This is a genomic window from Streptomyces sp. 8N616 (assembly GCF_052246385.1).
Lineage (GTDB): Bacteria > Actinomycetota > Actinomycetes > Streptomycetales > Streptomycetaceae > Streptomyces.
The window spans coordinates 1-99,631 of sequence record NZ_JBQQBY010000031.1 but is presented as its reverse complement, the minus strand read 5'-3'; the positions used below and the strand labels follow the sequence as shown (position 1 = coordinate 99,631).

The following is a 99,631-nucleotide window of genomic DNA, read 5'->3' as shown; positions in this document are numbered from 1 at the left end:
ATTGCGTTAGGGAAACGCCCGGTTACATTCCGAACCCGGAAGCTAAGCCTTTCAGCGCCGATGGTACTGCAGGGGGGACCCTGTGGGAGAGTAGGACGCCGCCGAACAAACATTGAGCCTCAACCCCTGGACATGGTCCGGGGGTTGAGGCATTTCTGCGTTCAGCTACGCAATACGGTCCAGGTCCGCCGCTGTGACCAGTCCCTCGAGTGGCTCGCCCCGTACGAAACGCTCGGTCTCCGCGACCGCGTACGCGCCGAGTCGCCGTACTTCGTTGCCCTGGGCGCCCGCGACGTGCGGGGTGATCAGGGCATTGCGCAGCGACAGCAACCGGTGGTCGGCCGCCAGGGGTTCGGGCCAGGTGACGTCCAGATAGGCATTCAGCCGGCCTGCGGCGCACTCGCGCGTCAGAGCGTCCGTGTCGATGAGCGCGCCACGCGCGGTGTTGACGACGGTGGCCCCGTCGGGCAGGAGCGCGAGCCGACGGGCGTCCAGCAGGTGCCGGGTCTCCGGGAGCTCGGGCGCGTGGAGGCTGAGGATGCTGCTGCGGTGGCACAGGTCGTCCAGCGGTGCGAGCTCGGTGCCGAGGGCCGCGGCCTGCTGCTCCGTAACGTACGGATCGGCGAGCAGGACGCGGTAGTCGGCGTCGGACGCGGTGAGGCGGGCGATGACGCGGCGGCCTGTGCGGGAGGCCCCGACGATGCCGACCGTACGGCCGTCGGTGCCCTCGCGCTCGGCGAAGTGCGGCCAGCCGTCGGCGTATTGGGCCGCGCCCTGCAGGGCCTGCTTGGCGGCCAGCACGATGGCGGCGTACGTGAATTCGGCGACCGGGCCCGCGTTGGCGTCGGCGGCCGAGGAGACGGTGATGCCGTGCTGCCAGACCGCCGGGGTGATGTGCCCCTTCACCGAGCCCGCCGCGTGGATGACCGCGCGCAGGCGGGGCGCCGCGTCGAGGACCTCCTCCGTCAGCGGCGGGCAGCCCCAGCCCGTGATGAGGATCTCGGCGTCGGCGAGTGCGGTCGCCGCAGCGCCGCCGGGGGAGCCGGAGCGAGCGGCTGCGCAGGCGCCTCCGTCGGCGCCGGAGAGGCCCGTCAGCGCCTCGGGCTCGATGTCAGGTGCCAGGTCGACGGTCTCTGACAGCCGGTCCCGCAGTTGCTCGGGGAGTACGGCCTCCGCGGCTTCGCGGGTCATGCAGATCACCGCGCTCGGACGGTCGGCCACGGCACACCCTTCCTTCCCTGAAGGCGCCGGGAACGGCTCGTACGTGCAGTAAGCGTTACCCGAACCTGCCGGGTCGGCATCGTCCACTGTTCCCAGAGAGCTCCAGATCACATTGCGCGCCGTACGGGGGCCGGTGCGAGCATCGAGACATGGGGTACGAGATACGGACCGTCCGCGCCGACGACTGGGCCGGGCTGAGGAAACTGCGGCTGGCCGCGCTGAGCGACCCCGTTGCGCGCGTCGCGTTCGTCGACACGTACGAGAAGAGCAGCGCGCAGTCCGAGGACTTCTGGCGCGGACGGGCCACGCCGATCGCCGAGGGCGGGGCCGCCACGAATGTGATCGCGGCCGACGAGGACGACGGCACGTGGGTCGCGATGCTCGCATTGCTCGACGAGACGGGCCAGCGGGCACCGGCTGCCGGCACGCCCGGGGGGATCGGCGAGGACGGGGCAACTCCGCCGCAGATTCACGTGGTGAGCGTGTACGTACGCCCCGAGCACCGCGGTACAGGCGTGGCCGAGCAGCTGTTCCGTACGGCCATCGACTGGACATGGGGGAACACCAAGGCGGAGCGCATCCGCCTGTGGGTGCACGGTGACAACCCCCGTGCCGAGGCCTTCTACCGCAGGCTCGGCTTCGCCAGGACCGGCGAGACGATGGCATTTCCGCCGGTGCCGGAGGAGACGGAGTACGAGATGGTGCTGGCGCGGTCGTGAGATGAGCGAGCTGGTGCGCCGGCGGCTTTGGGCCCGGCGGGCCTGGCGGGCCCGGCGGTCCCGGCGGTCCCGGTGGTCCCGGCGAGGCCCGCGCGCTTCAGCTCCAGGCGCCCCCGGCCAGGCTGCGGTGCGGCCAGCGCGCCCGCGCCTGCTCCTCGGAGCGGAGAATCGCGAGCGTCAGGAGGCCCTGGGCGGCGCCTCCTGCGAGCAGCTCGGGGAGTTGGGGGAGCGGCGCCACCGCGGCGACGTCGTCGAGGACGAGCGTGAGTGGTGGGTCGAGCCGGCCGGCGGATGACCGTGCGGCCATGCGGCGGCCGTGCTCGACCACGCTCGAGACGAGTGCGGTCAGCAGGGGCATCGCACCCGGGTGGGTCCGGGGATCCTCGATCGATTCACCCACCACGTAAAGCGTTCCCCCCTCGGCGACGAAAGATTCCAGGGCCAGGGCGTCGGCGCGGGCCGGGTTGCAGGCGTTCCTGATGTGGATCGAGGAGAGCGCGGAGAGGGCGCGGGCGGTCAGCTGCTGGGCGACTTCCCGGCGCTCGGGGTGGGCGGTGAGGGTGCTCTCGAGTTCGCCCGCCGAGCCGTGGGCGGCCTTGGGGTGCGTACGGAGGATGCGTACGGCGTCGTGCGCGGCGCTGCCGGACGCCCAGCGGTGCACCTGGCGGAACGGCTGCCCCCCGACGGCGGCGGCGTGCAGCCAGCAGCGCAGCAGCGTCTCCGCGGCGTCAGCCATCGCCGAGTCGAGGGCGTGCGCGGGCCGTACGGGGGCGAGCAGGGCAGCGGCGCGGGCAGCGGCGGCGTCGCGGGACTCGCAGTCGGCGGACGGGGACCAGCGGAGGCGGGCGGGGGTGTCGATGAGGTGGCTCGGGTCGTAGACGTGGACGGGGCCGAGCTTGGCGCGGGCGTCCTTGGTCTCCGCCCAGAGGGCGGGGTCGGACGTCGTGACGAGTACGGGGCCTTCGGCGGAACGGATCGCTTGCAGCGCGAGTTCCCTGCGGGGCGCGCTTCCCGTCCCGGTGAAGTGAACCCCGGCGGGGGGCCGCTGCCCGGGCCCGGCGGGCCGCCCCACGGCCACGGGTGCGGCGTCGGCTTCGCCGACGGACGCATACGCGGGTGGATGGCGCGTGGCGCCGCCGTCGGTCGGCGCGAGTCCGCCTGAGGCGATCCCAACGGTGGGGAAGGCCGTGCCTGCGCTCGGGTGGACCGTGGGTCCGTCGGGCGACTCGCCGTGGGCCGTGAATCCGGGATGTTCCGTGGCCGATGGCGCGGGGCCGTCGACGTGGGCCGGGTCGGCGCCGGGGTGGAGGTGTGCGTTCCTCTGTGCGTTTCTCGGTGGGGACGGCTCGGAGGGGGCTCCGTGGGCGGCGAGCGCGGAGGGCGTGGAGTGCGCAGGGAACGGCGCAGGGGACGCTTCTACGGGGCCCTGTGCCGCCTCTAGGGCACCGGCGGGGCACGAGGGCGCCGGGGCGGCCTCCGTGCTGCCCTCCGGGCGGGCCGTCCCCGCCTCCAAGGCGCCGTCGGGCCGGGCAGCCCCCGCCTCCGGGGCGCCGTCGTGCACGGCCGTCCCTGTCCCCTTGGCGTCTTCGTGCCGAGCCGTGCCCCTCTCCCCCGCACCCCTCTCCCCCGCACCCTTCTCCCCCGCGCCCCTCAGCCCCGCCGCGCGCCACCGCGTCACCGCGCCGATCGCGAAGACCGCGAGGACGAAGAGCACCATCAGTTCGCCGATGAAGATGCCCCAGAACAACCCGTATCCCGACAGTTGGCTCGCCGGGGTCCCGGGCCAGGCCGAGGTCAAGTCGTGGGGTTGGGCGGCCAGGTGGCGCATGGCCACCGGGGTGTGAGTGAAGTGGACGCCCTTCGGCCAGGCGCCGTGGGCGAGGAGACCCGCCAGGCCCGTAGCCGTCCACACGAGCAGGGTCAGACCGAGCAGGAAAGCGAGTACGCCGACGAGCAGGCCGTCCGGGATGCCGCGCTCCGAGCCTCCCGCCCCTCCCTGCCCGCGCGGTCTCGGTCCGGGTTCCGTCATGATGCCGCCATCTCGTCACGCCACCGTGGACTCGTCCGCGAGCTGTTCCCGTCGCTGCTGCTCCATCGCCTCCGCCGCGCGCGCCTCCGCTTCCGCCTCCGCCGCGCGCTCGACGGCCAGCGCCTCCTCGTCCGCGGACGTCACCGGACGGTTCGCGCCCGGCCGGTGGGCGCCCGGCCGGTTGGCCACCGGCTGCACGCCCGCCCCGCTCTCCTCCGCCTCCAGCGCGGCCGACTCCGTCATCGCCCGGTCGGTGTAGACGAGGGGCCGCTCGGCCTCCGTCACCAGGTGCTTGACGACCTGGACGTTCCCGTTCACGTCCCACACCGCGATACCGGGTGTCAGCGTCGGAATGATCTCGACCGCCCAGCGCGGGAGGCCGAGCACCCGCCCCGTCGCCCGCGCCTCGTCGGCCTTCTGCGCGTAAATCGTCCGCGTCGACGCCATCTTCAGGATCGCCGCCGCCTCCCTCGCCGCCGCGCCGTCCACCACATCGCTCAAGTGGTGAACGACCGCCACGAAGCTCAGGCCCAGCCGCCGCCCGAACTTCAGCAGCCGCTGGAACAGCTGTGCCACGAAGGGCGAGTTGATGATGTGCCAGGCCTCCTCGACGAGGAAGATCCGCTTCTTCCTGTCCGGCCTGATCCAGGTGTGCTCCAGCCACACTCCCACGATCGCCATCAGGATCGGCATCGCGATCGAGTTGCGGTCGATGTGGGACAGGTCGAAGACGATCAGCGGGGAGTCCAGGTCGATGCCGACCGTCGTCGGCCCGTCGAACATGCCCCGCAGGTCACCGTCCACCAGCCGGTCCAGCACCAGCGCGACGTCCAGGCCCCAGGCCCGTACGTCGTCCAGGTCCACGTTCATCGCCTCCGCCGACTCCGGCTCCGGGTGGCGGAGTTGCTCGACGATGTCGGTGAGGACCGGCTGCCGGTCGGTGATCGTCTCGTTGACGTACGCATGCGCGACCTTGAGCGCGAAGCCGGCGCGCTCGTCGAGCCCGTGCCCCATCGCGACCTCGATGATCGTACGGAGCAGGGCCAGCTGGCCGGTCGTTGTGATCGAGGGGTCCAGCGGGTTGAGCCGGATCCCGCCGTCCAGGGCGGCCATCGGGTCGAGCCGGATCGGCGTTATGCCCAGCTCCTGGGCGATGAGGTTCCACTCGCCCACGCCGTCCTCGCCCTGCGCGTCCAGCACCACCACCTGCCGGTCGCGGAAGCGCAACTGCCGCAGGACATACGTCTTCTCGAGCGCGGACTTGCCGTTGCCGGACTCGCCGAGGACCAGCCAGTGGGGGGCCGGGAGCTGCTGGCCGTAGAGCCGGAACGGGTCGTAGATGTAGCCCTTGCCGCTGTAGACCTCGCGCCCGATGATCACGCCGGAGTCGCCGAGGCCCGGTGCGGCCGTGGGCAGGTAGACGGCCTGCGCCTGGCCCGTGGACGTACGGACCGGCAGCCGGGTCGTCTCCACCTTCCCGAAGAGGAAGCTGGTGAACGCCTCGGTGACGGCGGTCAGCGGATCAGGCACAGCGGGGCTCCTACCGTTGAGTTCCCGTCGGGACAGCGTCGGATTGGCGTCGCATCAGCGTCGGATGCCGGTCGCGAACGGCAGCGTGTTCACGAACGCCCGGTGGTGTTCGCGGTCGCACCACTCCAGCTTCAGATACGACTTGCCCGCCGAGGCGCGGATCGTCCGCTTGTCACGCGCCAGGGCCTCGGGCGAGCGCGACGACACCGTGATGTACCCGACCAGGTTCACCCCGGCCGCGCCGCTCGCCAAGTCCTCCCCGCGCTGGTCAAGACGCCCGTGGTGCGCGATGTCGCGCGGGTCCACGGTCCGGTTCATCTTGGCCGCGCGGCTGGCCTCCGCCTCGTCGTTCGTCTTCTCCGTCAGCATCCGCTCGATGGCCACCTCGGTGGGCTCCAGGTCCATGCAGACCGCGACCGTACGGATCACGTCGGGTGTGTGGACGAGCAGCGGGGCGAGGAAGTTGACCCCGACCGGGGTCATCGGCCACTCCTTCACCCAGGCCGTGGCATGGCACCACGGGGCGCGGGTGGTCGACTCGCGCGTCTTCGCCTGCAGATACGTCGGCTCCATCGCGTCGAGCTCGGCGGGCCAGGCATTGCGCTGCGTCATCGCCTGGATGTGGTCGATGGGGTGGTCCGGGTCGTACATCGAGTGGATGAGGGAGGCGAGCCGCCCCTGCCCGAGGGGCTGCCTGACCCGGATGTCGGCCTCGGTGAGCCGCGCGCAGATGTCGGTCAGCTCGCGCGCCATGACCACGGCCAGGCCTGCGTCCTTGTCGAGCTTGCCGCGCCCCTGCCGGGTGGCGCGGGCCATCGCGTCCGCCTCCGCGGCCAGTTCGCGCGTGAAGTGCATGCAGGCGACCAGGTACGCGCGGTGCTGCTCGGAGGAGGTCGACACCATCGACTGGAGCTGGTCGTACGAGTCCTGGAGCCAGCCCGGTGCCCTCGGGTCGCCGCGCCGCTCCACGTCCTTCGCGTGCGCGTCGGGGTCGGCGGGCAGCGTACGGGCCAGCATCTGCAGCCGCGTCACGAAGCCGTCGCCGTTGGCCACATGCTTCAGCAGCGTCCCGAACCGGTCGACCAGCGCCTCCTGGTCCTCGCTGTCGCGCAGCCCGACGCCGGGGCCCTCGATCTCGATCGCCGCGGTGACCGTGCGCCGGTCGGCGTGCAGCAGCACGGCGATCTCGTCGGGCCCGAAGGGCGCCGCGAGCCAGCCGATCCGCCCGATGCCGGGCGGCGGGCCGACCTCGATCTCCCGCCCGTCGATGCGCGTGCCGGCCTCGGGCGCGGCGGAGCGGTAGGCGGCGCCCCGCTTGACGGTCCGCTTGTAGGTGCGGTTGATCTCGAACCACTTGTAGAACGTGCGGTGCTTGTACGGCACGTAGACGGCCGCCAGCGCCAGCATCGGGAAGCCCGTGAGCGTGCCGATGCGCAGCGGCAGGACGGGGATGAGCAGCCCGCCCATCATGCCGAGGAACGCGCCCACGATGATCAGCGCGATCTCGCCGGTCTCCCGGTTCTTGCCGATGACCGCGTTCGGCCGGGCCCGGCCGATGAGGTACGTGCGGCGGGGGGCGATCGGGTGGGACATGGGATGGGACATCTGGTGGGACTGCGTCGTCAACGCCCTTCACCTCCGGTGCGGTTGTCGGTGCGGGCTCGGCTGTCCGTACGGGGCGTGGGTACCGCGCCGCTGCGGCCGCCGGGGTGGGCGCCAGGACCCGCGGCGGGCCTGGGCGCGGCCGCCGGGCCGCGGCTGCTGTGCGCCGCCACGCCGCCGGTCACGGGGTTGGCGGGCTGCGGCGCCGAACGGGCGGAGCCGTCGTCCGCGCCGCCCCCGCCTCCGCTGCCGCGGCTGCTGTGGGTCTTGATGCCCTGCTTGACGAGCGCGGCGGGCGACGAGATGACGGCGGCGGCCGCGGCTCCGTCGGTGGCCGCCTTGCGACTGCTGCGGGCGCCGGCGATCTCGTCGCCGAAGCCGGGGACGAAGCGGTAGATCATGGCGCTGGCGAAGATGGCGAGCAGGATGATCGCGAGCCCGGAGACGACGGCGGAGAAGGAGTCCGGACCGTCCTCGGACGCGGACAGCGCCCCGGCGATACCGAGGACGATGATGATCACCGGTTTGACGAGGATCACAGCGATCATGATCCCCGCCCAGCGGCGCACATGCCCCCACATGTTCTTGTCGACCAGCCCCGCGTACACGACGGTCCCGAGCAGCGCCCCGACGTAGAGCAGCGCGGCCCGGATCACCAGCTCCATCCACAGCACGCCCGCGGCGAGGACGGAGACGAGGCTGACGACGATCAGCATGATCGGCCCGCCCCCGATGTCCTCGCCCTTCTTGAGGGCTTCGGAGAACGACCCGAAGAAGGCGTCGGTGCTGGCGGATGTGCCCGCCGCGATCACTTCCGTGATGCCGTCGGTCGCCGAGACGACCGTGTAGAGGATCAGCGGGGTGAATGCCGATGCGAGGACCGTCAGCCAGAGGAACCCGATGGCCTCGGTGATGGCTTCGGTGAACGGGACACCGCGGATGGCGCGCTTGGCGACGGCCAGCAGCCAGAGGAGGAGCGTGAGGACGGTGGACGCGGCGAAGACGACGGCGTACTGGCGGAGGAAGGCGGTGTTGGTGAAGTCGACGTTGGCCGTGCTGTCGACGGCCTTGGACAGCTTCCCGACGATCCACGCGGCTGCGTCGGCGCAGCCGCGGGCGAGGGAGGAGAGGGGGTCGAGGGGGTTGTTGTCGTTGAGGCCGTCGGTGGGCGAGCGGGTGCCGTTGGAGGCGCCGTCGCCGCGCTCGCAGTATTCCTTGGCGGGGCCGCGAATGAGCTCGCACGGGTCGTTGCTCGGGCTTGGCGTGGGCTCCGCGAAGGCCCGGGAGGCCAGGAGGAAGGCGGCCGTCTGGAGGCCCACCACAGCCGCGGTGAGCGACAGGGCGCGGCGGCGACTAGCGGGCATAGGTGAACCCTCCGAACCCCTGGACAGCATCGGCCATGTCTTCAGCAGACGAGGCGGTTTGATCACGGCCGACCGGAGTCGGGCCGTTCTTCTGCTCGAAGTCGGTGACTTTCCAGGCGCCACCGGCCCACCTCAGTTGGAACGTGTTGGTGTACCAGCTCTCGGCGACCGGGTTCTTGGACCCTTCGCCCGCCAGCCCGAACAGTGTCGAGAACCAGACAGCCACCGTGGCGGTATTGCCTTCCAGCTTCTGCAGCTTCGTGCCGATGGGGTTGGTCCGCGAGACGAACGTCAAGCCCTTCGGAGCGGTTCCGTCCGGCTTCAGGCCGATACCCGCGAGGAATTCTCTGTCCGAGTACACGCGGTCGAGATCGTCCTGCCGAGCAGCTGCGACGTCGGGTGCGTACACGGTGTCCACGATCTGGCGGCGTGTCTCTGCCTGGAACATCCCGTCACCCCCCAGCGCTACCGCGTAGTTCGCCGCCGCGCTCTGCGCCCCCTGCTCCGTCCGTGGGAAGCCCGACGCGATCCCCGCGTCGGAGCCCGAGACCGGTCTCTTGCCCGTCGGGGCCGTCGGCTGTGCCTCCGACCCCTCGCTGCTCGAACCTGCGCCGGAGGCGTCCCCGTCACCGCTGTTGTCGCGGTTCGCGAACGCGATGGCGGCGATCAGCAGGACCACAACACCCACGACCGTGATCATGCTCTTCGAGGGCCGGGCCGCGCCCCGAGCGCGCCGCCCGTCCCCGTACGCCTCGCCGTCAGGCAAGCGGGTACGGGTCTGACGGCCGCGCGGGGCCGAGCCGGTGCCCATGTGCTCGCGCTCGTCGTAATCATGGCCGCCGATGCTCATACCGCGCCCGTCCCCTGCCCCTCTGCTGCTCAACCACAGTCGGTCGTCCGTGCATTGTCTCCTTAAGACGACGTTAGCGGTGCGACCGGCCGTGCGGGCGAACTGTGAACCGGGGATTGCATTATGAGACACCTCCCCTGTGGCGCCGGTGTCGGAGTGGACGTTCGGAAGCGGTTACGCCCTTCGCCGGCACGCGGGGGATGGCAGCGTGCGGCCGGACGCGGCCGCGTTGATCAACGACCGTCGGTGAGGTCCAGGTTCCCGGCCTTGATACGGCTGAGGAGCGCCCGTATGGCCGGGCGGGACGCCGTGAGTATCGCGGTGGGCTCGTCGCTCTCCCGGATGTGGAGCGTGCCGTCGGGAGCGGCGGCGAGCTCAACGCAGTTGGTGTTGGGGTCGCCGCTGCTGAAGGATGACTTCTGCCAGCTCAGTTCCGCCATGGAGTTCCCTCTCACAGTACGTACAGCAGATGCTGCAAGAGGCTAAGCGAATCTCGCGTCTCGTAGGACGTTCGTTCGGACTCCGGAACCACTGGGGGCAGCGCCAGTGTTGCGAGGCGGTCGAAGATGTCTGCGTACCGAGTGAGGTGTTCCTGGTCGTCCAGGAAGACCGAACCGGCGTCGTGCTCCAGGTAGATCGTGCTGAGTGCGGGATCTGCCGCACCGAAGATGACGAACGGAGTTCCGACTGCGGGAAGTGTCCCGGACTTGAACGGCACGATCTGGACAGTGATGTGGGGCAACCGCGCCACGTCGATGAGGTGAACAATCTGGCGGCGCATGATCGCGGTGTCGACGAAGTGCATCTGGAACGCCGCTTCATGAATGATCGCGTGGTAGGTCGGGGCAGAGCCGCGGGTCAGCACCTCCTGCCGCTGGAGCCGGAACTCCAGCCCGCGGTCAACAAACTTGGCCGTGCTGTTTGGGAAGGCAGCTGTGATGAGGGCCTTGAGATACTCCGGGGTCTGAAGCAGACCCGGCAGGTGCAGGGGCTCGAAACCGCTGAGATGGGTGGCCATTGACTCCATCTCGGCCAGATCACGCGCACCGGCAGTGGTGTCCCGCCTGTGCTGGTGCCACCAACCGCGAGGAGCCTCGCTCCAAGTGACCAGAGCCTCAGTGAAGGTTTTGGATTCACAGCCGTAGGCAGTCAGGAGCGCTCGCAGCTTGTCCTCGGGAATCGCTGTGCGCCCCGACTCGATGTGGCCGAGGTGGGCGCCGCTCAAGCCCGCGTACGCCCCCGCCTCGGCTGCTGTCATGCGCGTAGCGTCACGCAGTCGGCGCAGCTCAATGCCTAGTCGGCGCTGTCTCTGTGTCGGGCTGGTGCGAAGTCCCATGGTGATCTCCTAGCAGCCGCGGCGCGCAGGCTGTGACGGGAACGGCTGTGGCTCACTCGATAGTGGCAAGTGGCCCTCCGTATACGTGAATTAGAAACCTGAGCGCCTATCTTCAGAACCACACCAACCCCGGGTCGGCGTAAGCCGGAAGCGCACCGTGCCCTCCCCTCGTCGGGAGCCGACGGCATCGCCACCGCTGCAGGCCGGGGCCCTCATAGACCCGTACCGCCCGGAGTAGGCCATGTGCCCAAGCCCCGTCCTTGTCCCCGACTTCTCGCTCACCTTCCCGCCGGACCCCGCGTGGGTCCGTACCTGCCGGGAGACCGTGCGTACGTCCACGCTGACCCTCAAGCAGCCCACCGCCCTCACTGAACTCGCCGTCCTGCTCACATCCGAGAGCGTCACCAACGCGATCAACGCGTGTACCGGCTCCGGCTGCCCGTACCCCATCACCCTCTACGGCGAGTGGCTGGCCACAGGCCCCCTCCGTATCCACGTCAGGGATGCCGCCCCGGGCGTACCCGCAGCGCACAGCCTCACCGAGCACTCCGAACACGGCCGCGGGATGTATCTCATCGCGGAGCTCGCAAGCCGACACGGGATCTGCCTGGACGGACCGGGGCCCGGCAAGTCCTTCTGGTTTCAGCTGGAGGAGGGCGTCCTGTGACAGGGGGCGCGACGTGGTGGTCATGGCGGCGGAACGTCGTACGGCTGGGGCCGGACCGGTTACGCGCTGCTGCTGACGTCCTCAGGAAAACCACCGGGCTGCGCGTGGAGGTCCTGCCGGCCGCCCCGCCCCGCCCCGGCAAGTACGTGGCAAGCGTGCGGATGCTCCGGGCCGCGATCGGGTCGCGGCTGCCCGCGGGGCTGATCGCCGCAGAGGGCGTCTCCGTCCGTATGCCGGACGACCCGGACGATTACGTGACGCCCGACCTCACCGTCTGCCCCTCCCGTTTCCTCGACTCGGACGAGAGCCTGATCCATCCCCAGGATGTGGAACTCGCGGTCGAGCTGGTCGCACAGCCCGCCGACCCGCAGGAAATCACCGCCAGGATCGGCCAGTACGCCACCGCCGCGGTACGAACCCTGCTGCTCATCGACCCCGGCGAGGGCGTATGGGCCCTGTACACCCACGCGCACCCGCAGCGCACCGCGTATCTGCGCGCCCTGCACGGCGACTACGGCGACCAGATCCCGCTTCCCGACCCCCTCGCCTTCCTGCTCGCCACCGTCTGCCTCCCGCGGTTCGGAGGCCCCGGCGGGCGCGGCTCGCCCTTGTGAGGGGGCATTGGCGGAGTGGATCACCTTGTTGCATCGACGACCAGAATTCTGCCTCAAATGCCCGGTTTTTATGGGCTGTTCTTTCGGCAAAGTGATCCACTCGGCTGGCGTACCAGTTATCCACAGGGGTCGCGAATCTATGGAAGATCCGCTGTGCTGGTTGCATGACACGCAACGGAGTCGGGTGGGGTGAGGCGTGGAGGGCGGCGGCCGCTCGGCATGGGGCAGTGCTGCTGTCTAGGCATGCGCTGACAGTTGGCGGATCGCGGAATACGGTCGTCCGGCGGTTGCGTGAGGAGGGCTGGCAGCGGCTGGGGAGGGGCATTTGGGTCGAGCCGGGGAGGGAGATCAACCATCGGACCAGGATGCACGCGATTCAGCTGATGCACCCGGACATGGTGGCCAGTCATCGGTCGGCCGCCGGGCTGCTGGGTATCGAACTGCTGCGGCCTGGGCTGGAGGTGACCCGGGTCGGCGGCGTACGGCATGGCAGGCCGCTGGGTGCCACCGCATATCAACTGCCGTTGGACGAAGCGGAGGTGATACGGCTGAACTGCGGTCTGCGGGTGACGAACCCCCTGCGGACGGTGGTGGACCTTCTTCGCTCGGCGCCTTTGGACGAGTCGGTGGTCGCGGCCGACTCCGCGCTGCGGCAGCGGAGCGTTGAGCGGGACCGGCTCACGGATGCTCTGCGCATGTCGTGTTGGCGCAAGGGTACGTCCGCCGCGTGGAAGGCGCTGCGGCTCACGGATCCGGCGGCAGGGTCGCCGCCTGAGACGCTTGCCCGGCTGCGTATGCGCGAGGCGGGTATGCACCCGGAGAGCCAGGTGAGCTTCACCCTTCCCGACGGCCGCACCGTCCGGGTGGACTTCTATTTCCCTGCCGAAGGGCTGATCGTGGAGATCGAGGGCTTCACCTGGCATGGCACCAAGCAGGCCCACGAAGCCGACGCCGTACGTTTCAATGCCCTGCTCGGCTGTCAGGGTGTCCGCCGCCTTCTCCGCTTCACGCGGAACCAGGTGCTCTTCCAGCCCCAGACGGTCGTCAGAACAATTCAGCGGGCGCTCGTGGACCTTCGGGAGGGAGGGTGACCGCTCAGCACTTCGGCTGGTCGTCGGCGAAGTGGTCGAACTCGTCGTTCTGGACGCCGAGGACGAATGCCTTCCACTTGGCCGCCGTCGTCGTCACCACATTGTCCGGGTCGTCGCTGCTCCGGATGTGGATGAGGTCGCCGTCCCCGGTCGCGACCTCGATGGACTCGCCTTCCGGGCTGTCCGAGGCCCGGACCCACTCGAGATCGTTCACGCCGCCCATGAGGTCACCTTACGGTGGGCCGGGGGAAGGCAGGCTAGACCGCCATCCCGTAGACGATGGTGAACAGCGTGCCGAGCGAGCCGATGATGAAGACGCCGGTCAGGCCCGCGACGATGAGGCCCTTGCCCTGTTCCGCGCTGAACGTGTCGCGCAGCGCCGTGGCCCCGATGCGCTGCTTGGCCGCGCCCCAGACGGCGAGGCCGAGGCAGAGCAGGATCGCGACCGCCATCACGACCTCGATCATGACGCGCGCCTCGTTCCCCAGGCTCCCGAACGGCCCCCAGTCCGGGGCGATGCCGCCGATAATGGTGTTGATGTCGCCCTTTTCGGCTGCCAGGAACATGTTCTAACTCACCGGCCCCTGTTGACTAGTTGTACGTGCCCCTGCCACAGGGCACGGGTCGGCCTCCATCTTCCTCTAGCTTCTCGGAGGATGGCGCCTGGGGGGTCGACTTGGCGGCAAAATTTGGCGGAATCCGTGCCATGACATGCCCGCCATGCGTCCCCGCCCCGGCAAACTGCGCGATGTCGCCCCGCAGGTTGAAGAGTCGACCGGTCTGCGTGTCGAGGTCGCTGCTGCCCGGGTCCTTGCGGGGCCGGACCGGCCGATGGGGGGCGGGCTGTCGTCAGGCGTCGACCAGGCGCCGGCGCGCCATCGCGAGAACGCCCGGCCTGCCGGGCTCGCCTCCTGCGACCGCGCGACCAGCATGATCTGCCGGTGAATCCGACGCCCGGCCGACCAGCTGGTGCGTGGGAGGAAGCGCGGGTTCTCTCGCGAATAGGTGCGGCTGCAGGTCATCCGGTGGGGAGTCGTACGGGCCCATCCCGATGACAGCTGCGTCGAGTTGCCCGGAGGTGAGCGCCGCCAACAGCGCGTCGGTCTCCTCCTCGAGCAGCGTGAGGTGCACGCCGGGGTGCCGCTGGCGGAACCCGCCGAGCAGCCGCAGGACAGGGTCGTCCGGCAGAGGCTGGACGAGCCCGACGGCGAGTCGGCCGATGACCAGCCCCGACAACGCGGCGACGGTTTCCTTCGCGGCGGCGGCCCGCGCGAGCATCGCCTGTGCATGCGGCAGCAGCGCTTCGCCTGCCGCGGTCAGCGCGACCGAGCGGCGGTCCCGCCGGAGCAGCCGCTCACCGTGCTCAGGCGGGTTCTGACCGCGCGTCCGTGATGGCTGCAACCGGTGCAGGATCAGCTGTACCTCGCGGAGCCCCAGCAGCGAGGCGCAGCTCGTCTGCGTACGAGTCGCCCGAGACGGTAGGGTTTTTTGCCAGGTCGGGGGGCGGGCGGCGACCAGCTCATGCGGTGAAGATCTTGAGGAAGCTGTCCCGGTGGCGCGGCCACCGACGAGGATTTGACCATGTTTCCCGAAAGTTCACGCTGGGTACTCGCCGCCGTCGCGCTGGCTGCGCTCGTGGCCGTTCCCCTGGCCTGCGACTCTCCGCCGGGCAAGGCGAAGCAGGAGGTCCCTGACTTCAACGGTGACGGCTACGCCGACCTCGCGGTCCCTGGACCGCTCAGCACGGTGGACGGGGTCCAACTGGCGGGCGCCGTCTCCGTGGTGTACGGCTCGCGGTCAGGACCCGACACCGAGCACGCCCAGGTGGTCAACCGTGCCGCCGAGGGGACCCTCGGCCAACTCGTGGCTCGGGGAACCAGGTTCGGGGGCAGCCCGGTCGCGCGCGACTTCGACGGCGATGGCTTCACCGACCTGGCGGTGACGGTGAGCACCGACGCCGACGACCATAACGGGACGGTCGTGCTGTGGGGGTCGTCCGTGGGCCTGTCCGGCGGTACGACGCTGCCGGGCGGCTGGGGTCTTCACGGCGGCGACTTCGACGGGGACGGCCGGGCCGACCTGCTGCTCGACAACTACTACGGGAGCGGCCGGCTGGACGGCGACGGGCCGACCGTCCTGTATGGTCCCCTCCCCCGTGACGGGAAGGCGCACCGGAAGGATTCGCTCGGCACCGACTGGGGCGATGACATCGTCCCGCGCGCGATCATCGTGGGCGACCTGACCGGGGACGGCCGGGACGATCTCGTCACGAGCCAGGGTTTCGAGGAGATGCAGGAGCGGGGCCGCTTCTTCAAGGGCGATGAAAACGGCCTGGAACACACCAGCGACGACCTCAACTCGTACAGCGCGGGCGGGGTGATCGCCGACTTCGACGGGGACGGGTACGGCGATCTCGTCGTCCGCGACGTCGGTGAGGTCTCTGAGGACAGCCAGGACCGACCGGGCGAGCTACGCGTCTTCCGCGGCTCGGCCTCCGGCCCCGGCTCCCGCGCGCAACGGATCACCCAGGAGACGCTGGGCCTGGCCGGTATCGACGAGCAGAGCGTGGGCGACGGGTTCGGCGACGTCCTCGCGGCGGGGGACGTCAACGGCGACGGCTACGCGGACCTCGCGGTCGGTCTCCCCGGCGAGGACACCGGCCAGGTCTCGGACACGGGCGCGGTCGTCCTGCTCCTGGGCGGCAAGAAGGGCCTCACCGGTTCCGGCGCGCAGGTCATCACCCAGGACACTCCTGGCGTCCCGGGCAGGGGCGAGTCGGCCGACCGCTTCGGTGCGGCGCTCCGGACGGGGGACATGAACCACGACGGCCACCCCGATCTGGCCGTGGGTGGCCCCGGAGAGCAGGGCAAGGTACAGCAGTCGGGCGCCGTGTGGATCCTGAACGGCACGGCGAAGGGCCTGTCGACCACGAACGTCACCTCGTTCGGCCCGGCCGCGCTGGGTGCCCCCGAGGAGGGCTCCGACGGAACCGACGTCGAGGCGAAGGGTACGGGCTTCGGCGAGAGCTTCACGGCCAGCGAGGACGACTGCGTGGCGGTCGCCCCTTCACCGGGCGGCACCCGTGTCAAGGACACCGAGGGAAGCAACGACACGGCCCGCGTCCAGGCAAGGGAGAACGGCAGCTTCTCCTGCGCTCTCCCCGAGAACGATGGCATGAGCGGCTGGGCCGTCGGCGCCGGAATCGTGGCCGCCGCCGGCACGGCACTGCTTGTCGTCAGACACCGGCGCAGGAAAGCGTCCCCTTCTGGTCGAAAGCCGACCCCCTGGTGGGCGCGCTTTGAACGTGAGCCGCGACCCCCTAACGGTCAATGACAAGTGGCCTCGCCCGTGATCGCCTGGCTCGCCTCGCTAGAAGCAGCGTTGCGGCCGCTTCTGTGAGTCCCCGTTTACCGGGGGACTGCGGGAAGATCGTTCCGCCGGGGGAGGCCTTGTTCATGAAGGCCAGGGCGATCGAGGACGTGCTGTTCCGGAGCGTGGACGTGAGGGTCTGCTGGCTGACATTCGTGGAGCCCGTGCTCGTGGTGGATGCGGCTACGTGCGGCCGACCGGGGCGGTATCCGGACTGCGGCTGTCGCGCTGGACGCGTCCATAGCCGCTGGCGCCAACTGGCGGACGGTCCTGTCGGTGAGCATCCGGTCCGGATCCGTTCGGGTTCGGCGGTTCTTCTGTGATCAAAGACAGTGCCCGCGCCGGGCGTTCGTCGAGCAGGCTCGATGTCGCGACCGACCACTTCCCGCTCTACGGGCTGAATCGCAACGCGACGGCTGCGGCGCCGGACAGCTGAACGTCGTCTGCCCGGCAGGCGGCAGATCAGCTGCCAACTGCGGGCAGATTCAGCGACTCCGACTGATCGTCGCCCCGGAAACCACGCTTCTCGACGGCCCGTCCATACTCATCTCGGGTATTCGTGAGGGGATTCCGAGTCGAGCAACTGCTGCAAATCCAGTACGAGGATCAGCGAGTAGCGTCCCAGGGAAGCAAGATTCCTGAAGATGTGTCGCGCAAGGTCTTCTTGCCGCGCCATATCCGAATCGAAGTCTCGGACGGTGAACAGCGAATCGTACCGCTCGAAGTGGATGCCGTAGGCTTCCTCGTACTCGTGCGAGAACTCGACCTCGACTGCCGCGTGGCCGAGGTTCACGGCGTAATCGATGAATTCGGAGTCCACCGGCTTCAGGTTCACGCCGCACGCGGACGAGATGTCGGCGACGAGCTGCTCCCGGGGGTGACCAGGGTGGATGAAGACGTAGTGATATTCGCTCACGGATACCTCTAGGGCCAATGGATGTGGAAGCCGTCGCCGATGATCCTGATGGAGTTCATCCTGCCAGCTGGATTGTCCCGCAGGAACTTCCCCATCCCCTCGCGCGCTCCGCTCTCGCTGAGGCCGCTGCCTCGCGCGTCGATGATGGCATCTCGCGCCTGCTTCTTTGCCGTGTTGAGCGTGTTCTTGATGGCATTGGGTGCAGCACCGGGCTGGAGGGTCTTGAACTCGGTGGGTACGCCGTCCACGAGGGCATCAGGGGTCCTCTGCCCCTCAACGGTAGACTCCTTGAGTGCCTTGACGTTCTTGCCTTCCGCCTGAAGGGATTCGGCTATCTTGCGTTCCTTGGGACTGAACGCCTTCTCGGACTCGTCGATAGCTCCCTTCCCTTGTCCAGGACTCCCTTCCTGAGGCTTGGCCTCGGTCGGCCGCTCTCCTTCTCCACTGTGGACGCCGCCGTCAGCTCCGGCGGCCATGAGGACGATGCCGGCCGCGCCGAGGGCGGCCGCATTGACCACCGCCTCGGTGGTGATGGCGCCCGCCACCACCCCGCCGCCCGCCAAGGCGAGGCCGCCAGGCGGGATCAGGGCGAACAGGGCCAGCAGGAGAAGGACGAAGCCGAGGTAGAGGAGGAACTCATCCAGCGCGGCCAGGAGATGGGCCTGCTCGGTGAGGACCTCTTCGTCTGCGGGGGTGCCCTTCAGGCGGAGGGTCAGCAGCAGAGTTCCCGTCGTGGTCGAGCCCAGGGCGGTCCAGAGGCGGAAGCGGATCGTCGCCAGTGTCTCGCCGACCGGAAGGGCCGCAGTGGTGCGCCAGGCGCGCAGCAGGACGTACAACTGCCAGGCGATCCAGGCCAGTCCCGCGATTCCGAGACCCACCATCAGCGTGGGGCCGCTGCCAGTGGAGAAGAACTCCTGGATTCCCTTGGTGGACGGGAAGGAGCCCAGCCCCAGGAAGACGACGGATGGGAGCGCGAGCAGCAGCGGGATGGGCATGAGCCAGCGGCGGGCTCGGCCGCGGGCGGCGCGGGCGGTCTTGAGTTGGGCGCGTATTCGGGCCGAGTTCCAGGCGTCCGCGTGGTTGCTCGCGTTCATCCGCGCCGCGATCGCCGCCACCGCCTGACGCAGCGGTTCGAGCCGGTCCGGTGGGGTGCGGGCCGCAGCGGCGTAGAACAGGGAGCGGCGCAGCCGGGCGAAGCGCACAGCGATCAGGGCCGTCCACGGGATGCACCAGCTACCGAAGCCCGCCAGCGCCGTCAGACCCGTCTTCCCGGCCTGCTCGTCGCTCAGCAGCACTCCGGGAACAGCCGCCTTCGCCCGGTGGAGTTGGACGAAGTCCACGGCCATCGCGGCGAGCAGACAGATCAGCGGGGCCGCCCCCACCAGGTCGTCGCCCAGCCCCGCCAACCACTGCGCCCAGCCGGGCGGGTCCTCCTTCGGCCGCCCGGTGTAGTTGGTCAGGGTGTGGTGGCCGATCGCGAACGCCAGCGGCGCCATGGCCGCAAGTTTCGCCCAGCCCCGGCCGCGCAGCAGCAGTCCCGCCCCCAGCGCGCCCACAGCGCCCCAGGCCAAGTGGAGGTTGGTGCTCAGGGTGCCGCCGGGATGCCCGAGTTCGACCACCCCGAGGGAGGCCGGAAGCCAGGTGGAGAGCACCTGGCCCAAGTCGGGGATATAGCCCGCGACCAGACTGATGCCGCCCGGCAGCATCCAGCCCCCGCCCGGATAAGGGGTCGCCCGCTCGGCATCCAGCGCGTGCTGCAGCAAGACCTCCAGCAGCCCGAACCCGGCGCCAAGACCCGCGCCGAGCACCACGTAGTCCGCCAGCCCCAACTGGTAGCGGATCTTCAGATTCCAGCCGACCAGCAACAGCGGCACGATCTTCGCCAGTTCCTCGACCACCGGAGCGACCGTGTAGCTCGAGGCCTGCACCACGTCCGCGAGCGGGTCACCGCTCCACGCCGCCATGCCACGCGTGTAGCCCCACTCCACCAGCACCGTGGCGACACCGCTGCCGTAGACGCCGAGCACGATGGTCAACAGCACCGTGGACAGCCGCACCGACCGCGCTGGCCACGCCAGCACCGCCAACTGCAGAACCCCGTAGACCGCCGCGGTCACCATGATGAACGCCACGCCAAGTCCCCCCGCTGGCCTACGTTTACGGTGCGCTTACGCTACTGCACGGTTTTGTCGCTTCCGAAACCCAGTTTGAACGGCTCCCCCGACCTCGAGCCCGACCCCGGGCCCCCACACCGGCCCTGGACCTCTCCCCATCGTTCGCCGGTGCGTCGACGTGATTTCGGCCAAACCGTCGGGCACCCCGAGACCAACCACCCCCCGATGGGGGAGGGTTGGAGGGTGCGGAAATTCTGGGTTGCCGGTGGAGTCGGCATCGGGCTGTGTCTCTGCTTTCTCGCGCTCCTCGTCGTCGGCACGTACACCGCCGCGGCGGGCATCGCCAGCGGTACGGGCCGGGGGGCCGGGCTGGCTAAGGGGGCGGTGCCGGCCGCGTACCAGCCGCTCGTGCAGAAGTGGGGCACTCTCTGCGACTCCATCAGCCCCGCACTGCTCGCGGCGCAGCTGTACCAGGAGAGCGGCTGGAACCCGAGGGCCCAGAGCCACGCCGAGGCCCAGGGGATCGCGCAGTTCATCCCCGGCACCTGGGCGACCCACGGCATCGACGGGGACGGGGACGGTGACCGGGACGTCTGGGACCCGGCGGACGCGATCCCGTCCGCGGCCTCGTACGACTGCGAGCTCGCGCGGTACGTGAAGGACGTCCCCGGCGACCGCACGGCCAACATGCTGGCCGCCTACAACGCGGGCGCGTACCGCGTGATCCGCGCCGGCGGTGTCCCGGCGATCCGCGAGACGCAGAACTACGTCAAGATCATCACGACCCTCGCCAAGAGCTTCGAGGCGCCGACGGGCAAGGTCCCGGCGTCGCGGCAGGCCGCGGGGGCGATCTACTACGCGCAGAAGAAGCTCGGCACGCCGTACTTGTGGGGCGGCGACGGCACGGCGGCGGACGGCGGCCGGTTCGACTGCTCGGGCCTGACGAAGGCGGCGTACGAGACGGTGGGGATCGAGCTGCCGCGAGTCGCCAACGACCAGTACAACGCCGGGTCCCACCCGGCCAGGGACGAGCTGATGCCGGGCGATCTGGTCTTCTTCTCGGACGACCTGACCGACTCGCGGGCCATCCGGCACGTCGGCCTCTACGTCGGCGGCGGCTACATGATCAATGCGCCGTACACGGGCGCCGTGATCCGTTTCGACAAGATCGATACGCCGGACTACTTCGGCGCGACCCGGGTCACCGAGGACGGCGCGGAGGCGCTGCCAACCGCCGACGCCTCCTAGCGCGAGTCGCCGCCACGCGGCCCTGAGCTGCGACGATGAGTCACTCTTGGATAACGTCCTGGTGATCGTTCGGTGGAGAGCGGAACGCCGCGGGAAGCGTCGGCGTTCCCTGGACTGGGGACGCAGCACCTCAACCGCCACGGGGGTCAGCAGCAGGCACGTACGAGCACAGAGACAAGGGGCCGCGGCAGATGGCTGGAGTCGAGTCGACCGGGTCGAACCCCGACGTTTCCCTGCTCTACGACATCAACGGGTTCGCCGCCGACGCCCCACGCTGGTTCGACCGGGTCATGGAGTGGACGGGCGAGTACGGGATCATGGCCGGGCTGGTGCTGCTCATGGTCTGGTGCTGGTGGGCCGTCAGAAAGCGGGAGGACGCGCCGACCGCCGTCGCCGGGCTGATCTGGGCGCCGCTCGCGGCCGGTCTCGCCCTGCTCGTCAACGTTCCGATCCGCGGCTTCGTCGAGCGCCCCAGACCCTTCGTCGACCACAGGGGGCTCGAGGTCCTCATCGCCGGAAAGACCGATTTCTCCTTTGTCAGCGACCACGCGACGATGGCGATGGCCCTCGGCGTCGGAGTCTTCGTCGCCAACCGGAAGTTCGGGCTCGCCGGGATCGCGCTCGCCCTGCTGGAGGGCTTCTGCCGCGTCTATATGGGCGTGCACTACCCGACGGACGTCATCGGCGGATTCGCGCTCGGCACGGCGGTCGCCCTGCTGCTCGCCCCGGCGGCGATGGCGCTCCTCACGCCACTGACGCGCGCCGTCGTGGACTCGCGGCGCGGGGGGTGGCTCGTACAGGGCGCGGGCGGCGTACGGGGCATGGGCGTACGGGACCCGCAGGCGCGGGAGGTCGAGGCTGCGGGCGGCACTGACGGAGGGTCGGGCACTGGGGCGGCGGGGGCACCTCCGGCGGAGCGAGAGGGAGGGGCGGACGGTTCGGGGGGCTCGGACGGTTCGCCGGGCTCGGGCGAGCCGGGCGGCTCCGGCGGCTCCGGCGGCGACAAGGACCTCGCCGCTTAGGGCGTGTCCGGTGAATCGTGGCGCCCGCGGTGGGTTGTTCCCCTGACCCACCCTCCCCCAGCTACCGCTGGGAGGTGCCCCCCATCCCGAAACTGGGCTCCGCCCCGGACCCCAGGGTCGAGGGGCCCCAGCCCCCGGTTGCGGAATGGGTCGCCCGCGGCCGCAGGCCGCTGCGGGCCCCTGCGGGGAAAGGCCCGCCGGGCCGCGACGCCCCTCACAGCGCCTGCGGGAAGTCGAAGACGCGCTCCGGGTCGTACTGCCGCTTCAGGCGCGTGAGACGGTCCGCAGCAGGCCCGTAGTACGCGCGCCGCCAGTCCTTCAGGGCCGGGTCCGTGTAGTTCTGGTAGGCCGCGCCGGAGGCGTGGCGGCGCATCGCCCGGTGCAGGTCGTTCAGCCACGCGGTCGCCGCCGAGCCGCTCCGCCCCGCCCGCCAGGCCGCCAAGTACTGGGCCAGTACGCGCGAGCGGCGGTGCACGAACGCCGTCGCTGTCGGCGCGACCCGGTTGACCGCCCCGCCCAGCGCCGTAAGCACGATCGTGCCGGAACCGGAACCGGAACCGGAACCGGAACCGGAACCGGACCCGAGCTCGGGCCCAGCCCCAGCCCCAGCCCTAGCCCCAGCCTCAGCCCCAGGGCCCGAGCCGCTGCCGCCCGCCCTGCCGTAGCGCTCGACCCGGTCGATGAGGACCCGGATGCCCTCGGGGCCGAGCGGGCGGTCGTAGAAGTCCGAGCGCGAGGCGTACGTCTCGCGGACGAGGGAGCCCACTGGGCGGCGGCCCGGGGTGCTGCCGGGCAGATGGCACTGGTCGGCGCTGTACGACGCGCAGCCCGCGTACGCGTCCATCGCCTCCGGGTACGTGCTGCCGCGCAGCGAGACGGACGACGCGGAGGCGCCGACCCCGTCGGCCAGCCGGTCCACGGCGTTCTGCAGATCCCGGTACGCGCCGAGCGAGAAGGCGGAGACCGCGACCCGGGGCGACCCGCCCGCGACCGCCGCGAGGTGTACGGCCGACCAGATCTCGTCCGGCTGCTCCGGACCCCACTCCTGCCAGGCGCGGACGACGTCGGCGGCCTTGCCCCACGGCCAGTTCAGGCGCGCGGCGACGACGGCAGGCGGCCGGTGCGTACGGAAGCGGAGCTCGGTGACGACGCCGAAGTTGCCGTTGCCCGCGCCCCGCAGGGCCCAGAAGAGGTCGCGGTGGTCGGCCGCGTCGCAGCGCAGGGTGCGGCCGTCCGCCGTGACGAGGGTGGCGGCGAGCAGGCTGTCGCAGGTGAGCCCGTACGCGCGGGACACGACGCCATGGCCGCCGCCGAGGGTGAGCCCTGAGATGCCGACGGTGGGGCAGGTGCCGCCGGGGACGGTGACGCCGCGGGCGCCGAGGCGGGCGTAGACGTCGACGAGCTTGGCGCCGGCGCCGATGACGGCCTCCGCGCGCCCGGTGACGGCGACGCGGTCGAGCCGGGAGACGTCGATGACCAGGCGCCCGGTGCCGCTGGACCAACCGGCGTAGGAGTGGCCGCCGTTGCGGATGGCGACGGGGACGGCGTGGCGGCGGGCGAAGGCCAGGCACTCGGCGATGTCGGCGGTGCCGGAGACGTACGCGACGGCGGCGGGGCGCAGGTGGTCGAAGCGGGTGTTGTAGAGCCTGCGGGCGGAGGTGTAGTCGACGTCGCCGGGCCTGACGAGGCCGCCGCCGAGGCCGCGGGCGAGGGCGGACCAGTCGCCGGCGCGGGGGGCGTCGGCGGGCGTGCCGTGGCGGCCGGGGCGGTCGGAGCGCGGGCCGCGGGTGCGGCTGTGGTCGCGGTTGCCGTCGCGGGCACGGGAAGAGGCGGCCGCCTGGCCGGAGTCGCCGCTGCATCCGGCGAGCCAGGCCGCGGTGGCCGCGAATCCGGTCCCCGCCTGCAGAAGCGTGCGCCTGTCCATCCGAACCTCCAAACGACGTCTGACGCACGGCCAGACGATGCTCGATGGACGTAGGTTCCCCCGCTCAGGGCGGCGATTTGCGGCACATCCGCAAGAACGGAATTCGTGTCATCACAGCTCGCGCGCGCAGGCCCAAAGCGGTTGAAGGACAGGCCAGTTCGGAACGGCCCTCGCCCTGAGCCGAGCGTGGCACGGCCGAGCTCACCGGCTGACCGCATGCCCGGTGACCACGGTCGGCCCGGTTTCCTGTGGTGATGAGCTCGGCCGCACCCTCTCCTACGAGTCATACGAGGTGAGCCTGACCGGCAGGGTCGGGGTCCGGCTCGACAAAGGGGGGGCCGCGGTCGGGCGCCGTCCCCTCAGCGCTCCAGGTGCGCCGCCGCGTCCTCCCGCGCCTTGGCGCGGGCGCGGCGGGCCGGGCCGGTCCAGCCGCAGCTGCAGCGGGCGATACAGAAGGCACCCTGCTCGACAGTGCGCGTGCAGTGGCCCTCGCCGGGCTCGCTCGGTACTTCGGGGGCTTTCGGACGCACCAGTCCACCGTACCGGCCGTGACGGGCACCCCCGCCCGGTCGTTAAGCGGAACGAGCTTCGGGCCGGGGTCGCTCCGGCTGGTCTTTCAGGGGGTTCGCAGGCGATGGCGATGGTGGTGCAGCGGCACGGACGGAAAGGCGGCGCCGTTGCCGCCGCCGTGGGCAGCCTGGCGGTGGGCCTGCTGGCCACCGGCTGTTCCGGGATGGGCGCCGCGGCCGACGAGCGCGGCAGCGTCGACGACGCGACCGCCGCGGCCGTCGTGCACCGGGCCGCAGACGTCCTGGAACGCTTCGGCAGCTCCCGGGCGTATACGTCCATGGAGACGGCGACCGGCGGCACCCGGGTCACCATCCGCGGCCGGGGCGCGTTCGACTACACCAGACGGATCGGCCGCCTCGTCGTCGTGCTGCCGAAGGACGCCGCGGGCGCGCCTGAGCACCAGCCGGTGACCGAACTCCTCGCCCCCGGCGCCCTGTATATGAAGGACCGCGGCGCGGGCGTGCCGCCCGACAAGTGGGTGCGGGTGGACACGACCGGCCTCGCCGACGGGAACCTGGTCACGGGCGGGGCGACCGACCCGCTGTCCGCGGCGGAACTGCTGCGCGGGGCGCGGGACGTGAGGTACGCGGGCGAGGCGAAGGCCCCGGAGGACGGGGTGACCGTCCGGCACTACCGGGGGACGACGGACATCGGGCGCGCCGCCCGGGCCGCCTCGCCGCACGCGCGCGGGGCGCTCACGGCCGCCGCGAAGGGCTTCTCGAAGGACGCCGTACCGTTCGATGCGTATCTCGACGAGCAGGGGCGCCTGCGGAAGGTCCGCCACCGCTTCACCTTCTCCAACGGCAGCGATGCGACGGCGACCGAGGTCGTGTCGACGACCGTGCTGCACGGGTTCGGGAGCGGCGTGAACGTCGACCTGCCGCCGGACCGCGACATCTACGCAGGCAAGATCGCCGTCCCGGAGTCATAGCGGACAGCCGGGACAACGGGCCCCAACGGGCCCGTGGAAATGGTCCGTCCGTGCCATGCGCGCACTGTGGCCGGTTCCCTACGCTGGGCTCTACACGCACAGCGGTGTTCAACGCAAGAGGCAGCACGTAAGGAAACGCAGTCAGGCGCTGCAGACGGCGCTCGCGACGAGGAGGTGACGCACGTGCCTGTGCCCAGCGGCTCCGCGGTCCAGGACCACGTGGCCCTCGCAGAGATCGAGCTGTGCGGCGAGTTGATGATCGCGGCGTCGGCCGCGGACGGGGAACGGCTCAGTCCGGCCCGTATCGACGAAGTGCTCAGGGTCACGGCGGACCGCGCCGAGGAGCACGGCTAGGCGGACGCCCGGGGTGCCGGGGACGTCGGGGGGCATGGGGGCGGCTGACTGGCTGGAAATCGCCGCATCAGGTGCGCAGCAGGCGGGCGATCGCAGCTGTGGCCTCCGCCACCTTCGCGTCGATCTCCTCGCCGCCCTCGACGGCCCCCTGAGCGGAGCTCTCCATGGCTGCACTCGCGACGCAGTGCCGCAGGTGCTCCTCCAGCAGCTGCAGGGCGAAGGACTGCAGCGCCTTCGTACTGGCCGAAACCTGCGTGAGTATGTCGATGCAGTAGACGTCCTCGTCGACCATCCGCTGGAGGCCGCGGATCTGGCCCTCGATCCGGCGCAGCCGCTTGAGGTGCTGGTCCTTGTCCTTGGTGTAGCCGTGCGGCCCGGTGCCCGTGGCGGGCCCGGAATCCGGGTTGTGGCAGGTGGCGGCCTCAGTGGTCGTCATGGGGTCCTCCGTCGTCCGCGGGCCGTGTGAGCCGTGCAACCGGGGTGAGCCGTGAAAAAGGAGTTACGCGCGTTTAAATACCCCTGGCGGGTATATCGTACCGAATTTCACGGTGCGTCCGGGGCCCGTGCCGGAGCACCCTGTCCGATGGGCGACACTGAAGGACAGCCGGTTAGCCGTGGCCGGATGATGCGCCTAGCATCACCCTGACCGAATCCGATGCATACCGAGGAACCCACGTGCGCTTTCGTCTGACCCCCAGGGAGACGAGCTTCTACGACATGTTCGCCGCGTCCGCGGACAACATCGTCACAGGCTCCAAGCTCCTCATGGAACTGCTCGGAGCGGACGCCTCTGCCCGGGCCGAGATTGCCGACCGGATGCGGGCAGCGGAGCACGCGGGGGACGACGCCACTCACGCGATCTTCCACCAGCTCAACTCCTCCTTCATCACGCCGTTCGACCGCGAGGACATCTACTCCCTGGCCTCGTCCCTCGACGACATCATGGACTTCATGGAGGAGGCCGTCGACCTGGTCGTCCTCTACAAGGTCGAGGAGCTGCCGAAGGGCGTGGACCAGCTGATCGAGGTCCTGGCGCGGGCGGCGGAGCTGACCGCCGAGGCCATGCCGCACCTGCGGACGATGGAGAACCTCACCGAGTACTGGATCGAGGTCAACCGGCTCGAGAACCAAGCCGACCAGATCCACCGCAAGCTCCTCGCGCACCTCTTCAACGGCAAGTACGACGCCATCGAGGTGCTCAAGCTCAAGCAGATCGTGGATGTGCTCGAGGAGGCGGCGGACGCCTTCGAGCACGTCGCCAACACGGTCGAGACCATCGCGGTCAAGGAGTCCTGAGCCCCGGCCATGGACACCTTCGCGCTTGTCGTGACCATCGGGGTCGCGCTCTTCTTCACGTATACCAACGGCTTCCACGACTCCGCGAACGCCATCGCGACCTCGGTCTCCACGCGGGCGCTGACCCCGCGGGCCGCGCTCGTCATGGCCGCGGTCATGAACCTCGCCGGCGCCTTCATGGGCAGCGGGGTCGCCAAAACGGTCAGTGAAGGGCTGATCGAGACGCCGACCGGCCGGTCGGGGATGGGGATCCTGTTCGCCGCCCTCGTGGGGGCGATCGTCTGGAACCTGATCACCTGGTACTTCGGCCTGCCGTCGTCTTCCAGCCACGCGCTCTTCGGCGGCATGGTCGGCGCGGCGCTCGCGGGCGGCACGGAGGTCATCTGGACGGGCGTGCTCGAGAAGGTCGTCATCCCGATGTTCGTCTCGCCCGTCGTGGGCCTGGGACTCGGCTACCTGGTCATGCTCGCGATCATGTGGATCTTCCGCAGCGCCAACCCGCACAAGGCCAAGCGCGGCTTCCGCATAGCCCAGACCGTCTCGGCGGCGGGCATGGCGCTCGGCCATGGTCTGCAGGATGCCCAGAAGACGATGGGCATCGTGGTGATGGCCCTGGTCATCGCGGATGTGGAGGACGCGGGCGACCCGATCCCGGTGTGGGTGAAGATCGCGTGTGCGGTGATGCTGTCGCTCGGGACGTACGCGGGCGGGTGGCGGATCATGCGGACGCTGGGGCGGCGGATCATCGAGCTGGACCCCCCGCAGGGGTTCGCCGCCGAGACGACGGCGGCGTCGGTGATGTACACGGCGTCGTTCATGTTCGGCGCGCCGATCTCGACGACGCATGTCATCACGTCGGCGATCATGGGCGTCGGCGCGACGAAGCGGGTGAACGCGGTGCGGTGGGGTGTCGCGAAGAACATCGTCGCGGGCTGGTTCATCACGATGCCCGCGGCGGCGGCGGTCGCCGCCCTGAGCTACTGGATCGTCAACCTGGCCTTCGGCTAACGACCTCTCCCCACTCACCCTTGCCAGGGGACTCCGCTCCCCGAAAAACATCCCGCCGCGATGGAGGTCAACCCCCGCGGCGGAGCTCGGCGGTGCCGAACCGGCCTCAGCCCGTGGGTATTCCGCCGCGACGCAGGAATCCAGCCGTGACGGCAGCCGCGACCAACCCCCCGCCCGCCGCAGGCAAAGCGTGGGCCCGCCCCCGGGAGCCAGGGGCGGGCCCTTCGTCTTGCGGTGGCACCGCCATGCAGCACCGCAGGACGCCTTTGCCACGCGACACGAAGCCGCATGATGTCTCGCGTCAGCCGTGCCGGGCAGGGCCCGTCCCTTCGCGGAGCGGCCCGCCCGGCGAGGGCATGGTCAGCCGAAGCGGCCGGAGATGTAGTCCTCCGTCGCCTGCACGGACGGGTTGGAGAAGATCCGCTCGGTCTCGTCGATCTCGATGAGCTTGCCGGGCTGGCCCACCGCGGACAGGTTGAAGAAGGCCGTACGGTCCGAGACGCGCGCCGCCTGCTGCATGTTGTGCGTCACGATGACGATCGTGAAGCGCTCCTTCAGGTCGCCGATCAGGTCCTCGATGGCGAGGGTCGAGATCGGGTCCAGCGCGGAGCACGGCTCGTCCATGAGCAGGACCTGCGGCTCGACCGCTATCGCGCGGGCGATGCACAGCCGCTGCTGCTGGCCGCCGGAGAGGCCGGACCCGGGCTTGTTCAGCCGGTCCTTGACCTCGTTCCAGAGGTTGGCGCCCTTCAGCGACTTCTCGACGATGCTGTCGAGCTCGCGCTTCTTGTACGAGCCGTTGAGCCGCAGACCCGCCGCCACGTTGTCGTAGATCGACATCGTCGGGAACGGGTTCGGCCGCTGGAAGACCATGCCGACCGTGCGGCGTACGGCGACGGGGTCGACGCCGGAGCCGTAGAGGTTCTCGTCGTCCAGCATCACCTTGCCCTCGACCCGGCCGCCGGGGGTGACCTCGTGCATCCGGTTCAGGGTGCGGAGGAAGGTGGACTTGCCGCAGCCGGACGGGCCGATGAAGGCCGTCACGGAGCGGGGCTCGACGGTCATCGAGATGTCCTCGATGGCCTTGTGATTGCCGTAGTACGCGGTGAGGCCGCTGACGTCGATGCGCTTGGCCATGTGAATCACTTCTCTTCTACGTGGCCGCGGTCAGCGACCGGTCTTCGGGGCCTTCCAGCGGGCGATGCCGCGGGCCACCAGGTTGAGGATCATGACGAACGCGATGAGGACGAGCGCCGCCGCCCATGCACGGTCGAAGGACTGCTCGGTGCCGAGCTTGTACTGCTCGTAGACGTACAGCGGGAGCGACGACTGCGCCCCGTTGAACGGATCGTTGTTGATGAACACGTTGCCGAACACCAGGAGCAGGACCGGGGCGGTCTCACCGGCGATGCGCGCCACGGCGAGCATGACACCCGTGGTGATACCGCCGATCGCGGTCGGCAGGACCACCTTGAGAATGGTGCGCCACTTCGGCACGCCCAGGGCGAGGGAGGCCTCACGCAGCTCGTTCGGGACGAGCTTGAGCATCTCCTCGGTGGAGCGCACGACGATCGGCATCATCAGGATCGCCAGGGCCAGGGCGCCGGCGAAGCCGGAGAAGCCCATCTGAAAGGTCAGCACCCAGGTGGACAGGATGAACAGACCCGCGACGATCGACGGGATGCCCGTCATGACGTCGACGAAGAAGGTGACGGCCTTGGCCAGCTTCCCGCGCCCGTACTCCACCAGGTAGATCGCCGTGAACAGGCCGATCGGGGCGGCGATCAGGGTCGCGATCCCGACCTGCTCCAGGGTGCCGATGATGGCGTGGTAGACGCCGCCGCCCAGGTCGGTGCTGCCGAGCCCGGCCATGGAGTGGCTGAGGAAGGCACTGTCCAGCACCTTCGCGCCGCGCGCGATGGTGACCCAGGAGAGCGAGACCAGCGGGACGATGGCCAGGATGAAGCAGACCCAGACGAGGCTGGTGGCCACGCGGTCCTTGGCCTGCCGCTTGCCCTCGATGCTGCTGGTGATCACGTACGAGCCGAGGACGAACAGGAGCGCGGAGATCAGGCCCCACTGGACCTTGCTGTGCCAGCCGGCTCCGACGCCGATGCCGACGCCCGCGGCGATCGAGCCCATGGCGATGGCGAACGGGGCCCAGCGCGGCATGCGCCGGTGAGCGAGGCTGGCCGGGCCCGGGGCGCCGGCGACCGGGGGCTTGTCGATGACGGCGTCGCTCATGCGTTGGCCCCCGAGTACTCCTTGCGGCGGGCGATGATCAGGCGGGCCGCGCCGTTGACCAGCAGTGTGATGACGAAGAGCACCAGACCGGAGGCGATCAGCGCGTCACGGCCGTACTCGTTCGCCTCGCTGAACTTCGCGGCGATGTTCTGGGCGAACGTGCCGCCGCCCGGGTCCAGCAGATGGCCGGAGAAGAGGAAGCTCGGGGAGAGCACGGTGGCCACGGCCATCGTCTCGCCGAGCGCCCGGCCGAGGCCGAGCATCGAGGCGCTGATGATGCCGGAGCGGCCGAAGGGCAGCACCGACATGCGGATGACCTCCCAGCGCGTGGCGCCGAGGGCCAGGGCCGCCTCCTCGTGCATCTTCGGCACCTGGAGGAAGACCTCGCGGGTGACGTTGGTGATGATCGGCAGGATCATCACGGCGAGCAGGATGCCGACGGTGAAGAGCGAGCGGGCCGGGCCCGCGCCCTCCTTGTCGAAGATGTACGTCCAGCCCAGGAACTCGTTCAGCCAGCTGTTCAGGCCGCCGAGGTACGGAACGAGGACGAGCGCGCCCCAGAGGCCGTAGATGATGCTGGGGACGGCGGCGAGCAGGTCGATGACGTACGCCAGCGGCGTGGCCAGCCTGCGCGGCGCGTAGTGGGAGACGAACAGCGCGATGCCGACCGCGATGGGGACGGCGATGACCATGGCGATGATCGAGCTCACGACCGTGCCGTAGGCCAGGATCGCGATGCCGAACTCCGGCGGGCTCCCCGCCGGGTTCCACTCGAAGGCGGTGAGGAAGTTCGCCTTGTCCTTCGAGATGGCCAGATATGCGCGGTAGGTGAGGAAGACCGCGATGGCCGCCATGATCACCAGCAGCAGGATGCCGGACCCGCGGGAGAGGCCGAGGAAGACCTTGTCTCCGGGGCGGTTCGCCTTGCCCTTGGGGACGGACGGTGGTGGTGGCGGCGGTGCGGTTGCGGTGGGGGTTATATCCATGATTGCTCCGGTCTGATGGGGTCTTGTCCCCTTGTGAGGGGCCCCTGGCGGCGGTGCACCGGATGGTGGTGACCTCGGACGGACGGCCCCGCCCTGCTATGGCTGGGCGGGGCCGGACGCCGGGGTCAGGAGAGAGTCGGGATGGTCTCGCGGACCTTGGCGGCGATCTCGGCGGGGAGCGGCGCGTAGCCCTCCTCGGTCAGGATCTTCTGGCCGTCCTCGCTGGAGGTGTAGGTGAAGAAGGACTTCACCGCATCGAGGGTTTCGGCCTTGTTGCCCTTGTCACAGGCGATCTCGTAGGTGACCAGGATGATCGGGTAGGCACCCTCGGCCTGGGTCTTGTAGTCGAGCTCGAGGGCGAGGTCCTTGTCCTTGCCGACGACCTTGGCGGCCGCGATGGCCTTGGAGGCGTTCTCGGAGGTGGCCTCGACGGGCTGGGCAGCGCCGGTGTCGACCTTCACGGTGCTGATGTCCTGCGAGGTGGCGTACGACAGCTCGAAGTAGCCGATGGAGCCGTCGGTCTGCTTGACCTGCGAGGCGACACCCGAGGAGCCGTTGGCGGACTGGCCGCCCTTGGCCGGCCAGGACTTCTCGTCCTCGTACTTCCAGTCACTCGCGGCGGAACCGCCCAGGTACTTGCCCAGGTTCTGGGTCGTACCGGACTCGTCGGAGCGGTGGAAGGCCTGGATCTCGGTGGCCGGCAGCTTGGCGTCCGGGTTCAGCTTCTTGATCGCCGGGTCGTTCCACTTCTTGATCTTCGAGTCGAAGATCTTGGCGATCGTCGGGGCGTCGAGGACCAGGTCGTCCACGCCGGCGACGTTGTAGCCGATGGCGATCGGACCGCCGAGCATCGGGAGGTTGATGCCCTGGCCGCCCTTGCAGATCTTCTTGGACTCGGTGACCTCCTCCGGCTTCAGCGCGGAGTCGGAGCCCGCGAAGGCGGTCGAGCCCTGGAGGAACTCGGTGATGCCACCGCCGGAGCCGATGTCCTTGTAGTTGATCTGCGTTTCCTTGCAGGCCGAGGTGTAGTTCTGGATCCAGGCGTCAATGGCGTTCTTCTGTGCCGAGGAGCCGGAGGCCAGCAGCTGCCCCTCGCCGTCACACTTGATGTTGCCGGCGGCCGCCGTGTCGGCCTTGCCGCCTTCCTTGGTGTTGTCGTCCGAGCCGCAGGCGGTGAGGACGAGTGCACCGGACACTGCGACTGCGCCGACGGTCAGGGCGCGGAGACCGCGGCCGTTCTTACGCTGAAGCTTCACCTTCGAAGGTTCCTTCCTGGGCCCGCCGGCGGACGGCGAAGCAGACGAGGGTTTGTTTCTGCTATCCACCGGCGGCACACGCCACCGGTACGGCTGAAATTAGGCAGATCAGGTGAAGCGATCGACGGGTGCAAGTGAACTCAAGGTGAACCTCGACCGTCGGTGCGGCGACACGGCGTGTCCGAAAGCAGCTGTATGCCTCTTCTGGATTATGGAGAGGCATGGCACCATCCGCGCCTGGATAGGAACTAGCCAGTAACCAGTGACCAGGTGGGGCGACGTGGGGAGGCGGCCGGTGAATCGGCAGGGGGGCAGGGGCGTGAGCAGGGGGATACGGATCATGACGGCGACGGCGCTGGTATGCGCCGTGAGTGCGCTGATCGTGCCAGGAGCGGCAGGAGTGGCGTACGCGGCCCCCCTCGAGCCGAGGCCGAAGCCCGCGGCGGACCGGAGCCTGGAGGAGGTCCGCAAGGAGATCGACGGGCTGTACCGGAAGGCCGAGGCCGCCACGGACGCGTACAACGCGGCCCGCAGCGCCTCCGAGAAGCAGTCACGGCAGATCGTCCGGATCGCCAAGGACATCGTCGAGGCGCAGAAGAGGATGGACCGCCTGAGGAACCAGGCGGGCGCCCTGGCCCGCGCCCAGTACCGGGCCGGCAGCCTCCCCGACGAGGCGCAGCTCCTGCTGAAGAACGAGCCCGAGGACTTCTTCCGCGGCGCCGACCTGGCCCGCAAGGGCCAGCAGGCCACCAAGGGTCTGATGACCGCCTTGGCCCGCACCCAGCGCGACCTGGACGGTTACGCGAGGTCGGCGAACGAGCAGTGGCGGAAGCTCGAGGAGAACCGCAAGAAGAAGGCCGCCGCGAAGAAGGAGATCAAGGACCGGCTCGCGGACGCGAAGAAGGTGGAGAGCCGGCTCGCGAAGGAGGAGCTGGAGCGGCTGCGCGAGCTGGAGGACGAGGCCGCCCGCAAGGCGCAGGCCAGGTGGCTCGGCTCCGGAGTGCTGGACGAGATCGGCGGCAGGGCCTCGAAACAGGGCAAGAAGGCCATCGCGTTCGCGACGAAGCAGATCGGCAAGGACTACGTGTGGGGGGCCGAGGGCCCGGACACGTACGACTGCTCGGGGCTGACCTCACAGGCGTGGCTGGCCGCGGGCCGGGCCATTCCGCGGACCTCGCAGGAGCAGTGGAGGCAGCTGCCCCGGGTGGACATCGAGGACATGCGTCCCGGCGACCTGATCATCTATCACGACGACGCGAGCCATGTGGGGATGTACGTCGGGGATGGCGCGATCGTGCACGCTCCGCGGCCGGGGCGGCAGGTGACGCTCGCGGGTGCGGGGTCGATGCGGATCCTGGGAGTCGTACGTCCCGACAAGTAGCGCCCGTTGACGCCCGTGAGAGGTCATCCGGGCGCCCCTGACGGTTACGTGACGGGCTGTCAATGTGCTTGCTGCAAGCCCTTCCACACCTCCGCGAAGGCGTCGTAGGCCTCCTGTCCGAAGAGTACGAAACGCGCCTCCGTGACTGTCCTGGTGTCCGTGTCGCGGACCGTGGTGAGGGCGATGCGCGCGGCGTCGCGGAGCGGCCAGTGGTAGACGCCCGTCGAGATGGCGGGGAATGCGACCGTGCGTGCGCCCAGCTCGTCGGCGACGCGCAGGGACTCGCGGTAGCAGGAGGCGAGCGTGGCGGAGCGGTCCTCGGTGTCCGACCAGGCCGGGCCCACGGTGTGGATCACCCAGCCGGCGGGCAGCCGTCCGGCCGTCGTCGTCACCGCCTGGCCCGCCGGGAGTCCGCCGCCGTACTGCGCTGCGCGCAGCGCCCGGCACTCCTCCAGGATCTCGGGCCCGCCCCTGCGGTGAATGGCGCCGTCGACGCCGCCCCCGCCGAGCAGCGAGGAGTTCGCGGCGTTCACCACGGCATCGACCGACTGGTCCGTGATGTCGCCCAAGGTCAGCGTGATGTTCGTCATTCCCCGATTGTCTCGCTTCCGGCCAAAAGCCCAGTACGGAGCGGCATATGACTCTGGCGGTTCGCCGCACGCCATTCCACTCCGGTGCGCCGGACCGCTATGGTCGCCTGTCAGCGGCCTGCCGCCAGGCGGTCGCTGTGCCCTCGGGGGGAGGGAAGGAAGCAGATCAATGCCCGTACCAGTACCGCAGCAGGGGGAGGCCCTGGCTGCGGGAGGTGCTTCGGCTGATGTCCCGGCACGTGCCGGGACTGCGCGGCCGGTGGTGCCGCAGCAAGCCGGTCCGGTGGACGGCACCGCGCCGGACGGCACATCCATAGCTGGGCCCGGGCCCGCGCCCGCCGGTGAGGCGGCGAACGGCCCCGGGCTGACGCTGCTGGTGATCGAGGACCACCCGGCCATCCCTCTCAACCTCCCGCAGATGCTGGACTCCGAGGGCAAGCGGGTCCGCGTCCGTACGGCCCGCAACCTCACCGAGGCGGAGCGACTGCTCACCGACGACGTGCACTGCATCCTGCTCGACCTCGCCCTGGAGGTCCCCGGCAAGGAGGGGACGGGCGAGGGTGACGAGCTCGACACGCTCCGGCATGTGCTGCGGCTGGCGCCCAGCCACGCCGTGCTCGCGCTGACCGCCGAGGCGGACGCGGAGCGGGGCGCCGAGGCCGTACGGGTCGGGGCCCAGGACTACCTCTTCCGCAACGAGCTGGACGGCCAGCTGCTGAACCGGGCCATCCGCTATGCCGTCGAGCGCAAGCGCGCCGATGTGGCGCACCGCCAGCTAACAGAATCGGTTCTGCGTAGCCAGGAGAACTCCCGGCTGGAGCGCGGTCTGCTGCCCAGGCCGCTGCTGGACGGCTCCGAGCTGCGCTTCGCCGCCCGCTACCGTCCCGGCCGGAGCCGGGCGCTGCTGGGCGGCGACTTCTACGACACGGTGCGCACTCCGGACGGCACGGTGCACGCGATGATCGGCGACGTGTGCGGGCACGGCCCCGACGAGGCCGCCCTCGGCGTCGAGCTGCGGATCGCCTGGCGTGCGCTGACCTTCGCCGGGCTGTGCGGCGACCAGCTGCTCGGCACGCTGCAGAAGGTGCTGGAGAACGAGCGCTCCGACGAGGAGATCTTCGCCACGCTGTGCACCGTCGACATCGCGCCGGACGGGCGGCGGGCCGGGCTGTGCCTGGCCGGTCACCCGGCGCCGCTGGTGATGCGACCGGGGCACGGGCCGCAGCTGCTGCCGTACGAGGACGGGGGCCCGGCGCTCGGGCTGCTGCCGCGCGCCCGCTGGCCGCGGCTCCAGGTGGAGCTGGGCCGCGACTGGAGCCTGATGATGTACACCGACGGCCTGATCGAGGGCCGGATCGGGAAGGGCACCCAGCGGCTGGGCCAGGAGGGCATGGTCGAGATGGTCGGTCGGCAGCTGGCCGCGGGACTGCGCGGCGAGGGGTTGCTGGACGCGGCTCTGGCGGAGGCGCGCTCGCTCAACGGCGGGGAGCTGAACGACGACGTGGCGGTGCTGCTGCTCGACCGCGGGCAGGGGTGAACGGGCGGGGGTGAAGCGGTGTCGCGGGGACGTACGCCCCGGCCCGACCGCCTGAGCCGCTGCTAACGACCGCCGTTGAAGGGGCCGTAGGGACCGTCGGAGCTGCTGCCGCGGCGTCGGCCGCCCCGGCCGCCGCCGGAGATCGCCTTGACCGCGGGCCGGACGTCGACCACGTAGACGATGGCCGCGATCAGCCCGATGATCACGAGGAAGAACAGCCCGACCGGGATCAGGTTCACCACGACCGCGAGGCCGAGGATGATCAGCCAGAACTGCTTGGTCTGCTTGTCCGCGGCGCGGTAGGCGTCCTCGCGCCGGAATGCGGCATCGCCGAAGGCGAAGACCGTGAAGAGCAGAATGCCCAGGTAGACCCAGCTCAGTAGGTCGTGAAACCCCTGCACCAACACGCCGTACACCACCTAGAGAGTCTGTGAGCCGACCGGGCGAGCGTTGTCCCGCCCGCGCCCACCGTACCCGTGGGGGCACCTCCCATGCACGAAGTGCTATGGGGGAGGGCCGGGCACGCCTCCGCGTGCCCGGCCGCCCGTCCGTAGGGTCCCGATGCCGCCGGTCACTCGCCCGGCTTGGTGGTCGGCTTCTTGGCGGCGGTGGTCTTGCGGGCCGGGGCCTTCTTCGCCGCGGCGGGCTTGGGCGCCTCGGCCTTGGCCGGCTCGGCCTTCTTCGCCGGCGCCTGGGCCGCGGCGGGCTCCGGCTCGGGCTCGACGGCGACCGCGATCTCGGCGATCTCCTCGGCGGTCTCGCCGCGCCAGGTCTTCACGGCGCGCTGCCCGCGCTCGGCCAGCTCGTCGTAGGTCTCACGGGCCTTGACCGCGTACTCCGCCGCCTTGCCGACGCCCTGGAGCGCGAAGTCCTGGGCCTGCTCGCGGAGCTTCTTCAGGTCGGTGTCGAGGGTGCCGATGACCTCGGTCACCTTCGTCTGGACGGCGGCCTGGGCGTCCTTGGCCTGCTTGGTCACCCGCTCCTGTACGACCTTGGGGTCGGTGGACCGCACGGCGGCGATGCGCTCGGGAGCCTCGGCGCGGAACTTCTCGATCAGCGCCGGCACCTCCTTGAGCTTCTCGGCCGCGAGGTCGGTCGCGCCGGCCGCAGCGTAGAGGGGAGTGGGGTTGGTCAGGGTCTTGCGCAGGTCTTCGGTGATGGCCATGGTGATGGGCTCTCCCGGATCATTTCGAGGGTTGGCTGGCTTCGTGGTCCGGCTTGTCGCGCTTGTCGGCATCCGGCTGTGCGCTGTCCGGCTTGTCGGTGTCCGGCACGAGCCCGTTCTCCTTGCGGAAGGACTCGTAGATCTGCAGCAGCACCTGCTTCTGCCGCTCGTTGATCGTCGGGTCGGTGAGTATCGCGCTCTGCACCTCGACTCCCTCCCGGTCCCGCTCGTCGAGGATCCCGGCCTGCACGTACAGCGTCTCGGCGGAGATGCGCAGGGCCTTGGCCAGCTGCTGCAGGATCTCCGCGCTCGGCTTCCGCAGACCGCGCTCGATCTGGCTGAGATACGGGTTGGACACTCCGGCGGCGTCCGCGAGCTGGCGCAGGGACAGCTGCGCACTGCGCCGCTGCTCCCGCAGGAACTCGCCCAGATTGCCGACGTTGAGTGAAGCCATGCCTCGATCCTGCCTCCGCTTGCTAACTTTTGCAAGCACCCGCTTGCAAAAGTGTCGTAACCAACATGTTGCGGGGGCGTGAGGCGCTGCTGCGTCGTGGCGACCTCAGCGTCACCGAGATCTGCTTCGCGGTCGGCTGCTCGTCGCCGGGCACCTTCAGCAGTCGTTTCACCGAGCTGGTCGGCGTGCCGCCCAGCGTCTGCCGGCGCCACGCGGCGCGCGCGACGGCGGGGATGCCGTCCTGCGTCGCGTAACACGTGAGCCAGACCGATCAGGAATTGAGAAGCGCCGGTCACCGAGCCGCGGCTAGCGTGACCGCCATGGACATCACCAGTCACGCGAGCCTCCTCCCGCACGACGACCCGGACGCGTCCCTGGCCTTCTAGCGCGACCGCCCGGCGGTGGTCCCTTCCTGGGGGGAGGCGGCCGCCTGGTGGCCACCGTCACCGACCCCCAAGGCAACGTCCTCGGGCTGCTTCAGGACCGGTAGTGCCGACCACCCGCTCCCGCGCGAGGTGAACGAGCTGCCCGATCGCGAGCTGATGCGCGACGGACGTTGGTTGGTCTGATGCCTCAGGGGGCCCGCCGCGTGGGAGGGGCCCAGAGGCTCCACGGGCCGAGGCGCAGGAGAACCAGACGTACGCTCGAAGCCGGTCGGATCGAGCCAGGCGACGCCGACGGAGACCGCGAAGGCGGCCCCGCGTAACAGATGGAGACACGATGAGCATGGCCACGAGGACGGACGACACGCAGTCGCCTGCGCTGCACGTTGCCGACAGCCACGATCTGATCCGCGTGCACGGCGCGCGCGTGAACAACCTCAAGGACGTCAGCATCGAGATCCCGAAGCGCCGGCTGACCGTGTTCACCGGCGTCTCCGGCTCGGGCAAGAGCTCGCTGGTGTTCGACACGATCGCCGCGGAGTCGCAGCGGATGATCAACGAGACCTACAGCGCCTTCGTGCAGGGGTTCATGCCGACACGTGCGCGGCCCGAGGTCGACGTACTCGAAGGGCTGACGACCGCGATCATCGTCGACCAGCAGCGGATGGGTGCCGACCCCCGCTCCACGGTCGGCACCGCCACCGACGCCAACGCGATGCTGCGCATCCTCTTCAGCCGGCTCGGGCAGCCGCACATCGGCTCGCCCAACGCGTTCTCCTTCAACGTCCCTTCGGTCCGAGCGAGCGGTGCGATCACGGTCGAACGCGGTGACCGCAAGACCGTGAAAGCGACCTACGCACGCACCGGCGGCATGTGTACGCGCTGCGAAGGCCGGGGCACGGTCTCCGACATCGACCTCACCCAGCTCTTCGACGACTCCAAGTCGCTCGCCGAGGGCGCGATCACCATCCCCGGCTACAAGGTGGACAGCTGGTGGACAGTGGGGATCTTCATCGAGTCGGGCTTCCTCGACCCGAACAAGCCGATCCGCAAGTACACGAAGAAGGAGCTGCAGGACTTCCTCCACAGGGAGCCGACCAAGGTGAAGGTCAACGGCGTCAACCTCACCTACGAGGGGCTGATCCCGAAGATCCAGAAGTCGATGCTCTCCAAGGACCGGGAGGCACTGCAGCCGCATATCCGGGCGTTCGTGGACCGGGCGGTCACCTTCACCGCTTGCCCCGAGTGCGACGGCACCCGGCTCAGCGAGGCGGCCCGGTCGTCGCGGATCGGCGGGATCAACATCGCGGATGCGTGCGCGATGCAGATCAGCGACCTGGCCGAATGGGTCCGCGGCCTCGACGAGCCGTCGGTGACGCCGCTGCTCTCCGCGCTGCAGCAGACTCTCGACTCGTTCGTGGAGATCGGCCTCGGCTACCTCTCGCTGGAACGGCCGTCGGGCACGCTGTCGGGCGGCGAGGCGCAGCGCGTCAAGATGATCCGCCACCTCGGCTCCTCGCTCACCGACGTCACCTACGTCTTCGACGAGCCCACGATCGGCCTGCACCCCCATGACATCCAGCGGATGAACGACCTCCTGCTGCGGCTGCGGGACAAGGGCAACACGGTGCTCGTCGTGGAGCACAAGCCGCAGACGATCGCGATCGCCGACCACGTCGTCGACCTCGGCCCCGGCGCCGGTACGGGCGGCGGCACCGTCTGCTTCGAGGGCACTGTCGAGGGGCTGCGGGCCGGCGGCACCGTCACCGGCCGCCATCTCGACGACCGGGCCGCCCTCAAGGAGATGGTGCGGACGCCCACCGGCCGGCTTCCGATCCGCGGCGCCACGTCCCACAACCTGCGCGACGTCGACGTCGACATCCCGCTCGGGGTGCTGTGCGTCGTCACGGGCGTCGCCGGCTCCGGCAAGAGCTCGCTGATCCACGGCTCGATCCCGCCCGGCGCGGGTGTGGTGTCGGTCGACCAGGGCGCGATCCGCGGCTCGCGACGGAGCAACCCGGCGACGTACACCGGACTGCTCGACCCGATCCGCAAGGCGTTCGCGAAGGCCAACGGCGTGAAGCCGGGGCTGTTCAGCGCCAACTCCGAGGGCGCCTGCCCCAACTGCAACGGCGCCGGCGTCGTCTACACCGACCTGGCGATGATGGCCGGCGTCGCCACCACCTGCGAGGAGTGCGAGGGGAAGCGGTTCCAGGCATCGGTGCTGGACCATCACCTCGGCGGCCGCGACATCAGCGAGGTGCTCGCGATGTCGGTGACCGAGGCCGAGGAGTTCTTCGGCGCCGGCCAGGCGCGCACGCCGGCCGCGCACCGCATCCTCGACCGGCTCGCCGACGTCGGGCTCGGCTACCTCAGCCTCGGCCAGCCGCTCACCACGCTGTCCGGCGGCGAGCGGCAGCGGCTCAAGCTGGCCACCCACATGGCCGAGAACGGCGGCGTCTACGTCCTCGACGAGCCGACCACCGGCCTGCACCTCGCCGACGTCGAGCAGCTGCTCGGTCTGCTCGACCGGCTCGTCGACTCCGGCAAGTCGGTCATCGTCATCGAGCACCACCAGGCGGTCATGGCGCACGCCGACTGGATCATCGACCTCGGCCCCGGCGCCGGCCACGACGGCGGTCGGATCGTCTTCGAGGGCGCCCCCGCCGACCTCGTCGCCGCCCGCTCCACCCTCACCGGCGAGCACCTCGCGGCCTACGTCGGCACCTGACCGAGCGGCTCCGGGGCAACGGATCACCGCTGCGGAAGCCGCACTTCACCTCCATCAGATGCGCGAAACTCTGTCCCACCAGCGGGTGCTTCTCCGGCCTCGTCCGGCGTACTTCCGCGTCGCCGTCCACCGGTCCGCCCAACCGTCGGACAGGTCGAGGCCGACCCGTCCGGCATCCAGCGGGACCGCGATCACCAGGTCTTCCCAGGTGTCTCAGGGGCGTCAGCCGGTCACTTTCCCGACTTTCCCACTCGACTCGGGGCCGTCCGGGGACGGGCCGAAGCGGCGGAGATAGGACGCCGGGGTGAGGCCGGTGCGGCGGCGGAGTTGGGTGCGGAGGTTCGAGGCCGTGCCGAGGCCGCTGAGCCGGGCCACCGTGCCGGGCCGGAGTTCGCCGCGCTCGATCAGGCGGCAGGCCAGGGTCACCCGTTCCGCCGTGAGCCAGGCCAGGGGCGTGGTGCCCAGCTCGGCGCGGAACCTGCGGTGCAGGGTGGCGGGGCTCACCGCCGCGCGCCGGGCCAGGTCCGCGACGGTCAGCGGCTGGTCGAGCTGCTGCTGTGCCCACGCGAGTACGGGCGCCAGCGAGGCGTCCGGTACGGCGGGGACGGGCCGTTCGACGAACTGCCGCTGGCCGCCGTCCCGGTGGGCCGCGAACACCAGGCGCCGGCTCACCGCGTTGGCCACCTCGGCGCCGTGGTCGCGGCGGATCAGGTGCAGGCCGAGGTCCAGTGCGGCCGCGCTGCCCGCGGCGGTCAGCACGTCGCCGTCGTCCACGAACAGGACGTCCGGTTCGAGCCGGACCTTGGGGTAGCGGGCGGCGAACGACTCCGCCCAGCGCCAGTGCGTGGTGGCCCGCCGCCCGTCGAGGACGCCGGCCGCGGCCAGGGTGAAGGCGCCGGTGCAGAAGCTCACGAGGCGCGCGCCGCGCGCCGCGCTCCGACGGATGGCGTCCAGCACGGGCGGGGCCGGGTCGGTCCCGGGATCGGGCCGGTTGGGCACGATCACGGTGTCGGCTTTGTCGGCGGCGTCGAGTTCCGCGACGCCCGACAGCGTGAACAGCCCGGCGTGCATGGAGAGGGCGGGGGCGGCGGAGCAGAGCGTGAATTCGTACCAGGGGCGGTCGAGCTCGGGGCGGCGCAGCCCGAACAGCTCCGTCGCGACCCCCAGCTCGAACGGGTTCGACCCCTCGTCGACGATCACCGCCACCCGGTGCGGACGGCCGGTCGTCGTGGTGGTTGTGGTGTGCGAGGATCCATGCGCCATATGCGATTCGTAGCACTCGCGGAGGCCTGTCGTCACGGCCGACGATGGTCGGGTGAGTAACCAACCGACTGAGCCGACTGAACCGGCTGAACTGACTGAACCCATTGACCTGCGGGCCGCGCTGGCCACCTTCGACGCCCTGTGGAGCCCGCGCATCGTGACCCGGGTGAACGACTACGACGTACGGATCGCCAAGGTTGCGGGCGAACACGTCTGGCACGTCCACGCCGACACAGACGAGTTCTTCCTGGTCATCGATGGTGAACTGGACATCGCCCTGCGTGACGGCGGGGCGGAGGGAGCCGCTGAACGTGTCGTGACGCCGGCGCGCGGCGCGGTGTTCGTCGTCCCGCGCGGGACCGAGCACAAGCCGTCGTCCGCAGCGGGTGCCTCGATCCTGCTGTTCGAGCCAACTGGCACACCGACGGTCGGGGACCGGCATGACCCGATCCCCGACCACGTCGACGCCACTACGGGGCACGCACTCGGCCCGAAGAGCTAGAACAGCAAGGGGTATTGGCTGAATCCGGTGCCCAGGCTCACGCGGGCGGAGAAGAGGTCCGCCGACGCCTTGCCCGTGCCCGGGTAGAGGCAGAGCGTCCCGTCCGAGGCCCTGGCGAGGACGTCCGTCCGGCCGTCGCCGTTCACGTCACCCGTGGGGCGTTCTTCCGCCGCTTCCGGAGCGTCACGCACAGACGCCCGGCGGGCGCCGGGAGTTCACGATCGGGCCCGCGCCGAGCCCCCCGTACGAGCGCTCCGCCCACCCCTCGGAACCCCCTGGGAGCGGGCGCGGGCAGCTGCATAGGATCCGCACATGACGGCAGATCCGAGCGCTCGCGCAGCCCCGCCGGGCTTCGCGATGTCGACCTGCCCGGCCCCGTACCCGGGCCTGGTGTGAGACCCGTGATGCATCCCCACGTCCCCGGACTGCTGGTCCTCACCCCTCAGTACACCGCCACCGGCGCGCTGCTCGCCCAGGTCGCGGAGGACCGCGGAATGGCCGTCGAGCAGCTGCCGACGCACCGCACGGTCCCGGAGCGGCTGCGCGGGGTGCGGCCCGTGCACCTCTACGGCGGGCCGCTGTTCGCCGCCGCCGTGGCTCCGCAGCTCGGGGTGTCCCTCCTCGAGCCCTCCCCGCACTGGCTGACCGGCCTGCCGTACCGCTTCACCGGCCGTACGGTCCGTGAGCTCCCGCTCGCCTCCGCCCGCGAGCTGCGGCACCCCTTCTTCGCGAAGCCGCCGGTGGACAAGACGTTCGCGGCCGATGTCTACCCGTCCGGGACGCGCCTCCCCGCGGACCTCCCGGGCACCACCCCGGTACAGGTGAGCGAGATCGTCGACTTCGCCGCGGAGTTCCGGCTCTTCGTCCTGGACGGCGACATCCGCACCGGCAGCCGCTACGCCACGTACGGCCGTCTCGACCCGGCCCCTATTGCGTCCTGCCCGGAGCGCGAGGACGTCCTGGACTTCGCCCGCGATCTGCTGGCCTCGTGCGGGCACACGCTGCCGCGCGCCTGCGTGCTGGACGTGGGTCGGATCACGGCCTCGGGCGGGGGTGGGGAGGGCCGGTGGGCGGTGGTGGAGGCCAAGATGGCGTGGTTCAGCCACCTTTACGCGTCGGATGCGGAGCGCGCGCTGGATGTGGTGCTGGAGGCGACCGTGCCGGTGCTGCCGCCTTCGGCGGCACTCGTCGATCCGGCGGGTCCGGCGGGTCCGGTGGGTCCGGTGAATCCGGTCGATCCGGTGGGCTGACCAGGCGGCCGGGTACGAGACCAGGCCCCGAAGATCTTCGCGACTTCCGGTACACCGGGCGGGTGCGGCATGCCGAGGGCTGTCTCCGCCCGGGCGAGGACGGGCCCGATTCGCTCGGCGACCACATCGCAGTCCGCGGGGGAGGGATCGTCGCCGAGCGTCAGCGCGGCGCGGATGACGTCCGTGTACACGGACTGGACTCGCTTGTAGTCCCGGTAGACGGGTAGGTCGCGCTCCCAGCCGGTGAGGCACTCCGGGCGACTGGCCTCGACGGCCTGCTGCCAGCAGGCGATGGCCTCCTCTTCCTGCTCGGCGGGGTAGTTCATCAGGTGGAGATGGGTGGCCAGGTCGTACACCGGATCGCCGATCATCGCCAGCTCCCAGTCGATGGTCCACAGCTGGTCATGGGTGTCGATGATGAAGTTCTCGCGGTGCAAGTCCCCATGGATCAGGCAGAACGGACGCTCGGCGAGGCCGGCCGCTCTCTTGGACAGTCTCTTCAGGCTGCCCTTCGGGACACCGAGCGCCGAAAAGAGCCCGCCGTACTGCTTGCCGTGGCCGCGGACCACCCGGTGCTCGGTGAAGTGGATCAGCCTGCGCAGGAATCCGGTGGTGTCGCGGTCCTTGGGCCGGTCCCGCTCCCTGCAGTTGCGCTCGACCTCCACGTCGCCGGGTTTGATGGCGACCAGCTGCGCGAAGAGGCTGCCCAGTTGTTTCAGGAACTCGCCCGGGATTTCCCTGCCGGCTGGGTACTGCGTCCCGAGCGTCTCGCCTTCGATGAAGCCGAGGATCGGAAAGTCCTGGCTCTCGTCGACGACGGGAATGCGGTCGACCCGGTCGGCGAGGGCGACGAGCAGCGTGTTCTCGTCCTCGAAACAGCGACGGTCGAACCACAGGAGACCGGGGCGGGGCTCACGGAGCTTTGCGCGCTCGAAGTCGCCCTTCAACGGACTGACCGGGGGAAGGGGGACTGCGTATGTCTCGTGGTGGTAGCCCGGGAAAGGGCCTTCCACTTCCTCGTCCGCCGTCACCCAGGTGGCGTTCCGCGGGGCGCGAGGAGATGGCGCCGTGGCTGTCATCGATAGGGGCTCTCGGGGGTGGCAGGGGCTGGGGATACTGATGGGTCCGGACAGCCTAGACCTGTTACGGAGATCAGTTGGGCATTTGACGAGCAGAAGGCGTACGGGCGTTGGTCAGTGCCGGTGCGGGGTCTCGGCCCTGGCGGCCTCCAGTACGTACTCGAGCGAGTCGACGACCAGCGAGGCGCCCTCGGCGTAGAGGTCATCCGCGCGGAGCTCGTCGTGGGCGTATCCGAGGAACGGTGCGCTGGCGCGCCGTGCCGCCCTGGCGTCCGCCAGGGTGTCTCCGATCATCAGAGACTCGTGCGGGGGGTACCCCAGGGAGTCGAGGGCCCGTTCGAGGCAGTAGGGGTCGGGCTTGAGGAGCGCCGGGTCGGCGGTACGGCCGTATATGTGTGGGCCGAAGCAGCTTGTCAGGTCGCGGAGGCCCAGGTACCGAGCGGCAGCGGTGGCCGAGTTGTTGGTGGTGACGGCCAACTTCCGTTCGATCGCCACGAGCGTCCTTATCAGTGGGTCGGCATACGGGGTCGGCCGTGCGCTGACCGTGGCGTGCTCCTCCTCCTCGGTGAGCTTCCGTTCCAGCTCCATGACCAACTCGCTGCCCGGGTGGGCCTTGCCTACAACTTTGAGTACGTCCTGAGGGTCCCTGCTCGTATCCTTCAAGCCTTTCAGGAGCACGGCGTGCCCCTGCTCCGCGAGCCAGTGCTTGATCCGCTGGGCGATGCCGGCCGACGGGTGTCCTGCGAAGAGTCGGCAAATGGGCCCATCGAAGTCGAAGAGCACGCATCGGGCATCACCGATCAGCTTCCTGAGCCGAAGGGTGTCGTCCAGAGTCAGTTCCGATCGTGTTGCGTCCGGCGTCATTCAGTGAGTGTCAGGTCTGAAGTAATGGTTTCCCAGAGGGCGTTGAACCACATTTGCGTCTGCTCCACAAATGTGGTGTCCCGTGTTCCCTCGTCGCCCTTGAGGAATGGGAACACCATCGACTGCGTGCCGAATGCGTCGAACATCTCGACGCGCTCGTGCTCGATCTCCTCCAGACGCTGCATGATCATGTAGTAACCGAAGAGCACCTCCTCGTTGTTGAGTATGTACATCTTCACGGGCGGGGTGAACGGCAGGGCACGGAAGGTCACGTGCACGTCGATCTCGTAGGGCGGTTCGCGCAGCGAGCCCAGGAAGTTGGCCAGCACCTGCCCCTGGAGGTTGCGCTGTCTGAGCCAGCGCCTGTGCAGCCTGTCGTCACCGCTGTGATCCTCGACCGGCGTGGGGAAGGCGAGATTGATCTCGCGGCTGGGCAGCAGCACGCGTACGTCCACCCTCTCCGGCTTGACCAGACCGGCGTGGATCTGCCGGATCGCCTCGATGAGGGCCATGGAGAGGGTTTCGGCGGTCAGGCAGAGGGCGTCGATCTGCACATGCGGGACGGCGAACGCCTCGGCCATGCGCGGGGCGAGGGCGACCGTGGCCAGCTGGGGCTGTTCCGCGGGGCCGTTCCGGCCGGAGTGCGGCTCGGCGACGGTGGCCGGGCTGCCCCTGGAGACGTTGGTCAGCAGCTTCTCGTCCTGGAGAACCCGCAGGGCCAGGCGGATCACGCTGCGTTCCACGCCGAACTCGTCTGCCAACTTCGCCTGAGTTGGCATACGGCTGCCCGGGCGCAGTTCACCGGAGCGAATCCGCGCCCGCAGCGCCTCGGCCACTTGCAGGTGGGGCAGGCGCTGACCATTGAGGCCCGTGCTCTCTTGGCTCACATGCAAACGTTACAACTATCCGGCCATCTAGCGGCAGTTGTTGGTCACTTGTTTCTGGTACGAGCCAACAGGGCACAAACTACTGGGAGTTGGTCGCCAACTTCGATGGAGATGGCGGGACTTCTTGCAAGTTGGTCATCTCGAGCCGATCGCCACTGCTGCCCGTCCGACGGTGCACGGGCGTACCTCAGCAGGCCCCGTCCAGTCCGTGCAGCCGCCGGGCCGCACCTCCAGCCCCAGGGGGGATCACCATGCACGAAACCCAGCTCGCGCCCGTCGTCGCCCTCCTTCTCGCCGTCGTCGTCATCGGATTCGAGCAGATCGTGCAGTGGCGCTTCGGCGCCATGGGCATCATCGGGCTCACGATGCTGGCCGTCGGGGTGAAGGCGAAGAACGTCACGTGCAGCTGCATCGGGGCCGTCGTGCTCGCGATGCTGCTGGTTCAGTGACCAAAGGTTGCTTCGTGGGCCAGGTTGTCCCAGAGCGAGTCGAACCACCTCTGAGCCTGGTCCACGAAGGTCGACTCCTGTGTCGCCTCCGTGCCGCTCCCGGTGAAAGGGAAGAGCGCCGCTCCCAGACCCATGACGTCGAAGATCTCCAGCTTCTCCGTCTGCTCGGGGACGGCCGTGGCTCTCACATCCACCGGCCGCTTGACCACGCGGTACATACCGAAGAGCGCATGGCGACGGTTGACGATGCAGAGCTTCGTGATCGGGGTCAGGGGCATGGTCCTGATCTCGACCGACACGTCCTCCACCAACTCGAGGTTGCGCAGCTCGAGGATCGCGTCGCGCAGTGCCCCGGCGTGCCGCCTCGTCAGCATGCGATGCCGGTCGCGCGGCCGCTCGTCGTCCGGGTCGGCGACGGAGCGCGGCAGGGCCAGGTTGATGTCGGTGCTCGGCAACAACAACCGGACCGCAATGCTCTGTGGCTTGATTTCTTCGCTATGGATGCGGAGCGTCTGGGCGCGAATATGCGCGTCCATCGACTCGGCGGACACGGTCATCAGGTCGAGGGTGACCTCGGACGCCTCGAAGGCCCGATCCATGTACTGCTTCAGATGCACCATCGGTGATGCTGCGGCCGGATGGTGCGGCCCGCGCGCGATGACGGCGCCGCTCCCCTGCCTGGACTCGATCCAGCCCTCGTTCTGCAGGTCCAGCAGCGCGCGGCGGACCGTGTCACGGGAGACCCCGAAGCGTTCGGCGAGCTCGCGCTGGGTGGGGATGCGCTGCCCGTACCCGTATGTGCCGTCGTCGATCTCCATCCGCAGCACGTCCGCGACATGCTGGAACTTGGCTTCCCTCGAACCCTGGCCATCCGGCACGTTGACACCCTACAACTGCGCAATGACCGTACGTAATTGGCCTGACGGGGAACTGATACCCCCGGCGGACCCCCGCGGCCGATGCCGAATTGTGAAGCACCGGAACGGGCAAGCTCGTTGCCGCCCTCCCCAGAGGCGCTCTAGCCTCCCTTACTCAGTGGGAGTGGTCGTGCGCGCTCGGTAGGTGGGGAAGACGGGGGAACGGGGGCGGGATGACTCTGCACAACCTCGATGGGGTGGTCGAGCGCCTGGTTCCACCGATGCTGCATATGCCGCTCGGCGGCGGAGACTGGCAGGCCTCGGCATTCCACGACGGCGATCCCGTCGTCGAGATCATCGGCGGCCGGGCGACCGGGAAGTCCGCACTGCTGAAGGTCCTGCGTACGGGATACCGCACTCTCGTCCCCACCGCCTTCGTCGAGCTCGCCGGGAGCCCGTATTCCGCCGACAGCCCGGAGGACCGGGAGCGGCTCGATGCGGTGAACGCGTCGCCGGTCACCAACATTCTCTTCACGCTCTCGCACGAGCTGGCGAACATCCCCGCCAAGTACAAGCCCAGACTGCGCTTCTCCCGGCTCTCGCCGGCCCTGATGGTGATCGCGGCCTGGCGCCCCGACGGCCAGGGGGGTCCTCAAGGCCAAGGCCAAGGGCAAGGGCCGGGGCGGGGGCCGGTGGTGCCGCCCGCCGAGCTCGTGGAGGCCGAGAACGAGCTGCGCGAGCTGCTGGACCAGCACCCCGCACCCGCCGCCGCGCGCGACGCGGCCATCCACCGCTGGGGGAAGGCGGTGAACGGCGTCGTCGGCGGCCTGCTGCCGCAGGTGCCCGGCCTGGCGGGCGTTCTCGATGCCGCACTGGAGACGCTGCTGGGCCGCAGGGGCAGCACCCCACTGGACTGGTGGCGCGACCGGCTGGGGCGTGACGACCCGGTGAAGGGCCTCTTCGGGCTCGTACGGCAGTTCCGGCGCCGCGGCGCCGGCCGTACGGAGGTGGAGTCCCATCTGATCGGCGCGCTGCTCGCGGACATCGACGATGCGTACGGCACCTGGGCACGCCAGACCACGCACCCGCCGCTCATCCTGCTCGACGATGTGGACGACGACCTCGGCAAGCGCTTCCTCACCCCCTTCGTCGAGCAGTACGCCCAGCTCAAGCAGCGGCGGCGGTGGGCGGGCCGCCCGCTGCGCCCCGTGGTGATCGCCACCTCCCGGGGGCGTGGCACCGACGCAGGACACGGCAGCGAGCTGATGCCCGCCACCCGGACGGAGCCCTGGACGAAGCCCGAGCTCCGCCCTCCCGCCGCGTGGCTGTTACGGCTCAGGATCCCTTCCCTCACGTCGGACGAGATCCGGCCCATGCTGGACGGCCACGACTATCCGGCCGCCCTGCCCGAGATCATCGCCCGGCTCAGTGGCGGCCGTACGGGCAATGCCCTGCTGCTGGCGGAGGCGTCCAGGCAACGGCTGCGCACCCACGGCCCGTTCGACTGTCTGGACCTCCTCGACCTCCCGCTGGCCGCGCCGGATGGCCGGCCAGGAGAGGCGGAGGAGGCCGGGCACGAGCGTCCCGTGGCCGAACTGCTGCTGGAGCAGCTGCTGCCGGACGCGACCGTACGGAATCAGCTGCTCGATCTGGCGCCCGCGCTCGACGAGGACGCAGCCGCGTCCCTCGCGCACCGGCTGCCGTCGCGGCCGGACGGCTGGTCAGCGGCGCTGCATGTGCGGCACCTGGTGGACAACGCCCTGTCGCGGAAGCTCTGGAACCACCACCCGTGGCCCACATCCGACGGCGCCACACCGCTGATCACCGATCGGGGGATGCGCGCCGTACTGCTGCATGTGCTGCGGGAGGACGGGGACGGGCAGCGGTGGTCCCTGGGTCACCGGCGCCTTGCCAACCACTACAACGGCCGTGATCTGCCCGCCGATTCGGTCGGGCACAGTCCGCACCATCTGCACCACGCCCTGGCCCTGGGCCAGCTGGACAGCCTCGTCGTACGCGCCCTGCATCACCACTATCTGGAGGCCGAGCCGCGCGCATGGCTGCGCACGGTGAACTTCCTCGCCGCCGCGCCCCGCCCGCGTGGCGGCTTCCCTCCGTACCAACCCCACCGGGCCCATACCGCGGCGCCCGGCGAACCGCCGCCGTGCCCCGGCTGCACGGACGGGGACCCGCGGGGCGTGCACAGCGCGATCCGCCAGGTGCTCGGCGTGACGTGGCGGCTGTCCGACCCCTCGGCCGAGCGGCCGTCGGGATATCGGGACCCCGCTCTCCGACGGCTGGAGACGGGCCTGATGACGCTCAATTCGGATTACGAGGAGCGTTCCCGCCGGGATGCCCGGCGCAGCGATGTGCACAACGCGTACGTCGACGCCCTCGCCACAGGCGGCTGGATCGACGCGCTTCTGGCGGGAACGCAGGCCCCTGAACTCCCGGTCACCTGAGGAGGGTGTCGATGGCCCGTCTGCTGGGCAACCTGTGGCACTGGCACAGAGCCAAGCCGCCGCTCGTCCGCCTGCTGCACTACGCCCTTGCGGTGGTCCTCCTCGGCCCGCCCGCCGGCTATCTCCTTTCCATTCCGTTCGACACCTCCTGCGCGACAGGTGTCGAACGGCGCGGCGGTGACAGCGAATGCACCGGTGTCACGGACGGCAGTTACCCCTTCTTCGACGAACTCGAGCCGGTCTCCGACCGGATCAAGGACGAGAACGACCGGGTCGAGGACGGCGACACGGCGTACGCGACCATCGCTCTGATGATTCCGTTGCCGCACGAGAACAACGACGTCGAGAAGGAACGGGCCCTGCGGGAAGTGCAGGGCGCGTATCTCGCCCAGTGGCGGGCGAATCACGTGGACAAGGACAGCCCGCCGATCCGTCTGGTGCTCGCCAACCCCGGCCACGACAACAAGCGCGGAAAAGAGGTCGCCGACCAGCTCGCGGACATGGCCTCCGGGGGCGAGAGGCTGCGCGGCGTCTTCGGGTTCAACCGGAGCGTCGACTCGACTCTGGACACCATCACCTACCTGACGCAGACGAAGGGGATCCCCGTCGTCGGCGGGCCCATCACGTCCGAGGGCATAGACCCCGGCAACCTGCCGGGCCTCGCGAAAGTCATCCCGCCCGACCGGGACCAGGCCGAGGCCCTCACCAGGTATCTGGACGTGACACCGCAGGAGACCTTCCTCGTCGAGGACATCAAGTCGGACGACCTCTACGCCAAATCGGTACGCGAAGCCTTCCGCGCGGAGACGACGGAGAGCAAGGGAGCGAAAACGCCGTACGCGCCGGAGCAGTTCGATTCGTCGAATGTGCTCCCCAACGACTTCAAGCAGATGGTGAACAACCTCTGCGACTCCCAGGCCACAACGGTCTACTTCTCCGGACGCGTACCCGAACTGGCGCAGTTCATAAGGGCCCTCGGCAACCGCGGCTGCACGCACCATCACTACACCGTGGTCACCCTCTCCGGCGGCTCCCTGCTCGCCCTCGATCCGGTGTTGCAGTCGTCCTGGCAGGGCTTCAAGCGCGGGGCGGGAATCGATGTGAAATACGCGACGGTGACCCACGAGGACGCATGGACGACCAATGTCCCGCCCAGCACCGGCGGATCGGCCGAGGACTTCCACGCGCTCAGCGATTTCATCACTGATCCGAAGGAGCACGAGAAGGTCGGCGACATGGGCCGTACGGACCTTGCGGACGGCCATACGATCACGACGCACGACGCCGCCCTGACCATGATCGAGGGCATCCGGAACCGCCAGGTGGCGGGGGACCGGATCCCCGACCTCGCCGACGTACGCGAGGCGTGGCGCCGTCTGCACGGCGACTCCAAAGTCAGAGGCGCGAGTGGCTGGATCTGCCTGGACAACGACGGCAACGCCTTCAACAAGGCGGTCGCCATCGTCCGCCTCGACCCGGATCCCCCGCACATCACCTTCGAGAAACTCGCCTGGCCCACGGGCGAACCCCCCACAGACGAGTGCAAGGCCCAGGTCGGCTGATCCCTGGACGGCGTTCCTCCCTCCGTAACGCCGTCACCTCAGAAGACGTCCGGGCACCAGGGGCGGCGGGACGTCCGCAGCAGGGTGTCCGCCAAGACCGCCGCGCCGCCGCGCTCCTCCGTCACCCGGCCCAGCGACGCCAGCCGGACCGCCGACTCGTCGCCCAGGTACAGGGCCGCCAAGTCGCCGATGGCCAGGGTGAGATCGGCCGGGCCGGTCGTCGGGGTGCAGGAGGAGCCCTCCGGCGAGGCGTCCAGCCGGAAGCGCCCGCCCGCAAGCCCCGCCGTGTCGTGGACATCCAGCACCAGGGAGCCCGGGACCGGGTAGGTCCTGGCCTCCAGGGCGCGGGGCACGTCCAGGATGCGCACCCAGAGGAAGTCCGCGTGCGTCGTGAGACGCGCGGCCCGCGGGTCGGGGAGGAGAAGGGGAAGGAGGTCGTCCGGAGCCCGGTAGCCCGACTCGACCGTGGTGATCCAGTCGACCGAGAGCAGGAAGTGCCACAGCGCCCGCTCCGCCTCCGGAGTCACCGCGATCATGCCGAGGACGCTCGCCCGGCAGTGCGCCCGCTTGGCCTCCCACCGGTCGTCCGCCGTGTAGGCCAGGAGGCCGTCGATCCGCCCGCCGCCCTCCGGGGAGCGGTGGACCGCGTAGTACGGCTCCGTCCACGGCTGGGAGGGGATGCGGATGTCGCCGGTGGCGCGCCGCCACCAGCGCTCGTTGCGGCTGACCACGCCGTGCTGCGCCGCCCGCAGCCGCTCGTGCAGCTCCGGGCCCAGCTTCCGTACGTCCGCGCCGTCGACCAGGTCCACCCGGCCGCCGTCGTACGGGCCCGACCAGCGCGGGTCGAGGCCCGCCCGCGCCACGTCGACCTTCCACTCGGTGATCCAGGTGGCCGGGCCGAAGCCGTACCGTCCGTAGATCGGGTACTCCGCGGCGATCAGCGTGGAGACGACGTCGCCGCGCTCCTTCGCCTGCGCCAGGTCCGTGTCGATCATCCGGCTGAGCAGGCCGCGCCTGCGGTGCGTGGGCGAGACCGTCACGTTGCAGACGGCGTTGGCGGGCACCGAGGCGCCGCCCACCACCGTGAGCAGCTGCGGGAAGCTGCGGTATGTGCCGACGCAGCGCCCCGCGTCGAACGCCCCCTGCGCCCGGTCCAGGTCCATCCCCGCGCGTCGCGCCTCGACCTCCTCGGCGGAGATCTCGGGCTCCCGCAGTAAGCCGGTCGCCAGGGCGCGCAGCCAGTCGGGCAGTTCGGCGTCGGTGATCGTACGGATCTCGAGGCTCATGCCCGCCACGCTAAGCGAGGGTGCGACCGCGGGTCGCTCGAATTTTCTGTCGCCGTTATCGGCGCCCCTGCTTCATGCCAGCAGGTCGTCCACCTGGGCCTCGCCGGCCCGGTACCGGCGGGCGATCTCCGCGCTGCAGCCGTCCGCCGTCTGCTGCAGCTGCTGCCGCCGCCGCGAGACCTGCTGCTCGCAGCGCACCAGCCGCCCCATCGCGCCGAGCAACTCCTCGTCCGTACGCGAGTCCAGGTCCGACAGCTGCACCTCGGCGAGCATGTCCTCGGCGAGCTGCCGGTACTTCTCACTGTGCGGGGTCCCCAGCGTCACGTGCCGCGCCGACCGGCCGCGGGAGGGGCTGTCCGCCAGGATCTCGTGCAGCCGGTCCACCACCGGCGACTCCGGCGCGGTCCGCCGCCCCTGCTCGGCCCTGAGGATGTCGATCCGGCCCTGCAGCAACCGCCGTACATAACTGAGGTCGGCCTCCTCCTGCTGCGACTCGCGGCGCAGCGCCCGGAGTTCGGGCAGCCGCAGCGTCCGCAGGTCGGGCTGTGGGGCGTCGGCAGGCGCCCCCGGAGCCGTACGCTGCGTCGGCGGGCGGCTGGTCGTGGCCGCGCGTCCGGTGCCTGGTGTAGTCATCCCTCATCCGTCCCCTCGTTCGGTGCTGCGTCAGGTTGCCGACGTACGCACCGCGTGGATGCATCGTGCCACTATCGGCCGTGCACGTGCATCGGCACCGCTCTCGACAGAACCCGGACGGACGCAGGGCATCATGGTCCGTATGCGTGCTGTGGTGCAGAGGGTGAACGGGGCGAGCGTCGTCGTCGACGGGGAGACGGTGGGCGAGATCGTCGGTCAGGGCCTGTGCGTGCTGGTCGGAGTCACCCACGAGGACACCCGGGAGAAGGCCGCGGCGCTGGCCCGCAAGCTCTGGTCGGTACGCATTCTGGAGGGCGAGAAGTCCTGCTCGGACCTGGACGCACCCCTGCTGGTGATCTCCCAGTTCACTCTCTACGGTGACGCCCGCAAGGGCCGCAGGCCCACCTGGAACGCGGCTGCTCCGGGCGAGATCGCCGAGCCGCTCGTCGACGAGGTCGTGGCGCAGCTGCGGGCGCTCGGCGCGCACGTGGAAACGGGCCGGTTCGGAGCGGCCATGAAGGTCTCGCTCACGAACGACGGCCCGTTCACGGTGCTCATCGAGGTCTGAGGGCCTTACCTCACTTCACCGAGCCCGCCATCACCCCCTGTACGAAGTGCCGTTGGAACGCGAAGAACACAGCCACCGGCACGATCAGCGACAGGAAGGCCCCGGGCGCCAGCACCCCGATGTTGCTGCCGAACTGCCGCATCTGCGACTGCAGGGCCACGGTCAGCGGCTGCGAGGTGCTGTCGGCGAAGATCAGGGCCACCAGCATGTCGTTCCACACCCACAGGAACTGGAAGATGGCCAGGGACGCGATCGCAGGGCGCCCCAGGGGCAGCACCAGCCGGGCGAAGATCCGCCACTCCCCGCCGCCGTCCATCCGGGCGGCCTCCAGCATCTCGCGCGGGATCTCCGCGAAGTAATTGCGGAGCAGGAAGATGGCGAACGGCAGCCCGTACGCGACGTGGAAGAGGATCACTCCGGGGATCGTGCCGAAGAGGCCGAGCGTCCCGAACATCTTCGCCACCGGCAGCAGCCCGACCTGGACGGGCACCACGAGCATGCCCACCACGACCAGGAAGATCCAGTCGCGGCCGGGGAACTCCAGCCACGCGAAGGCGTATCCGGCCAGGGCCGCGACGACGACCACCGTGGCCGTCGCGGGCACCGAGATCAACACCGTGTTCCAGAAGGCGTCGACGATGCCGGAGTCCTCGAGCAGGGCCGAGTAGCTGTCGAAGGAGAGGCTGCCGGACCCGGTCAGGGCGGTCCACCAGCCGGTGGCGGCGTTGTCCTCCTCCGACCGCAGCGAGGCGATGAAGAGCCCGAAGGCCGGGGTGAGCCACAGCAGTCCGACGATCGCGAGGAAGACCTGCACCAGGCCGCGGCCCGCCCGCCGCGCCAGCCAGGTGGCGGGGCTCCGCCTCGGCGCGGCCGTCCCGGCGGGACGCGTCGGCGTGGTCCGGGGAGGGGCGTCGGCGGTCATGACTGGCTCCTGCGGAAGCGACGGATGTTGAAGATCATGGCCGGGACCACCAGGAGCAGCAGGAGGACGCCCAGGGCGCTGCCGAGGCCCTGGTTGTTGCCGCCGCCGAAGGAGACCAGCCACATTTGCAGGGCCAGCACGTTGGCGTCCTGCTGCACTGGACCCGGGGCGATGATGTAGACGAGGTCGAAGACCTTCATCACATTGATCACCAGGGTCACGAAGACCACGCCGAGTACGGGCGCGAGCAGCGGCACGGTGATCCTGCGGAAGATCTGCCACTCGTTCGCGCCGTCCATCCGCGCCGCCTCCAGGACGTCCCGGGGCATGGCTGCGAGCCCGGCGCCGATCAGCACCATCGCGAACCCGGTCCAGATCCACAGATACGCGCCGATGATCGCCGGAGTGATGAGGGCCGGGCCGAGCCACTCGATGCCCCCGTACGGCTCGGCGAAGTTCTCCGCCGGGAGCCGTACGGCGTACTCGCCGGCCTTCAGACCCGTGAAGCGGTACGAGCCGTCGGCCGCCGTGGTCGCCTTGCCTGCGACCCGGTCCCCCTGGACCGCCTCGACGACCATGTGCGGGAGGCCGCGCTCGGCCGGGTCGACCCGGCCGGGCTTGCCGCCGCCGCCCAGCGTGAAGTCGACCCAGACCACGCCGCGCAGCTCGCCGCCGGCCGCCGGGGCGGCCGAGGCCTTGCGGGCGGGCTTCGCCTCCTTCGGCAGCTCCTTGGGCGGAACGCCGACCAGGCCGAGGTTCACGGTGTTGCCGGGGGAGGCCTTGTCCTTCGTCGTGTACGAGCCGTCGGAGCCCTTGGTCAGGAACGTGCTGTCCTTGGGACGGGCGGTCGGATAGCCGGTGCTCTTGTCGAAGGTGTCGTGCACGCCGACCGCGACCGCGTTGAGCACGCCCCGCTGGGGGTCCTGCTCGTAGACGACGCGGAAGATGATGCCGGCGGCGAGGAAGGAGATCGCCATCGGCATGAACAGCACCAGCTTGAACGCGGTGGCCCAGCGGATCTTCTCGGTGAGCACGGCCAGCACCAGGCCGAGTCCGGTCAGCAGCGCGGGGGCGACCACGACCCAGACGGTGCTGTTGCGGATCGCCTTGAGCGTCGCCGGGTCGCGGAACATCTCCGCGTAGTTCTCCGCGCCGACGAACTGCGTGCCCGAGGCGTCGAAGAAGCTGCGGCCGACGGTGAACAGGATCGGGTACGCGACCAGGGCGCCGAGCAGCAGCAGCGCGGGCAGCAGGAAGATCAGGGCGACGAGCCGCCGTCGGCGCGCGGCGCGCCGGCGCGGGTCGGGCACGGAGCCCGGCAGGGCGCCGCCTCCCTTACGGGGCGGCGCCTTGCGTGCGGCACCGGGCGGCCCGGTGCCCTTCACAGGGGTGGCTGACATGAGTTACGGGTCCTCAGTCCTGGGTGTCCTTGTACGCCTTGGCGGCGGCGGCCTCGAGCTTGCGAGCGGTGCCCTCGGGGTCGGACGGGTCGCGCAGGAAGTCCTGGAGCAGCTTCCACTCGCCCGCGCCCTTGGTTCCGCCGAAGGCGGCCGGGGCCAGGTCGGACAGGTCGAACCGCACCGAGTCGCCCGCCTTCACCAGCGCCTGCGCGCTCTTCCGGCTGGCGTCGTCCTGGTAGGCGTCCGGCTTCAGGCTCTCGTTGGGGGAGATGAAGCCGCCCGCCTTGGCCCACACCTCGGCCGCCTCGGGCGTCGCCATGAACTCGACGAGCTTCTGGGCGGCCTCGCGGTTCTTCCCGGCCTTGAGGACGGCCGCCGCGTCACCGCCGCCGACCACCGGTGTCTTCCCGCCCTTGACCGCCGGGAAGGGGAAGAACTTCGCGTCCTCGCCGACCTTCTTCTTGAACTCGCCGGAGACGATGCCGCCGACGAAGTCGCCCTCGTAGACCATCCCGGCCTTCGGGTCGTTGCCGAAGACCTGCTCGACGGACTCGGGGAAGTCGGTGCGCAGCGCGCCGGAGCTGCCACCGGCCACCAGGTTCTTGTCCTTGAACAGCTCGCCGAGCGTGGTCAGGGACTTCACCACGGTGGGGTGGGTCCACGGGATCTTATGCTCGGCCAGCTTGTCGTAGTTCTCGGGCCCGGCCTGGGAGAGGTAGACGTTCTCGAACCAGTCGGTGAGGGTCCAGCCGTCCTCGCCCGCGACGGAGAACGCGGGCAGACCCGAGTCGGAGACGGTCTTGCCAGCCTTCAGCATCGCGTCATAGGTCTTCGGCGGCTCGACCCCGGCCTGCGTGAAGGCGTCCGGGCTGTACCAGACCGTCGACTTGTTGGACGCCTTGAAGTAGAGGCCGTAGTACTTGCCGTTGACGGTGCCGTAGTCCCGCCACACGGGTGCGAAGTGGATCCCGGCCTTCTCGTAGACGTTGGCGGAGAGGGGCTGGAGCCAGCCCTTGCCCGCGAACTCCTTGAGGACGCCGGGCTGCGGCACCATCACCACGTCGGGGGCATTGCCGCCCTCGATCTTGCTGCCGATGACAGTGGAGACGTTGTCGCCGGTGGAGATGAAGTTGACCTTGGCGCCGGTCTTCTCGGAGAAGGCGTCCAGCACCTTCTTGAAGTTCTTCTGCTCGACGCCGGTCCACACTCCGGCGACCGTGACGGACTGGCCCTTCAGCTCCTGCTTGCCGGAGCTCCCGCTGCCGCTTCCGCCGCAGGCGGTGGCGGTCAGGGCGAGGCCGAGGGCCGCCGCGCCGGTCGCGGCTATGCGTCGTCTCGTGGCGTGGCTCATGAGGTGATTCCCTTCGAGGAGTCGGCGGAGTTCGTGGAGTCCGTCGAGTTGGCGGGGTTGGCCGGGTTGCCGGGGGTCTTGGGGGTGTCCGGGGTGGCGGCGGGGTCGCTGATCCACCAGGCGGCGGTGGAGGCGGGGAGGATCCCCGGCGGGCAGTCGCCGCTCGCGAGCAGCGGGGCACCGGCGGCCGGCGCCGGTACGGAGCCGAGGCCGAAGTTGACCGCGCAGACCAGCCCGTCGCCGCGTACGAACGCGAGGACCTGCGCTGGCTCGGTCTCGAGCCAGCGCAGGGTCCCTTCGCCCAGCTGCGGCAGGCTGCGGCGCAGCGCGAGACCGTCGCGGTAGAGGTGCCAGAAGGAGCGGGTGTCGGTCAGCGCCCGGTCGGTGGCGTGCTGCGCGAACCACTCGGGCTGCGGCAGCCACGGCCGGGCCGCGCTGCCGGCCGCGGTGAAGCCGAACGGCGAGGCCTGTCCGGACCAGGGCAGCGGCACCCGGCAGCCGTCGCGTATCCGGAGGCGGCTGCCGGTCCTGCGGAAGATCGGGTCGGTGAGCACCTCGTCGGGCAGGTCGTCCACCTCGGGCAGACCCAGCTCCTCGCCCTGGTAGACGTACGCGGCGCCGGGCAGCGCGAGCATCAGCAGGGCGGCGGCTCGGGCCCGCGCGGTACCGACCTCGGTGGACTCGCCCGCGTAGCGGGTGACGGTCCTGACCTGGTCGTGGTTGTTGAGCACCCAGGTGACGGTGGAGCCGGTGCCCGCGATGTCGGTGAGCGCCTCGGAGATGGCCTTCCGGAAGGCGTCGACGTCCCACTGGGCGCTGAGCAGGTCGAAGAAGAACGCCTGGTGCAGCTCGTCCGGGCGGACGTACTCGGCGTGTTCGCGGGGCGTCGGCACGGACACCTCGCCGACCAGCAGCCGGTCGAGCCCGTCGCGCGCCGTGTACTCCTCGCACACCGCACGCCAGTCGCGCCACACCTGGTGCACCTCGGGCTGGTTCCAGGCCAGCGGGTTGACCGAGTCGCGGGCGCGCTCGTCGGCCTCCGGGTCGGGCGAGTCGGGGAGCGAAGGGTGCTTGAACAGGCCCGCGGCCACGTCGATCCGGAAGCCGTCGACCCCGCGGTCGAGCCAGAAGCGCAGCACCTCGTCGAAGGAGTCGCCCACGGCCGGCTCGCGCCAGTTGAGGTCGGGCTGCTCCGGGGTGAACAGGTGGAGGTACCACTGGCCGGGCTCGCCGTCCGCCTCGGTCACCCTGGACCAGGCGGGGCCGCCGAACATGGCCCGCCAGTTGTTGGGCGGCAGTTCGCCGTGTGCGCCGCGCCCGTCGGCGAAGTGGAAGCGGGCGCGGGCCGCGCTGCGCGGGCCGTCCTCGAGCGCCGCGCGGAACCACGGGTGCTCGCTGGAGCAGTGGTTGGGGACGATGTCGATGAGGATCTTCAGGCCGAGCCGGTGGGCGTCGGCCACGAGGTGGTCGAACTCGGCGAGGTCGCCGAAGACCGGGTCGACTCCGCAGTAGTCGGCGACGTCGTAGCCGTGGTCGTGGTGCGGGGACGGATAGAACGGGCTGAGCCAGATGCCGTCCACGCCCAGCTTCTTGAGATACGGCAGTCCCGCCCGGACGCCGGCCAGGTCGCCGATGCCGTCCCCGGTGCTGTCGAGGAAGCTGCGGACGTAGACCTGGTAGATCACCGCATCCCGCCACCAGTGCTGGGGGGAGGCGGCCGTGCCTGTGTGCATTCCCGTTGACCCGTCTGTCCGACTCGGTGCGCCTCGCGATCCTCCGCCCTGGCGCATGATGCATGCATGTTAAGTAGCCGTGTCGAACGGGTGTCAATGAGTGCGCAGGAAAATGCCAAGCAATGCAAGGCGAGTTGTCCGGGTTTGCATGGATTATTGACGAGGTGCCTGTAGATAACAGGTAACTAATCGCCCTGAAGTCGGCCCTGGGATCGAGCCTCAGCCGCGGCGGACGATCGCCCCGAGCTCCCGCGCCAGCCGCGCGACCGCGTGGTCCGGGGTCTCCCGCTGCGCCATCGCGTCGTGCACGACGGCCTGGACCGCCAGGTTCACCTGCTCGTACCGCGGGCTCTTGGGGCGCGGCCTCGCGTCGAGCACGCTCTGCCGGAGCGTGGGCAGATACGGGTAGCGGCGCACCAGCGCCGGGTCGGTGTACAGATCGGCCCACACGGGCGGCAGCGCACCCTCGGTGAGCACCTGCCGCTGGACCCTCTCGCTCGTCAGATAGCCCAGCAGATCCGCCGCGGACTCCTTGTGCCGGGAGTGTGCGTTGACCGCGAGGTTCGAGCCGCCGAGCACGCCCACGGCGCGTCGCTGCGGCCCCGGCAGCGGGACCACGCCGAACTTCCCCGCCACCTTCGAGTCCCCGCGGCTCGCCAGCCTGTGGACGTACGGCCAGTTGCGCAGGAAGAGAAGTTCGCCGTTCTGGAAGGCCCGGCGGGACTCCTCCTCCTTGTACGTGAGCGCCTGCTCGGGGATCCACCCCTCCCGCACGCCGTCGGTCAGGAACGCCAGCCCCTTGCGGGCGGCCTCGGAGTCCACGGTCACCCGGGCGCCCTCGTTCGCGAGGACCGAGCCGCCGGCCGACTGCACGGCCTCGATGGCGTTCACCGTGAGGCCTTCGTACGGCAGGAACTGCCCGGCGTAGCCGTCCAGGCCGTACTCCGGGGCCACGGTCTTCGCCAGCCGCTTCAGCTCGGCCCAGGTGCGCGGCGGCCGCTCGCCCGCCTTGTCCAGCACGTCCTTGCGGTAGTAGAGCAGGCCCGCGTTGGTGACGTACGGCAGCGCGTGCAGCCGGCCGCCGAAGGTGGCGGTCTCCACCACGGGCGGCAGGAAGCGCTTGATGGGGAAGCGGTCGGCGTCCAGCGGGGCGATCCAGCCCGCCGCCGCGAACTCGGAGGTCCAGGCGACGTCGATGTTGAGCACGTCGAAGCGGTCGCTGCCGGAGCGCAGGCTGGTGGTCATCTGGGCGCGGACCTCGTCCGCGGCCTCCGGCAGTTCGACCAGGGTGACCTTCTCGGCGGGGTGCGTACGGTTCCAGTCGTCGAGGACACCGCGCAGATAGCTGGTCAGGTCCCCGCCGGTCACCAGCGTCATGGGGCCGCGGCCGTCGCCGTCCGCCACCTCACCGGCCCTGGCGCCCGTACCCGCATAGCCCACGAGGATCAGCGCTGTTGCCAGGAGCCCCCTACCCGCGGCACGTGTCCACCGCATAGGTTCCTCCTTGGCACACCGGCGCCGGCCGCCCTGCCGACTTCCGCGCCCCTGTATACCTGTTAGGCATGCGCGATACTAGACGTCGCGGACATATCCGAGGGCGATCCGGCTCACAGCCCGGAGCTGTCGGCTAACGAGTAGGTAACGGCGGGGAGGGAGGAGGGCGAGCGTGCGTCTGTCCCTCCTCGCGCTTCTCGCCAAGGGCCCGGCCCACGGCTACGAGCTGAAGCTGGCCCTTGAGAAGCTCCTGGGTGCCGCGTACCCTCAGCCCAACGTCGGGCAGATCTACGTGACCTTGGGCAGGCTGGAGAAATCCGGGCTGATCGAGGGCGAGGACGTCACCCAGTCGAGCCGGCCGAACAAGCGCATCTACCAGCTCACCGACGCGGGGCGTGAGGCGGTGGCCGCGTGGTTCGACGAGCCGACGGAAGAGCCGCGGGTGCGGGACGAGTTCTTCATGAAGCTCGCCATCGCCCCGGAAACGGGCATGGCCGACCAGATCGCCCTGATCAACAAGCAGCGCCGCCACTACCTCAACACCATGCGTGATCTGTCGAAGCTGGCCGCGACCGAGGACCGGGACAACCGGGTCGCGCAGCTGCTCATCGAGGGCGCGATGCTGCATCTGCAGGCGGACCTCGACTGGTTGGAGCGCTGTCAGGAGGAGCTGGAATGAGCCGCGAGCGCAGCCAGAGCCAGGGAGCCGCAGAAGCGGCTCCCATCGTCAGAGCCGAAGCTCTGGTCAAGACGCACCGGTCCGACGGCGCCCCCGTCAGGGCCGTACGCGGAGTGGACCTGTCCGTCGAGCACGGCGAGTTCGTGGCCGTCACCGGCCCTTCCGGCGCCGGCAAGTCCACCCTGCTCCACCTGCTCGGTGGCCTGCACCGGCCGGACAGCGGGCGCATCTGGCTCGAGGGCGCGCGGGTGGACACCTACAGCGAGGCCCGCTGGGCGCTGCTGCGCCGCCGCCGCATCGGCATCGTCTTCCAGTTCTTCAACCTGGTCTCCCACCTGACCGTGGCCGACAACGTCGAGCTGCCCGCGCTGCTCGCGGGCAGCTCGCCGCGGCAGGCCAGGGAGAGCCGCGCCGAGCTCCTCGCCGACCTCGGCCTCGACGGCAAGGAGAACAGCACGCCGGGCGAGCTGTCCGGCGGCGAGCAGCAGCGCGTCGCGCTCGCCCGCGCGCTGGTCAACCAGCCAGGCCTGCTGCTCGCCGACGAGCCCGCGGGCAGCCTCGACAGCAAGGGCACCCGTGAGGTGCTGCGGCTGCTGTCCCGCTACCACGAGCGCGGCCAGACCATCGTGCTGGTCACCCACGACGCCCGGATGGCGAGCGCCGCGGACCGGGTGATCAGCCTCTTCGACGGGCGGATCGCCGACGACGCGAAGCTCGGCGGCAGCGACGGCGACAGTGACGGCGACGGTGACGGCAAGCGCGGCGGCAAGCGGCGCCCGGGTGGCGTCTCCGGCATGCTCGAGCTGAAGGGCTGACCAGGATGCGGGCCGTCGCTGTGCGCTGGGCACGTCTGCGTGCCGCCGCGGTGCGCGGGGTGACCGGACCGCAGCGGCTGGCCCTGGGTGCCACCGCGCGCTGGGTGCGCGCCGACCTCCGGGCGCACCGCGGCGAATCGCTGTTCCTGGTCCTCGCCACGGCCGGGATCATCGTCTCGCTGCTGCTCGCGGGCGCCTTTCTGGCGTACGCGGCGAACCCCTGGCAGCGGGTGTTCACCCAGTCCTCCGGCGCCCACGTCTGGATCCAGACCAAGGGCACGGCCGACCCCGCGGCCGACCCCGCGGCGCTCGCCGGTCTCGACGAGGTCGATGCCGCGTCCGGGCCGTTCAGCACCGCAGGCGCCACCGCGGAGCTCAGCGGCGCCAGGGCCACGGTGCAGCTGCGCGCCGCCGAGGCCGATCCGCCCGACGTGGCGCGCCCGTTGGTGACCGCCGGCCGCTGGCTCGGGGCGGGAGCGGGCGAGGGTACGGGATCGGGCGCGGGCGCGGAGAGCGGGATCGTGCTGGAGAGCTCGCTCGCCCGCGCGCTGTGGGCCGAGCCCGGCGACTCGCTCAAGGTCCGCGGCTCCGGCGGGGCCGTTCAGACCCTCCGCGTGACCGGCATCGCGGACACCGCCGAGCCGCAGTACAGCCCGGGAGAGACCCCCGGCACCGCCTGGGTGCTCCCCTCCGCCCTGCACCGCGTAGAGCCCGACGAATTCCGCCGCGGCCAGACGATCGGGCTGCGGCTCAGCGAACCCGACGACACCGACTTCGCCGTCCAACAGGCCGTCACCAAGCTCGGCGCCGACCAGATCGCGAAGGTCTCCACCTGGCAGGGGGCGCGGGCCGACGCCGAAGGCGGGGACCGCCTTCTCGGGCTGCTGCTCGGCCTGTTCGGGCTCGGAGCGCTGCTGGCCGCGGCCCTCGCCGTGGCCGGGGCGATCAGCACCAGGATCCGCGGCCATCTGCGGGACATATCGATCCTCAAGGCCATCGGGTTCACCCCCGCCCAGCTCGTCCGCACCTTCCTCGTCGAGCACGCGGCCCTGGCCCTGCTCGGTGTGGCCTGCGGGGCGGTCCTCACCGAGGTGCTGGGTCCGCGGATGCCCGGCCGGGTCGGCGAGGCGATGCGGCTGTGGCAGGCGCTGCCCGCCCACACCTGGATCCCGCTGGCGATTCCGTTCGGCGCGCTGCTGCTCATCACCTGTACGACGGGACTGGCCGCGTGGCGGGCCGGCCGCGTCCCGCCCGTGCCCGTCGCCCAGGCCGCGATGCCCGCGGGGCGCCGGAGCATGCCCGGAACGGTGCGGCGGGCCCTGGGCCTGCGCCTCCCGCCGGCCCTGGTGCTCGGCTGGCGCGGCGCCTTCCACTCGCGGGCGCGCGGCCTCGCCGCCGCCGCCCGGCTCGCCGTTCCGCTGCTGCTGATCACCGTGGTCCTCGGGGCCTGGACCACCCTGGACCGCTTCGAGGCCCACCCGGAACAGGTCGGACTCCCCGCCGCGCTCACCGTCCGCGGCGACGATCTCGACGGCGGCACGGTACGGCGGATGCTGGCCGACCGCCCGGAGGTGACCGCGGCCTACCCGGGTGCGGAGGTCGAGGCGCTGGTCCCCGGCCAGACCGGCACGATCACACTGCGCGGCCTGGGCACGGCCCGCGACCCGTACCCCTTCACCGTCGCCGAGGGGCGCGCCGCCCACGGGCCCGACGAGGCGGTCGCCGGGCAGGGGCTCCTCGACCTGCTCGGTGTGGAGGTCGGCGACTGGGTGCGCATGACGGTCGAGGGCAGCCCGCAGGTGCTGCACATCGTCGGGCGCAGCATCGAGCCCGAGGACGGCGGCCGGGTGATCTCCACGGCCGTCGACACCCTGCGGGAGGGGGACGCCACGCTGCGGCCCGGCTTCTACCACGTCGTGCTCGACCGGGACGCCGACCCCGCCGCGGTCGGCGCCCGCCTGTCGGCATCCGCGGCGGCGCAGGCGCAGGGCGGGCAGCTGGACGTACGGGAGATCCCCAACCCGGTGGACGAACTGTCGGCCGTACGCGGTGTGCTGGCCGGACTCGTCACCGTCCTCGCGCTGATCGGCCTCGCCGAGCTCTCGACGACGATCGGCGCGGGCGTGCGCGACCGCCGCCGGGATCTGCTCGCGCTCAAGGCCATTGGGCTGACCCCGCGCCAGATCATCGCGGTGATCGTGGCCGGGACGGGCTTCACCGCGCTGGCCGCGGCGGTGGCCGGGACGGCGACGGGCGTCCTGGCGGCCGGCTGGCTGATCGACCTGCAGGGCAGCTCGAGCGGCATCGGCGCGGGTATCGCCCAGCAGCCCCCGCTCGCGGCCCTACTGCTGGTCGGCGCGGCGGCGGTGGCGGGCGCGGTGGCCGTCTCGGTCCTGCCGGCATCCCGCGCCGTACGCCAACGCCTCGCGGACACCCTGAGCGACACACTCTGACCGCCCCCGGACACCGCGGCTTCCGCCGCCCGCCGCGGGGCGGCGTCGGCCGGAGACGTGCGCTCCGGGCTCCCTGCCGGGCAGGCGACCGGGGCCCCGGTTCGGCGAAGTCGCGGGCGCGGGCCGCGTCGGTGGCTCGCCGTGGCCCGGTGCCGTCGGTCCGGCGAGGCCCGGGCCATGGCAACAGGGCGCCGGGCCTTCGTCGCGGAGTCGCACCGGCCGTGAGGCCTACGGCTCGACGACGACTTCCTGCGCCGCAGCCGTCGCGTCCACGATCAGCTCCGCGTCCACCGGCACATTCCGCTTCACCAGTGCCAGCGCGATCGGCCCCAGCTCGTAGTGGCGCGCCGACGTCGTGACGAAGCCGAGCTGGCGCCCCTCCTCGCCGTCCGCCGCCAGCCGCACCGGCGCCCCGTGCCCCGGCAGCTTCACCTCGCTGCCGTCCAGGTGCAGGAAGACCAGTCGGCGCGGCGGTTTCCCCAGGTTGTGGACCCGCGCCACGGTCTCCTGGCCCCGGTAGCAGCCTTTGTCCAGGTGGACGGCCGTGTCCAGCCAGCCCACCTCGTGCGGGATCGTCCGGTGGTCGGTCTCCAGGCCGAAGCGCGGCCGGTGCGCCTCCACGCGCAGCGCCTCCAGCGCCATGACGCCGATCGCCGGTCCGTTCGCCTCGGCGAATTTCTCCAGGGAGGCGCGCGGCAGGAAGAGGTCCCGGCCGTGCGCGGTCTCCCGTACGACGACACCGTCGGGCGTCTCGGCGATCGAGCCCGCGGGGAGGTGGACGACCCCGTAGTCGCCCGTCGCGTCCTTCACCTCGACCCGGTAGAAGAACTTCATACCCTCCAGGTAGGCGATCAGGTCGCCCTGCGTGCCCGGCTCGACGTGCGCCCACGTCGTCTCGCCGTCGTCCACCAGGTAGAGCGCATGCTCGATGTGACCGTGCGCGGACAGCACCAGCGCCTCGGTGGCCTGGCCCGGCGGCAGTTCTGTGACGTGCTGGGTGAGCAGCAGATGCAGCCAGCTCAGCCGTTCGGGGCCGCTGATCGTGACGACGCCGCGGTGCGAGAGGTCCACGAATCCGGTGCCGCCGGCGAGCGCGCGCTGCTCGCGGAACAGATCGCCGTAGTGCGCGGCGACGCCTTCATCGGGGGCCTCGGCGGGAACCGCGCCGGGCAGCGACAGCAGGGGGCTCTTCATAGCTATTAGCCTACGGTCCGGTAGGCGGGCCGGTAGTGGGCCCACCACCTGACGTGGCCTTCTTCACCGTGCAGTCCCGGCACCTGCCGAAGATGGCGAAGTGTTTCAGATCGGTGTCGAAGCCGAAGGACTCCCGCAGCTGGTCGGTGAAGCCCGAGGCCACCGACACGTCGGCCTCGATCACGTCCGAGCAGTCCCGGCACACCAGGTGCAGATGGTGGTGCCGGTCCGCCAGGTGGTACGTGGGGGCCCCGTGCCCGAGGTGGGCATGGCTGACCAGGCCGAGCTCCTCCAGCAGCTCCAGCGTCCGGTACACCGTGGAGATGTTCACGCCACCCGCGGTGCGCCGCACCTCGGTGAGGATCTCGTCCGGAGTCGCGTGCTCCAGCTTGTCCACGGCCTCCAGTACGAGCTGGCGCTGCGGGGTCAGCCGGTACCCGCGCCTTCTGAGGTCGCTCTGCCAGTCGGTGGTCACCACACGGTCAGTGTAGGAGGGGTGCCGCCCGCAGTGGCCTCGCCGACGGCGATCAAGTGTCGGCGCACCCTGCCGACCACGCGGCCGCCTCCTTGAAGAAGGCGATCTACTTGAAGAACGCGATCTACTTGAAGAAGGCGATGCCGTCGTCCGGCAGGTCCTTGAGGTCCTTGGCCCACTCGCGGGGGTCGACGACCTTCTTCAGATGCGCCGACATGTACGGGCGCAGCTCCACCTCGGGGGAGGATTTCTCGCCGACCCACATCAGGTCGCCCTTCACGTAGCCGTAGAGCCGCTTCCCGCCGGAGTACGGCCCCGAGGCGGCGGTACGGGCCACGGCGTCGGTGGCCAGGTCGATCTGCGGCTTCTTGTCGGCCAGCTCGCCGTACCAGACCTCGGCGACGCCCTGGTCCCGGACCATCACGACCTCGACCTTGCGGTCCTTGTCGATCCGCCAGTAGCCGGTCTCCGTCTCCAGCGGGCGGACCTTCCGGCCCTCGCTGTCCAGGACCCAGGTGTGCGAGACGTACTCGAGGAAGTCCCGGCCGTCGTGGTTGAAGATCACTTCCTGGCCGAAGTTGCACTTCTCGTCACCGGGGAAGTCGAAGACGCCCGCCCCTTCCCAGTGGCCGAGAAGGAAGGCGAGGGGGACGAGGTCCGGGTTGAGGTCGGACGGGATCTCGATCATGAGCTCAGGCGATCTGTGGGGAGAGTGGGGACCGTGCGTGCGATCAGCGCTGGCCCTGGAACAGCTTCTTCACGGTCAGCCCGGCGAACGCGACCACGCCGACGGCGACGAGGACCAGCATGGCGGTGAAGAATGCATCAAGCACGAGCGCGCTCCTCGGACGGAGTGAGGGTTGTCCGGCTTACGGACTGACGGACCTCGACCGAGTCTAGTCTGCGGCGCAGGGGCCGGTGCGGCCGGGCCCGCAGCCCGCCGCAGGCGCGCGCCATGATCTGCCGTAGGCGCTCTAGAGTTGACGCATGGCGAAGAAGCTCGTGATCAAGGTGACGGCCGGGACGGACGCGCCGGAACGGTGCTCGCAGGCCTTCACGGTGGCGGCGGTCGCCGTGGCCAGCGGGGTCGAGGTCTCGCTCTGGCTGACCGGCGAGTCCGCGTGGTTCGCGCTGCCGGGGCGGGCGGCCGAGTTCGAGCTGCCGCACGCCGCGCCGCTGCCCGAGCTGCTCGAGTCGGTTCTCGCGGGGGGCCTGGTCACGCTGTGCACGCAGTGCGCGGCGCGCCGGGAGATCACGGAGAAGGACGTGATCGAGGGGGTGCGGATCGCGGGGGCGCAGGTGTTCGTGAGCGAGGCCGTGGCGGACGGCGCGCAGGCTCTCGTCTACTGAGCCCGACCCCGTAACCCCGTAACCCCGTAACCCCGTAGGCCCGAAGGTCCGTGCCCCTAGTGGCGGCGCTTGCCGTCCAGCTCGTCCCACCAGAGGTCGGACTGCGGGTCTCCCGAGGGGTCGTCCCACCAGCGGTCGTCCGGGCCGCGGCGGTTCGCGACGATCGCCGCGACGGGCGGGATGACCATCGCCGTGATGCACATTCCGACGGCGGCGGGCACCGACCAGAGGCGCACGGCTCCCCAGGCCAGGACGAAGAGTCCCAGGCACAACCCCATGAGGACGAAGTACCGCCGACGCCGCACCGCGTACATACGTCCAGCGTACGGCCCGCGCCCGCAGCGTGATCCGCGGTTCGGCCCGCAGCGCGGAGGCTGCAGACAGCGCGGAGGGCCGCACCCGCAGAGCCTGTCCAACCCTGGGGTGCGGCCCTCCGGCCGTACGAAGCGCGTACGCGCGCGTGCCGTCGTCAGACGGCGATGGCGACCTCGGCCGCGGCGCCCTGCTGGGCGACGACGGTGCGGTCCACCGTCCCGCCCGGCACGAGGGCGCGCAGCGTCCACGTGCCCGGGGCGGCGAAGAAGCGGAACTGTCCGGTCGCCGAGGTCGGAACCTCGGCGGTGAACTCGCCGCCGCCGTCGAGGAGGCGGACGTAGCCCGAGACGGGCTCGCCGTCGCGGGTCACGGAACCCTGGATGATCGTCTCGCGGGCCACGTCAACACCTGCCAGTTCCGGGCCGCCGGCCTTTGCTCCACACATGTGCGTCCTTGTCTCTCAGGAGGGGGTTCGGGGTCTGTCGTTCAGCCGTCGGCTCAGGCGTTGGCGCCGAGCTCGATCGGCACGCCGACGAGGGAGCCGTACTCGGTCCACGAGCCGTCGTAGTTCTTGACGTTCTCGACGCCGAGCAGCTCGTGCAGCACGAACCAGGTGAGCGCGGAGCGCTCGCCGATCCTGCAGTACGCGATGGTGTCCTTCGCCAGGTCCACCTGCTCCTCGGCGTACAGCTCCTTGAGCTCGTCGTCCGACTTGAAGGTGCCGTCGTCGTTGGCGTTCTTCGACCACGGGATGTTGCGGGCGCTCGGCACGTGGCCGGGGCGCTGCGACTGCTCCTGCGGCAGGTGCGCCGGGGCGAGCAGCTTGCCGCTGAACTCGTCGGGCGAGCGCACGTCGACCAGGTTCTGGCTGCCGATCGCGGTCAGGACGTCGTCGCGGAAGGCGCGGATCGCGGTGTTCTGGGCCTTGGCCTTGTACTCGGTGGCCGGGCGGGACGGGACGGCCTCGACCAGATCGCGGGAGTCGAGCTCCCACTTCTTGCGGCCGCCGTCGAGGAGCTTCACGCTCTCGTGGCCGTAGAGCTTGAAGTACCAGTAGGCGTAGGAGGCGAACCAGTTGTTGTTGCCGCCGTAGAGGACCACTGTGTCGTCGTTGGCGATGCCCCTCTCCGACAGCAGCTTCTCGAAGCCCTCCTGGTCGATGAAGTCACGCCGCACCGGGTCCTGGAGGTCCTTCTTCCAGTCGATGCGGACGGCGTTCTTGATGTGGTTCTTGTCGTAGGCCGAGGTGTCCTCGTCGACCTCGACAATGACCACCTTCGGGTCGTCGATGTGGGCCTCGACCCAGTCGGCGTCCACGAGGACGTCACTGCGGCTCATGTTCTTCTCCTCCGGGGCAGTTGCGGATGCGCGAGCGGTTGCGGCTGCGCGGTCGCGCGTGGCTGTACGGGGTGCGCGACGACGCGCGGCCGCTTCGATGGAGCGGGAGGGGCCCCAAGGGGCCTGCGGAAAGCGGGAGTCGGGACTCCTGCTCAGAGAGTGCGACAGAGCATGGCGGCGACACGGCACAGGTCGACTGCCCGCCGCTTCGTGAGATCCGCCTGTCGCTTCATGCCCCGATCGTAAGGAGCGCGCACTCCCCATGTCACCGGCGTGTCAAATATTGAGATGCATATGTCCGCGATACGGGACCGGTGGGGCGCGGGGCCGCGGCGGGAGGCGGGCGCTGTACAGCCGATGGGCACTCCTTCTGCCTTGCGGACAGCGCCGTCTCACGATCTGACTACCCGGCTACCGCGCCAACGGCTACCCGGATCCCGGCTACCCGGCCAGCGAGACGTCCGTACCCGTGCCGGAGAACTCAAGGCCGCCCTGGGTCGCCGTGATCTTGTCGAGCTTGATGCTGCTGGGCAGGCCGTCGATCTTCAGGTCGTAGTCGAGCACCTGGCGCACCTTGGCGTCCAGCCCGGGGACCGGCAGCCGCGGCAGGCCGTCGGCGCGCAGCCGCACCGTGTCGCCGCCGGAGAGGACGACCGTGCTGTACGTGGTGATGGTGCGGCCCTTGAGGAGGTCGGCGAAGGGGCCGGGCACGCCGATGCCCGCGCCCTCCAGCAGGTCGGTGAGCGGGCCCGTGACCTTGACCTGGCCCTTGCCCGCCCTGTCGGCACCGGCGTAGCCCACCTTCGCGCCCTTGGGAGCGGCCTCCGTCAGATCCGTGTAGGAGATGCGTGCCGAGCCGGTCACGCGGTCCGCGGTCGCGGACGAGAAGCTGCCGTCGATCCGTACGTCCCGCAGCTCGGCCTCGACCTCGGCCACCTGGACCGAGTGGCCGCCCGCGCTGGCCGTGACCCCGGTGAGGCCCACGTCCACCTCGTCGAGTTGCTTGCTCGCGACCTGGGTGAGGAAGGGGAAGCCCTTGATCGAGACCTCAGGGCTGCTGGTGAGCCCCTGACTGCTGCGGATCTTCTCTGCCGCCTCGTCCTCGGCGAGGGCGACGGCCAGGCGGTCGGCCGCCACGAACAGGCCCCCCAGGACGACGGCGATGATCAGAACTATTCGCAGTGCGCGCATCGAGCTGTTTCCCCACCCTCTTGATCAGACCCCGTTGTCTCGCGAGCCTAACGGCACTTCATGGCGAACGACGGTTGCACTCGAAAGAGTGAAGGGGTGTCGCGGCCTGAGGCCCCCCTTCCGGCTGCGGACGATATGCGGCTCCGCCGCGTGGGGCTCCGCCGCGTGGGGGCTTCGCCCCAGACCCGGGGTCCAGGGCGGAGCCCGCTGTGGGGTCCTGCAGGGAATGACCCGCCGGACTCGCCTCAGCCGATGGCGCGGGCCAGCACGTAGACGGCGGGCGCGGCCGTGGCGAGCGGGAGCGCGACCCCGGCCGTCATGTGGACGAAGCGGGACGGGTAGTCGTAGCTCGCCACGCGGAGCCCGATCAGCGCGCAGCCGCCCGCAGCCGCGCCGAGCAGCGCGCCGGACGCGCCGACGCCCGTCGCCCCGCCCGCCGCGATGCCCGCGCCCACGGCCGCGATCAGCGCGGCGGCGGGAGAGACGTAGGGCGGCAGGCGCAACGCGCGCGTGACGGTCGCGACGGCGACCGCGGCGGCACCGATCACCACCGCGTCGGAGGAGACGGCGGAGGCGGCGAGGTGGCCCGCCGCGAGCACGGTGAGCGCGGTGGACGCGACGCCTGCCGTCAGCGCGTACAGCCGCTCGTCCGGCGAACTGTGGTTGCGCAGCTGGAGGATCAGCACCAGCAGGCACCAGACGCCGAGCGTTCCCAGGGCCACGGTCGGGGCGTGCTCGCGGGCGGTCGCGAGCAGGGCGATGTCGGTGGTGACGCCGCCCGCGAAGGCCAGGGCGATGCCCTGGCGGGCGGGCCACATGCCGTTGAGCCGGTACCAGCCCGCGGCCGTCAGCGCCTGCAGCAGGACGACGGGCACGGCGAGCGCGGGGCGGGCCGGCGGGCCGGTCAGCAGCGCGGCGAGCGCCAGCAGGGCCGACAGGCCCGCAGTGAGCAGCGCGGGCTGCATTCCGGGCGGAATGATCGGCGACCGCCCCTCCGCGCGGGCCAGCTGCGCGGGCGTGAGGGGCGAGGCCGGGGCGCCGCGGGTGACGGCGGCGGGGGCGACCGTCGCGGCGCCGCCCGCGGCCCGGCCACCGGCGGCCACGCCCGCGTGGGCGCCCCCCTCCGGGTGCGCCCGGCCCCCGGCGGGGAAGGCGTCGGCGGCCTGGTGCTGGGACGGCGGCAGCGCGCCGCTCTGCTCCGGGGGCAGCGGGCCCGGGCCCTGGGCGCGCGCGGGTGGGAAGTGGGCGGCGCCCGCCGCGCCCGCAGGATCGTACGGCGCGTGGTGGACGGTGCCGGTGTCCTCGTGGGTGGGGCCGTGCCAGGTCAGGGTCTGCGGGTCCTCATAGGCGTGGCCGGACGAGGCGGCGGGCGGCTGCCAGTCCGGCTGCCGCGCGTACGGGTCGCCCGGCTCGTACGGCGCGTACTGGTGGCGCGGCTCGTACGGCGGCTGGTTCGGGTCCCCCGGGTGCCCGTTGTTGGGATGCCCGTTGTGGGGATGCCCGCTGTTGGGGTGCCCGTTGTGGGGGTGTCCGTCGTAGGAATGCGGGTCGCGGGGGCGGGAGTCGTACGGATCGTGCTGCCCGTACGGTCCGTGCGGATTCTGCGGCTGGTCGTTCATGGCTTCGCGCTCATCCTCCTGCGAACGGCGGGAGCACCTCGACCGTGCCGCCCTCGGCCAGTGTCACCGTGTCGTGGCCGCGGGTCCCGACCGGGTCCCCGTCGACCAGGAAGGAGCAGCGCAGCAGCACGCGGGCGAACTCCGGCCGCGCGCCGTGCCGTTGCCGCGCCGCCTCCAGGGCCTCGGCGAGCGTCGCCGCCTCGTACGGCTCCTCCGCCGTCTGTGCGGCGGCCTTGGCCGCGGCCCAGTAGCGGATCGTGCCGCGGGGCCTGCGGCCCTCGCCGGCTTCGCCGTCCGCGGCCGCGGCGGCGTTCCCGTGCGGTGTGGCCTGCGCTGCGGCCATGGGGGCTCCTGTTCTCGGTTCCGTCGTCCCGGCCCGTCGTCGTCCGGTTCCGCGACGGCGCTCTCGCGGTGCGCCGCACTCCATGATGGCGGGTGCCACCGACAACCCGTACGAGGACGGGCCGCCGGACTCGAGCCGAACAGCGGGGCCCTACCGGGCCGCCACCAGCCACTCGGCGATCCGGTGCAGCAGAGTCGGGTCCGCTGCGTTCTCCGCGTGTCCGAGGTCCGCCTCGATCCACAGCTCGGCCGCGCCGTCGGGCGCCGCGTCCGCCAGCGAGTGCGGGTGGTCGAGCGGGAAGTACGGGTCCCGGTCGCCGTGCACGATCAGCAGCGGGACCGGCGGGATCAGCGGCACTGCCTCGACGGGGGCCAGCGGCACCGGGTCCCAGTCCTTCGGGTGGATACGGGTGCGCAGCCCGAACCGGCCGACGAGCCGGCCCAGGCGCCGCTGCACGACCCAGTGCAGCCGCCGCATCGGCGCGGTGCCGCGGTAGTACCAGCGGGCGGGGGCGCTGATCGCCACGACGGCGTCGGTGTGCGTGCCGGCAGGCGCGTGTGCGGCGACGGCAGCGCGCCCCGGTGGAAGTGAATCCGTGCGCCCCCCGTGCTCCGGATGCTCCTGTGCACCGCTTGACGATCCTCCGTACGCCCGAACCGCCGCTGCCGCCGACCTGTAGAGAGCCGCGTGCCGGATGACCACGGAGCCGCCCATGGAGAAGCCCACCGTCGCCACGCGCGCGTGCCCCAGCGACCGCGCCCACCGCACCACGGCCGCCACGTCGAGCACCTCGCGATCGCCGACGGTGGACCGTCCGCCGGAGCGTCCGTGGCCCCGGAAGGAGAACGTGATCACGGCCGTGTGCTGGGCGAACGTCCGCGCCGCCCGCTGCAGCGCGGGCCGGTGCAGCGAGCCGCTGAAGCCGTGCGCGATCACGATGGCCAGGTCGCCGCGCGGCGTTGTGCCGTCGCCGCCGCCGTCCGTCGCGCCGGCGGCCGGCCCGGCGGTACCTCCCGGAGCGCCCCGAGTGCCCGAGGTGCCCGGAGTGCCCGGGGCGCCCGCCCAGGGCTCGTATGCGGCCTCGATCCGTACGCCGTCCTCTGTCAGCAGCCAGGTCCGCCGACGCACCTGACGAACACCCGAAGTGATGGAGGAAACACAAGGCAGTACGAATTCGGCCTCTGGTCCGGAGCTCATGTGGGCTATTCTTGCTCGGAAGAGGATCCGGGCAGCGTAGCCCCCGGGTCCTTTCGTGCTTCTCGGCGGCTTGTGCGCGGATGAGCGCGGGCGTGCTCCAGGGCGCGGAGCCGCCGCACGACGGTACAGAGCAGTGCCACATACGTCCTCGCATGGGACCGAGGAGGAACCGACGTAATGGGCAAGCGAAGCATTCCGGATCGTACGATCCGGGCATACGGGTACGACCCCGCGACCGAAGGGGGCCGCCGATGAGCTCACTCCTGCTTCTCACGAACGCCCTGCAACCCTCCACCGAGGTGCTGCCGGCTCTCGGCCTGCTGCTGCACAGCGTGCGCGTGGCCCCTGCAGAGGGCCCGGCTCTGGTGGACACCCCCGGCGCCGATGTGATCCTCATCGACGGGCGGCGCGACCTCCCGCAGGTGCGGTCCCTGTGCCAGCTTCTTCGCTCCACGGGCCCCGGCTGCCCGCTGATCCTCGTCGTGACGGAGGGCGGGCTCGCCGCCGTCACCGCGGACTGGGGCATCGACGACGTCCTGCTCGACACGGCGGGCCCGGCCGAGGTCGAGGCCCGGCTGCGGCTCGCGATGGGCAGGCAGCAGATCTCGGCGGACGACAGCCCGATGGAGATCCGCAACGGTGACCTGTCGGTCGACGAGGCCACGTACAGCGCCAAGCTCAAGGGCCGGGTCCTCGACCTGACCTTCAAGGAGTTCGAGCTCCTGAAATACCTCGCGCAGCACCCGGGGCGGGTCTTCACGCGCGCGCAGCTGCTCCAGGAGGTGTGGGGCTACGACTACTTCGGCGGTACGCGGACGGTGGACGTCCACGTGCGGCGGCTGCGGGCGAAGCTCGGGCCCGAGCACGAGTCGCTGATCGGGACCGTACGGAACGTCGGCTACCGCTTCGTCACGCCGGAGAAGGTCGACCGGGCGGCGCGTGCCGCGGCAGCCGAGGAGGCCAAGGCGGAGGCGGCGGCGCAGGACGCGGCGGCTGCGGCTGCGGCGTCGGCGGAGCGTGCTGCCGGTACCGCGGACGACGAGCCCGAGGTGGCATCCGGGGGCGCGCTCGAGGGTGTCCAAGCCATTGCCGTACGCCCTGCGAAGGGCTGAGTCATCCCGCGTAGACTGCCCGCCGTGGCCAAGGTGACGCGTGACGATGTGGCAAGACTGGCGGGGACCTCGACCGCGGTTGTCAGCTACGTCATCAACAACGGACCCCGGCCGGTCGCTCCGGCCACCCGCGAGCGGGTACTCGCAGCGATCAAGGAGCTGGGGTACCGGCCGGACCGGGTCGCCCAGGCCATGGCCTCACGCCGTACCGACCTCATAGGAATGATCGTCCCGGACGCGCGGCAGCCGTTCTTCGCGGAGATGGCACACGCGGTGGAACAGGCTGCCGCCGACCGCGGAAAGATGGTCCTGGTCGGGAACTCCGACTACCTGGACGAGCGCGAGGTCCACTATCTGCGGGCCTTCCTCGGCATGCGGGTGGCCGGGCTCATCCTGGTCAGCCAGGGGCCCAGCGAGCACGCGGCCGCGGAGATCGACGCCTGGGACGCGCGCGTGGTGCTGCTGCACCGGCGGCCGGACGCGATCGACGACGTGGCCGTGGTGACGGACGACGTGGGGGGCGCGCAGCTCGCCACCCGGCACCTGCTGGAGCACGGACACGCGTACGTGGCCTGCCTCGGCGGCGTCGAGTCCACCCCGGTCTTCGGCGACCCGGTGACCGATCACGTCGAGGGCTGGCGGCGCGCGATGCGCGAGGCGGGGCGGCCGACGGAGGGCCGCCTCTTCCACGCCCAGTACAACCGCTACGACGCGTACCAGGTGGCGCTCGGCCTGCTGGGCGGGCCCGACCGGCCCCCGGCGATCGTGTGCGCGACGGACGACCAGGCGATCGGCGTGCTGCGGGCGGCGCGGGAGCTGCGCATCGACGTACCGGGGGAGCTGGCGGTCGCCGGCTTCGACGACGTGAAGGAAGCGGCCCTGACGGACCCGCCGCTCACGACCATCGCCTCGGACCGCGAGGCGATGGCGCGGGCGGCGGTGGACCTGGTACTGGACGACGGCTTGCGGGTCGCCGGCGCGCGGCGCGAGCGGCTGAAGCAGTTCCCGTCGGCGCTGGTGGTACGGAAGTCCTGCGGCTGCCGCTGACCTCGCCGGTCCGGCCGCCCGCTTCGCGGGAGCCAAGCACCGGCGGGGGCAGTCGCGCCCGCCGCACGTCGCGAGGCCGCGTCTGGGCCACTTGCGTCGCGCGCCCGCGGCGGGGCGGTCGCGGTCTTTCGGGGCGGGGCTGCGGTGGGGGTGTTTATGCCGGGCATACGCGCTTCTGCCGGGGTTCTCACGGCGTACTCAGCGCGTTCTCATGTTGCGTGCTCATCGTCGAGGGCATGACCGACAACGATGTGATTCGCAGTCCATACGGCCCGGGCCCGGCTCCGTACGATGCCTCGCATCCCGCGCCGCCGGTTCATGAGCCTCAGGTGCCCGGCACCGCACCGGGCGGGCATCGGCGTGCGCGGCGGCCCGTGGCGCTGATCGCCGCGGTGGCCATCGTCGCGGCCGCGGTCGGCGGCGGTTCGGCGCTGCTCGCCGAGAACCTCACCGGGCGGTCGGCCGGCAACGGAAGCCCGGTCAACGGTACGGCCACGTCGAGGTCGGTTTCGACGGGCGGCACCGTGACCGGTGTCGCCGCCGCCGTCGGCCCGAGCGTCGTCGAGATCACCGCGACCTCGCAGACCGGTCGGTCCACCGGCTCCGGCGTCATCACGACCTCGGACGGCGAGATCCTGACCAACAACCACGTCATTTCCGGCGCCTCCTCCATCAAGATCACCTTCAGCAACGGCAAGACCGCCACCGCCGAAGTCGTGGGCACGAACCCCGACTTCGACATGGCGCTGGTCAAGGCACAGGACGTCAGCGGGCTGAGGGCCGCCGTGCTCGGCGACTCCGACAAGGTGAAGGTCGGTGACGAGGTCGTCGCCATCGGGTCGCCCGAGGGTCTGTCCGGGACTGTGACCAGCGGAATCATCTCCGCCCTCGACCGCGACGTGACCGTCCAGAAGGAGGACGGTCAGGGGAGCCAGGGGCAGGGTCAGGGGCCCGGCGGCGACGGGCAGTGGCCGTTCGAGTTCGGCGGCGGGCAGTACAACGGCGAGGTGGGCGGGACCACCACCACGTACAAGGCTCTGCAGACCGACGCCTCGCTCAACCCGGGCAACTCCGGCGGCGCCCTGGTCAACATGCGCGGCGAGATCATCGGCATCAACTCGGCGATGTACTCACCGACGTCGGCCGCCGGTGCGCAGTCCCGCGACGCGGGCAGCGTCGGCCTCGGCTTCGCGATTCCGATCAACAAGGTCAAGCAGATTCTCGACGACCTGCGCGACGGCGGGAGCGGGAGCGGTGGCGGCAGCTGAGCCGTCGGCTGGCCGTTGACCGACGGCCGGCCGGTCCACCTCGGCGTTTCTGTTCCTCTCCGCGGGCTGCGGGCTGCGGAGCTCCGCCGCTCGGTCGCTCGGTCGCGGCTTCGTGCGGCCGGGAGTGGCGAGGCTGGGGCGTTGTCCGCGGACACGCCTGGTCGGCGGGCCGGCGGCTCCGCGCAGGTGCGCGGGTCGGTGCGGTGCCATCGCAGGAGTGACCGGGATGTCCTGCACGCAGCGCGCGCCCGCCCTGCAACCCGCGCGTCCCGCGCCGGGGTTGCGCCAGTGGCGGCCTGCGCCGCCCGCATGCCCCCCGTGCCTCGCGGCGGCTGCGCCGCGCGGGCGCTCGGCGTGCGAGGCTGGCAGCGTCCGCATCCCGCACCGCCCCCGCACCACCCCGCCCCGCCCCGGCCACAGAGTTCCGCCGTCGGCCACAGGGCCTCGCCCCGCCCGCGCCGCGGCACCGCGCGCCGAGCCGCTCGTAGAAGACAACCCGAGGTAGCAGCCCCCATGAGTCCCGCCGAAGGCGACCACCGCGACGCCCGCGACCACCGCGACGCCCGCGACCACCGCGACCACCGCGACGCCCGCGATCACCGCGATCACCGCGTCCTGATCGTCGACGACGAGCCCGCCGTGCGCGAGGCGCTGCAGCGGAGCCTCGCGTTCGAGGGGTACGGCACGGAGCTCGCCCTCGACGGTCTCGACGCGCTGGAGAAGGTCGGCGCGTACGAGCCCGATCTCGTCGTGCTCGACGTGCTGATGCCGCGCATGGACGGGCTCACCGCCGCGCGCAGGCTGCGCGCATCCGGCGCGACCGTGCCCATCCTGATGCTGACCGCGCGCGACACGGTCGGCGACCGCGTCACCGGCCTGGACGCCGGGGCGGATGACTACCTGGTCAAGCCGTTTGAGCTGGACGAACTGCTGGCCCGGATCCGCGCGCTGCTGCGCCGCAGCTCGTACGCAGTGGCGGCCGGGGTGCCCGAGCCGGAGGGGCGGCTGCTGGCGTTCGGCGACCTGCGGATGGACCTCGCCACGCGCGAGGTCACGCGGGGCGGGCGGACGGTCGAGCTGACGCGCACGGAGTTCACGCTGCTGGAGATGTTCCTCTCCCACCCGCGGCAGGTGCTGACCCGCGAGCAGATCCTCAAGGCCGTATGGGGCTTCGACTTCGAGCCGAGCTCCAACTCCCTCGACGTCTACGTGATGTATCTGCGCCGCAAAACCGAGGCGGGCGGGGAGCCGCGGCTGGTGCACACGGTGCGCGGCGTCGGTTACGTGCTGCGCGGCGGAGCCGGCGCGGTCGGCGGGGTGGGCGGGGTCGGAGCGGTCGGAGCGGTCGGAGCGGTCGGCGGGGACGTCGCCGAGAGCGGGACCGGCGGGCCCGGCGGCACTGGCGGGGGCGGCGGGCCCGGCCAGGACGGCGGGGCAGCATGATCCGCCGCTTCGGCCGGCTGCCGCTCCGCTCGCGGCTCGCTCTGCTCACTACGGTCGCGGTCGCCGTGGCCGTGGCGGTGTGCGCCATGGTGTGCTGGTTCCTGGTCCAGCGGGCGCTGATCAATTCGCTCGACGACTCCCTCGGGGAGAGCCGCAGCAGCTTCCCCGACCGCGATGTCATCTCGCTGCTCAACTCCGGTCGATGCCGGGCGACTCCGCCCCCCGAGGCCCAGCAGGGTCTCGGCGACCCCTTCAGGGCGACGATCCAGGTCGTGACGAGCGACGGCGCCGGTTGCGTCGTCCTCGGCGCGCAGTCGCTGAATGTGACGGACGCCGACACGGCCGTGGCGAACGGCAGTTCGCCCGAGGCCGTGCACGACGCCAAGGGCTCGAACGGCGCCGAGTACCGGGTGCTGACCACCCCGCTGCGCGGCACCGACGCCGCCGTGTCCGTCGCCCGCCCCCTGGCCGAGGTCAACGACACCCTCAATACGCTCGCCCTCGTCCTCACCTTCGTCGCCGGGGCAGGCGTGATCGGTGCGGCGAGTGCCGGGCTGTGGATCGCGCGGGCCGGGCTCAGGCCGGTGGACCGGCTCACGGACGCGGTCGAGCACGTGGCGCGTACGGAGGACCTGGCGGTCCGTATCCCGGCTGAGGGCGAGGACGAGATCGCCCGGCTCTCGCGGTCGTTCAACTCGATGACCGCCGCACTCGCCTCGTCCCGGGACCGGCAGCAGCAGCTGATCGCCGACGCGGGACACGAGCTGCGCACTCCGCTCACCTCGCTGCGTACCAACATCGAACTGCTGGTGCGCAGCGAGGAGACCGGCCGTGCGCTCCCGGCCGAGGACCGGCGCGCGCTGCTGGACTCGGTGAAGGCGCAGGTCGTCGAGCTGGCTGCGCTCATCGGCGATCTGCAGGAATTGTCCAGGCCGGACGCGGCGGCCGGGAGCGGGCCCGCGGACATCGTTGCGCTGCACGAGATCGCCGGCCGGGCCGTACGGCGGGTCCGGCTGCGCGGCTCCGGCCTGAAGATCACGGCCGATCTCGACCCCTGGTACGTCCGGGGCGAGCCCGCGGCCCTCGAGCGGGCCGTGGTCAACCTCCTCGACAATGCTGTGAAATTCTCCGGGGGTTACGGGGGTTACGGGGGTTACGGGGGTTACGGGGGTTACGGGGGACGTCCCCCGGGAGACAGCAGTAGCCCTTCAGGTGGTTTGGTCGAGGTCGCCCTCAAGAGCGGGGAGTTGACCGTACGGGACCATGGGCCCGGCATCCCGGACGACGAACTGCCGTATGTCTTCGAGCGCTTCTGGCGTGCGCCCTCGGCGCGCAGCCTGCCGGGCTCCGGCCTCGGCCTGTCGATCGTGGCCCGTACGGTCCAGCAGGCTGGCGGCGAGGTGGGCCTCCGGGCGGCGGTAGGCGGCGGCACGGTGGCCGCTGTACGGCTGCCGGGGGCGGCGACACCGCCCCCGGCGTGCTGATCTCCGGCTGCCCGCCGCGGCTGGCCGAGCCCGGCGCCGCCGTGCCGTCTCCCGGCCGGGGCTCATGGCGACCGGTCGGCTCGGCTCCCCCCGACTACCGCTGGTAGGTGGCCCCAGCCGGTCCGCCGGAAGGGCTAACGGTCGCCGAACGGGAGGTCCATGCCGGACAGGTCGACGCGGATGCCGTCCTCCTCGACCGAGATGTCCCGCAGCCGCACGTACCCCGGCACGTCCGGCAGTTCGAAGGCCAGCGAGAGCCGCTCCGACAGCTGAGGCTGTGTCAGCTTCATCAGCCCCGCGACCAGCGCCGGGTCGATGCCGACCTTCTTCAGCAGCCAGGGGTGCTCGGCGACGACATCGACGAGGTTGAGCCCCATCACCTTCTCCACGAAGCGCGGCGCCCCGGTCACCTCGTGCAGCCGCTCGTCGCTGCGCAGCGTCTCCTCCAGGACCGACGGCGGCACACCGAGCCGCTGCGCCAGCGACGGCACCGACAGCAGCGCCTTCGCCTGAGCCATGTCGCGCCTGACCCGCTCCGCCGCCTTGCGGGTGAGCTGCAGCCCGGCGCGCTTGCCCGGCCGGTACGTCGCCACGTCCGCGACGTCGAGCCGCATCCCCGCGATGTCGGTCTCGATGCCCCGGCCGCCCACCCGCCGGATGTGCGCCTCGGCCCGCATCCGCAGCTCGTGCCCCGCCACCGGCAGCTTCCCGACCGCGAGCACCGAGTTGTGGCCCATATCGGTGAACTTCACCTGTGAGGAGCCGAGCTCCCGGTTCAGGTCGTCGAAGGACAGCAGCACATCGCCCCGCATCCGCCCGATGAGCGCGCCGCGGATGGAGGCGGGCAGGCTGCCGGAGAGCCGTATGTCCTCGGCTGTCGCCTCCACCTTCGCGAGCGAGACCCGGTCGGCCGCGACATCCGGAATGGCGACATCCACGCGGCCCAGCCGCTTGTCCGCCATCTGGGTCAGGAACGGGAAGCCGTGGATGGTGACTTCGGGTTCGGCGGCGAGGTGGAGCGAGTCCTTGAGCTTCTCCTGGGCGCGCTGCTCGGCGTAGAGCACGGCCCAGCGGTCGGCGACCGTCAGGAACGCGGCCGCGACGAGGACCGCGACGACTGCCTTCGCGGCGACCGGAAGGGCGGCGAATCTGCCGCGGCGGCGGCGCGAACGGCGGTGGTCGGGCGGCGCCCACTCGTCCCCGGCCTCGTCGTCGTCCTCCCGGAGCCCGAGGCCGAGCGGGTCATCGTCGTCCGAGTGGCCGTACCCCGCGTCATCCGCATAGTCCGCGTAGTCCTCTTCGGGCTCGGCGAGCGCGGCCAGATCCTCGTACGGGTTGCGCGGCGCCGGGGGCCGGACGCGGGGGACCTCAAGGGTCTCGGAGAGGCGCGGGGCATAGCCGCCGGCGGCCGAACTCTGTTGTGAGGGTATGCGTGTGGGGGGTCGCATCGGGATATCCGATCACGTAAGTCGCCCTCGAACGCAAGTTTTGGCGTCGTTACTCGGCCAGTGCGTCCGATTTCACACGGCCCCCGTCGAACCTAGACTCGCAGGCACTGTCGGCAGGCTGTCCCGGAAGCCTGTCCCGGCCCCCGACGACGAGGTCCTCATGACGACGCCGACACGCGGCCACCGCGCGGTTCCGCACACTGCGGACATCCGTATCGAGGCGTGGGCCCCGACGCGCGACGAGTGCATCGCGGAGGCGGTGCTCGGCCTGGTGGAGTCCTTCGCGGACGTCTCCGGGGTGCGGCCCGACAACTTCGTGACGGTCTCCGTCCCCGAAGGGCCCGCCGAGGACATGCTGCTCACCGTCCTCGACGAGGTGATCTACCGGCTCGACGTGCATGGTGACGTACCGGTCGACATCGAGGCCGGCGAGGTCGAAGCGGGCGGGGCGGAGCCGGGCGACGAGGAGCCGCAGGCCACCGACGGCACGCTGGACCTGAGGCTTGCCGTGGCCGGAACCGAGTCCGTCGAGGCCGTCGGTGCGCAGCCGAAGGCGGTGTCGCTGCACGGGCTGCACTTCGCGAGCGACCACGTGCGGTGGTCGTGCGTGGTGACGGTGGACGTCTGAAACGGGTTCAGCATCCGCTTCAGCACCCGCTCCTGCATCCAGCTCAGCACCCGGCTCAGCAGCTCAGCCCTTGACCACGCCCAGCGGGGTCAGCCGGGCGACCCTCCGGCACAGGCCCGCCGCCTCGCTCGTCTCGACCACCGCGCCGACGTCCTTGTACGCCTCGGGCGTCTCCTCCGCCAGGCCCTTCCAGGTGCTGGCGCGCACCGCGATCCCCTGCCCCTCCAGCCGGTCCCGCAGCTGCTTCCCCGGGATCGTCTTGACCGCCGCGTGTCTGCTGAGCACCCGCCCCGCCCCATGGCAGGTGGAGTAGAAGGCCTGCCCGCCGGTCACCCCGGTCAGCACGTACGAGGCCGTGCCCATGGTCCCGGGGATCAGCACGGGCTGGCCGAAGGGGCGCAGGTCGGGCGGCAGATCCGGGTGGGCGGGGGGCAGCGCGCGCGTGGCGCCCTTGCGGTGCACGCACAGCCGCCGCTCCGAACCCTCGACGGCGTGGGTCTCCACCTTCGCGAGGTTGTGGGAGACGTCGTAGACCAGCTCGAGGTGCGCGGCGGTGACCTTGGCGAAGACGTGGCGGGCGGCGTCGGCGAGCAGCTGCCGGTTGGCGCGGCCGTAGTTGGCCGCCGCGGCCATCGCTCCCAGGTACGCCCGGCCCCGCGGCGAGTCGACGGGTGCGCATGCCAGCTGCCGGTCGGGCACCTCGATCCCGTAGCGCGGCATCTCCGCTTCCATGGCTCGTACGTGGTCGGTGCAGATCTGGTGGCCGAGTCCGCGCGAGCCGCAGTGGATCATTACGCAGACCTGGCCCAGGTGCAGTCCGAAGGCCTTCGCGGCCGCGTCGTCGTAGATCTCGGCGACCTGCTGCACCTCCAGGAAGTGGTTGCCCGAGCCCAGGCTGCCGACCTGGCCGAGACCACGGTCCATGGCCCGTTCGCTGACCTGCCCGGGGTCGGCGTCGGAGACCGCGCCGGAGTCCTCGCAGCGGTCCAGGTCGCGGCGCTCGCCGTGGCCCGCCTCCACCGCGTACCGGGAGCCCCCGGCCAGCACCTTCTCCAGCTGGCCGCGCCCCGAGAGGTGCCAGACCGCGCCGCGCCGCATGCCGCGCGGGGTCGCGTGGTCCAGGCCGTCCATCAGACGGTCCAGTGCGGCGTGCGCCAGGTCGCGGGCGGTGAGCTCGGCGGCCAGCAGCCGCACCCCGCAGGAGATGTCGAAGCCGACGCCGCCGGGCGAGACGACCCCGCCCTGCTCGATGTCGGTCGCGGCGACCCCGCCGATGGGGAAGCCGTAGCCCCAGTGCACGTCCGGCATCGCGTACGAGGCCGTGACGATACCGGGCAGCGTGGCGACGTTGGCGACCTGCTGCAGCGCCTCGCCGCCGCCCTGGGGGAGCAGGTCGCGAGAGGCGAACACGATGCCGGGGACCCTCATGGGGCCCTGGCGGTCGATCCGGAAGCGGTGCGGGGTTTCCTCGACGATGTCCATGGCGACGTCCGTCCATGGGATTCGCTGGCACTCGGTGCTTGACGAGGTTCCCGCGAAGGCGCGACCCATGCGTGTCCGCCGCCTGCGGCGCACCGGGCGCTGCGTGCCCGGGGCGCCGCAGCGGACGGCCGGCTACTTCACTCCTGCACGACCGTGATGCGGTCCGCCTTCGGCGGGGACAGGGGCTCGGCCGCCGAGGAGTGGGCGGCGAAGTACGCCGTCAGCGCCTCCAGGTCGGACTTGCCGACCAGCTTGTTCCCGCCCTCCTTGAAGACCGGGAAGCCGTCGCCGCCGCCCGACAGGAACTCGTTCATCGCGACGCGGTACGTCTTCGCCTGGTCGATCGGTTCACCGTTCAGCTTCACCGAGTCCGTCACCACCCTGGCCGCGCCCGACTTCGTCAGATCCAGCGTGTACGTGAAGCCCTCAGAGACCTGAAGGATCTTCGGCGAGGCCTCGTTCGGGCCGCTGACCTGCTGCTGGAGGGCGGTGATCAGCTGCGCGCCGGTGAGGTCGACCGCGGTCATCATGTTGGTGAACGGCTGCACCGTGAAGCCCTCGCCGTACGTCACGACGCCGTCGCCCTCGCCGCCCGACGCCTTGTGCACGAGGTCGGACCGGATCCCGCCCGGGTTCATGAGGGCGATCTGCGCGCCGCCCTTGTCGGCCGGGGCCATGGCCTCCAGCTGCGCGTCCGCGATCAGGTCGCCGAGCGGCGACTCGGGGGTCGCGGCGCCGCGGCCGGGGATGTCGGCGGAGATGTAGCCGATGGGCCGGTTCGCGACCGGCGCGGCCAGCTTGTTCCAGCGCTGGATGAGAGCCGTCATGTCCGCGGCCTTGGGCTGGTCGCGGCGTACGACGCGGTTGGCGGACGCGACGCTCGTGCGCACGATGTCGCGGGTGCGGCGGTCGTAGGTGAGCGTCGTGTCGGTGTAGAGCTTGCCGTACGAGGACGCCGACGTGACCATGCGCGGCTGCCCCGCCGGGTCCGGGACGGTGCACACGTACGCCTGATGGGTGTGGCCGGTGACCAGCGCGTCGACCTTCGGCGTGATGCCCTTGGCGATGTCGGTGATCGGGCCCGAGACGCCGTCGCCGGGGCCGGGGCTGTCGCAGTCGTAGTTGTACGCGGGGGAGGCGGGCGCCCCGCCCTCGTGGATGAGGGCGACGATCGACTTCACACCGAGCCGGTCCAGCTTCTTGGCGTACGTGTTGACGGTCTCGATCTCGTCGTGGAACTTCAGGCCTTTGACGCCTTCGGCGGAGACGATGTCCGGGGTGCCCTCCAGGGTCACGCCGATGAACCCGATCTTCACGCCGTGCCGCTCCCAGACCGTGTACGGCTTGAGGATCGGCTTGCCGGTCTTCTCGTCGGTGACGTTGGCGGCGAGGTAGGGGAAGTCGGCGCCCTCGAAGACCTTGCCGTCCTCGTAGCAGCCGTCCTTGGGGTGGCAGCCGCCCTTCTGCATGCGCTCGAGTTCCCCGCGGCCCTCGTCGAACTCGTGGTTGCCGACGCCGCTGACGTCGAGGTCGAGCCTGTTCATCGCCTCGATGGTCGGCTCGTCGTGGAAGAGGCCGGAGAGCAGCGGGCTCGCGCCGATCATGTCGCCCGCGGCGGCGGTGACGCTGTAGCGGTGGTCCTTGCGGGCGGTGCGCAGCGCGGTGGCGAGGTATTCGACGCCGCCCGCGTCGATCTTCTCCGTACTGCCGTCCGGGTGCTGTTCCGTCACCTGCCCCGAGGAGCCGGCCGGGGGTTCGAGGTTGCCGTGGAAGTCGTTGAAGGAGAGCAACTGCACGTCGACGGTGCGGCCGTGGCCGGAGGCGTGGGCGTCGCCGGGCCGGGCGCCGCTCTCGGCCCCGGCCGGAATCGCGGCCGACAGCACACCGGCCGCGGCGGCGAGCACGGCCGCACCAGTGGTCAACCGGCGTACGGCACGGCGCCGTTGAGGTGTCGCTGGCATGAGTTCCCCTTCGTGGACAGCGAGATGAGTGGAGGTATGGGTCTTTGGGTGGCTCCAAGTGGGGGCAGCCTACGGTCAACGCGCGTAGCGTGTCAGGAGTGTTGAAGTGACGAGCGCGTTGCGGCGGGGTGGCGCGGGGCGCTGCCGGCGCCCCGCGCCGGGCGCCGGGCGGCCCGCAGGCGCGGAACCCCGCCCTCATCCGGATGGTCCACGTCACGGGCACCGAGTCGTAGGCTCAGGGCATGAGCTACGTGGTGGACGGTACGGGCGCCGCGCGCAGGGTCGAGATCCTCGACGAGTTGGCGCCCGAGGCGGTGCGGGACGTGCTGGAGCTGCTGGCGCGGGCGGCCCGGGTCGACGGGCAGCAGGCGGTGTCCGAGCAGGGCCGGCTGCAGCTGCGCGGCGGCCCCCGTGAGGGCGTACGCCACCTGCTACTGCACGAGGACGACGGGGAGGGCGGCCGCGTGCTCGCCGGTTACGCGCAGCTGGAGGAGACCGACCCGGTCGAGGCGCCGGCGGCCGAGCTGGTCGTGGACCCCGAGCACCGCGGCCGCGGGCACGGGCGGGCACTCGGCAGCGCGCTGCTCGAGGCGTCGGGCAAGCGGCTGCGGCTGTGGGCGCACGGCGGGCACCCGGCGGCGCGGCACCTGGCGCAGGTGCTCGGCCTCTCGCTGTTCCGGGAGCTGCGGCAGATGCGGCGGCCGCTCGCGGGTCTCGCGCTCGCGGAGCCGGTGCTGCCGGAGGGTGTGACCGTACGGACCTTCCGTCCGGGGGACGACGACGCGGCGTGGCTGGCCGCCAACGCCGCCGCCTTCGCCCACCACCCCGAGCAGGGGTCGCTCACGCAGCGGGACCTGGACGACCGCAAGGCGGAGCCGTGGTTCGACCCGCGGGGGTTCTTCCTCGCGGTGCGGGAGGAGCCGGGGCGGGTGGAGCCGGGGCGGGAGGCGGAGGGCGTGCGGATCGCCGGCTTCCACTGGACGAAGGTCCACGCGGCGGAGCAACTGGGCGAGGTGTACGTCCTGGGCGTCGTCCCTGGCGCCCAGGGCGGCGGCCTCGGCAAGGCCCTCACCGCGATCGGCCTCCGGCACCTGGCGGCGGAGGGCCTGCCGACCGCGATGCTCTACGTGGACGCGGACAATGTCCCGGCGGTGACGGTCTACGAGCGGCTGGGCTTCACGACGCACGAGACGGACCTGATGTACCGCACCGAAACCTAACGGCCTCCGGCCCGGGCTGTACGGGCGATCCGCTCGCCGCCGCGGCGGAAATCCTTTCCCGCGCGGCGGCGGGAAGTCCCGGGCGTGGTTCGGCGGGTGTCGTGCGGTCTCGGCGTGGGTGTTACGGGGATCCGCCTGGGGGCGGGTTGGCACTGTCGGTCCCTGCCGTGGTGGTCGTTCGGCGTTGCGGCGGGAATCTTTGCCTGCCGGGGCGGCGGGAAGTTCGGCGGTGTGGTTCGGCGGGTGTCGTGCGGTCTCGGCGTGGGTGTTACGGGGATCCGCCTGGGGGCGGGTTGGCACCGCCGGTCCCTGCCGTGGTGGCCGGTCGGCGTTGCGGCGGAGATCTTTGCCTGCCGGGGCGGCGGGAAGTTCGGCGGTGTGGTTCGGCGGGTGTCGTGCGGTCTCGGCTCGGGTGCCATGGGGATCCGCCGGGGGCCGGTTCTGGACTGCCGGTCTCCGCCGTGGTGGCCGTTCGCCGTTGCGGCGGGAAGGAGATTTGGTCGCAGGGCCGTCGCTGCCGCGGCGGGAAGGGATCCGCCGCAGGGTCGTTCGTCGGCGCTGCGGGAAAGAATTCCCCGCAGCGGCGGGGAAGAATTCCGCCGCCGTGGCGAGGGGCCCGCCATCCGCGCGCAGTGGCGCGATTGCCTGTCCGCCATGTTCGCGTTACCGGTGATTCAGACTCGCTTGCGAGCATCACTGAATGCAGCACGCTGTGCCGACCGACCCCACGCGACGGCTACGAGCCGCCCCTCCCCCCATTTCAGATGCGCCCTTCCGGGCCGCAGCGCGGAACAATGAGGACATGAACGACTCCAGCGCTCCGGCACCGATCCAGCACGTGCAGCCCTCGGTCGGGTCCATCGCCGCGCACCGCCCCGCCACCGTGGCCGCGGTCGCCTCCGATCTCGAGCCCGACCTCGACGCCGATCTGGACGGGTACGACGACCACGGTCAGGACGGTGAGCTGCCGCAGGGCCGCTTCCTGGACCGCGAGCGCAGCTGGCTGGCCTTCAACGAGCGGGTGCTGGAGCTCGCCGAGGACGCGGCGACCCCGCTCCTGGAGCGGGCCAATTTCCTGGCGATCTTCGCGAGCAACCTCGACGAGTTCTTCATGGTCCGGGTCGCGGGCCTGAAGCGCCGTATCGCGACCGGTGTGGCCACCCGCTCCGCCTCCGGCCTGCAGCCCCGCGAGGTCCTGGACCTGATCTGGACCCGCTCGCGCGAGCTCATGGCCCGGCACGCGGCCTGCTTCCAGCAGGACGTGCTGCCCGCGCTCGCCGACGAGGGCATTCACCTCATCCGCTGGCCGGACCTGACGGAGAAGGAGCAGGCTCGCCTGTTCACCCTCTTCCGCCAGCAGATCTTCCCCGTGCTGACCCCCCTCGCGGTCGACCCGGCGCACCCCTTCCCGTACATCTCGGGCCTCTCCCTCAACCTCGCGGTCGTGGTCAGGAACCCGGTCAGCGGCCACGAGCACTTCGCGCGCGTGAAGGTGCCGCCGCTGCTGTCCCGTTTCCTCGAGGTGTCGCCGCAGCGGTACGTACCGCTGGAGGACGTGATCGCGGCGCACCTGGAGGAGCTGTTCCCGGGGATGGAGGTGCTCGCCCACCACATGTTCCGGGTCACCCGCAACGAGGACCTGGAGGTGGAGGAGGACGACGCTGAGAACCTCCTCAAGGCCCTGGAGAAGGAGCTCATGCGGCGGCGCTTCGGGCCGCCGGTCCGCCTCGAGGTCGAGGAGTCCATGGCCCCCAAGGTCCTGGACCGCCTGGTCCGGGAGCTGAAGATCACCGAGGCCGAGGTGCACCCGCTGCCCGGTCCGCTCGACCTCACCGGCCTCTTCGGCCTCGTGAAACTCGACCGCCCCGAGCTGAAGTACCCGAAGTTCGTGGCGGGCACCCACCGCGACCTCGCCGAGGTCGAGTCCGCGCAGGCCCCCGACATCTTCGCGGCGCTGCGCGAACGGGACGTGCTGCTGCACCACCCGTACGACTCGTTCTCGACCTCCGTCCAGGCCTTCCTCGAGCAGGCCGCGGACGACCCCGACGTGCTCGCGATCAAGCAGACGCTCTACCGGACCTCCGGTGACTCGCCGATCGTGAACGCCCTGATAGACGCCGCGGAGTCCGGCAAGCAGGTGCTGGTCCTCGTCGAGATCAAGGCGCGCTTCGACGAGCAGGCCAACATCAAGTGGGCGCGGAAGCTGGAGGAGGCGGGCTGCCATGTCGTCTACGGCCTGGTGGGGCTGAAGACGCACTGCAAGCTGTCGCTCGTCGTCCGGCAGGAGGGCGAGACCCTGCGCCGCTACAGCCACGTCGGGACCGGCAACTACCACCCGAAGACCGCCCGGCTCTACGAGGACCTGGGGTTGCTGACCGCCGACCAGCAGGTCGGGGCCGACCTCTCCGACCTCTTCAACCGGCTGTCCGGCTACTCGCGCCGCGAGACCTACCGCCGCCTGCTCGTCGCGCCGAGATCTCTGCGCGACGGCCTGATCCAGCGGATCAACAAGGAGGCGGCGAACCACCGCTCCGGGCGCGACGCGTACATACGTGTCAAGGTCAACTCGATGGTCGACGAGGCCGTCATCGACGCCCTCTACCGGGCCGCGCAGGCAGGCGTGCCCGTGGACGTGTGGGTGCGCGGCATCTGCGCGCTGCGCCCGGGCGTCGCGGGCCTGTCCGAGAACATACGGGTACGGAGCGTGCTCGGGCGCTTCCTCGAGCACTCGCGGGTTTTCGCCTTCGGGAACGGCGGCGAACCCGAAGTCTGGCTCGGCAGCGCCGACATGATGCACCGGAACCTGGACCGTCGTATCGAGGCGCTGGTGCGGGTGAGCGACCCCGCCCACCGGGCGGCCCTCAGCCGGCTCCTCGAGACCGGCATGTCGGACAACACCGCCTCCTGGCATCTCGGCCCGGACGGCGACTGGACGCGGCACGCCGTGGATGCGGACGGACAGGCGCTGCGGAACGTGCAGGAAATGCTCATCGACGCCCGGAGGCGCCGGCGTGGCCCAGCGACATCTTGACCCTGCGGGCGGCTACGGGGACGGGGGCGGCTCGCCCTGGCCAGAGCCCGCGGCCCGGCCGGGACCGGACCGCCGGTATACGCGCGAGGCGCCTGAGCCGCAGGAGCCGCGTGAGCCGTACGATTCCCGGGCCGGGGGCGGCGACGGAGCCGGTGCGGGGGCCGGGGCCGACGGGGGAGCCGGCGCCGCGGCCGGTGCGCCGGACCGGGGCGGCCGCGTACTCGTGGAACGCCCTCCCGCCGCCCTCACCGCGGGGGACGTGCTCGCGGGATATCTGCATGCGCAGGCCGCGGACTTCCTGCGCAGCCTGCGGCTGCACCGCGAGAGCGGCGCAGACGCGGAGGAGGCCGTCGAGGCGGCCCGCCAACTGCGCCGCTCCGCGCGGCGGATCAGCGGCGCGCTGCACACCTTCCGGCCGCTGACCGACCCGGCGTGGGCGGACCCGCTCCGCGCCGAACTGGCCTGGCTGTCGGGCATGCTCGCCCGCGAGCACGCGTACTCCGCCCGCCTGACCCGCCTCCGTTCCGCCCTGCACCGCCTCTCCGGCGCGGACGCGGCCCCGCGCGCCGACGCGGTCCTGTACGACCTCTTCGACGGCGGGGGACAGCCCGCGGGGGCAGGGACGGCGCCGTCCGGCGCGGCCACGAGGGCGGACGGACAGGGGCAGGGCCGCCGCCCCGACGGCCACACGCCACGCCTCGCCCAGCCGGGCACGCGGCCTGCGGAGAGCGCGTCGGAAGCCCGTCCGGAGCCCGGCGATCAGGAGCACACGCCTGGCGGTGGCCACGTCCAGGCCCGGGGCGCGGCGCAGGCTCCGGAGGCGGATCCCGCGGAGCCCGGGTCGGGTGTGGCGGCGGGGCCGGGAGAGTCCCGGCAGGTCGGCGGCCAGGCAGCCGCGCAGCCCGAGTCGGGCACCGACCGCGCGAACAGCGTCTCCGACGTGGACGGCAGCGTTGTGCAGCCCCAAGCCGCAGCGGGGCACCGTACGCCGGGCGACTCCGGCCGCAGGGCTGCCCGCGGCCGCGTGTCCGCGCAGCGGATCAACCGCGGCACGCGCGCCCAGGCCTCCGTGCCCACGACCCCCGGCGAGGCCGAAGGGCTGCCGGGTGACGACGACGCCGGGCGCCCGGACCGGGGCTCGCCGCGGAACCCCGCTGACGACGAGCCCGCCGCGCAGCGTGCTGCTTCCGGGGCGCACGCCGCTTCCTGCGGCCGCGGCCCGGCCGATGAGGCCGTGGAGCCCGCGAGCGCGGACCGCGGCTCGCCGGGGAAACCGGCCGACAGCCCGTCCGCCGCGCGGCGCGGGGCTTCCGGCGCCCGGGCGCGGGTCTCGCTGTCCGGTGCCGCAGGCCAGGGCGAGAGCGCCTCGGGCGCGGAATCCGCGCCGCCGCGGAGCGGCGCGACGTCCGCGGCCGGCACGCTCACCGTCGGGGCCGCGCGCGCCGGGGCGCTGCTGGAGCGGCAGTTGACGCTCGCGCGGACGCGTGCGCACTCCGCCGCGCTGCAGGCCCTCGGCTCCTCCCGCTTCCACGCGGTCGCCGACGCCGTCGCCGTCCTGGCCTCCGAGGCACCGCTCGACGCGGCGGCCGCCGATGGACCGGCGGACAAGGTGCTCGGACCGCTGGTCGACGTGGTGCACCGGCGGCTGGTGGAAGCGGTGGAGGCGCTGCCGCTCCACCGGGCCGGGCACCCGTACAACGCGGAAGCTCTCGTCCACGGCCTCGCCGCCACCGGCGCGGCCGACGCGCCGCCCGCCAGCGAGCAGCAGGACGCCCCCTGGCATCAGGTGCGGCTGCTGGTGCGGCTGCGCCGGTACGCGCAGGAGGTGCTGGACTCGGCGGGCGGCGCGGCGGAAGCCGGTGCCGACGACGAGTCCGCGGTGCTGAGCGTGCGGCTGCAGAGCGCGGCCCAGGCGCTCGACCGGCACCGCGATGCCGCGGAGGCCGCGGCCGCTGCCGCCGCCGCGGCCCGTACGCCGAGGATCGCCCCGGCGACGGCGTACGCGCTCGGCGTGCTCCACGCGGACCAGCGGTACGACGTCGAGGCGGCCCGGTACGCCTTCGGCCGGCTCTGGGAGCGACTGGCGGTGAACGCCTGATGGCGGACGGGACGAGGGCCGGGACCAGGACGGTGCGGGCGGCGGGGTGCGTCCTGTGGCGGCGCACTCCGCGCGAGGGGCAGCACACCGAGCCGGTCGAGATCGCGCTGGTGCACCGGCCGAAGTACGACGACTGGTCGCACCCGAAGGGCAAGCTCAAGCGCGGCGAGGACCCGCTGCGGGGCGCGCTGCGCGAGGTGTACGAGGAGACGGGCTACGACTGCGAGCCCGGCGCGCGCCTGCCCACCGCGCACTATCTGGCGAACGGGCGGCCCAAAGAGGTGTCCTACTGGGCCGCCGAGGCCACGGGCGGCGCCTTCGTGCCGAACCGCGAGGTGGACTGGCTGGTCTGGCTGCCGCCGTCCGCGGCCCGGCTGCGCCTCACCCACGAGCGCGACCGGGCCCTCGTGGACGACCTCCTCCACGCTCTGCACCTCCACGCGTCCTGACCGTCCGCCGCGGAAGGCCGATCGTCGCGGAGCGGCCGATCGTGGCTCGCAACACCCATTCTGAGCAGGCATTCCCCTCTTCATGAGCCGGGGCTTGTCAACTTTTCTCCTCCGAGCTATATAAGTGGCGTAAGGGCATCGCAGACCAGTGCCGCGAGGAAGGAGATGACCCGTGATGCTCATGCGTACCGACCCGTTCCGTGAGTTCGACCGCCTCACCCAGCAGCTGCTCGGTACCGCCGCCCGGCCCGCGACCATGCCCATGGACGCCTACCGCTCGGGCGACGAGTTCGTGGTCCAGTTCGACCTCCCGGGCGTCGACCCCGAGACGATCGACCTCGACGTCGAGCGCAACGTTCTTTCCGTCCGTGCCGAGCGCCGCTCGCCGGCACCCGAAGGCGCCGAGCTGATCGCAGCAGAGCGCCCTGCGGGTTCGTTCAGCCGGCAGCTCTTCCTCGGCGAGAGCCTCGACACCGAGCGGATCGACGCCTCGTACGACGCCGGTGTGCTGACGGTCCGCATCCCGGTCGCCGAGCAGGCGAAGCCGCGGAAGATCCAGATCGCCGGCGGCGGCGCGCCGAAGCAGATCAGCAGCTGACCGGCCCGCGGCCGGCTGCCGGAAGCAGGTGACCGGCAGCCGGCCGCAGCCGACCCGCAGCGCCGGCTGGGAGAGCGCGAGCGCGGAACAGGGCTGAACCAGGAGAACAGGGAGGGAGCCAACCCATGCGGTGGAGCGACTTCGTGGACACCGTGCGCGAGCGCGGGCAGTACCCCACCAGGAAGGAGGCCGAGCGGGTCGCCCGCATCGTGCTCTCCGCCCTCGGTGGCCATGTGACCGGGCCTGAGCGGGTGAAACTGGCCCGACGCCTGCCGCCCGAGGCGGCCACGGTCCTGGCGGGCCAGATCCCCGCCGTGAAGCCGCTGACCGCGGCGGAGTTCGTCGACAACGTCGCCGCCAGGGTCCCGGGCGCCACCGCGGCAACCGCCCGGTGGGACGTCGGCTCGGTGCTGAGCGCGGTGGCGGACCTGGCGGGCGACGATCTCCTGGAGCGCATGATCCACCGGCTCCCGCCCGGGTACGCCCTGCTGTTCGGCCGCGTGCAGCTCATGCCCGCGCGTGATCTCGCGGTTCAGGGCGAGGCCGAGCTCGTCTGAGCTCGGCCTCCCCGGGGCCGTTCCGGCGGCTCAACGCCGCCGGAGTGCCTTGTCGGAGAGCGCGGGCGGCAGGTAGTAGCTGTCGTCCCGGTTGAGGTCCGTGCCCGGCGGCACGATCTCGTCGATCCGGTCCAGCACGTCCTGGCTCAGTTCGGTGTCCGCGGCCTCCAGCAGGTCCTCGAGGTGCGCGGACGTCCGCGGGCCGATGATCACGGACGTGACCGCCGGGTGGGCCCGTACGAACGCGACCGCCAGGTGCGGGAGCTTCAGCCCCGCCTCGGCCGCCAGCTTCGTCAGCTGCCCCACGGCCTCCAGCTTGGCGGCGTTGCCCGGCAGCGACGGGTCGAACTTGTGCTGCTCGAGGGCAGCCCGCCCGCTCCCCGGCGCCAGGTCGACGTCCGCCGCCTTCGTGTACTTGCCGGAGAGCCAGCCCGCGCTCAGCGGGCCCCAGGTCAGCACGCCGATCCCGTACCGCTGGGCGGTCGGCAGCACCGCTGCCTCCACGCCGCGGGCGAGGATCGAGTACGGCGGCTGCTCCGTGCGGAAGCGGACGTGGCCGCGCCGCTCGGCGGCCCACTGCGCCTCGACGATCTGCTCCGCCGGGAAGGTGGAGTGGCCGATGGCGCGGATCTTGCCCGCCCGTACGAGGTCGGAGAGGGCGGACAGGGTCTCGTCGATGTCCGTGGTGGGGTCGGGACGGTGGATCTGGTAGAGGTCGATGTGGTCGGTGCCCAGGCGGCGCAGGCTGTCCTCGACGGCGCGGGTGATCCAGCGCCGGGAGTTCCCGCCCCGGTTGGGGTCGTCGCCCATCGAGCCGTGTCCCTTCGTGGCGAGCACGACGTCGTCGCGGCGGCCCTTGAGAGCCTTGCCGACGATCTCCTCCGATTCGCCCTGGCTGTAGACGTCGGCGGTGTCCACGAAATTGATGCCCGCATCCAGGGCGCGGTGGATGATCCGTTCCGACTCGTCGTGATCGGGGTTGCCCCAGGCGCCGAACATCATCGCGCCCAGCGCGTATTCGCTGACCGAGATGCCGGTGCCACCGAGGATCCTGCGCTTCATGGGGGTCTCGCCTTTCGTACGCCGGTACGCGGGTGCGCGCTCTTCATGAACCACACTCCGGCGCCGGGGTGGCACGCACCAGGCCCGGCTCAACCGGGGTCTGCCAGGGCCACCTTGAGCGGCTCGAGCGGGCGGCGGGTCCCTCCAGGGAGCCTGTCCGCGGGTCGCCGTTCCCGGTACGTGGCGGGTCCCGTCCGGGACAATGGAACGATGGTGGACCCGGAACCGGAGATCGGCTCGTTTCTGAAGGCCCGGCGCGCCGCGCTCGCCCCCGCCGAGCTGGGGCTGCCGGACGGCCCCTCGCGCCGCCGGGTGCGCGGCCTGCGCCGCGAGGAGGTCGCCCAGCTCGCGGGGATCAGCGTCGACTACTACACGCGGATCGAGCAGGGCCGCAGCCACAACATCTCGGACTCGGTGCTGGACGCGATCGCGCGGGCGCTGCGGATGACGCCGGCCGAGCACACGTATCTGCGCAACATCACGCTGCCGCGGCGGGGCGGTGCGCACGGCACCCAGCGGGTCCGCCCGGAGATCCGGCAACTGCTGGACGCGATGGACGGCACCGTCCCGGCCATGATCTACGGCCGCGGCATGGAGATCCTGGCCTGGAACCGGCTGGCCGGGCGGGTCTCCTTCGACATCGACGCGGTCCCGGAGGGCGAGCGGAACGGGGCCCTGCTGACCTTCCTGCACCCCGCCGCCAAGGAGCTGTACCCGGACTGGGAACAGGGCGCGCAGGAGACCGTGGCCTCGCTGCGCGCGGAGGTCGGCCGGTACCCCGACGATCCGGGGCTGCGCGCCGTCATCGCCGAGCTGCAGGAGCGGAGCGCGGACTTCCGGCGCCACTGGGACGCACAGGCGGTCCAGGAGCGCCTCAATGGCATCAAGCGGATCATGAACCCGCTGGTCGGCGAGCTGGTGATCTCGTACGAGACCTTCCGGCTCCCGGGGGATCCGGACCAGACGCTGTGCACGTACACGGCGGAGCCGGGCTCGCCGACGGCCGAGGCGCTGCGCGAGCTGGCGCGGCTGACGGATACGGCGCTGGCGGCGCGGGCCGGGTAGGAGCTGCGGCCGGGCGCCGGTCGCGCCGTGTCGCGCACGTGTCGCGCACGTCCCGTGCCCCTGTCGCTGTCGCTGTCGCGCACTGGTCAGGCGACCGCGGCCGGGGCGGTGCGGCGCGGTTCCTCCAGGGCGGCTGTATGGCGAGGTGATCCCGGCCGCCCCTGCGGCTGCAGGTGAGCAGCCGGACGCGGATGATCCTGTGCTCCCATCCTGGGCTGTGACGCGCCGTCACTTCGTGACTTCGGTGAGTTCGTGACTTCGTGGCTGACGGGAGTGGACGGGACTCGTGTCAGCTCTCAGCCGCCGCGCGGCGCCAGGGCTTCCCAGCGGACGGTGACCTCGCCCTGGCGCCAGCGGTTCGGCCCGCCGTCCAGCGGCCAGTCGTCCGCGAGGTCGCGGACGGCCCGGACCCAGCGCTGCCGCGCGCCGAGCGGAGCGAGCGGCGCGGCGGCCGCCCACGCCCGGTCGAAGTCCCGCAGAAACGCATGCACGGGCTCACCGGCCACGTTCCGGTGGATGAGTGCCTTCGGCAGCCGTTCGGCCAGGTCCGAGGGTTGTACGAGCGATCCGAGCCGGGTCGCGAAAGTGACCGTACGCGGCCCTTCGGGGCCGAGCGCGACCCATACGTGCCGCCGCCCGATCTCGTCGCACGTCCCCTCGACGAGCAGCCCGCCGGACGCGAGCCGCCCGCACAGCCGCTCCCATACGGCCCGGACCTCGGTCTCGTCGTACTGGCGCAGCACGTTGGCGGCCCGGATCAGCACGGGGCGGTGGCCGCCGGGGAGGGGGACCTCGAAGCCGCCGTGCGCGAAGGCGAGGCCGTCGCGCTCGTAGGGGCGGGCCGCGTGGACGCGGGCCGGGTCGATCTCGATCCCGACCACGCGCGCGTCGGGGCGTACGGTCCGCAGCCGCGCGAGCAGCTCCACGGCGGTCCAGGGCGCGGCCCCGTACCCGAGATCGACGGCGACCGCCTCCCGACCGCGCCGCACGGCGCCGCCGTGCACGGCGGCGATCCACCGGTCCATCCGCCGCAGCCGATTGGGATTGGTCGTCCCACGGGTCGCCGTCCCAACGGGGCGCTGATGCGGAATCCGGACGGCCATACCCAAGAGCGTAAGGGCACCCCCAAACCCCTCCGCCCACACCCGCCGAAACGGCCAGGCGGCCCGCGGCGCTCCGCCCGGAGCGGCCCCGCCGACGAAGCGAGCCGCGGCCCGCAGCCCCTGCCGGCGAGGCGACCCGCGGGCCCGCCGGCGAGGCGGTCCTCGTCACGTTTTGGCAAAGCGGAAATGCGATCGCGTATTCCGCTGGTTACACGGTCAGAGCACTTGTGCGCCCAGCAAGGAGGTCTCGCACGGTGAGCCAGTACGTGTCCCGGCTCGGAGCGCTCCGCGGTCGTGCCCACGGCCCCCTCGCGGCGGTGGCATCGCCGCGCCTCCGGCTGCCCGGTGCCCCGCGCCGCCCCCGCCGCACCGCGATGTTCAGCGTGCACACGTCACCCCTTCACCAGCCCGGTACGGGCGATGCGGGCGGCATGAACGTATACATCGTCGAGCTCGCCAAGCGCCTCGCCGCGATCAACATCGAGGTCGAGATCTTCACCCGGGCCACCAGCGCCGCGCTCCCGCCCGCCGTCGAGCTCGCGCCCGGCGTCCTCGTACGGCACGTGGACGCGGGCCCGTACGAAGGCCTCGCCAAGGAGAACCTCCCCGCCCAGCTCTGCGCCTTCACGCACGGCGTCATGCAGGCCTGGGCCGGACACCGCCCCGGCCACTACGACCTCGTCCACTCCCACTACTGGCTCTCCGGCCACGTCGGCTGGCTCGCCGCCGAGCGCTGGGGCGTCCCCCTGGTTCACGCCATGCACACCATGGCCAAGGTCAAGAACTGCGCCCTCGCCGAGGGCGATACCCCCGAGCCCGCCGCCCGCGTCATCGGCGAGACGCAGATCGTCGAGGCCGCCGACCGGCTCGTCGCGAACACCGCAGAAGAGGCGGCCGAGCTCGTACGGCACTACGACGCCGACCCCCGCAAGGTCGCCGTCGTCCACCCCGGCGTCAACCTCGACCGCTTCCGCCCGCGCGACGGACGCGCCGCCGCCCGCGCCCGGCTCGGCCTGCCGCAGGAGGCGCTGATCCCGCTCTTCGCGGGCCGCATCCAGCCCCTCAAGGCGCCGGACGTGCTGCTCCGCGCGGTCGCCGAGCTGCTCGACGAGCGTCCAGGGCTGCGCGACCGGCTCGTCGTGCCGGTGGTCGGCGGGCCCAGCGGCAGCGGCCTGGCCAAGCCGGAGGGCCTGCAGAAGCTGGCCGCCCGGCTCGGCGTCTCGGACGTGGTCCGGTTCCGGCCGCCGGTCGGGCAGGAGCAGCTCGCAGACTGGTACCGGGCGGCGTCCGTGCTGGTCATGCCCTCGTACAGCGAGTCCTTCGGCCTGGTCGCGATCGAGGCGCAGGCGTGCGGGACCCCGGTCGTGGCGGCCGCGGTCGGCGGCCTGCCCGTGGCCGTACGGGACGGGGTGAGCGGCTTCCTCATCTCCGGCCACGAACCGGCCGACTATGCGCGGGCGCTGCGGCGCTTCGCCGACGAGCCGGCTCTGGCGGACCGGATGGGCGCGGCGGCGGCCCGGCATGCCGAAGCCTTCGGCTGGGACACGGCGGCCTCGGCGACGGCGGACGTGTACACCGCGGCGATCCAGGAGCGGCGTCGTCTACGCTCGCTGCATGGCTGACGTGGACGTGGCTGAGGCGCGCAAGATCATCGAGCAGACGCTCAAGGACGCGGGTCTGGAGTGGGAGAGCCCGGCGGACGGCAGGTACGTGGTGACGCTGCCGGGCACGCGGAAGCTGTCGACGACGTGCTCGCTGGTGGTGGGGAGACACTCGCTGTCGGTCAACGCCTTCGTCGTACGGCGCCCGGACGAGAACGAGGCGGCGGTCCACCGCTGGCTGCTGGAGCGCAACACCCGGCTGTTCGGGGTGGGTTACGCGATCGACCGGCTCGGCGACATCTACCTCGTCGGGAAGCTGCCGCTGGCCGCGGTGACGCCGGAGGAACTCGACCGGCTGCTGGGGACGGTGCTGGAGAACGCGGACGGCAGTTTCAACACCCTGCTGGAGATGGGTTTTGCGACCGCGATCCGCAAGGAGTACGCCTGGCGGACGGCCCGCGGCGAATCGACCCGCAACCTCGAGGCGTTCACCCACCTGACCAGGCGCCCAGCCGACCCCAACTGAGCCCCGCGCCACGACAACGCCGCCACGTCGCGGTGGGCGCGACGGCCGCCACCTCGCGGTGGGGCACCGCCCCCGCCGCCCTGCGCCTGGGTGCGACGCCTCCGCCGCCCCGCACCCGGGCGCGACGCCTCCGCCACCTCGCGCTGGGCGCACCGCCCCCGCCGCCCCGCGCCGTTGGCGCTGGGCACGTCTGCTTCCCGACCCTCGGCGGGCCCGTCGTGCTCTCGGCCCGCGGCCGGACTCCGCGCCCTGTGCGCGGTCTTCCCACCCATCCCGCCCAAAGTCCCGCTGAGCAGCCCCTTCCCCTTCTCCGAAGTCTCCCCCGCCGTGCGGGGGTCGCGGGTTGGAGGGGGCGCAGCGCTTTCCGCCCACCCCCACACCACCCGCCCCATTTAGGGCGGGTGGTGTGGGGGTG

General features: G+C 71.3%; 90 protein-coding genes, 1 rRNA gene and 3 pseudogenes. 42 read left to right on the top strand and 52 right to left on the bottom strand.

Annotated elements, in window-relative coordinates; all coding sequences use genetic code 11:
* Positions 1 to 107 (top strand): 5S ribosomal RNA (rrf, locus tag ACTWQC_RS26095); the annotation flags it as partial.
* 58 nt (positions 108 to 165) lie between these two features.
* On the opposite strand, the gene ACTWQC_RS26090 is transcribed toward rrf, so the two are convergent.
* Positions 166 to 1,221, bottom strand: a complete 1,056-nt coding sequence (locus ACTWQC_RS26090) for a hydroxyacid dehydrogenase (protein ID WP_443318231.1) — start codon at positions 1,219 to 1,221, stop codon at positions 166 to 168.
* 149 nt (positions 1,222 to 1,370) lie between these two features.
* On the opposite strand from ACTWQC_RS26090, the gene ACTWQC_RS26085 reads away from it, so the two are divergent.
* Entirely contained in the window at positions 1,371 to 1,940 is a 570-nt protein-coding gene (locus ACTWQC_RS26085; RefSeq protein WP_443318230.1) for a GNAT family N-acetyltransferase, read from the top strand.
* A 97-nt stretch (positions 1,941 to 2,037) separates the two neighbouring features.
* Here ACTWQC_RS26085 and ACTWQC_RS26080 read toward each other — a convergent pair whose 3' ends face one another.
* The 7 genes from ACTWQC_RS26080 to ACTWQC_RS26050 form a co-directional block, all read right to left on the bottom strand.
* Positions 2,038 to 3,969, bottom strand: a complete 1,932-nt coding sequence (locus ACTWQC_RS26080; protein ID WP_443318229.1) for a hypothetical protein — start codon at positions 3,967 to 3,969, stop codon at positions 2,038 to 2,040.
* A gap of 15 nt (positions 3,970 to 3,984) precedes the next feature.
* Complete coding sequence (locus ACTWQC_RS26075; protein WP_443318228.1) at positions 3,985 to 5,499, bottom strand: ATP-binding protein; 1,515 nt, start codon at positions 5,497 to 5,499, stop codon at positions 3,985 to 3,987.
* 54 nt (positions 5,500 to 5,553) lie between these two features.
* Positions 5,554 to 7,092, bottom strand: a complete 1,539-nt coding sequence (locus tag ACTWQC_RS26070; protein ID WP_443318240.1) for an SCO6880 family protein — start codon at positions 7,090 to 7,092, stop codon at positions 5,554 to 5,556.
* A gap of 29 nt (positions 7,093 to 7,121) precedes the next feature.
* A complete protein-coding gene (locus ACTWQC_RS26065; RefSeq protein ID WP_443318227.1) occupies positions 7,122 to 8,465 on the bottom strand; it encodes a hypothetical protein in 1,344 nt (447 codons plus the stop codon).
* Positions 8,455 to 9,315: a hypothetical protein gene (locus tag ACTWQC_RS26060; protein WP_443318226.1), complete on the bottom strand. Its 861-nt coding sequence runs from the start codon at positions 9,313 to 9,315 to the stop codon at positions 8,455 to 8,457. Before ACTWQC_RS26060 ends, ACTWQC_RS26065 begins: the two co-directional genes overlap by 11 nt.
* A gap of 233 nt (positions 9,316 to 9,548) precedes the next feature.
* On the bottom strand, positions 9,549 to 9,755 hold the full coding sequence (locus tag ACTWQC_RS26055; RefSeq protein WP_443318225.1) for a DUF397 domain-containing protein: 207 nt from the start codon (positions 9,753 to 9,755) through the stop codon (positions 9,549 to 9,551).
* 11 nt (positions 9,756 to 9,766) lie between these two features.
* Positions 9,767 to 10,651 (bottom strand): helix-turn-helix domain-containing protein, encoded by an 885-nt coding sequence (locus ACTWQC_RS26050; RefSeq protein ID WP_443318224.1) that lies wholly within the window; start codon positions 10,649 to 10,651, stop codon positions 9,767 to 9,769.
* Positions 10,652 to 10,892: 241 nt separating this feature from the next.
* On the opposite strand from ACTWQC_RS26050, the gene ACTWQC_RS26045 reads away from it, so the two are divergent.
* The 3 genes from ACTWQC_RS26045 to ACTWQC_RS26035 all read left to right on the top strand — a co-directional run bounded on the left by ACTWQC_RS26045 (position 10,893) and on the right by ACTWQC_RS26035 (position 13,023).
* Positions 10,893 to 11,318: an ATP-binding protein gene (locus ACTWQC_RS26045; RefSeq protein WP_443318223.1), complete on the top strand. Its 426-nt coding sequence runs from the start codon at positions 10,893 to 10,895 to the stop codon at positions 11,316 to 11,318.
* The gene (locus tag ACTWQC_RS26040) at positions 11,315 to 11,932 is read left to right on the top strand and encodes a Uma2 family endonuclease (RefSeq protein WP_443318222.1); all 618 of its coding nucleotides are present in this window, start codon (positions 11,315 to 11,317) and stop codon (positions 11,930 to 11,932) included. The genes ACTWQC_RS26045 and ACTWQC_RS26040 overlap by 4 nt, the downstream gene beginning before the upstream one ends.
* Positions 11,933 to 12,297: 365 nt before the next feature.
* Positions 12,298 to 13,023: an endonuclease domain-containing protein gene (locus ACTWQC_RS26035; protein ID WP_443318221.1), complete on the top strand. Its 726-nt coding sequence runs from the start codon at positions 12,298 to 12,300 to the stop codon at positions 13,021 to 13,023.
* A 4-nt stretch (positions 13,024 to 13,027) separates the two neighbouring features.
* On the opposite strand, the gene ACTWQC_RS26030 is transcribed toward ACTWQC_RS26035, so the two are convergent.
* The 3 genes from ACTWQC_RS26030 to ACTWQC_RS26020 all read right to left on the bottom strand — a co-directional run bounded on the left by ACTWQC_RS26030 (position 13,028) and on the right by ACTWQC_RS26020 (position 14,424).
* Positions 13,028 to 13,246 (bottom strand): DUF397 domain-containing protein, encoded by a 219-nt coding sequence (locus ACTWQC_RS26030; RefSeq protein WP_443318220.1) that lies wholly within the window; start codon positions 13,244 to 13,246, stop codon positions 13,028 to 13,030.
* Positions 13,247 to 13,280: 34 nt separating this feature from the next.
* Entirely contained in the window at positions 13,281 to 13,589 is a 309-nt protein-coding gene (locus ACTWQC_RS26025; protein WP_443318219.1) for a hypothetical protein, read from the bottom strand.
* A gap of 283 nt (positions 13,590 to 13,872) precedes the next feature.
* The gene (locus tag ACTWQC_RS26020) at positions 13,873 to 14,424 is read right to left on the bottom strand and encodes a LysR substrate-binding domain-containing protein (protein ID WP_443318218.1); all 552 of its coding nucleotides are present in this window, start codon (positions 14,422 to 14,424) and stop codon (positions 13,873 to 13,875) included.
* 180 nt (positions 14,425 to 14,604) lie between these two features.
* Between ACTWQC_RS26020 and ACTWQC_RS26015 the strand changes: the two genes are divergently transcribed.
* The gene (locus tag ACTWQC_RS26015; RefSeq protein WP_443318217.1) at positions 14,605 to 16,356 is read left to right on the top strand and encodes an FG-GAP and VCBS repeat-containing protein; all 1,752 of its coding nucleotides are present in this window, start codon (positions 14,605 to 14,607) and stop codon (positions 16,354 to 16,356) included.
* Positions 16,357 to 16,936: 580 nt separating this feature from the next.
* Here the strand turns inward: ACTWQC_RS26015 and ACTWQC_RS26010 are convergent.
* A complete protein-coding gene (locus tag ACTWQC_RS26010; protein ID WP_443318216.1) occupies positions 16,937 to 17,308 on the bottom strand; it encodes a hypothetical protein in 372 nt (123 codons plus the stop codon).
* An 8-nt stretch (positions 17,309 to 17,316) separates the two neighbouring features.
* Positions 17,317 to 19,440, bottom strand: coding sequence for a CdiA C-terminal domain-containing protein (locus tag ACTWQC_RS26005; RefSeq protein WP_443318215.1), 2,124 nt, complete (start codon positions 19,438 to 19,440; stop codon positions 17,317 to 17,319).
* A 225-nt stretch (positions 19,441 to 19,665) separates the two neighbouring features.
* On the opposite strand from ACTWQC_RS26005, the gene ACTWQC_RS26000 reads away from it, so the two are divergent.
* Both ACTWQC_RS26000 and ACTWQC_RS25995 read left to right on the top strand, forming a co-directional pair.
* Complete coding sequence (locus tag ACTWQC_RS26000) at positions 19,666 to 20,670, top strand: C40 family peptidase (RefSeq protein WP_443318214.1); 1,005 nt, start codon at positions 19,666 to 19,668, stop codon at positions 20,668 to 20,670.
* Between the two features lie 191 nt (positions 20,671 to 20,861).
* Positions 20,862 to 21,692 (top strand): phosphatase PAP2 family protein, encoded by an 831-nt coding sequence (locus ACTWQC_RS25995; RefSeq protein WP_443318213.1) that lies wholly within the window; start codon positions 20,862 to 20,864, stop codon positions 21,690 to 21,692.
* Between the two features lie 214 nt (positions 21,693 to 21,906).
* Here ACTWQC_RS25995 and ACTWQC_RS25990 read toward each other — a convergent pair whose 3' ends face one another.
* Entirely contained in the window at positions 21,907 to 23,616 is a 1,710-nt protein-coding gene (locus tag ACTWQC_RS25990) for an FAD-dependent oxidoreductase (RefSeq protein ID WP_443318212.1), read from the bottom strand.
* Positions 23,617 to 23,975: 359 nt separating this feature from the next.
* Complete coding sequence (locus tag ACTWQC_RS25985; protein WP_443318211.1) at positions 23,976 to 24,146, bottom strand: hypothetical protein; 171 nt, start codon at positions 24,144 to 24,146, stop codon at positions 23,976 to 23,978.
* 110 nt (positions 24,147 to 24,256) lie between these two features.
* Here ACTWQC_RS25985 and ACTWQC_RS25980 point away from each other — a divergent pair, with 110 nt between their 5' ends.
* Positions 24,257 to 25,117: a hypothetical protein gene (locus ACTWQC_RS25980; protein WP_443318239.1), complete on the top strand. Its 861-nt coding sequence runs from the start codon at positions 24,257 to 24,259 to the stop codon at positions 25,115 to 25,117.
* Positions 25,118 to 25,300: 183 nt separating this feature from the next.
* The gene (locus ACTWQC_RS25975) at positions 25,301 to 25,471 is read left to right on the top strand and encodes a hypothetical protein (RefSeq protein ID WP_443318210.1); all 171 of its coding nucleotides are present in this window, start codon (positions 25,301 to 25,303) and stop codon (positions 25,469 to 25,471) included.
* 67 nt (positions 25,472 to 25,538) lie between these two features.
* Here the strand turns inward: ACTWQC_RS25975 and ACTWQC_RS25970 are convergent, their stop codons facing one another.
* Positions 25,539 to 25,907: a metal-sensitive transcriptional regulator gene (locus tag ACTWQC_RS25970; RefSeq protein ID WP_443318209.1), complete on the bottom strand. Its 369-nt coding sequence runs from the start codon at positions 25,905 to 25,907 to the stop codon at positions 25,539 to 25,541.
* A gap of 239 nt (positions 25,908 to 26,146) precedes the next feature.
* Between ACTWQC_RS25970 and ACTWQC_RS25965 the strand changes: the two genes are divergently transcribed.
* Together ACTWQC_RS25965 and ACTWQC_RS25960 are read left to right on the top strand one after the other, a co-directional pair.
* Positions 26,147 to 26,767: a DUF47 domain-containing protein gene (locus ACTWQC_RS25965; RefSeq protein ID WP_443318208.1), complete on the top strand. Its 621-nt coding sequence runs from the start codon at positions 26,147 to 26,149 to the stop codon at positions 26,765 to 26,767.
* Between the two features lie 9 nt (positions 26,768 to 26,776).
* Entirely contained in the window at positions 26,777 to 27,775 is a 999-nt protein-coding gene (locus ACTWQC_RS25960) for an inorganic phosphate transporter (RefSeq protein ID WP_443318207.1), read from the top strand.
* Between the two features lie 360 nt (positions 27,776 to 28,135).
* On the opposite strand, the gene pstB is transcribed toward ACTWQC_RS25960, so the two are convergent.
* The 4 genes from pstB to pstS form a co-directional block, all read right to left on the bottom strand.
* On the bottom strand, positions 28,136 to 28,912 hold the full coding sequence (gene pstB / locus ACTWQC_RS25955) for a phosphate ABC transporter ATP-binding protein PstB (RefSeq protein ID WP_443318206.1): 777 nt from the start codon (positions 28,910 to 28,912) through the stop codon (positions 28,136 to 28,138).
* Positions 28,913 to 28,942: 30 nt separating this feature from the next.
* On the bottom strand, positions 28,943 to 30,019 hold the full coding sequence (gene pstA, locus ACTWQC_RS25950) for a phosphate ABC transporter permease PstA (protein WP_443318205.1): 1,077 nt from the start codon (positions 30,017 to 30,019) through the stop codon (positions 28,943 to 28,945).
* The gene (gene pstC / locus ACTWQC_RS25945) at positions 30,016 to 31,005 is read right to left on the bottom strand and encodes a phosphate ABC transporter permease subunit PstC (RefSeq protein ID WP_443318204.1); all 990 of its coding nucleotides are present in this window, start codon (positions 31,003 to 31,005) and stop codon (positions 30,016 to 30,018) included. Before pstC ends, pstA begins: the two co-directional genes overlap by 4 nt.
* 125 nt (positions 31,006 to 31,130) lie before the next feature.
* The gene (gene pstS, locus ACTWQC_RS25940; protein WP_443318203.1) at positions 31,131 to 32,261 is read right to left on the bottom strand and encodes a phosphate ABC transporter substrate-binding protein PstS; all 1,131 of its coding nucleotides are present in this window, start codon (positions 32,259 to 32,261) and stop codon (positions 31,131 to 31,133) included.
* 340 nt (positions 32,262 to 32,601) lie between these two features.
* On the opposite strand from pstS, the gene ACTWQC_RS25935 reads away from it, so the two are divergent.
* Entirely contained in the window at positions 32,602 to 33,642 is a 1,041-nt protein-coding gene (locus tag ACTWQC_RS25935; RefSeq protein ID WP_443318238.1) for an NlpC/P60 family protein, read from the top strand.
* A gap of 59 nt (positions 33,643 to 33,701) precedes the next feature.
* Here ACTWQC_RS25935 and ACTWQC_RS25930 read toward each other — a convergent pair whose 3' ends face one another.
* Positions 33,702 to 34,232 (bottom strand): O-acetyl-ADP-ribose deacetylase, encoded by a 531-nt coding sequence (locus ACTWQC_RS25930; protein ID WP_443318202.1) that lies wholly within the window; start codon positions 34,230 to 34,232, stop codon positions 33,702 to 33,704.
* 169 nt (positions 34,233 to 34,401) lie between these two features.
* On the opposite strand from ACTWQC_RS25930, the gene ACTWQC_RS25925 reads away from it, so the two are divergent.
* On the top strand, positions 34,402 to 35,769 hold the full coding sequence (locus tag ACTWQC_RS25925) for a PP2C family protein-serine/threonine phosphatase (RefSeq protein ID WP_443318201.1): 1,368 nt from the start codon (positions 34,402 to 34,404) through the stop codon (positions 35,767 to 35,769).
* 62 nt (positions 35,770 to 35,831) lie between these two features.
* On the opposite strand, the gene ACTWQC_RS25920 is transcribed toward ACTWQC_RS25925, so the two are convergent.
* The 3 genes from ACTWQC_RS25920 to ACTWQC_RS25910 form a co-directional block, all read right to left on the bottom strand.
* Positions 35,832 to 36,176 (bottom strand): DUF2516 family protein, encoded by a 345-nt coding sequence (locus ACTWQC_RS25920; RefSeq protein WP_443318237.1) that lies wholly within the window; start codon positions 36,174 to 36,176, stop codon positions 35,832 to 35,834.
* A gap of 164 nt (positions 36,177 to 36,340) precedes the next feature.
* Positions 36,341 to 36,934 (bottom strand): hypothetical protein, encoded by a 594-nt coding sequence (locus ACTWQC_RS25915; protein WP_443318200.1) that lies wholly within the window; start codon positions 36,932 to 36,934, stop codon positions 36,341 to 36,343.
* A 19-nt stretch (positions 36,935 to 36,953) separates the two neighbouring features.
* Positions 36,954 to 37,388, bottom strand: coding sequence for a helix-turn-helix domain-containing protein (locus ACTWQC_RS25910; RefSeq protein WP_443318199.1), 435 nt, complete (start codon positions 37,386 to 37,388; stop codon positions 36,954 to 36,956).
* An 80-nt stretch (positions 37,389 to 37,468) separates the two neighbouring features.
* On the opposite strand from ACTWQC_RS25910, the pseudogene ACTWQC_RS25905 reads away from it, so the two are divergent.
* Together ACTWQC_RS25905 and ACTWQC_RS25900 are read left to right on the top strand one after the other, a co-directional pair.
* Positions 37,469 to 37,642: pseudogene (locus ACTWQC_RS25905) on the top strand (helix-turn-helix domain-containing protein); the annotation flags it as partial.
* Between the two features lie 466 nt (positions 37,643 to 38,108).
* On the top strand, positions 38,109 to 40,502 hold the full coding sequence (locus ACTWQC_RS25900; RefSeq protein ID WP_443318198.1) for an ATP-binding cassette domain-containing protein: 2,394 nt from the start codon (positions 38,109 to 38,111) through the stop codon (positions 40,500 to 40,502).
* Between the two features lie 222 nt (positions 40,503 to 40,724).
* Here ACTWQC_RS25900 and ACTWQC_RS25895 read toward each other — a convergent pair whose 3' ends face one another.
* On the bottom strand, positions 40,725 to 41,765 hold the full coding sequence (locus tag ACTWQC_RS25895) for a helix-turn-helix domain-containing protein (protein ID WP_443318197.1): 1,041 nt from the start codon (positions 41,763 to 41,765) through the stop codon (positions 40,725 to 40,727).
* Positions 41,766 to 41,817: 52 nt separating this feature from the next.
* Here ACTWQC_RS25895 and ACTWQC_RS25890 point away from each other — a divergent pair, with 52 nt between their 5' ends.
* Positions 41,818 to 42,267 carry a cupin domain-containing protein gene (locus ACTWQC_RS25890; RefSeq protein WP_443318196.1) on the top strand — a complete coding sequence of 150 codons (450 nt, stop codon included), beginning with the start codon at positions 41,818 to 41,820 and terminating at the stop codon, positions 42,265 to 42,267.
* On the opposite strand, the gene ACTWQC_RS25885 is transcribed toward ACTWQC_RS25890, so the two are convergent.
* Positions 42,264 to 42,413: a hypothetical protein gene (locus tag ACTWQC_RS25885; protein WP_443318195.1), complete on the bottom strand. Its 150-nt coding sequence runs from the start codon at positions 42,411 to 42,413 to the stop codon at positions 42,264 to 42,266. The genes ACTWQC_RS25890 and ACTWQC_RS25885 overlap by 4 nt on opposite strands.
* 258 nt (positions 42,414 to 42,671) lie before the next feature.
* Between ACTWQC_RS25885 and ACTWQC_RS25880 the strand changes: the two genes are divergently transcribed.
* Positions 42,672 to 43,517 (top strand): ATP-grasp domain-containing protein, encoded by an 846-nt coding sequence (locus tag ACTWQC_RS25880; RefSeq protein WP_443318236.1) that lies wholly within the window; start codon positions 42,672 to 42,674, stop codon positions 43,515 to 43,517.
* Between the two features lie 287 nt (positions 43,518 to 43,804).
* Here the strand turns inward: ACTWQC_RS25880 and ACTWQC_RS25875 are convergent.
* From ACTWQC_RS25875 to ACTWQC_RS25865, 3 genes and pseudogenes are all read right to left on the bottom strand, one after another.
* Positions 43,805 to 44,596: pseudogene (locus ACTWQC_RS25875) on the bottom strand (phosphotransferase); the annotation flags it as partial.
* Between the two features lie 114 nt (positions 44,597 to 44,710).
* On the bottom strand, positions 44,711 to 45,460 hold the full coding sequence (locus tag ACTWQC_RS25870; RefSeq protein ID WP_443318194.1) for an HAD family hydrolase: 750 nt from the start codon (positions 45,458 to 45,460) through the stop codon (positions 44,711 to 44,713).
* Positions 45,457 to 46,347 (bottom strand): GntR family transcriptional regulator, encoded by an 891-nt coding sequence (locus tag ACTWQC_RS25865; RefSeq protein WP_443318193.1) that lies wholly within the window; start codon positions 46,345 to 46,347, stop codon positions 45,457 to 45,459. The genes ACTWQC_RS25870 and ACTWQC_RS25865 overlap by 4 nt, the downstream gene beginning before the upstream one ends.
* 251 nt (positions 46,348 to 46,598) lie before the next feature.
* Between ACTWQC_RS25865 and ACTWQC_RS25860 the strand changes: the two genes are divergently transcribed.
* Positions 46,599 to 46,796 carry a hypothetical protein gene (locus tag ACTWQC_RS25860; protein WP_443318192.1) on the top strand — a complete coding sequence of 66 codons (198 nt, stop codon included), beginning with the start codon at positions 46,599 to 46,601 and terminating at the stop codon, positions 46,794 to 46,796.
* On the opposite strand, the gene ACTWQC_RS25855 is transcribed toward ACTWQC_RS25860, so the two are convergent.
* Positions 46,790 to 47,674 (bottom strand): winged helix-turn-helix domain-containing protein, encoded by an 885-nt coding sequence (locus ACTWQC_RS25855; protein WP_443318191.1) that lies wholly within the window; start codon positions 47,672 to 47,674, stop codon positions 46,790 to 46,792. The genes ACTWQC_RS25860 and ACTWQC_RS25855 overlap by 7 nt on opposite strands.
* A 212-nt stretch (positions 47,675 to 47,886) precedes the next feature.
* On the opposite strand from ACTWQC_RS25855, the gene ACTWQC_RS25850 reads away from it, so the two are divergent.
* Together ACTWQC_RS25850 and ACTWQC_RS25845 are read left to right on the top strand one after the other, a co-directional pair.
* Entirely contained in the window at positions 47,887 to 50,115 is a 2,229-nt protein-coding gene (locus tag ACTWQC_RS25850) for a hypothetical protein (RefSeq protein WP_443318190.1), read from the top strand.
* Positions 50,116 to 50,126: 11 nt separating this feature from the next.
* A complete protein-coding gene (locus ACTWQC_RS25845; RefSeq protein ID WP_443318189.1) occupies positions 50,127 to 51,677 on the top strand; it encodes a hypothetical protein in 1,551 nt (516 codons plus the stop codon).
* Positions 51,678 to 51,715: 38 nt separating this feature from the next.
* Here the strand turns inward: ACTWQC_RS25845 and ACTWQC_RS25840 are convergent, their stop codons facing one another.
* A complete protein-coding gene (locus ACTWQC_RS25840) occupies positions 51,716 to 52,963 on the bottom strand; it encodes a GNAT family N-acetyltransferase (protein WP_443318188.1) in 1,248 nt (415 codons plus the stop codon).
* A gap of 72 nt (positions 52,964 to 53,035) precedes the next feature.
* A complete protein-coding gene (locus ACTWQC_RS25835; protein ID WP_443318187.1) occupies positions 53,036 to 53,596 on the bottom strand; it encodes an RsiG family protein in 561 nt (186 codons plus the stop codon).
* A 142-nt stretch (positions 53,597 to 53,738) separates the two neighbouring features.
* Here ACTWQC_RS25835 and dtd point away from each other — a divergent pair, with 142 nt between their 5' ends.
* Positions 53,739 to 54,164, top strand: a complete 426-nt coding sequence (dtd, locus tag ACTWQC_RS25830) for a D-aminoacyl-tRNA deacylase (RefSeq protein ID WP_443318186.1) — start codon at positions 53,739 to 53,741, stop codon at positions 54,162 to 54,164.
* 10 nt (positions 54,165 to 54,174) lie between these two features.
* On the opposite strand, the gene ACTWQC_RS25825 is transcribed toward dtd, so the two are convergent.
* The 5 genes from ACTWQC_RS25825 to ACTWQC_RS25805 all read right to left on the bottom strand — a co-directional run bounded on the left by ACTWQC_RS25825 (position 54,175) and on the right by ACTWQC_RS25805 (position 61,064).
* Complete coding sequence (locus ACTWQC_RS25825) at positions 54,175 to 55,086, bottom strand: carbohydrate ABC transporter permease (protein ID WP_443318185.1); 912 nt, start codon at positions 55,084 to 55,086, stop codon at positions 54,175 to 54,177.
* Positions 55,083 to 56,486 (bottom strand): ABC transporter permease subunit, encoded by a 1,404-nt coding sequence (locus tag ACTWQC_RS25820; protein ID WP_443318184.1) that lies wholly within the window; start codon positions 56,484 to 56,486, stop codon positions 55,083 to 55,085. Before ACTWQC_RS25820 ends, ACTWQC_RS25825 begins: the two co-directional genes overlap by 4 nt.
* Before the next feature lie 13 nt (positions 56,487 to 56,499).
* Positions 56,500 to 57,837, bottom strand: a complete 1,338-nt coding sequence (locus ACTWQC_RS25815) for an ABC transporter substrate-binding protein (RefSeq protein WP_443318183.1) — start codon at positions 57,835 to 57,837, stop codon at positions 56,500 to 56,502.
* On the bottom strand, positions 57,834 to 59,570 hold the full coding sequence (locus tag ACTWQC_RS25810) for a glycoside hydrolase family 13 protein (protein ID WP_443318182.1): 1,737 nt from the start codon (positions 59,568 to 59,570) through the stop codon (positions 57,834 to 57,836). The genes ACTWQC_RS25815 and ACTWQC_RS25810 overlap by 4 nt, the downstream gene beginning before the upstream one ends.
* 219 nt (positions 59,571 to 59,789) lie before the next feature.
* Positions 59,790 to 61,064 carry an ABC transporter substrate-binding protein gene (locus ACTWQC_RS25805; protein ID WP_443318181.1) on the bottom strand — a complete coding sequence of 425 codons (1,275 nt, stop codon included), beginning with the start codon at positions 61,062 to 61,064 and terminating at the stop codon, positions 59,790 to 59,792.
* A gap of 172 nt (positions 61,065 to 61,236) precedes the next feature.
* Here ACTWQC_RS25805 and ACTWQC_RS25800 point away from each other — a divergent pair, with 172 nt between their 5' ends.
* The 3 genes from ACTWQC_RS25800 (at position 61,237) to ACTWQC_RS25790 (ending at position 65,011) form a co-directional block, all read left to right on the top strand.
* Positions 61,237 to 61,743, top strand: coding sequence for a PadR family transcriptional regulator (locus ACTWQC_RS25800; protein WP_443318180.1), 507 nt, complete (start codon positions 61,237 to 61,239; stop codon positions 61,741 to 61,743).
* Entirely contained in the window at positions 61,740 to 62,558 is an 819-nt protein-coding gene (locus tag ACTWQC_RS25795) for an ABC transporter ATP-binding protein (RefSeq protein ID WP_443318179.1), read from the top strand. The genes ACTWQC_RS25800 and ACTWQC_RS25795 overlap by 4 nt, the downstream gene beginning before the upstream one ends.
* Positions 62,559 to 62,641: 83 nt before the next feature.
* Positions 62,642 to 65,011 (top strand): FtsX-like permease family protein, encoded by a 2,370-nt coding sequence (locus ACTWQC_RS25790; protein ID WP_443318235.1) that lies wholly within the window; start codon positions 62,642 to 62,644, stop codon positions 65,009 to 65,011.
* Positions 65,012 to 65,239: 228 nt separating this feature from the next.
* Here the strand turns inward: ACTWQC_RS25790 and ygfZ are convergent, their stop codons facing one another.
* The 3 genes from ygfZ to ACTWQC_RS25775 form a co-directional block, all read right to left on the bottom strand.
* A complete protein-coding gene (gene ygfZ / locus ACTWQC_RS25785) occupies positions 65,240 to 66,205 on the bottom strand; it encodes a CAF17-like 4Fe-4S cluster assembly/insertion protein YgfZ (RefSeq protein ID WP_443318178.1) in 966 nt (321 codons plus the stop codon).
* 10 nt (positions 66,206 to 66,215) lie between these two features.
* Positions 66,216 to 66,683, bottom strand: a complete 468-nt coding sequence (locus ACTWQC_RS25780) for a Fur family transcriptional regulator (protein ID WP_443318177.1) — start codon at positions 66,681 to 66,683, stop codon at positions 66,216 to 66,218.
* Positions 66,684 to 66,804: 121 nt separating this feature from the next.
* Positions 66,805 to 67,368 (bottom strand): FABP family protein, encoded by a 564-nt coding sequence (locus ACTWQC_RS25775; RefSeq protein ID WP_443318176.1) that lies wholly within the window; start codon positions 67,366 to 67,368, stop codon positions 66,805 to 66,807.
* A 299-nt stretch (positions 67,369 to 67,667) separates the two neighbouring features.
* On the opposite strand from ACTWQC_RS25775, the gene ACTWQC_RS25770 reads away from it, so the two are divergent.
* Positions 67,668 to 68,030, top strand: coding sequence for a DsrE family protein (locus ACTWQC_RS25770; RefSeq protein WP_443318175.1), 363 nt, complete (start codon positions 67,668 to 67,670; stop codon positions 68,028 to 68,030).
* Positions 68,031 to 68,086: 56 nt separating this feature from the next.
* On the opposite strand, the gene ACTWQC_RS25765 is transcribed toward ACTWQC_RS25770, so the two are convergent.
* From ACTWQC_RS25765 to ACTWQC_RS25735, 7 genes are all read right to left on the bottom strand, one after another.
* Positions 68,087 to 68,344, bottom strand: a complete 258-nt coding sequence (locus ACTWQC_RS25765) for a DUF3099 domain-containing protein (protein ID WP_443318174.1) — start codon at positions 68,342 to 68,344, stop codon at positions 68,087 to 68,089.
* 155 nt (positions 68,345 to 68,499) lie between these two features.
* Positions 68,500 to 68,790, bottom strand: a complete 291-nt coding sequence (locus ACTWQC_RS25760) for a DUF1416 domain-containing protein (RefSeq protein ID WP_443318173.1) — start codon at positions 68,788 to 68,790, stop codon at positions 68,500 to 68,502.
* 53 nt (positions 68,791 to 68,843) lie between these two features.
* On the bottom strand, positions 68,844 to 69,683 hold the full coding sequence (locus ACTWQC_RS25755; protein ID WP_443318172.1) for a sulfurtransferase: 840 nt from the start codon (positions 69,681 to 69,683) through the stop codon (positions 68,844 to 68,846).
* Positions 69,684 to 70,124: 441 nt separating this feature from the next.
* A complete protein-coding gene (locus tag ACTWQC_RS25750) occupies positions 70,125 to 70,874 on the bottom strand; it encodes an LmeA family phospholipid-binding protein (RefSeq protein ID WP_443318171.1) in 750 nt (249 codons plus the stop codon).
* A 245-nt stretch (positions 70,875 to 71,119) separates the two neighbouring features.
* On the bottom strand, positions 71,120 to 72,493 hold the full coding sequence (locus ACTWQC_RS25745) for a hypothetical protein (protein ID WP_443318170.1): 1,374 nt from the start codon (positions 72,491 to 72,493) through the stop codon (positions 71,120 to 71,122).
* A gap of 10 nt (positions 72,494 to 72,503) precedes the next feature.
* Positions 72,504 to 72,749 carry a MoaD/ThiS family protein gene (locus ACTWQC_RS25740; protein WP_443318234.1) on the bottom strand — a complete coding sequence of 82 codons (246 nt, stop codon included), beginning with the start codon at positions 72,747 to 72,749 and terminating at the stop codon, positions 72,504 to 72,506.
* Positions 72,750 to 72,986: 237 nt separating this feature from the next.
* Complete coding sequence (locus ACTWQC_RS25735; protein ID WP_443318169.1) at positions 72,987 to 74,033, bottom strand: alpha/beta hydrolase; 1,047 nt, start codon at positions 74,031 to 74,033, stop codon at positions 72,987 to 72,989.
* 251 nt (positions 74,034 to 74,284) lie between these two features.
* On the opposite strand from ACTWQC_RS25735, the gene ACTWQC_RS25730 reads away from it, so the two are divergent.
* From ACTWQC_RS25730 to ACTWQC_RS25710, 5 genes are all read left to right on the top strand, one after another.
* Positions 74,285 to 75,145 (top strand): response regulator transcription factor, encoded by an 861-nt coding sequence (locus ACTWQC_RS25730; protein ID WP_443318168.1) that lies wholly within the window; start codon positions 74,285 to 74,287, stop codon positions 75,143 to 75,145.
* A 24-nt stretch (positions 75,146 to 75,169) separates the two neighbouring features.
* A complete protein-coding gene (locus tag ACTWQC_RS25725) occupies positions 75,170 to 76,192 on the top strand; it encodes a LacI family DNA-binding transcriptional regulator (protein ID WP_443318167.1) in 1,023 nt (340 codons plus the stop codon).
* A 329-nt stretch (positions 76,193 to 76,521) separates the two neighbouring features.
* Positions 76,522 to 77,460 carry a S1C family serine protease gene (locus ACTWQC_RS25720; protein ID WP_443318166.1) on the top strand — a complete coding sequence of 313 codons (939 nt, stop codon included), beginning with the start codon at positions 76,522 to 76,524 and terminating at the stop codon, positions 77,458 to 77,460.
* Positions 77,461 to 77,973: 513 nt separating this feature from the next.
* On the top strand, positions 77,974 to 78,903 hold the full coding sequence (locus ACTWQC_RS25715) for a response regulator transcription factor (RefSeq protein WP_443318165.1): 930 nt from the start codon (positions 77,974 to 77,976) through the stop codon (positions 78,901 to 78,903).
* Positions 78,900 to 80,387 carry a sensor histidine kinase gene (locus ACTWQC_RS25710; protein ID WP_443318164.1) on the top strand — a complete coding sequence of 496 codons (1,488 nt, stop codon included), beginning with the start codon at positions 78,900 to 78,902 and terminating at the stop codon, positions 80,385 to 80,387. The genes ACTWQC_RS25715 and ACTWQC_RS25710 overlap by 4 nt, the downstream gene beginning before the upstream one ends.
* 134 nt (positions 80,388 to 80,521) lie before the next feature.
* Here ACTWQC_RS25710 and ACTWQC_RS25705 read toward each other — a convergent pair whose 3' ends face one another.
* Complete coding sequence (locus tag ACTWQC_RS25705; RefSeq protein WP_443318163.1) at positions 80,522 to 81,835, bottom strand: LmeA family phospholipid-binding protein; 1,314 nt, start codon at positions 81,833 to 81,835, stop codon at positions 80,522 to 80,524.
* 160 nt (positions 81,836 to 81,995) lie between these two features.
* On the opposite strand from ACTWQC_RS25705, the gene ACTWQC_RS25700 reads away from it, so the two are divergent.
* Positions 81,996 to 82,463 carry an archease gene (locus tag ACTWQC_RS25700; protein ID WP_443318162.1) on the top strand — a complete coding sequence of 156 codons (468 nt, stop codon included), beginning with the start codon at positions 81,996 to 81,998 and terminating at the stop codon, positions 82,461 to 82,463.
* Positions 82,464 to 82,526: 63 nt separating this feature from the next.
* Here ACTWQC_RS25700 and ACTWQC_RS25695 read toward each other — a convergent pair whose 3' ends face one another.
* Both ACTWQC_RS25695 and ACTWQC_RS25690 read right to left on the bottom strand, forming a co-directional pair.
* Positions 82,527 to 83,945: an RtcB family protein gene (locus tag ACTWQC_RS25695; protein WP_443318161.1), complete on the bottom strand. Its 1,419-nt coding sequence runs from the start codon at positions 83,943 to 83,945 to the stop codon at positions 82,527 to 82,529.
* 137 nt (positions 83,946 to 84,082) lie between these two features.
* Positions 84,083 to 85,906, bottom strand: a complete 1,824-nt coding sequence (locus tag ACTWQC_RS25690) for a bifunctional metallophosphatase/5'-nucleotidase (RefSeq protein WP_443318160.1) — start codon at positions 85,904 to 85,906, stop codon at positions 84,083 to 84,085.
* 242 nt (positions 85,907 to 86,148) lie between these two features.
* Between ACTWQC_RS25690 and mshD the strand changes: the two genes are divergently transcribed.
* The 7 genes and pseudogenes from mshD (at position 86,149) to ACTWQC_RS25655 (ending at position 93,859) form a co-directional block, all read left to right on the top strand.
* Positions 86,149 to 87,126: a mycothiol synthase gene (mshD, locus tag ACTWQC_RS25685; RefSeq protein WP_443318159.1), complete on the top strand. Its 978-nt coding sequence runs from the start codon at positions 86,149 to 86,151 to the stop codon at positions 87,124 to 87,126.
* 802 nt (positions 87,127 to 87,928) lie between these two features.
* A complete protein-coding gene (locus tag ACTWQC_RS25680) occupies positions 87,929 to 90,157 on the top strand; it encodes an RNA degradosome polyphosphate kinase (RefSeq protein ID WP_443318158.1) in 2,229 nt (742 codons plus the stop codon).
* Positions 90,075 to 90,719 (top strand): annotated as a pseudogene (locus ACTWQC_RS25675) (CHAD domain-containing protein); the annotation flags it as partial. The gene ACTWQC_RS25680 and the pseudogene ACTWQC_RS25675, both read left to right, overlap by 83 nt.
* Positions 90,720 to 91,181: 462 nt before the next feature.
* The gene (locus ACTWQC_RS25670) at positions 91,182 to 92,255 is read left to right on the top strand and encodes a CHAD domain-containing protein (protein WP_443318233.1); all 1,074 of its coding nucleotides are present in this window, start codon (positions 91,182 to 91,184) and stop codon (positions 92,253 to 92,255) included.
* Complete coding sequence (locus ACTWQC_RS25665; protein ID WP_443318157.1) at positions 92,255 to 92,704, top strand: NUDIX hydrolase; 450 nt, start codon at positions 92,255 to 92,257, stop codon at positions 92,702 to 92,704. Before ACTWQC_RS25670 ends, ACTWQC_RS25665 begins: the two co-directional genes overlap by 1 nt.
* Before the next feature lie 175 nt (positions 92,705 to 92,879).
* The gene (locus ACTWQC_RS25660) at positions 92,880 to 93,302 is read left to right on the top strand and encodes an Hsp20/alpha crystallin family protein (protein WP_443318232.1); all 423 of its coding nucleotides are present in this window, start codon (positions 92,880 to 92,882) and stop codon (positions 93,300 to 93,302) included.
* Between the two features lie 125 nt (positions 93,303 to 93,427).
* On the top strand, positions 93,428 to 93,859 hold the full coding sequence (locus tag ACTWQC_RS25655; RefSeq protein ID WP_443318156.1) for a DUF2267 domain-containing protein: 432 nt from the start codon (positions 93,428 to 93,430) through the stop codon (positions 93,857 to 93,859).
* 30 nt (positions 93,860 to 93,889) lie between these two features.
* Here ACTWQC_RS25655 and ACTWQC_RS25650 read toward each other — a convergent pair whose 3' ends face one another.
* A complete protein-coding gene (locus ACTWQC_RS25650; RefSeq protein WP_443318155.1) occupies positions 93,890 to 94,921 on the bottom strand; it encodes an aldo/keto reductase in 1,032 nt (343 codons plus the stop codon).
* Between the two features lie 210 nt (positions 94,922 to 95,131).
* Here ACTWQC_RS25650 and ACTWQC_RS25645 point away from each other — a divergent pair, with 210 nt between their 5' ends.
* Positions 95,132 to 95,986 (top strand): helix-turn-helix domain-containing protein, encoded by an 855-nt coding sequence (locus ACTWQC_RS25645; protein WP_443318154.1) that lies wholly within the window; start codon positions 95,132 to 95,134, stop codon positions 95,984 to 95,986.
* A gap of 296 nt (positions 95,987 to 96,282) precedes the next feature.
* Here the strand turns inward: ACTWQC_RS25645 and ACTWQC_RS25640 are convergent, their stop codons facing one another.
* Positions 96,283 to 97,089: a class I SAM-dependent methyltransferase gene (locus ACTWQC_RS25640; protein WP_443318153.1), complete on the bottom strand. Its 807-nt coding sequence runs from the start codon at positions 97,087 to 97,089 to the stop codon at positions 96,283 to 96,285.
* A gap of 254 nt (positions 97,090 to 97,343) precedes the next feature.
* On the opposite strand from ACTWQC_RS25640, the gene mshA reads away from it, so the two are divergent.
* Positions 97,344 to 98,711, top strand: coding sequence for a D-inositol-3-phosphate glycosyltransferase (mshA, locus tag ACTWQC_RS25635; RefSeq protein WP_443318152.1), 1,368 nt, complete (start codon positions 97,344 to 97,346; stop codon positions 98,709 to 98,711).
* Complete coding sequence (locus tag ACTWQC_RS25630; RefSeq protein ID WP_443318151.1) at positions 98,704 to 99,216, top strand: YbjN domain-containing protein; 513 nt, start codon at positions 98,704 to 98,706, stop codon at positions 99,214 to 99,216. The genes mshA and ACTWQC_RS25630 overlap by 8 nt, the downstream gene beginning before the upstream one ends.
* The last annotated feature ends 415 nt before the right edge of the window (positions 99,217 to 99,631 follow it).

Bases quoted from the DNA above. Each gene is read 5' to 3' on its own strand.
- ACTWQC_RS25840 (WP_443318188.1), bottom strand. From the start codon at position 52,963: ATGAGCCTCGAGATCCGTACGATCACCGACGCCGAACTGCCCGACTGG.
- ACTWQC_RS25880 (WP_443318236.1), top strand. From the start codon at position 42,672: ATGCATCCCCACGTCCCCGGACTGCTGGTCCTCACCCCTCAGTACACC.
- pstB (WP_443318206.1), bottom strand. From the start codon at position 28,912: ATGGCCAAGCGCATCGACGTCAGCGGCCTCACCGCGTACTACGGCAAT.
- ACTWQC_RS25915 (WP_443318200.1), bottom strand. From the start codon at position 36,934: ATGGCCATCACCGAAGACCTGCGCAAGACCCTGACCAACCCCACTCCC.
- ACTWQC_RS25990 (WP_443318212.1), bottom strand. From the start codon at position 23,616: ATGGACAGGCGCACGCTTCTGCAGGCGGGGACCGGATTCGCGGCCACC.
- ACTWQC_RS25645 (WP_443318154.1), top strand. From the start codon at position 95,132: ATGGTGGACCCGGAACCGGAGATCGGCTCGTTTCTGAAGGCCCGGCGC.
- ACTWQC_RS25835 (WP_443318187.1), bottom strand. From the start codon at position 53,596: ATGACTACACCAGGCACCGGACGCGCGGCCACGACCAGCCGCCCGCCG.
- ACTWQC_RS25900 (WP_443318198.1), top strand. From the start codon at position 38,109: ATGAGCATGGCCACGAGGACGGACGACACGCAGTCGCCTGCGCTGCAC.
- ACTWQC_RS26080 (WP_443318229.1), bottom strand. From the start codon at position 3,969: ATGACGGAACCCGGACCGAGACCGCGCGGGCAGGGAGGGGCGGGAGGC.
- ACTWQC_RS26085 (WP_443318230.1), top strand. From the start codon at position 1,371: ATGGGGTACGAGATACGGACCGTCCGCGCCGACGACTGGGCCGGGCTG.
- ACTWQC_RS25980 (WP_443318239.1), top strand. From the start codon at position 24,257: ATGGTGGTGCAGCGGCACGGACGGAAAGGCGGCGCCGTTGCCGCCGCC.
- ACTWQC_RS25870 (WP_443318194.1), bottom strand. From the start codon at position 45,460: ATGACGCCGGACGCAACACGATCGGAACTGACTCTGGACGACACCCTT.
- ACTWQC_RS25750 (WP_443318171.1), bottom strand. From the start codon at position 70,874: ATGCGCGCACTGCGAATAGTTCTGATCATCGCCGTCGTCCTGGGGGGC.
- pstA (WP_443318205.1), bottom strand. From the start codon at position 30,019: ATGAGCGACGCCGTCATCGACAAGCCCCCGGTCGCCGGCGCCCCGGGC.
- ACTWQC_RS25820 (WP_443318184.1), bottom strand. From the start codon at position 56,486: ATGTCAGCCACCCCTGTGAAGGGCACCGGGCCGCCCGGTGCCGCACGC.
- ACTWQC_RS25640 (WP_443318153.1), bottom strand. From the start codon at position 97,089: ATGGCCGTCCGGATTCCGCATCAGCGCCCCGTTGGGACGGCGACCCGT.
- ACTWQC_RS25760 (WP_443318173.1), bottom strand. From the start codon at position 68,790: ATGTGTGGAGCAAAGGCCGGCGGCCCGGAACTGGCAGGTGTTGACGTG.
- ACTWQC_RS25680 (WP_443318158.1), top strand. From the start codon at position 87,929: ATGAACGACTCCAGCGCTCCGGCACCGATCCAGCACGTGCAGCCCTCG.
- ACTWQC_RS25795 (WP_443318179.1), top strand. From the start codon at position 61,740: ATGAGCCGCGAGCGCAGCCAGAGCCAGGGAGCCGCAGAAGCGGCTCCC.
- ACTWQC_RS25970 (WP_443318209.1), bottom strand. From the start codon at position 25,907: ATGACGACCACTGAGGCCGCCACCTGCCACAACCCGGATTCCGGGCCC.
- ACTWQC_RS25700 (WP_443318162.1), top strand. From the start codon at position 81,996: ATGACGACGCCGACACGCGGCCACCGCGCGGTTCCGCACACTGCGGAC.
- ACTWQC_RS25770 (WP_443318175.1), top strand. From the start codon at position 67,668: ATGGCGAAGAAGCTCGTGATCAAGGTGACGGCCGGGACGGACGCGCCG.
- ACTWQC_RS26025 (WP_443318219.1), bottom strand. From the start codon at position 13,589: ATGTTCCTGGCAGCCGAAAAGGGCGACATCAACACCATTATCGGCGGC.
- ACTWQC_RS25775 (WP_443318176.1), bottom strand. From the start codon at position 67,368: ATGATCGAGATCCCGTCCGACCTCAACCCGGACCTCGTCCCCCTCGCC.
- pstC (WP_443318204.1), bottom strand. From the start codon at position 31,005: ATGGATATAACCCCCACCGCAACCGCACCGCCGCCACCACCACCGTCC.
- ACTWQC_RS26035 (WP_443318221.1), top strand. From the start codon at position 12,298: ATGCACGCGATTCAGCTGATGCACCCGGACATGGTGGCCAGTCATCGG.
- ACTWQC_RS25705 (WP_443318163.1), bottom strand. From the start codon at position 81,835: ATGCGACCCCCCACACGCATACCCTCACAACAGAGTTCGGCCGCCGGC.
- ACTWQC_RS26015 (WP_443318217.1), top strand. From the start codon at position 14,605: ATGTTTCCCGAAAGTTCACGCTGGGTACTCGCCGCCGTCGCGCTGGCT.
- ACTWQC_RS25925 (WP_443318201.1), top strand. From the start codon at position 34,402: ATGCCCGTACCAGTACCGCAGCAGGGGGAGGCCCTGGCTGCGGGAGGT.
- ACTWQC_RS25995 (WP_443318213.1), top strand. From the start codon at position 20,862: ATGGCTGGAGTCGAGTCGACCGGGTCGAACCCCGACGTTTCCCTGCTC.
- ACTWQC_RS25930 (WP_443318202.1), bottom strand. From the start codon at position 34,232: ATGACGAACATCACGCTGACCTTGGGCGACATCACGGACCAGTCGGTC.
- ACTWQC_RS25960 (WP_443318207.1), top strand. From the start codon at position 26,777: ATGGACACCTTCGCGCTTGTCGTGACCATCGGGGTCGCGCTCTTCTTC.
- ACTWQC_RS25755 (WP_443318172.1), bottom strand. From the start codon at position 69,683: ATGAGCCGCAGTGACGTCCTCGTGGACGCCGACTGGGTCGAGGCCCAC.
- ACTWQC_RS25630 (WP_443318151.1), top strand. From the start codon at position 98,704: ATGGCTGACGTGGACGTGGCTGAGGCGCGCAAGATCATCGAGCAGACG.
- ACTWQC_RS26045 (WP_443318223.1), top strand. From the start codon at position 10,893: ATGTGCCCAAGCCCCGTCCTTGTCCCCGACTTCTCGCTCACCTTCCCG.
- ACTWQC_RS25710 (WP_443318164.1), top strand. From the start codon at position 78,900: ATGATCCGCCGCTTCGGCCGGCTGCCGCTCCGCTCGCGGCTCGCTCTG.
- ACTWQC_RS25735 (WP_443318169.1), bottom strand. From the start codon at position 74,033: ATGAGCTCCGGACCAGAGGCCGAATTCGTACTGCCTTGTGTTTCCTCC.
- ACTWQC_RS25815 (WP_443318183.1), bottom strand. From the start codon at position 57,837: ATGAGCCACGCCACGAGACGACGCATAGCCGCGACCGGCGCGGCGGCC.
- ACTWQC_RS25655 (WP_443318156.1), top strand. From the start codon at position 93,428: ATGCGGTGGAGCGACTTCGTGGACACCGTGCGCGAGCGCGGGCAGTAC.
- ACTWQC_RS25910 (WP_443318199.1), bottom strand. From the start codon at position 37,388: ATGGCTTCACTCAACGTCGGCAATCTGGGCGAGTTCCTGCGGGAGCAG.
- ygfZ (WP_443318178.1), bottom strand. From the start codon at position 66,205: ATGAAGAGCCCCCTGCTGTCGCTGCCCGGCGCGGTTCCCGCCGAGGCC.
- ACTWQC_RS25805 (WP_443318181.1), bottom strand. From the start codon at position 61,064: ATGCGGTGGACACGTGCCGCGGGTAGGGGGCTCCTGGCAACAGCGCTG.
- ACTWQC_RS26050 (WP_443318224.1), bottom strand. From the start codon at position 10,651: ATGGGACTTCGCACCAGCCCGACACAGAGACAGCGCCGACTAGGCATT.
- ACTWQC_RS25715 (WP_443318165.1), top strand. From the start codon at position 77,974: ATGAGTCCCGCCGAAGGCGACCACCGCGACGCCCGCGACCACCGCGAC.
- dtd (WP_443318186.1), top strand. From the start codon at position 53,739: ATGCGTGCTGTGGTGCAGAGGGTGAACGGGGCGAGCGTCGTCGTCGAC.
- ACTWQC_RS25935 (WP_443318238.1), top strand. From the start codon at position 32,602: ATGACGGCGACGGCGCTGGTATGCGCCGTGAGTGCGCTGATCGTGCCA.
- ACTWQC_RS26065 (WP_443318227.1), bottom strand. From the start codon at position 8,465: ATGCCCGCTAGTCGCCGCCGCGCCCTGTCGCTCACCGCGGCTGTGGTG.
- ACTWQC_RS25665 (WP_443318157.1), top strand. From the start codon at position 92,255: ATGGCGGACGGGACGAGGGCCGGGACCAGGACGGTGCGGGCGGCGGGG.
- ACTWQC_RS25660 (WP_443318232.1), top strand. From the start codon at position 92,880: ATGCTCATGCGTACCGACCCGTTCCGTGAGTTCGACCGCCTCACCCAG.
- ACTWQC_RS25810 (WP_443318182.1), bottom strand. From the start codon at position 59,570: ATGCACACAGGCACGGCCGCCTCCCCCCAGCACTGGTGGCGGGATGCG.
- ACTWQC_RS25695 (WP_443318161.1), bottom strand. From the start codon at position 83,945: ATGGACATCGTCGAGGAAACCCCGCACCGCTTCCGGATCGACCGCCAG.
- ACTWQC_RS25895 (WP_443318197.1), bottom strand. From the start codon at position 41,765: ATGGCGCATGGATCCTCGCACACCACAACCACCACGACGACCGGCCGT.
- ACTWQC_RS26030 (WP_443318220.1), bottom strand. From the start codon at position 13,246: ATGGGCGGCGTGAACGATCTCGAGTGGGTCCGGGCCTCGGACAGCCCG.
- ACTWQC_RS25730 (WP_443318168.1), top strand. From the start codon at position 74,285: ATGAGCTCACTCCTGCTTCTCACGAACGCCCTGCAACCCTCCACCGAG.
- ACTWQC_RS25745 (WP_443318170.1), bottom strand. From the start codon at position 72,493: ATGAACGACCAGCCGCAGAATCCGCACGGACCGTACGGGCAGCACGAT.
- ACTWQC_RS26055 (WP_443318225.1), bottom strand. From the start codon at position 9,755: ATGGCGGAACTGAGCTGGCAGAAGTCATCCTTCAGCAGCGGCGACCCC.
- ACTWQC_RS25860 (WP_443318192.1), top strand. From the start codon at position 46,599: ATGCACGAAACCCAGCTCGCGCCCGTCGTCGCCCTCCTTCTCGCCGTC.
- ACTWQC_RS25650 (WP_443318155.1), bottom strand. From the start codon at position 94,921: ATGAAGCGCAGGATCCTCGGTGGCACCGGCATCTCGGTCAGCGAATAC.
- ACTWQC_RS25765 (WP_443318174.1), bottom strand. From the start codon at position 68,344: ATGTACGCGGTGCGGCGTCGGCGGTACTTCGTCCTCATGGGGTTGTGC.
- ACTWQC_RS25845 (WP_443318189.1), top strand. From the start codon at position 50,127: ATGGCCCGTCTGCTGGGCAACCTGTGGCACTGGCACAGAGCCAAGCCG.
- ACTWQC_RS25850 (WP_443318190.1), top strand. From the start codon at position 47,887: ATGACTCTGCACAACCTCGATGGGGTGGTCGAGCGCCTGGTTCCACCG.
- ACTWQC_RS26060 (WP_443318226.1), bottom strand. From the start codon at position 9,315: ATGAGCATCGGCGGCCATGATTACGACGAGCGCGAGCACATGGGCACC.
- mshD (WP_443318159.1), top strand. From the start codon at position 86,149: ATGAGCTACGTGGTGGACGGTACGGGCGCCGCGCGCAGGGTCGAGATC.
- ACTWQC_RS25690 (WP_443318160.1), bottom strand. From the start codon at position 85,906: ATGCCAGCGACACCTCAACGGCGCCGTGCCGTACGCCGGTTGACCACT.
- ACTWQC_RS25825 (WP_443318185.1), bottom strand. From the start codon at position 55,086: ATGACCGCCGACGCCCCTCCCCGGACCACGCCGACGCGTCCCGCCGGG.
- ACTWQC_RS26070 (WP_443318240.1), bottom strand. From the start codon at position 7,092: ATGTCCCACCCGATCGCCCCCCGCCGCACGTACCTCATCGGCCGGGCC.